This is a genomic window from Cellulomonas denverensis (assembly GCF_012396125.1).
Classification (GTDB): domain Bacteria; phylum Actinomycetota; class Actinomycetes; order Actinomycetales; family Cellulomonadaceae; genus Cellulomonas; species Cellulomonas denverensis.
Genome location: NZ_JAAXOX010000008.1, coordinates 1 through 115343 on the forward strand (window position 1 = coordinate 1; position 115343 = coordinate 115343).

91 protein-coding genes, 2 tRNA genes and 1 riboswitch (1 of these 94 running past the window's edge) are annotated in these 115343 nt (G+C 73.1%); of the genes, 56 read left to right on the plus strand and 37 right to left on the minus strand.

The genetic code is table 11. The features are described 5' to 3' along the window. Nucleotides 1-341 precede the first annotated feature (341 nt). Together HGA03_RS19420 and HGA03_RS13475 are read left to right on the plus strand one after the other, a co-directional pair. Nucleotides 342-467, plus strand: a complete 126-nt coding sequence (locus HGA03_RS19420; RefSeq protein WP_275407617.1) for a hypothetical protein — start codon at nt 342-344, stop codon at nt 465-467. A 20-nt stretch (nt 468-487) separates the two neighbouring features. After that, complete coding sequence (locus tag HGA03_RS13475) at nt 488-1891, plus strand: helix-turn-helix domain-containing protein (protein WP_239073739.1); 1404 nt, start codon at nt 488-490, stop codon at nt 1889-1891. Nucleotides 1892-2049: 158 nt separating this feature from the next. On the opposite strand, the gene rpsT is transcribed toward HGA03_RS13475, so the two are convergent. After that, complete coding sequence (gene rpsT / locus HGA03_RS13480) at nt 2050-2310, minus strand: 30S ribosomal protein S20 (RefSeq protein ID WP_168630814.1); 261 nt, start codon at nt 2308-2310, stop codon at nt 2050-2052. Between the two features lie 190 nt (nt 2311-2500). Further along, on the minus strand, nt 2501-3379 hold the full coding sequence (locus HGA03_RS13485) for a maleylpyruvate isomerase family mycothiol-dependent enzyme (RefSeq protein WP_168630815.1): 879 nt from the start codon (nt 3377-3379) through the stop codon (nt 2501-2503). Nucleotides 3380-3423: 44 nt separating this feature from the next. Here HGA03_RS13485 and lepA point away from each other — a divergent pair, with 44 nt between their 5' ends. The 3 genes from lepA (at nt 3424) to HGA03_RS13500 (ending at nt 7150) form a co-directional block, all read left to right on the plus strand. Further along, nucleotides 3424-5304 (plus strand): translation elongation factor 4, encoded by a 1881-nt coding sequence (lepA, locus tag HGA03_RS13490; protein ID WP_275407616.1) that lies wholly within the window; start codon nt 3424-3426, stop codon nt 5302-5304. A 13-nt stretch (nt 5305-5317) separates the two neighbouring features. After that, complete coding sequence (gene hemW, locus HGA03_RS13495) at nt 5318-6559, plus strand: radical SAM family heme chaperone HemW (protein WP_168630816.1); 1242 nt, start codon at nt 5318-5320, stop codon at nt 6557-6559. Nucleotides 6560-6703: 144 nt separating this feature from the next. Continuing rightward, the gene (locus HGA03_RS13500) at nt 6704-7150 is read left to right on the plus strand and encodes a hypothetical protein (RefSeq protein WP_168630817.1); all 447 of its coding nucleotides are present in this window, start codon (nt 6704-6706) and stop codon (nt 7148-7150) included. Between the two features lie 49 nt (nt 7151-7199). On the opposite strand, the gene HGA03_RS13505 is transcribed toward HGA03_RS13500, so the two are convergent. Next, nucleotides 7200-7769 (minus strand): DUF4870 domain-containing protein, encoded by a 570-nt coding sequence (locus tag HGA03_RS13505; RefSeq protein WP_345719373.1) that lies wholly within the window; start codon nt 7767-7769, stop codon nt 7200-7202. Between HGA03_RS13505 and HGA03_RS13510 the strand changes: the two genes are divergently transcribed. After that, entirely contained in the window at nt 7768-8928 is a 1161-nt protein-coding gene (locus HGA03_RS13510) for a DUF2189 domain-containing protein (protein ID WP_168630819.1), read from the plus strand. The two genes, HGA03_RS13505 and HGA03_RS13510, sit on opposite strands and share 2 nt — an antisense overlap. 77 nt (nt 8929-9005) lie before the next feature. Here HGA03_RS13510 and HGA03_RS13515 read toward each other — a convergent pair whose 3' ends face one another. Further along, a complete protein-coding gene (locus HGA03_RS13515) occupies nt 9006-9854 on the minus strand; it encodes a DUF3097 domain-containing protein (RefSeq protein ID WP_239073734.1) in 849 nt (282 codons plus the stop codon). 49 nt (nt 9855-9903) lie between these two features. Between HGA03_RS13515 and HGA03_RS13520 the strand changes: the two genes are divergently transcribed. The 4 genes from HGA03_RS13520 to HGA03_RS13535 are packed head-to-tail and all read left to right on the plus strand — an operon-like array spanning nt 9904 to nt 14416. Continuing rightward, complete coding sequence (locus HGA03_RS13520) at nt 9904-11376, plus strand: MFS transporter (RefSeq protein ID WP_239073733.1); 1473 nt, start codon at nt 9904-9906, stop codon at nt 11374-11376. A gap of 55 nt (nt 11377-11431) precedes the next feature. Then, the gene (gene hrcA, locus HGA03_RS13525; RefSeq protein ID WP_168630821.1) at nt 11432-12460 is read left to right on the plus strand and encodes a heat-inducible transcriptional repressor HrcA; all 1029 of its coding nucleotides are present in this window, start codon (nt 11432-11434) and stop codon (nt 12458-12460) included. A 52-nt stretch (nt 12461-12512) separates the two neighbouring features. Then, a complete protein-coding gene (gene dnaJ / locus HGA03_RS13530) occupies nt 12513-13643 on the plus strand; it encodes a molecular chaperone DnaJ (RefSeq protein ID WP_168630822.1) in 1131 nt (376 codons plus the stop codon). Continuing rightward, the gene (locus tag HGA03_RS13535) at nt 13643-14416 is read left to right on the plus strand and encodes a 16S rRNA (uracil(1498)-N(3))-methyltransferase (protein ID WP_168630823.1); all 774 of its coding nucleotides are present in this window, start codon (nt 13643-13645) and stop codon (nt 14414-14416) included. The genes dnaJ and HGA03_RS13535 overlap by 1 nt, the downstream gene beginning before the upstream one ends. Before the next feature lie 85 nt (nt 14417-14501). Here HGA03_RS13535 and ppdK read toward each other — a convergent pair whose 3' ends face one another. Next, nucleotides 14502-17231: a pyruvate, phosphate dikinase gene (gene ppdK / locus HGA03_RS13540; protein WP_168630824.1), complete on the minus strand. Its 2730-nt coding sequence runs from the start codon at nt 17229-17231 to the stop codon at nt 14502-14504. Between the two features lie 180 nt (nt 17232-17411). Here ppdK and HGA03_RS13545 point away from each other — a divergent pair, with 180 nt between their 5' ends. The 20 genes from HGA03_RS13545 to HGA03_RS13640 all read left to right on the plus strand — a co-directional run bounded on the left by HGA03_RS13545 (nt 17412) and on the right by HGA03_RS13640 (nt 44824). Further along, the gene (locus tag HGA03_RS13545; protein WP_168630825.1) at nt 17412-18419 is read left to right on the plus strand and encodes a PhoH family protein; all 1008 of its coding nucleotides are present in this window, start codon (nt 17412-17414) and stop codon (nt 18417-18419) included. Nucleotides 18420-18465: 46 nt separating this feature from the next. After that, nucleotides 18466-18918: an rRNA maturation RNase YbeY gene (ybeY, locus tag HGA03_RS13550; protein ID WP_168630826.1), complete on the plus strand. Its 453-nt coding sequence runs from the start codon at nt 18466-18468 to the stop codon at nt 18916-18918. 8 nt (nt 18919-18926) lie between these two features. Then, a complete protein-coding gene (locus HGA03_RS13555) occupies nt 18927-20216 on the plus strand; it encodes a hemolysin family protein (protein WP_168630827.1) in 1290 nt (429 codons plus the stop codon). 1 nt (nt 20217) lies between these two features. Then, a complete protein-coding gene (gene era / locus HGA03_RS13560; RefSeq protein ID WP_168630828.1) occupies nt 20218-21129 on the plus strand; it encodes a GTPase Era in 912 nt (303 codons plus the stop codon). Beyond that, complete coding sequence (locus tag HGA03_RS13565) at nt 21129-22745, plus strand: alpha/beta hydrolase family protein (protein WP_168630829.1); 1617 nt, start codon at nt 21129-21131, stop codon at nt 22743-22745. The genes era and HGA03_RS13565 overlap by 1 nt, the downstream gene beginning before the upstream one ends. Before the next feature lie 28 nt (nt 22746-22773). Continuing rightward, on the plus strand, nt 22774-23604 hold the full coding sequence (locus HGA03_RS13570; protein ID WP_168630830.1) for a PP2C family protein-serine/threonine phosphatase: 831 nt from the start codon (nt 22774-22776) through the stop codon (nt 23602-23604). A 2-nt stretch (nt 23605-23606) separates the two neighbouring features. Next, entirely contained in the window at nt 23607-25055 is a 1449-nt protein-coding gene (locus tag HGA03_RS13575; protein WP_239073738.1) for an FHA domain-containing protein, read from the plus strand. Beyond that, entirely contained in the window at nt 25052-26539 is a 1488-nt protein-coding gene (locus HGA03_RS13580; protein WP_168630832.1) for a serine/threonine-protein kinase, read from the plus strand. Before HGA03_RS13575 ends, HGA03_RS13580 begins: the two co-directional genes overlap by 4 nt. Next, nucleotides 26536-32358 carry an Ig-like domain-containing protein gene (locus HGA03_RS13585; protein WP_168630833.1) on the plus strand — a complete coding sequence of 1941 codons (5823 nt, stop codon included), beginning with the start codon at nt 26536-26538 and terminating at the stop codon, nt 32356-32358. The genes HGA03_RS13580 and HGA03_RS13585 overlap by 4 nt, the downstream gene beginning before the upstream one ends. Before the next feature lie 52 nt (nt 32359-32410). Further along, complete coding sequence (locus tag HGA03_RS13590; protein WP_168630834.1) at nt 32411-33364, plus strand: AAA family ATPase; 954 nt, start codon at nt 32411-32413, stop codon at nt 33362-33364. Between the two features lie 12 nt (nt 33365-33376). After that, nucleotides 33377-34540, plus strand: coding sequence for a DUF58 domain-containing protein (locus tag HGA03_RS13595; RefSeq protein ID WP_168630835.1), 1164 nt, complete (start codon nt 33377-33379; stop codon nt 34538-34540). After that, nucleotides 34537-36885: a transglutaminase domain-containing protein gene (locus HGA03_RS13600; RefSeq protein WP_168630836.1), complete on the plus strand. Its 2349-nt coding sequence runs from the start codon at nt 34537-34539 to the stop codon at nt 36883-36885. The genes HGA03_RS13595 and HGA03_RS13600 overlap by 4 nt, the downstream gene beginning before the upstream one ends. Then, on the plus strand, nt 36882-38498 hold the full coding sequence (locus tag HGA03_RS19425; RefSeq protein ID WP_168630837.1) for an RDD family protein: 1617 nt from the start codon (nt 36882-36884) through the stop codon (nt 38496-38498). Before HGA03_RS13600 ends, HGA03_RS19425 begins: the two co-directional genes overlap by 4 nt. 162 nt (nt 38499-38660) lie before the next feature. Then, nucleotides 38661-40409: a 2-isopropylmalate synthase gene (leuA, locus tag HGA03_RS13610; RefSeq protein WP_168630838.1), complete on the plus strand. Its 1749-nt coding sequence runs from the start codon at nt 38661-38663 to the stop codon at nt 40407-40409. 185 nt (nt 40410-40594) lie between these two features. Continuing rightward, nucleotides 40595-42163 carry a GGDEF domain-containing protein gene (locus tag HGA03_RS13615; RefSeq protein WP_168630839.1) on the plus strand — a complete coding sequence of 523 codons (1569 nt, stop codon included), beginning with the start codon at nt 40595-40597 and terminating at the stop codon, nt 42161-42163. A gap of 64 nt (nt 42164-42227) precedes the next feature. Beyond that, on the plus strand, nt 42228-42959 hold the full coding sequence (recO, locus tag HGA03_RS13620; RefSeq protein WP_168630840.1) for a DNA repair protein RecO: 732 nt from the start codon (nt 42228-42230) through the stop codon (nt 42957-42959). Further along, nucleotides 42959-43741 (plus strand): isoprenyl transferase, encoded by a 783-nt coding sequence (locus HGA03_RS13625; protein WP_168630841.1) that lies wholly within the window; start codon nt 42959-42961, stop codon nt 43739-43741. The genes recO and HGA03_RS13625 overlap by 1 nt, the downstream gene beginning before the upstream one ends. 40 nt (nt 43742-43781) lie before the next feature. Further along, nucleotides 43782-44066, plus strand: coding sequence for a type II toxin-antitoxin system Phd/YefM family antitoxin (locus HGA03_RS13630; protein ID WP_239073731.1), 285 nt, complete (start codon nt 43782-43784; stop codon nt 44064-44066). Next, nucleotides 44063-44341 carry a type II toxin-antitoxin system RelE family toxin gene (locus tag HGA03_RS13635; protein ID WP_168630842.1) on the plus strand — a complete coding sequence of 93 codons (279 nt, stop codon included), beginning with the start codon at nt 44063-44065 and terminating at the stop codon, nt 44339-44341. Before HGA03_RS13630 ends, HGA03_RS13635 begins: the two co-directional genes overlap by 4 nt. A gap of 111 nt (nt 44342-44452) precedes the next feature. Next, the gene (locus HGA03_RS13640) at nt 44453-44824 is read left to right on the plus strand and encodes a VOC family protein (protein WP_168630843.1); all 372 of its coding nucleotides are present in this window, start codon (nt 44453-44455) and stop codon (nt 44822-44824) included. Here the strand turns inward: HGA03_RS13640 and HGA03_RS13645 are convergent. The 4 genes from HGA03_RS13645 to HGA03_RS13660 all read right to left on the minus strand — a co-directional run bounded on the left by HGA03_RS13645 (nt 44791) and on the right by HGA03_RS13660 (nt 48200). Further along, a complete protein-coding gene (locus tag HGA03_RS13645; protein ID WP_168630844.1) occupies nt 44791-45360 on the minus strand; it encodes a DedA family protein in 570 nt (189 codons plus the stop codon). The genes HGA03_RS13640 and HGA03_RS13645 overlap by 34 nt on opposite strands. A gap of 190 nt (nt 45361-45550) precedes the next feature. Continuing rightward, nucleotides 45551-46447, minus strand: a complete 897-nt coding sequence (locus HGA03_RS13650; protein WP_168630917.1) for a metal ABC transporter permease — start codon at nt 46445-46447, stop codon at nt 45551-45553. A gap of 23 nt (nt 46448-46470) precedes the next feature. Then, nucleotides 46471-47268, minus strand: coding sequence for a metal ABC transporter ATP-binding protein (locus HGA03_RS13655; RefSeq protein WP_239073730.1), 798 nt, complete (start codon nt 47266-47268; stop codon nt 46471-46473). Continuing rightward, a complete protein-coding gene (locus tag HGA03_RS13660) occupies nt 47265-48200 on the minus strand; it encodes a metal ABC transporter substrate-binding protein (RefSeq protein ID WP_168630845.1) in 936 nt (311 codons plus the stop codon). The genes HGA03_RS13655 and HGA03_RS13660 overlap by 4 nt, the downstream gene beginning before the upstream one ends. A gap of 127 nt (nt 48201-48327) precedes the next feature. On the opposite strand from HGA03_RS13660, the gene HGA03_RS13665 reads away from it, so the two are divergent. Both HGA03_RS13665 and HGA03_RS19430 read left to right on the plus strand, forming a co-directional pair. Next, nucleotides 48328-49713, plus strand: a complete 1386-nt coding sequence (locus HGA03_RS13665; RefSeq protein WP_168630846.1) for a glycine--tRNA ligase — start codon at nt 48328-48330, stop codon at nt 49711-49713. Between the two features lie 78 nt (nt 49714-49791). After that, entirely contained in the window at nt 49792-50934 is a 1143-nt protein-coding gene (locus tag HGA03_RS19430; protein WP_168630847.1) for a YibE/F family protein, read from the plus strand. 7 nt (nt 50935-50941) lie between these two features. Here HGA03_RS19430 and HGA03_RS13675 read toward each other — a convergent pair whose 3' ends face one another. Then, the gene (locus HGA03_RS13675) at nt 50942-52195 is read right to left on the minus strand and encodes a YibE/F family protein (RefSeq protein WP_168630811.1); all 1254 of its coding nucleotides are present in this window, start codon (nt 52193-52195) and stop codon (nt 50942-50944) included. Nucleotides 52196-52271: 76 nt separating this feature from the next. On the opposite strand from HGA03_RS13675, the gene dusB reads away from it, so the two are divergent. Further along, nucleotides 52272-53438 (plus strand): tRNA dihydrouridine synthase DusB, encoded by a 1167-nt coding sequence (gene dusB / locus HGA03_RS13680; protein WP_239073606.1) that lies wholly within the window; start codon nt 52272-52274, stop codon nt 53436-53438. A gap of 6 nt (nt 53439-53444) precedes the next feature. Here dusB and HGA03_RS13685 read toward each other — a convergent pair whose 3' ends face one another. From HGA03_RS13685 to HGA03_RS13700, 4 genes are all read right to left on the minus strand, one after another. Further along, nucleotides 53445-53639 (minus strand): hypothetical protein, encoded by a 195-nt coding sequence (locus HGA03_RS13685; protein WP_168630849.1) that lies wholly within the window; start codon nt 53637-53639, stop codon nt 53445-53447. Nucleotides 53640-53761: 122 nt separating this feature from the next. After that, on the minus strand, nt 53762-54664 hold the full coding sequence (locus HGA03_RS13690; RefSeq protein ID WP_168630850.1) for a carbohydrate kinase family protein: 903 nt from the start codon (nt 54662-54664) through the stop codon (nt 53762-53764). A gap of 5 nt (nt 54665-54669) precedes the next feature. Then, the gene (locus HGA03_RS13695; protein WP_168630851.1) at nt 54670-56388 is read right to left on the minus strand and encodes a glycoside hydrolase family 13 protein; all 1719 of its coding nucleotides are present in this window, start codon (nt 56386-56388) and stop codon (nt 54670-54672) included. Nucleotides 56389-56444: 56 nt separating this feature from the next. Further along, entirely contained in the window at nt 56445-57476 is a 1032-nt protein-coding gene (locus tag HGA03_RS13700; protein ID WP_168630852.1) for a LacI family DNA-binding transcriptional regulator, read from the minus strand. 206 nt (nt 57477-57682) lie between these two features. Here HGA03_RS13700 and HGA03_RS13705 point away from each other — a divergent pair, with 206 nt between their 5' ends. From HGA03_RS13705 to dnaG, 7 genes are all read left to right on the plus strand, one after another. Then, nucleotides 57683-58912, plus strand: a complete 1230-nt coding sequence (locus tag HGA03_RS13705; RefSeq protein WP_168630853.1) for a sugar ABC transporter substrate-binding protein — start codon at nt 57683-57685, stop codon at nt 58910-58912. Nucleotides 58913-59009: 97 nt separating this feature from the next. Next, a complete protein-coding gene (locus tag HGA03_RS13710) occupies nt 59010-60650 on the plus strand; it encodes an ABC transporter permease subunit (protein WP_168630854.1) in 1641 nt (546 codons plus the stop codon). Beyond that, on the plus strand, nt 60650-61537 hold the full coding sequence (locus HGA03_RS13715) for a sugar ABC transporter permease (protein WP_168630855.1): 888 nt from the start codon (nt 60650-60652) through the stop codon (nt 61535-61537). Before HGA03_RS13710 ends, HGA03_RS13715 begins: the two co-directional genes overlap by 1 nt. A 3-nt stretch (nt 61538-61540) precedes the next feature. Further along, on the plus strand, nt 61541-63337 hold the full coding sequence (locus HGA03_RS13720) for a glycoside hydrolase family 13 protein (protein ID WP_168630856.1): 1797 nt from the start codon (nt 61541-61543) through the stop codon (nt 63335-63337). An 82-nt stretch (nt 63338-63419) separates the two neighbouring features. Continuing rightward, the gene (locus HGA03_RS13725) at nt 63420-64697 is read left to right on the plus strand and encodes a deoxyguanosinetriphosphate triphosphohydrolase (protein ID WP_239073605.1); all 1278 of its coding nucleotides are present in this window, start codon (nt 63420-63422) and stop codon (nt 64695-64697) included. A gap of 158 nt (nt 64698-64855) precedes the next feature. Beyond that, the gene (gene adhP, locus HGA03_RS13730) at nt 64856-65878 is read left to right on the plus strand and encodes an alcohol dehydrogenase AdhP (protein WP_203767488.1); all 1023 of its coding nucleotides are present in this window, start codon (nt 64856-64858) and stop codon (nt 65876-65878) included. An 86-nt stretch (nt 65879-65964) separates the two neighbouring features. Next, a complete protein-coding gene (gene dnaG, locus HGA03_RS13735; protein ID WP_168630859.1) occupies nt 65965-67968 on the plus strand; it encodes a DNA primase in 2004 nt (667 codons plus the stop codon). A 154-nt stretch (nt 67969-68122) separates the two neighbouring features. Here the strand turns inward: dnaG and HGA03_RS13740 are convergent, their stop codons facing one another. The 12 genes from HGA03_RS13740 to HGA03_RS13795 all read right to left on the minus strand — a co-directional run bounded on the left by HGA03_RS13740 (nt 68123) and on the right by HGA03_RS13795 (nt 83021). Beyond that, entirely contained in the window at nt 68123-70762 is a 2640-nt protein-coding gene (locus HGA03_RS13740; protein ID WP_168630860.1) for a hypothetical protein, read from the minus strand. Nucleotides 70763-70899: 137 nt separating this feature from the next. Continuing rightward, nucleotides 70900-73092 (minus strand): DEAD/DEAH box helicase, encoded by a 2193-nt coding sequence (locus tag HGA03_RS13745; protein ID WP_168630861.1) that lies wholly within the window; start codon nt 73090-73092, stop codon nt 70900-70902. A gap of 70 nt (nt 73093-73162) precedes the next feature. Beyond that, nucleotides 73163-73235: transfer RNA gene (locus tag HGA03_RS13750), tRNA-Asn, on the minus strand. A gap of 54 nt (nt 73236-73289) precedes the next feature. Further along, nucleotides 73290-73805 carry a hypothetical protein gene (locus HGA03_RS13755; protein WP_239073604.1) on the minus strand — a complete coding sequence of 172 codons (516 nt, stop codon included), beginning with the start codon at nt 73803-73805 and terminating at the stop codon, nt 73290-73292. Between the two features lie 160 nt (nt 73806-73965). Continuing rightward, nucleotides 73966-74039, minus strand: a tRNA-Ile gene (locus tag HGA03_RS13760). Nucleotides 74040-74153: 114 nt separating this feature from the next. Further along, nucleotides 74154-75122, minus strand: coding sequence for an acetylxylan esterase (locus tag HGA03_RS13765; protein ID WP_168630862.1), 969 nt, complete (start codon nt 75120-75122; stop codon nt 74154-74156). Further along, nucleotides 75119-77659, minus strand: coding sequence for a glycoside hydrolase family 2 protein (locus HGA03_RS13770; protein ID WP_239073603.1), 2541 nt, complete (start codon nt 77657-77659; stop codon nt 75119-75121). Before HGA03_RS13770 ends, HGA03_RS13765 begins: the two co-directional genes overlap by 4 nt. Before the next feature lie 62 nt (nt 77660-77721). Continuing rightward, nucleotides 77722-78510 (minus strand): ABC transporter ATP-binding protein, encoded by a 789-nt coding sequence (locus HGA03_RS13775; protein ID WP_168630863.1) that lies wholly within the window; start codon nt 78508-78510, stop codon nt 77722-77724. Next, entirely contained in the window at nt 78507-79364 is an 858-nt protein-coding gene (locus HGA03_RS13780; protein WP_168630864.1) for an ABC transporter ATP-binding protein, read from the minus strand. Before HGA03_RS13780 ends, HGA03_RS13775 begins: the two co-directional genes overlap by 4 nt. Then, on the minus strand, nt 79361-80311 hold the full coding sequence (locus HGA03_RS13785) for an ABC transporter permease (protein WP_168630865.1): 951 nt from the start codon (nt 80309-80311) through the stop codon (nt 79361-79363). The genes HGA03_RS13780 and HGA03_RS13785 overlap by 4 nt, the downstream gene beginning before the upstream one ends. A gap of 10 nt (nt 80312-80321) precedes the next feature. Beyond that, the gene (locus HGA03_RS13790; protein ID WP_168630866.1) at nt 80322-81314 is read right to left on the minus strand and encodes an ABC transporter permease; all 993 of its coding nucleotides are present in this window, start codon (nt 81312-81314) and stop codon (nt 80322-80324) included. Nucleotides 81315-81317: 3 nt separating this feature from the next. Continuing rightward, nucleotides 81318-83021: an ABC transporter substrate-binding protein gene (locus HGA03_RS13795; protein WP_168630867.1), complete on the minus strand. Its 1704-nt coding sequence runs from the start codon at nt 83019-83021 to the stop codon at nt 81318-81320. A 119-nt stretch (nt 83022-83140) separates the two neighbouring features. Here HGA03_RS13795 and HGA03_RS13800 point away from each other — a divergent pair, with 119 nt between their 5' ends. Then, entirely contained in the window at nt 83141-84400 is a 1260-nt protein-coding gene (locus tag HGA03_RS13800) for an ROK family transcriptional regulator (protein WP_168630868.1), read from the plus strand. A 173-nt stretch (nt 84401-84573) separates the two neighbouring features. After that, nucleotides 84574-86739 (plus strand): alpha-galactosidase, encoded by a 2166-nt coding sequence (locus tag HGA03_RS13805; protein ID WP_239073602.1) that lies wholly within the window; start codon nt 84574-84576, stop codon nt 86737-86739. On the opposite strand, the gene HGA03_RS13810 is transcribed toward HGA03_RS13805, so the two are convergent. Then, entirely contained in the window at nt 86736-87599 is an 864-nt protein-coding gene (locus HGA03_RS13810; RefSeq protein ID WP_168630870.1) for a LacI family DNA-binding transcriptional regulator, read from the minus strand. The two genes, HGA03_RS13805 and HGA03_RS13810, sit on opposite strands and share 4 nt — an antisense overlap. Before the next feature lie 59 nt (nt 87600-87658). On the opposite strand from HGA03_RS13810, the gene HGA03_RS13815 reads away from it, so the two are divergent. The 8 genes from HGA03_RS13815 to HGA03_RS13850 all read left to right on the plus strand — a co-directional run bounded on the left by HGA03_RS13815 (nt 87659) and on the right by HGA03_RS13850 (nt 97825). Continuing rightward, the gene (locus HGA03_RS13815) at nt 87659-88870 is read left to right on the plus strand and encodes an ROK family transcriptional regulator (RefSeq protein WP_168630871.1); all 1212 of its coding nucleotides are present in this window, start codon (nt 87659-87661) and stop codon (nt 88868-88870) included. Nucleotides 88871-89842: 972 nt separating this feature from the next. Then, on the plus strand, nt 89843-89932 hold the full coding sequence (locus HGA03_RS13820) for a potassium-transporting ATPase subunit F (protein ID WP_168630872.1): 90 nt from the start codon (nt 89843-89845) through the stop codon (nt 89930-89932). Beyond that, nucleotides 89929-91557 (plus strand): potassium-transporting ATPase subunit KdpA, encoded by a 1629-nt coding sequence (gene kdpA, locus HGA03_RS13825; RefSeq protein WP_203767486.1) that lies wholly within the window; start codon nt 89929-89931, stop codon nt 91555-91557. The genes HGA03_RS13820 and kdpA overlap by 4 nt, the downstream gene beginning before the upstream one ends. Beyond that, a complete protein-coding gene (gene kdpB / locus HGA03_RS13830) occupies nt 91557-93599 on the plus strand; it encodes a potassium-transporting ATPase subunit KdpB (RefSeq protein ID WP_168630874.1) in 2043 nt (680 codons plus the stop codon). Before kdpA ends, kdpB begins: the two co-directional genes overlap by 1 nt. A gap of 14 nt (nt 93600-93613) precedes the next feature. Further along, the gene (kdpC, locus tag HGA03_RS13835) at nt 93614-94171 is read left to right on the plus strand and encodes a potassium-transporting ATPase subunit KdpC (RefSeq protein ID WP_168630875.1); all 558 of its coding nucleotides are present in this window, start codon (nt 93614-93616) and stop codon (nt 94169-94171) included. Then, nucleotides 94168-96666 (plus strand): sensor histidine kinase, encoded by a 2499-nt coding sequence (locus HGA03_RS13840; protein ID WP_168630876.1) that lies wholly within the window; start codon nt 94168-94170, stop codon nt 96664-96666. The genes kdpC and HGA03_RS13840 overlap by 4 nt, the downstream gene beginning before the upstream one ends. Continuing rightward, nucleotides 96663-97385 (plus strand): response regulator transcription factor, encoded by a 723-nt coding sequence (locus HGA03_RS13845; protein WP_168630877.1) that lies wholly within the window; start codon nt 96663-96665, stop codon nt 97383-97385. The genes HGA03_RS13840 and HGA03_RS13845 overlap by 4 nt, the downstream gene beginning before the upstream one ends. Nucleotides 97386-97502: 117 nt before the next feature. Further along, a riboswitch (cyclic di-GMP riboswitch) is annotated at nt 97503-97578 on the plus strand. Nucleotides 97579-97594: 16 nt separating this feature from the next. Beyond that, nucleotides 97595-97825, plus strand: a complete 231-nt coding sequence (locus HGA03_RS13850; RefSeq protein WP_168630878.1) for a BldC family transcriptional regulator — start codon at nt 97595-97597, stop codon at nt 97823-97825. A gap of 64 nt (nt 97826-97889) precedes the next feature. Here the strand turns inward: HGA03_RS13850 and HGA03_RS13855 are convergent, their stop codons facing one another. Genes HGA03_RS13855 through HGA03_RS13865 form a run of 3 tightly spaced genes read right to left on the minus strand, consistent with a single transcriptional unit; the run spans nt 97890 to nt 101753 of the window. Continuing rightward, nucleotides 97890-98453 (minus strand): TetR/AcrR family transcriptional regulator, encoded by a 564-nt coding sequence (locus tag HGA03_RS13855; protein WP_168630879.1) that lies wholly within the window; start codon nt 98451-98453, stop codon nt 97890-97892. Nucleotides 98454-98465: 12 nt separating this feature from the next. Then, entirely contained in the window at nt 98466-100616 is a 2151-nt protein-coding gene (locus tag HGA03_RS19435) for a YhgE/Pip domain-containing protein (RefSeq protein WP_168630880.1), read from the minus strand. Between the two features lie 18 nt (nt 100617-100634). Then, nucleotides 100635-101753, minus strand: coding sequence for an ATP-binding cassette domain-containing protein (locus tag HGA03_RS13865; RefSeq protein WP_239073601.1), 1119 nt, complete (start codon nt 101751-101753; stop codon nt 100635-100637). Nucleotides 101754-101963: 210 nt separating this feature from the next. Here HGA03_RS13865 and def point away from each other — a divergent pair, with 210 nt between their 5' ends. The 5 genes from def to HGA03_RS13890 all read left to right on the plus strand — a co-directional run bounded on the left by def (nt 101964) and on the right by HGA03_RS13890 (nt 106099). Next, nucleotides 101964-102452, plus strand: coding sequence for a peptide deformylase (gene def, locus HGA03_RS13870; RefSeq protein ID WP_168630881.1), 489 nt, complete (start codon nt 101964-101966; stop codon nt 102450-102452). 140 nt (nt 102453-102592) lie between these two features. Continuing rightward, entirely contained in the window at nt 102593-103090 is a 498-nt protein-coding gene (locus HGA03_RS13875; RefSeq protein ID WP_168630882.1) for a DUF3145 domain-containing protein, read from the plus strand. A 162-nt stretch (nt 103091-103252) separates the two neighbouring features. Beyond that, nucleotides 103253-103735, plus strand: a complete 483-nt coding sequence (locus HGA03_RS13880; RefSeq protein WP_168630883.1) for an FMN-binding protein — start codon at nt 103253-103255, stop codon at nt 103733-103735. Next, the gene (locus HGA03_RS13885) at nt 103722-104600 is read left to right on the plus strand and encodes an FAD:protein FMN transferase (protein ID WP_168630884.1); all 879 of its coding nucleotides are present in this window, start codon (nt 103722-103724) and stop codon (nt 104598-104600) included. The genes HGA03_RS13880 and HGA03_RS13885 overlap by 14 nt, the downstream gene beginning before the upstream one ends. Then, on the plus strand, nt 104597-106099 hold the full coding sequence (locus HGA03_RS13890) for an FAD-dependent oxidoreductase (protein ID WP_168630885.1): 1503 nt from the start codon (nt 104597-104599) through the stop codon (nt 106097-106099). The genes HGA03_RS13885 and HGA03_RS13890 overlap by 4 nt, the downstream gene beginning before the upstream one ends. 15 nt (nt 106100-106114) lie before the next feature. On the opposite strand, the gene HGA03_RS13895 is transcribed toward HGA03_RS13890, so the two are convergent. From HGA03_RS13895 to HGA03_RS13920, 6 genes are all read right to left on the minus strand, one after another. Then, complete coding sequence (locus HGA03_RS13895) at nt 106115-106597, minus strand: DUF1269 domain-containing protein (RefSeq protein WP_168630886.1); 483 nt, start codon at nt 106595-106597, stop codon at nt 106115-106117. A gap of 130 nt (nt 106598-106727) precedes the next feature. Beyond that, the gene (gene fabF / locus HGA03_RS13900) at nt 106728-107966 is read right to left on the minus strand and encodes a beta-ketoacyl-ACP synthase II (RefSeq protein WP_168630887.1); all 1239 of its coding nucleotides are present in this window, start codon (nt 107964-107966) and stop codon (nt 106728-106730) included. A gap of 100 nt (nt 107967-108066) precedes the next feature. Beyond that, nucleotides 108067-108315, minus strand: a complete 249-nt coding sequence (locus tag HGA03_RS13905; RefSeq protein ID WP_168630888.1) for an acyl carrier protein — start codon at nt 108313-108315, stop codon at nt 108067-108069. 77 nt (nt 108316-108392) lie between these two features. Further along, nucleotides 108393-109397: a beta-ketoacyl-ACP synthase III gene (locus HGA03_RS13910; protein WP_168630889.1), complete on the minus strand. Its 1005-nt coding sequence runs from the start codon at nt 109395-109397 to the stop codon at nt 108393-108395. Continuing rightward, nucleotides 109394-110347: an ACP S-malonyltransferase gene (locus HGA03_RS13915; protein ID WP_168630890.1), complete on the minus strand. Its 954-nt coding sequence runs from the start codon at nt 110345-110347 to the stop codon at nt 109394-109396. Before HGA03_RS13915 ends, HGA03_RS13910 begins: the two co-directional genes overlap by 4 nt. Nucleotides 110348-110439: 92 nt before the next feature. Further along, complete coding sequence (locus tag HGA03_RS13920; protein WP_239073600.1) at nt 110440-111693, minus strand: PucR family transcriptional regulator; 1254 nt, start codon at nt 111691-111693, stop codon at nt 110440-110442. Between the two features lie 112 nt (nt 111694-111805). Between HGA03_RS13920 and HGA03_RS13925 the strand changes: the two genes are divergently transcribed. Beyond that, nucleotides 111806-112543 carry a hypothetical protein gene (locus tag HGA03_RS13925; RefSeq protein WP_168630892.1) on the plus strand — a complete coding sequence of 246 codons (738 nt, stop codon included), beginning with the start codon at nt 111806-111808 and terminating at the stop codon, nt 112541-112543. 434 nt (nt 112544-112977) lie between these two features. On the opposite strand, the gene aceE is transcribed toward HGA03_RS13925, so the two are convergent. Further along, nucleotides 112978-115343, minus strand: partial view of a pyruvate dehydrogenase (acetyl-transferring), homodimeric type gene (gene aceE, locus HGA03_RS13930; protein WP_168630893.1) — the 3' portion only. The gene runs 379 nt beyond the window's last position; 2366 of the gene's 2745 nt are visible here — the last part of the coding sequence; its start codon lies beyond the right edge, outside the window — the gene reads right to left on this strand; it ends in the stop codon at nt 112978-112980.

Genomic DNA, 115343 nt, shown 5'->3' on the forward strand with positions numbered 1-115343 from the left:
CTGGACCGGCACCTGGCCCGGCTGGCCCGCTCGGCCGACGCCCTCGGGCTGACCGTCGGCGACGTGCGCAGCGGGGTGGACGCGGTGCTCGGTCCCGGGATCGATCCGTGCGGGCCTGACGGGGCAGTGAACGGATGACGTGACACACAGTCGGCCCCTCGGTTGACCTCGGGAGGGTGAGCCGACCAGCGGTGTTGCGACCGGGCGCGTGACGCCCGGACTCCACCTTTCACCCGTTAAGGGGGGAATCGCCCAGGATTGTCCACGCGTTTGGCGTGTCTCGCTCGGCGTTGTCATGCTTCTCGTGACATCAGGTCAGCACTCACGTAAAGGACGCCCCCATGCGCCGCTCGCTCAAGATCATCGCCACTGCCGTCGTCGCCGTCACGCTGTCCGTCGGCGGTGCCAGCGCAGCCACTGCGGGTCCGATCGTTCCGATGGGGTTGTGCTGCCGCGTGGTGCAGTGACAGGACTGCCGCGGGTGGGTATGACGTCGCACACACGCGGGCCTGAATGGGTGAGGCTCTCGCTGCCGTCGTCTGTAACAGTTACCCTGACTCGCATGACGACTATTGGTGACCGCGTCCGCCAGGCGCGGGTTGCTGCCTCGCTGTCCCAGACGGCACTCGCGGGTGACAAGCTCTCGCCGAGCTATGTCTCGCTGATCGAGTCCGGTCGCCGGGACCCGACGGACAGTGCGCTGTCGATCCTCGCGGATCGGCTCGGCCTGACGGTGGAGTATCTCAAGTTCGGCGACGAAGGTCCCGCGGAGGCCCAGGCCCGGTTGGCGTTGGATTACGCCCAGCTCGACCTGGTATCCGGGGAGTTCGCGGCGGCGCGGGATCGCCTGGTCGAACTCGACCTGACGTCGGTCACCCGACCGGTGCAGATCAAGGCCCAGCTCACCCTGTCGAGTGCATACGAGAAGCTCGGCGATCTCGAGCAGTCGATCGCGATCCTGGAACCGCTGCTCAAGGACCTGCGCGCCCGTGGTGAGGCACTCGACCTCGCGACCACGGCGACCGCGCTGGTCGCTGACTACATCGAGAGCGGTGACCTCGGCCGCGCGACCGAGGTCGGTGAGGCGACGATGCTCGATCTTGAGGCTGCCGGTCTGGCCGGCACCGACGAGCACCTGCGTCTCGGCTCCACGCTGCTCTGGGCCAACCTGGCCCGGGGTGACCTGCTCTATGCCACCCAGCGGGCCGCCGAGCTGATCCGGGAAGCGGACCGGCTCGGTACGCCGCGCGGCCGTGGCTCGGTGTACTGGAACGCAGCCGTCGTCGCGGAGCAGCGGGGGGACTTCGCCCTGGCCAAGCGCTACACCGAGCGGGCGCTGGCTCTGCTCAACGACGGTGAGATCAGTCGTGACCTGCCTCGACTGCGGTCCAACTTCGCCTTCCTGCTGCTGCGGTGCGAACCGGCCGAGCCCGAGGCCGCACTCGAGCAGCTTGATCTCGCCGAGCCGGAGTTGAAGCTCCTCGGGTCCGAGGTGGACATGGCGCAGATCGACATCGAGCGGTCGCGGGCTCATCTGCTGCTCGGTGATCCGCACGAGGCGGTCGCGCACGCACGCGCCGGGCTGGAGCGTCTGGCGGGCCAGACCCGGTTGGAGAACGCGTCCGCGCAGGTCGCTCTGGGCGACGCGCTCTACGCCCTCGGCGACAAGGACGCCTCCGCCCGCGCCTACAGCTGGGCGGCCGAGATGCTCAGCATGATGACCGCATCCCGGCAGTCGGCGGCGGTGTGGCGTGATCTGGGCGACCGCTTCTACGGCAGCGGTGAGGTCGCCCGGGCAGCGGTGGCGTACGACCGTGCGCTGCGGGAAGCGGGCTACCCGGCGAACGTGCCCACGCCGGTCCGCGAGTTGTGGGCACAGTCGATCGGCTGACCGGCCGATCCTCCGGACTCGGGGGCGTCATCCTGCAGGGGGGATGACGCCCCCGAACCGTGTCCGGGGCCCACGCGATCAGCCGGACGTGTCCGGGCAGACGAGAGGGGCGCCATCCCGGCTGGGATGGCGCCCCTCTCGGCGTGACGGGGTTCGCGTCAGAGCGCGTGCACCGACTTGGCCAGCGCCGACTTCTTGTTGGCGGCCTGGTTGGCGTGGATGACGCCCTTCGACACGGCCTTGTCGAGCTTCTTCGAGGCGGCGTTCAGGGCGGTCGCGGCAGCGTCCTTGTCGCCACCGGCGACGGCCTCGCGCACGCGGCGGATGTACGTCTTGAGCTCGGACTTCACGGCCTTGTTGCGCAGCCGGGCCTTCTCGTTGGTACGGATCCGCTTGATCTGGGACTTGATGTTGGCCACGTTGTGGACTTCCTCTGGTGTTCGCCGAAGCGGTTGGACAGGTCGTAGAGGGCGCGTCCGACTCCGGGACTGGGGCGTGGGGACACCCGCGGAGAGGAATCGAACTAGTGCCCGCCGACCCGGGCGGACACGCGACTGACAAGACTACCAGGTGGACCGGCGTGGTCCCTAGCCGGTGCCCGGACGCCGATCAGGGGACGAGGGCGCGGTCCAGTGCGGCGAGGGCGGCGTCGCGGTCGCCGGTCAAGGTGAGGCCCGGGTCGTCCGGGGTGGTGCGCCGCCAGAGCAGCAGCGCCAGGCGGTCGGCCGGTCCGACCAGGGCGGCGACCGGGTTGGGCACACGGGCGCTGGAGGGTTCGTCTGCGCTGGAGGCCTCGTCGGCGTTGGAGAGTTCGCGGGCGCCGGAGGCCTCGCCGTCGTGCGAGGGCTTGCGGACGCTGGGGGCCCGACCGGTGGCCGGGACGGCGCGGGCGCCGGGGTCGGTGAGGTCGAGCACCCAGTGGTGGCCGGTGTCGGTGGCGTGCACGGCGACCGGGTGGGCGGCGGCGGTGATCCGGGCCAGGCGGAGCTGGCGGGGCGCCATGACGGTGATCACCTCGTCGACGCAGTCCGCCCAGAGCACCGGATCGGTGACCGGGTGCGGGCGGCCGGTGGCGGCGGCGAGGTCGGCGACGTGGACCAGGGTCTCGTGCAGCTGGCGGCGGTGCCAGAACGCTGCGGGGCCGGGGCCGTTCAGGGTGTACGCGGGGGCATCGGGCCCGAGGTGATCCAGGGTGCTGCGCAGCAGGGTGGCGCAGTCGCGGTAGAAGTCGCGCAGGGCGGCCGGGTCGTGGGGACCGGCCGTGTCGTCCTCGTCCAGGCCGTCGATCCAGGCGGCCATGCCGGCGGCCCAGCGGTGGATGTTCGCCAGGTGGCGGGCGAGGTCGGCAACGGTCCACGGGGCGCAGGCCGGGACGACGGCGCCGGGGTCGGCGTCGGCGAGCAGGTCGGCGAAGGCGGTCTGGGCGGTGCGCAGGGCGGGCAGCCAGGCGTCCGGGGCGAGCGGGGTGTGGTCTGCGCGGCCGGACATGGGACCATGGTGTCAGTCCACATCCCGTGAAGCCGAGAGTGACCGTGTCCCCGATTCCGACGCCTGCCCAGTCCCAGCGCATCGCGCCCGCCGCGACCTCGCCGGAGCTGCTGCGCAACTTCTGCATCATCGCGCACATCGACCACGGCAAGTCCACGCTCGCCGACCGGATGCTCCAGCTCACCGGGGTGGTCGAGGCGCGGGCGATGCGTGCGCAGTACCTGGACCGGATGGACATCGAGCGCGAGCGCGGCATCACGATCAAGTCCCAGGCGGTGCGGATGCCGTGGGCAGTGGAGGACACGCCGTACGCGCTGAACATGATCGACACCCCGGGGCACGTCGACTTCACCTACGAGGTGTCCCGGTCGCTGGCGGCCTGCGAGGGCGCGGTGCTGCTGGTCGACGCGGCGCAGGGCATCGAGGCGCAGACGCTGGCCAACCTGTACCTGGCGCTGGAGAACAACCTCCAGATCATCCCGGTGCTGAACAAGATCGACCTGCCGGCCGCCCAGCCGGAGAAGTACGCCGAGGAGCTCGCCAACCTGATCGGTGGCGACCCGGCGGACTGCCTGAAGGTGTCCGGCAAGACCGGTGAGGGTGTCGAGGCGCTGCTGGACCGGATCGTCGAGCTGGTGCCGGCGCCGGTCGGGAACGCCGACTCCGAGGCCCGGGCGATGATCTTCGACTCGGTGTACGACACCTACCGCGGCGTGGTCACCTATGTGCGGGTGGTCGACGGGGAGCTGAGCCCGCGCGAGCGGATCACGATGATGTCGACCAAGGCCTCGCACGAGTTGCTGGAGATCGGCGTGATCTCCCCGGAGCCGGTGCCGACCAAGGGGCTGGGCGTCGGCGAGGTGGGCTACCTGATCACCGGGGTGAAGGACGTCCGCCAGTCGAAGGTCGGCGACACGGTCACCAACCAGCACCGGCCGGCCGCCGAGCCGCTGGGTGGCTACTCCGACCCCAAGCCGATGGTGTTCTCCGGGCTGTACCCGATCGACGGGTCGGACTACCCGGCGCTGCGGGACGCCCTGGACAAGCTGAAGCTGAACGACGCGGCGCTGAACTACGAGCCGGAGACGTCGGTGGCGCTGGGCTTCGGGTTCCGAGTCGGCTTCCTCGGCCTGCTGCACCTGGAGATCATCCGGGAGCGCCTGGAGCGGGAGTTCGGGCTGGACCTGATCTCGACCGCGCCGAACGTGGTCTACGAGGTGACCATGGAGGACCGCACGGAGGTGCTGGTCACCAACCCGAGCGAGTTCCCGGGCGGCAAGATCCGCGAGGTCCGCGAGCCGGTGGTGAAGGCGACCATCCTGGCGCCGACCGAGTTCGTCGGCGCGATCATGGAGCTGTGCCAGTCGCGGCGCGGGGACATGCAGGGGATGGACTACCTGTCCGAGGACCGGGTCGAGATGCGTTACACGCTGCCGCTGGCGGAGATCGTCTTCGACTTCTTCGACCAGTTGAAGTCGAAGACCCGCGGCTACGCCTCGCTGGACTACGAGCCGATCGGCGACCAGGTCGCGGACCTGGTGAAGGTGGACATCCTGCTGCAGGGCGAGCAGGTCGACGCCTTCAGCGCAATCGTGCACAAGGACAAGGCCTACGCCTACGGGGTGATGATGGCCGGGAAGCTGAAGGACCTGATCCCGCGCCAGCAGTTCGAGGTGCCGATCCAGGCCGCGATCGGCTCCCGGATCATCGCCCGCGAGACGATCCGGGCGATGCGTAAGGACGTGCTGGCCAAGTGCTACGGCGGTGACATCACCCGGAAGCGCAAGCTGCTGGAGAAGCAGAAGGAGGGCAAGAAGCGGATGAAGACGATCGGCCGGGTCGACGTCCCGCAGGAGGCCTTCATCGCCGCACTGTCCTCCGACGCCGCTCCGGCCAAGGACGCGAAGGACGCCAAGAAGAAGTGACGGCGAGGCGCTGATGGCCCCTGCACTGCCCGAGGGCGATCCGGCACCCCGGGACGGCCGCCTGCCGGAGACGGTCCGGGAGGGTGCCGGCGACCGCGGCTTCGGGGTGTACCTGCACGTGCCGTTCTGCACGGTGCGCTGCGGCTACTGCGACTTCAACACCTACACCGCGACCGAGCTCGGCGGCGGTGCGAGCCAGTCGTCCTATGCGGACACCGCGCTGACCGAACTGGCGCTGGCCCGGCGGGTCGTCGCGGACGCGGGGCTGCCGGAGCGCCCGGTGCGGACCGTGTTCGTCGGTGGCGGCACCCCGACGGTGCTGCCCGCGCGGGATCTGGCCCGGATGCTGACCGGGGTGCGGGACGCCTGGGGACTGGCGGCGGACGCGGAGGTCACCACCGAGGCCAACCCGGACTCGGTGACGCCGCAGTCGCTGGCCGAGCTGGCGGCGGCGGGCTTCACCCGGGTGTCGTTCGGGATGCAGTCGGCGGTGCCGCGGGTGCTGGCCACCCTGGACCGCACCCACGACCCGCGACGGATCCCGGATGTGGTCCGCTGGGCGCGGGAGGCCGGTCTGGCGGTGTCCCTCGACCTGATCTACGGCACGCCGGGGGAGAGCCTGGACGACTGGCGGGCCAGTGTGGAGTCGGCGCTGGCGACCGGGGTGGACCACATCTCGGCCTATGCGCTGGTGATCGAGCCGGGCACCCGGATGGCGGTGCAGGTGCGGCGTGGTGACCTGCCGTTGCCGGAGGAGGACGACCAGGCCGCCAAGTACGAGCTGGCCGACGACCTGTTCACCGCGGCCGGGCTGACCTGGTACGAGGTGAGCAACTGGGCCCGGACGCCGCAGGACGCCTGCCGGCACAACCTGGCCTACTGGCGCGGCGACGACTGGTGGGGGATCGGGCCCGGGGCGCACAGCCACCTGGGCGGCGTGCGGTGGTGGAACGTCAAGCACCCACGCGCCTACGCCGACCGACTGGCCGACGGGTCGAGCCCCGCGGCCGGACGCGAGCTGATCGCACCGGACAGCGCGCAGTTGGAGCGGGTGATGCTGGGCGTGCGACTGCGGGAAGGGCTGCCGTTGTCGGCGCTGTCCCCGGCGGCGCGGACCCGGGTGGCGGCGCTGGTCGCCGATGGGCTGGTCGATCCGATGGCGGCGCTGGGCCGCGGGGTGGACCAGCAGCGGGTGGTGCTGACCCGGCGCGGGCGGTTGCTGGCCGACGCGGTGGTCCGCGACCTCACGGACTGAGCCGGCAGTTCACCGGCGACGCAGCGGCTCGGGTGACCCGGGCGGAACGGCCGGATAAGACTCGTTGACATGGCACGACGCTCTCCGGTGTGATCGGGTCCGGTCCCGGACCATCCGCCGTTCTGGATCGTCGGCGCGTTCGCGGTGGTCTATGCGGCGATCATGGTGTGGACGCTGCTGGTGCAGCTCTGGAGCACCCGGCTGGGCCTGGAGGTGACGGCGGGCCGGCCGGTCACCGTGAGGCGGTTCTTCAGCCTCCGGGGCCTGGGTCGTCCTGCCTGGGCCGCCGTGGTGGTCGGGCTGGCCACCGGGGTCGGCATGCTGCTGTGCTACCTGCCCGGCGTGGTGATCGCGGTGCTGACCATGTTCGTGCTGCCGCTGGTGATGGACCGCGGGCTGAGCCTGTCCGACGCGGTGTCGGAGAGTGCCCGGCTGGTCCGCGCCCACCTGGGCGGCAGCCTGCTGTTCGTCCTGGCTGCGGGCGGGATCCTGATGGTCGGATCGACGGCCGTGGTCGGCATCCTGGTCGCGGCACCGATCGCCGCGATCGTGCAGGGCTGCCTCTACCGCGAGGTCACCCGGCGGGGGTGAACCCCGACCCCGGTCGTCGCGCCGGACCCGCGGCGCGACGACCGGCCGATCACTTCACGAACCGGATGCACACCGGGTAGCGATACCAGGCGTACTGGTTCGCGGCGACGGCGGCCAGGATGCCGAGCACCAGAGAGCCGATGCCGATCAGGGCGAACAGCGGGCTGAGCAGGCCGAAGGTGATCGCGGTCAGGATGCCCGCGCCGACGTAGGCGATCAACACGGTGAGCGAGAAGTTCAGCGCCTCCTCGGCCTGGTCCTCCAGGTAGGGGCCGCGGCCGCGGAAGACCAGCCAGATGATCAGCGGCGCGACGAAGCTGAACAGGATCATGCCGACGTGGCTGAGTATCGCCCAGGTGCGCTCGTCCTGCGGCGTGAGTGGCGCGCCGGGGGGAGGACCACCGGCGGGCGGTCCGCCCCAGGGCTGTCCGGGCGGTGGAGGCTGGGTCATGAGTACTCCGTGGGGGGTGGTGGGCGGACGACGGTGCGGTGGCGGGAACGATCTCGGGCGACCCCTAGCCGACGCGCCCCACTCACCGATCGCTTGACACGGTTTGTCAGAGTTCGGTTCGCTGGCGCAGCCCGGGCGATCCGCGTCCGGAACGAGGAGGCCTGCCATGACCGACCCTACCGGCGCGACCCCGCCGCGGGACGACGACCCGAACTCCACCGGCCAGCAGCCCCCCGCAGGGCAGCCGACCGGTGAGCCCTGGGGGCAGCAGCCCGCCGGGGAGCCGGACGGCCAGCAGCCGCCCGCCGCGCCCGGCTACGGCGCCCCCGGCCAGCAGCCGCCCGCCGCCCCGCCCTACGGCGCCCCGGCCGGTGAGCCCTACGGTCAGCAGCCCCCGGCGGGCCAGCCCTACGGCGCCCCGGCCGGCCAGCCCTACGGTCAGCAGCCTCCGGCGGGCCAGCCCTACGGTGCTCCGGCCGGTGAGCCCTACGGTCAGCAGCCCCCCGCCGGCCAGCCCTACGGCCAGCAGCCCTACGGCGCTCCGGCGGGTCAGCCCTACGGCCAGCAGCCCTACGGCCAGCAGCCGCCGCCCGGCCAGCCCTACCCCGGCCAGCAGCCCTACGGCGCCCCGGCCGGTTACGGGCAGCCGTCGCCGACCGCCGCGATCAGCGAGGGCTTCACCTGGTCCTGGAACAAGTTCACCCAGAACGCTGGTCCGCTGATCGGTGGCCTGGCGGTGTACGGCGCCGGTCTGGTGGTGCTGGGCATCATCTTCTTCGCCATCACGATCGGTGCGGCCAGTGCCGCCTCCGACCCGTACAGCAGCTACGGCGCGGGCGCGGCCGGGGTGTCGCTGATCAGCACGCTGCTGTTCGTGGCCCTGGTGATGCTGTTCGCGGTCTTCGTCCAGGCCGGGCTGATCCGGGCGGTCACCGAGGTGATGCGGACCGGGCGGACCACCTTCGGCACGTTCTTCAAGTTCGAGCACTTCGGCACGGTCCTGCTCGCCGCCCTGCTGGTCGGGATCGGCAACGCGGTCGGTTCGCTGCTGCTGTACATCGGCGGGATCGTCTTCGCGTTCTTCGCGCAGTTCACGCTGTTCTACGTGATCGACAAGGGCCTGGGCGCGATCGACGCGATCAAGGCGAGCTTCCAGCTGGCGGCCCGCAACTTCGGCCCCGCCGCCCTGCTGTACCTGGTGGTGCTGGTCGCCTCGGCGGTCGGTGGCGCGCTGTGCGGCATCGGTGCGCTGGTCACCACGCCGCTGGCGATGCTGCTCACCGGCTTCGTGTTCCGCCGCCTGCATGGCGAGGGTGTCGCGGCCTGAGCCGTCGTCCCCGGTCCGAGCGCCGTCGTCCCACCCGGGGCGGCGGCGCTCGGTCGTTCAGGCGGTGACGACGTCGGTCACGCGGTGACGAAGTCGATCAGCTCCTCGACCCGGCCCAGCAGGGACGGCTCCAGGTCGGCATAGCTGCGCACGCTGCCCAGGATCCGCTGCCAGGCCCGTGCCACGTCGGCCTGCTCGTCGGCGGGCCAGCCGAGCTCGCGCAGGATGCCGCGCTTCCACTCGGTGCCGCGCTCGATCACCGGCCAGCGGTCCAGGCCGATCCGCTGCGGGCGCACCGCCTGCCAGACGTCCACATAGGGGTGGCCGAGCACCAGGACGGTGCCGGGCCGGACGGTGCGCAGCGCCTGGTCGGCGATCCGCTGTTCCTTGGACCCGGGCACCAGGTGGTCGACCAGCACGCCGACCTTGCGCTCGGCGGTGGGGGCGAAGTCGCGCAGCGCCTCGGCCAGGTTGTCCACCCCCTGCAACAGCTCGACCACGACGCCCTCGGCGCGCAGGTCGTCGCCCCAGACCTTCTCGACCAGCTCGGCGTCGTGTTTGCCCTCGACCCAGATCCGCGATCCGCGGGCCACCCGGGCGCGCTGGTCCGGGGCCGCCAGCGAGCCGGAGGCGGTCCGCTTCGGACCGGTGGGGGCGGTCGGGCGGTGGGGCACCAGCTCCACCGGCTTGCCGTCGATCCAGAACCCGGGGCCCAGCCGGAAGGTGCGGGTCCGGCCGCGGCGGTCCTCCAGGACCACGACGTGTTCGCCGCCGGACTTCTCCACCCGGGTGATCGCCCCGACCCAGCCGGTGGTGACCTCCTCGACCACGAGTCCGCGCTCGGCCGGGACCGGGAGGGACGCCGGCCGCCGGTGCGCGGAGCGGGAGCCGGAGGACAGGACGTCGGGGCCGTAACGGTCGTTCACGTCCGGCAGCGTAGGTGTGGAAGTCACGGTGCCGTGGTAAGACACGTCGGTGACATCCCCCGCCGCCCCCGTCCCTGATCCGAACCGCTGGCGAGCCCTGGGGGTGTGCCTGGCGATCGGGTTCATCACCATGCTCGACGTCTCGATCGTCAACGTCGCGCTGCCGTCGATCGAGAAGAGCCTGCAGGCCTCGGCCAGCCAGCTGCAGCTGATCGTGGCCGGGTACACCCTGGCCTTCGGGCTGGTGCTGGTGCCGGCCGGACGGCTCGGCGATGCGCGGGGCCGGCGACGGCTGTTCCTGATCGGCCTGGTGGGCTTCGCGTTGACCAGCCTGGGTGCCGGGTTCGCCCCCTCGGACGAGGTGCTGGCGGTGCTGCGGCTGTTGCAGGGCGCCAGCGCCGGGATGCTGAACCCGCAGGTGGTCGGCACGATCCAGCAGCTGTTCTCCGGGTACGAGCGGGGGCGGGCCTTCGGCTACTTCGGCGCGACGATCGGGGTGTCCACCGCGATCGGTCCGCTGCTTGGCGGGTTGATCATCCAGGCGTTCGGCGCGGAGACCGGCTGGCGGTGGGTGTTCTTCGTCAACGTGCCGGTGGTGGCGGTGGTGCTGCCGCTGGCGATGCGCTGGCTGCCGCGGACGGCGGCCCGGCCGCGCGGTGCCGGTGGGGCGGTCGGGGCGAGCGGCCGGCCCCGGTTGGACGTACCCGGGCTGGTGCTGATCGCACTGGCGGCGACCGCGGTGATGCTGCCGTTCGTCACCACCACCGGCAAGGGGGACGACCCGGCCCGGTGGTGGTGGTTGGCGGTCGGACTGGTGATCGCGGTGGCCACGGTGCTCTGGGAGCGGCGATACCAGCGCCGGACCGGAGCGGCGGTGCTGGACCCGCGGGTGATCGGCGATCCGGCGTTCCGCAACGGCGCGCTGCTGGGGATGGCGTACTTCGCCGGGTTCACCTCGGTGTTCCTGGTGGTGACGATCTACTTGCAGCAGGTCGCCGGGTACACGCCGTTGCAGGCCGGGCTGGTCGGGATGCCGTTCGCGATCGGGTCGGCGATCGCGGCCCAGCGGTCCGGGAAGCTGGTCGCGCGGCACGGCCGCCGGCTGGTGGTGATCGGGCTGGTGCTGGTGCTGGCAGGCCTGGCCGGGACCGACCTGGTGATCCGGGTGGTCGACCCGCCCGCGGTGGCCTGGGCAGTGGCCGCGACCCAGATGGTCGCCGGGGTGGGTTCCGGGCTGGTGATCTCGCCGAACCAGACCCTGACGCTTGCGAACGTGCCGGTGGAGCGGGCCGGGGTCGCCGGGTCGATGCTGCAGGTCGGCCAGCGGATCGGATCGGCGCTCGGGGTTGCGGTGGCGCTGTCCACCTTCTACTCGGGGCTGTCCGCCGGGATCGGTGGCGGCCAGGCGGCGGGCCGGGCGCTGATGATCACGGTGGCGCTGGTGGCCGTGGCACTGGTGGTGGGGGTGGTCGACCTGGTGGCCCGCCGCCGGGACCAGGAACGCTCGGGAGCCGGGGCGTAGGATTGGCACTCGGTATCCGAGAGTGCTACCCGACGGCCCGATCAGGAGGTGGACCATGGCGGAGGATCGCCGGCTGGACGTGCTGCGCGCGATCGTCGAGGACTACGTCTCCACCAAGGAGCCGGTCGGCTCGCGCGCGCTGGTCGAGCGGCACGCGCTGGGGGTCTCCCCGGCCACGATCCGCAACGACATGGCGGCGCTGGAGGAGGCCGGGCTGATCGTCCAGCCGCACACCTCGGCCGGCCGGGTGCCCACCGACAAGGGTTACCGGCTGTTCGTGGACCGGCTGGCGACCATCAAGCCGCTGTCCTCCCCGGAGCGCCGGGCGATCGAGACCTTCATGCAGGACGCGGTCGACCTGGACGACGTGGTGGACCGGGCGGTGCGCCTGCTCGCCCAGCTCACCCACCAGGTGGCCGTGGTGCAGTACCCCTCTCTGCGCCGCACCGCGCTGCGGCACGTGGAGCTGGTGCCGGTGTCCGACCGGCACCTGCTGGTGGTGATCATCACCGAGCACGGCCGGGTCGAGCAGCGCACGCTGGAGCTGGCCGACCAGCTGGACCTGGCGACCGTGGCCCGGCTGCGGATGCTGCTGAACGTCGCCGCCACCGGTCGCCGGCTGTCCGAGCTGGACGCCGCCCTGGCCGGGGTCGCGGACGAGGTGGAGCCGGAGGCGAACGCCCTGCTGCGCGCCGTCGTCGGGGTGATCGAGGACACCCTGGCGGGGGAGAGCGAGGAGCGGGTGGTGGTGGCCGGCACCGCCAACCTGGTCCGCGGCAACACCGACGTGGCCCGCAGCCTGAGCCCGGTGCTGGAGGCGCTGGAGGAGCAGGTCGTGCTGCTGCGCCTGTTGAGCGACGCTGCCGAGGACGAGGAGGTGTCGGTGCGGATCGGCCGGGAGACCCGGCACGAGGGTCTGGTCGAGGCCAGCCTGGTCAGTTCCGGCTACGGCACCGATCCGGACGGCGGCGGCACCGCGGTCGCCCGGCTGGCCTCCCTGGGCCCGCTCCGGATGGACTATCCCGGCACGATCGCCTCCGTGCGTGCCGTCGCCCGCTACCTGTCGCGCATCCTGGCCCAGTGAGCCGGGGACGCCACCCGAGCCCGACCATCCCTGATCGAGGAAAACACCCCCAGTGAACGATTACTACCAGGTCCTGGGCGTCCCGCGGGACGCCTCCCCGGAGCAGATCAAGAAGGCCTACCGCCGTCTGGCCCGCGAGCTGCACCCGGACGTGGCGGGCTCCGACGCCGCCTCGGAGGAACGGTTCAAGGACGTCCAGCGGGCCTACGAGGTGCTGTCCAACCCGGACAAGCGCCAGATGTACGACCTGGGCCAGGACCCGACCGCGCCCGGCGGCGGCGCCGGCCAGGGCGGTGGCTTCGGCTTCCAGGACATCTTCGAGACCTTCTTCGGCGCGGCGGCAGGCGGTGGGCAGCGCGGGCCGATCCCGCGGGCCCGTCGTGGCCAGGACGCGCTGATCCGGCTGGACATCGACCTGGCGGAGGCCACCTTCGGTACCCATCGCCAGGTGCCGATCGACACCGCGGTGGTCTGCCCGACCTGTGCGGGGACCTGCTGCCGTCCGGGCACCTCGCCGCGCACCTGTGAGGTCTGCGGCGGCCAGGGCACGGTGCAGCGGGTGGCGCGGTCGTTCCTCGGCCAGGTCATGACCACCCAGCCCTGTGCGGCCTGCCACGGCTTCGGCACCGTGATCCCCGAGCCCTGCACCGAGTGCGCGGGGGAGGGCCGGGTCCGCTCCCGCCGCACGCTGGAGGTCGACGTCCCCGCGGGCGTGGACACCGGCACCCGGATCAAGCTCACCGCCCAGGGCGAGGTCGGCCCCGCCGGCGGCCCGGCCGGTGACATCTACCTGGAGGTGCGTGAGCGCCGGCACGAGACCTTCCTGCGCGAGGGCGACGACCTGCACTGCACGCTGCAGGTGCCGATGACCGCCGCCGCACTGGGCACGGTGCTCACCCTGGAGACCCTGGACGGCCCGAAGGAGGTCGACCTGCGCCCCGGCACCCAGCCGCAGCAGGTGGTCACCCTGAAGAACCTGGGTGTCGGTCACCTGCACGCCGGCGGCCGCGGCGACCTGCACGTGCACGTCGACGTCCAGGTGCCGACCGGGTTGGACGAGGAGCAGGCCGCCCTGCTGCGCCAGCTGTCCACCCTGCGGGGTGAGGAGCGGCCGGAGGCCCGGTTGCAGGCGGCCAGCAGTGGGGTGTTCGCCAAGCTGCGCGACAAGCTCGCGGGTCGCTGATGACCGCGCCGGTCTTCGTGACCGACCCGGGCCTGCTCACCGGCTACGACCACGGCGACCTGTTCCTGCTGCACGGCGCCGAGGGCCGGCATGCCGGGGTGGTGCAGCGCCGGGCGGTGGGCGAGCAGATCGACGTGGTGGACGGCGCCGGGGTCCGGCTGGTCGGCGACATCGAGTCGGTCGGGCCCGAGGGCGTGCAGCTGCGGGTGCGGCGCCGGGTCGAGGAACCGACGACCTGGCCGCACCTGGTGCTGGTGCAGGCGCTGGCCAAGGGCGACCGGGACGAGATGGCGATCGAGGCGGCGACCGAGGTCGGCGTCGACACGGTGATCCCCTGGCAGGCCGAGCGGTCGATCGTGATCTGGCGCGGCGACCGGGCCGCCAAGTCCCGGGCCCGCTGGCTGGCCACCGTGCGCGCCGCGGCCAAGCAGTCCCGCCGGGCGTGGGTGCCGCAGGTCGAGCAGGCGGTGGACCGCAAGGCGCTGGTCGCGCGCACCGAGCAGGTGGTGGCCGCCGGTGGTGCGGTGCTGGTGCTGCACGAGGAGGCGATGCTCCCGTTGTCCGCCGCCCGGGCCGAGCTGCCCGCGGAGGGGACCGAGGCCGAGGTGCTGGTGGTGGTCGGGCCGGAGGGTGGCATCTCCGACCAGGAGACCGCCGCGCTGGTCGCCGCCGGTGCCCGGACGGTGCGGCTCGGCCCGCACGTGCTGCGCACCTCGACCGCCGGGACCGTGGCGTTGAGCCTGCTGGCCGCGGGGCTGGGGCGCTGGGACTGAGCCCGCTCCCGGTGTTCCGAGCCACCGGCCCGCGGGCCGGGCGCCGGGGTCGAGCCGTCGCCCGGCCCGCCCCGGCGCCCCGCCGTCAGCGGGTCCCGTCGTGGTCGTCGCCGAGCACCACCGCCCGGCCGGCCTCCAGGCGGGCGACCGGCACCCGGAACGGCGAGCAGGACACGTAGTCCAGGCCGACCGCGTCGAAGAACCGGATCGACTCCGGGTCGCCGCCGTGTTCGCCGCACACCCCGACCGTGATGTCCGGGCGCGTGGCCCGGCCCTCCTCGACCGCGATCTGCACCAGCCGTCCGACCCCCTTGGCGTCGATCGTCTCGAACGGGGAGATGGTCAGCACGCCGTTGGCGATGTACTCCGGGAAGAACGACCCCTCCACGTCGTCGCGGGAGAAGCCCCAGGTGGTCTGGGTCAGGTCGTTGGTGCCGAAGGAGAAGAACTGCGCCTCGGCGGCGATCCGGTCCGCGGTCAGGGCGGCCCGGGGCAGTTCGATCATCGCGCCGACCGGCAGGTCCAGCGTGACCCCGCGGGCGGCGCCGACCTCGGCCATGATCCGCTCGGCCTCCTCCCGGATCAGGTGCAGCTCCATCACCGAGCCGACCAGCGGGACCATGATCTCCGCGTGCGGGGTCCCGCCGGCGGCCAGCCGGTCGGCGGTGGCCTCGCAGATCGCCCGGATCTGCAGGGCGAACAGCCCGGGCACCGCCAGGCCTAGCCGCACGCCACGGAGCCCGAGCATCGGGTTCGCCTCGTGCATCCGGCGTACCGCCGCCAGCAGCGTGACGTCCTCCGGGTCCGGGGTGCCGGCGGCCTCGGCCAGCGCCACCCGGACCGACAGTTCGGTCAGGTCGGGCAGGAACTCGTGCAGCGGCGGGTCCAGCAGCCGGATGGTGGTCGGCAGGCCGTCCATCTCGGTCAGCAGGGCGGTGAAGTCGGCGCGTTGCAGCGGCAGCAGCGCGTCCAGTGCCTCCTGCCGGGTGGCGTCGTCGTCGGCCAGCACCACCCGCTCGATCAGCACCCGGCGCTCGCCGAGGAACATGTGCTCGGTGCGGCACAGCCCGATGCCCTGCGCCCCGAGCGACCGGGCCCGGCGGGCGTCCTCGGCGGTGTCGGCATTCGCATGCACCCGCAGCCGGCGGCGCTCGTCGGCATGCGCCAGGATCCGGTGCACCGCGGTGACCAGGTCCGCGGTCTGCCGGTCGTCGCCGGCCCGGTCCAGTGCGGCCTCCAGACCCTCCTCCAGGTAGGTGCTCACCGGCGAGGGCTGCACCGGCACCGCCCCGAGGAAGACCTCCCCGGAGGCGCCGTCGATGCTGATCACGGTGCCTTCGTCGATCACCGCACCCGCGCTGGGCCCGTTGCCCCGCACGGTCATCCGGCGGCCGGCGGAGTCGACCTCCAGGTCCTCGGCGCCGACCACGCAGGTGCGGCCCATGCCCCGGGCGACCACCGCGGCGTGCGAGGTCTTCCCGCCCCGGGCGGTGAGCACCCCGGCCGCGGCGATCATGCCGCCCAGGTCGTCCGGGTTGGTCTCCCGCCGGACCAGGATCACCGGCTCGCCGGTGGCGGCACGCTGCTCGGCGGTCGCCGGGTCGAAGACCGCCGCCCCGACCGCGGCACCGGGGGAGGCGGCCATCGCCTTGGTCAGCAGGGTGCGCTCGGCGGTGGGGTCGAAGCTCGGGAACATCAGCTGGGACAGCTGCGCGCCGGTGACCCGGGACATCGCCTCGTCCATGGTGATCAGGTGCTCGTCCACCAGCTGGGTGGCGATCTGGAACGCGGCCGGTGCGGTGCGCTTGCCGACCCGGGTCTGCAGCATCCAGAGCTTGCCGCGCTCGACGGTGAACTCCACGTCGCACAGGTCGCGGTAGTGCGTCTCCAGGCTGCGCATCGCCTGGCGCAGCTCGGCGTGCGAGCGCGGGTCGATCCGCTCCATGTCGGCCAGGGACAGGGTGTTGCGGATCCCGGCGACCACGTCCTCGCCCTGGGCGTTGACCAGGTAGTCGCCGTAGTCCCCGGTGCGGCCGGTCGCGGGGTCGCGGGTGAAGGCCACCCCGGTGCCCGAGGTGTCGCCGAGGTTGCCGAAGACCATCGCACACACGTTCACCGCGGTGCCCAGGTCGTCCGGGATGCGCTCGCGGCGGCGGTACAGCCGGGCCCGCTCGGTGTTCCAGGACTTCAGCACCGCCACGATCGCCAGGTCCAGCTGCTCGCGCGGGTGCTGCGGGAACTCCCGCCCGGCGTGTTCGCGCACGATCTGCTGGAAGGTGGCGACCAGCTCGCGCAGCGCGTCGGCGTCCAGGTCGACGTCCGCGGTCACCCCACGGGCGGCCTTCGCGGCGTCCAGGGCGTCGGCGAACAGGTCGCCGTCGATGTCCAGGACCGTCTTGCCGAACATCTGGATCAGCCGGCGGTAGGAGTCCCAGGCGAACCGCTCGTCGCCGGAGAACTCGGCCAGCCCGCGTACCGAGGCGTCGTTCAGGCCGACGTTCAGCACGGTCTCCATCATCCCGGGCATGGAGAACTTCGCCCCGGAGCGGACCGAGACCAGCAGCGGATCGTGCACGTCGCCGAGCCCGCGGCCGATGGCGTCCTCCATCCGGCGGACCGCCATCGTCACCTCCACCCGCAGCGAGTCCGGCAGCCGGCCGGTGCGCATGTACTCCCGGCAGGCCTCGGTGGTGATGGTGAACCCCGGTGGCACCGGCAGTCCGAGCCGGGTCATCTCCGCGAGGTTGGCCCCTTTGCCGCCCAGCAGGTCCTTCTGGTCCTTACCCCCGGCGGAGAAGTCCTGGACATAGGTCATGGTCGTCCTCCCAAGCGAGGCGGCCTCGTCGCCGCCTCTCCTGGCAGTCTTACCGGGTGGGAGCGTGTTCGGGCCAGGGACCTTCGGGGGCTATTGCGAGGCGGGTTGTCACGCCCTGCCGGTAAACTCGGGCTCGATCGTCCCCACCACCGAAGGAGCGCGACGGCGCAAGCCGAGCACATGGCCGAATCCACACCGGAACCGCAACGGTCCCCCTCCCCGTCCGCCGCACGGGTCGAGCACCGGATCACCGTCCCCGCGCAGGTGTCCATGGTCGAGCTCCTCGGGCTCCAGGACCAGGTGCTGCGTGCGGTCGAACAGGGCTTCCGCACCGTCGACCTGCACGTGCGGGGCAACGAGATCCGGCTGGCCGGACCGAGCGGCGACGTCGCGCTGGCCTCCCGGCTGCTGGACGAGCTGGTCGAGATGGCCGCGGCCGGCACCCCGCTCACCCCGGATGTGGTGACCCGCTCGGTGGCGATGCTCACCGCCGGGACCGAGACCCGCCCGGCGGACGTGCTGACCCTCAACATCCTGTCCGGCCGCGGTCGGACCATCCGGCCGAAGACCACCGGCCAGAAGACCTACGTCGACGCGATCGACCGGAACACCATCACCTTCGGCATCGGCCCGGCCGGCACCGGCAAGACCTACCTGGCGATGGCCAAGGCGGTGCAGGCGCTGCAGGCCCGGGAGGTGAACCGGATCGTGCTGACCCGCCCCGCGGTGGAGGCCGGCGAGCGGCTCGGGTTCCTGCCCGGTGGGCTGTCGGAGAAGATCGACCCGTACCTGCGCCCGCTCTACGACGCGCTGCACGACATGGTCGACCCGGACTCGATCCCGCGGCTGATGGAGGCCGGCACGATCGAGGTCGCCCCGCTGGCCTACATGCGCGGGCGCACGCTCAACGACTCCTTCATCATCCTGGACGAGGCGCAGAACACCTCGGCCGAGCAGATGAAGATGTTCCTCACCCGGCTCGGCTTCGGGTCCAAGGTCGTCGTCACCGGCGACGTGACCCAGGTGGACCTGCCCTCGGGCACGCAGTCCGGCCTGCGGGTGGTGGAATCGATCCTGGCGGATGTCGACGACGTCGCGTTCTGCCGGATGTCCTCCTCCGACGTCGTCCGGCACCGGCTGGTCGGCGACATCATCGACGCCTACGCACGCTGGGACCACACCAAGTGAACGCATCCGACCGCACCGCCCGCCGCGCCCTCCTGGGGGCCGTGCGATGAGCATCGAGGTCAACAACGAGTCCGGCCACGAGGTCGACGAGGCGGAGTTCGCCGCGCTGGCCCGGTTCGTGCTGGACCAGATGCACGTGCACCCGCAGACCGACCTGTCGATCATGTTCGTCGACACCCAGGTGATGACGGATCTGCACATCAAGTGGATGGACGAGCCCGGGCCCACCGATGTGCTGTCCTTCCCGATGGACGAGCTGCGCCCCGGCCGCGCGGACGAGCCGACCCCGCCCGGGCTGCTGGGTGACGTGGTGCTGTGCCCGGACGTCGCCGCCGAGCAGGCCCGCACCGCCGGTCACTCCACGGTGGAGGAGATGCTGCTGCTGACCACGCACGGCATCCTGCACCTGCTCGGGTACGACCACGCCGAGCCCGAGGAGGAGAAGGAGATGTTCGCGCTGCAGCGACATCTGCTGCTGACCTTCCTCGCCGGCCGGTGACGGCGGCGATGCACGAGGTCCCGATCGGGCTGCTGGTCGCGCTCGCGGTGCTGGCGTTGCTGGTGGCGGCGTTGCTGTCCGCCGGGGAGGCCGCGATCCTGCGGGTGTCCCGGGGGCAGATCGCCGAGCTGGCCGCCGCCCGGCACCCGGCGGCCTCCCGGATCGAGGCGCTGTGCGAGGACCGGGCGCGGGTGGCGTCCTCGGCGGGGACGCTGCGGCTGCTGTGCGAGATGGTCGCCGCGGTCTGCATCACCCTGGCGATCGCCGCCAGCACGCTGACCTGGTCGCTGGAACTGGTGATCGCCGTGGTCGCCTGCGCCTTCCTCACGATCGTGCTGGCCCGGCTCAGCCCGCGCTCGGTGGGCCAGCGCCGCGCGGTGCCGGTGCTGAAGGCGACCTCCCGGCTGCTGTCCGGGGTGCGCCGGGTGGTCGGGCCGCTGCTGCGGATCACCGAGCCCGCCGGGAACCTGGACGAGCGCGAGCTGCGCGAGATGGTCGAACGCGACGGCCGGGAGTCGATCGACGACGACGAGCGCGAGATGCTGCGCTCCGTGCTCGGCCTGGGCGAGACGCTGACCCGTGAGGTGATGGTCCCGCGCACGGACATGGTCACCACCGGCGAGCAGACCCCGCTGCGCAAGGTGCTGTCCCTGCTGCTGCGCTCCGGCTTCTCCCGGGTGCCGGTGATCGGCGAGCAGGTGGACGACCTGCGCGGGGTGATCTACCTCAAGGACCTGGTCCGGCGGATGGAGGAGGACCCGGCCTCGGTGGACGCCCCGGCGGTGTCGGTGGTCCGCCCGGCGGTGTTCGTGCCGGAGTCCAAGCCGGTGGACGAACTGCTGCGCGAGCTGCAGGCCGGTGCCTCGCACATCGCGATGGTGGTGGACGAGTACGGCGGGATCGCCGGGCTGGTCACCATCGAGGACGCGCTGGAGGAGATCGTCGGCGAGCTGACCGACGAGCACGACCCCTCCGCCCCGACCGTGGAGGACCTGGGCGGCGGCACCTTCCTGGTGCCCGCCCGGCTGGGCCGGGACGAGCTGGGCGAGCTGTTCGGCATCGAGGTCGAGGACGACGAGGTCGACACCGCGGGCGGGCTGCTGGCCAAGGCACTGGGGAAGGTGCCGATCCCGGGCTCCGCCGGGGAGATCCACGGCCTGCGCCTGGTGGCGCAGGGCACCGAGGGCCGTCGCAAGCGGGTGGCCCGGGTCCTGGTCAGCCGGGTCCCGGACGACCAGCCCGACGACGAGGCCGCCGCGGACCCCGCGCCGGTGAACCACACTGAGGAAAGGCCCTGAGGTGACCCATCGATCCGGCTTCGCCTGCCTGGTCGGACGGCCGAATGCCGGCAAGTCCACCCTGACCAATGCCCTGGTCGGGCAGAAGGTGGCGATCACCTCCGGCCGGCCGCAGACCACCCGGCACACCATCCGCGGCATCGTGCACCGGGAGGACGCCCAGCTGGTGCTGGTCGACACCCCGGGGCTGCACCGGCCGCGGACCCTGCTCGGTGAGCGGCTGAACGAGCTGGTCAAGGACACCCTGACCGAGGTGGACGTGATCGGGTTCTGCCTGCCCGCGGACCAGAAGGTCGGTCCGGGCGACCGGTTCATCGCCGACCAGCTGGCCGAGCTGAGCCGTGGCCGGCGGGGCACCCCGGTGATCGCGATCGCCACCAAGGCCGACCTGGTGAGCAAGCAGCGCCTGGCCGAGCACCTGCTGGCGATCTCCGAGCTGGGCGACTGGGCGGAGATCATCCCGGTGTCCGCCCGGGACGGCTACCAGGTCGCCGAGCTGGAGGAGCTGCTGACCGGCTACCTGCCGGAGGGCCCGCCGCTGTACCCGGAGGGCGAGCTGACCGATGAGCCGGAGGCGGTGATGGTCGCCGAGCTGGTCCGGGAGGCCGCGCTGGAGGGCGTGCGGGACGAGCTGCCGCACTCGCTGGCGGTCCAGGTCGAGGAGATCGTGCCGCGGGAGGCCGGCCCGGGCGAGACACCGATGGTGGACGTCCGGGTGAACCTCTACGTCGAGCGGGACTCGCAGAAGGCGATCGTGATCGGCCGGGCCGGGTCGCGGCTGCGGCAGGTCGGCACCGACGCCCGGCGCGGGATCGAGGCGCTGCTCGGCACCCGGGTGTACCTGGATCTGCACGTGAAGGTGGCCAAGGACTGGCAGTGCGACCCGAAGCAGCTCGGCCGACTCGGTTTCTGATGGCGGCACCGGACACCGACCCGCGCCCGGGGGAGAGCTCCGCCCGGCACCGGCGGCGGCTGGCCCGGGACGCCGAGCGCGACGCCGGGGCACACCGCCCCCGTTCGCCGCGCCGCGACGCGTTCTACCGGTTGGTCGGCGGGGTGCTGGCCGGCGCGATCCTGCTCGCCGTGCTCGGTGCGCTGATGGGCCCGGAGTGGCGTCCACTGCCGGTGACCGACCCGCTCACCGTGCAGGCGACGTCCACCGCGATCACCGGGGCGCCGGAGGCCGGGGAGTACGACGTCGACACCCGGGTGGTGGAGGTCCAGCTCGACGGGGCGGTGGTCCAGGCCCGGATCCTCACCCCGGTGGACGCGCCCGAGCCGGTGCCGGCGGTGCTGTTCGTGCACGGTGCGGGCACCGGGAAGTTCGAGGAGGCCTTCGTCGACCAGGCCTATGCGCTGGCCGCGGCCGGGGTGGCGACGATGGTGCCGGACAAGCGGCTGGACACCTACTCCATGCGGCACCGGGACTACGTGGAGATGGCCACCGACTATCTGGCGTCCTTCGACGTGCTGCGCGAGCTGCCCGGGGTCGATGCCGACCGGGTGGGGATCTACGCCGAGAGCGAGGGCGGCTGGATCGCCCCGGTGATGGCGGCGGAGCGGTCCGAGGTGGCCTTCCTGGTGCTGGTGTCCGCGCCGGTGGTGCCGCCCCGGCAGCAGGCCGCGTTCGCGGTGGACCAGTACCTGCGCAACACCGGGGTACCGGACCAGGTGTTCCGGGCGATCCCGCGCGCGGTGGGGATGCAGCTGCCCGGCGGCGGGTTCGAGTACGTGGACTTCGACGTGGCGCAGTACCAGCGCCAGCTGACCCAGCCGGTGCTGATGGCCTACGGCACCGCCGACCAGTCGATGCCGATCATCCAGGGTCCCGAGCAGCTGATCCGGGACATCGCGCTCGCCGGGAACAGCGACTACACGCTGCGGTACTACGGCGGGGCGGACCACGGCATCCGGGTGGACGGCGTGGTCTCCGCCGACTTCCTGACCGACCTGTCCGGCTGGGTGCTCGGCCTGCCGGACACCGCCGGTGCCCTGCCCCGGATCGCCGGGGACCAGCCCGAACAGCTGTACCTGGCCCAGCCGGTGCCGCAGCCGCGCTGGCTGGGTGACGGCGACGTGCTGCTCGGCCTGATCATCGGCGCGGTGGGGGCGGCGATCCTGCTGCCCGCGGTCCGGTGGGCGACCATCGGCTGGCGGCACTGGCGCGGTCATCCGCCGCACGAGGGCCGGGACGCGACGCTCACCCGGCGGCTGACGCTGCTGTCGGCTCTCTCGGTCGCCACCGTGGCGGGCCTGGTCTGGTACCTACTCGCGGTGGCGAAACTCGCACTGGACTACGAACGCAACGGCTGGGTGGTGCAGGGTGGCTGGCTGGGGGTGCGGCTGCTCGGGTTGGGCGCGGTGATCGCCGCCGTCCTGGTGGTCGACCGGATGCGCACGCTGCGCCGGATCGGCCGGCCGCTGGGGCATGGTGTGCTCGGACACGTGGCGCTGTGGGGGACCAGCGTCGCCTGCACCGTCCTGCTCGTGGTGCTGGCGTACTGGGGCGTGTACCAATTGGGGATCTGACCGGCCGAGGGCCGGGGACGGGGAAGTGATGCGGACGACCTGGGGCTCGGCCACCGACCGTGGGCGGGTGCGCGCGCTGAACGAGGACTCGCTGCTCGCGCACCCGCCGGTCTTCCTGGTGGCCGACGGCATGGGCGGGCACGAGGCCGGCGACGTCGCCAGCCGGCTCGCCGTCGAGGAGTTCGCCCAGACCGCGGGGCTGACCAGCGTCGAACCCGCCGACCTGCAGCGGTGCTTCCAGCGGGCCGCCGCACGGATCCGGGACGCCTTCGAGCGCAGGGAGGGCGGCACGACGGTCGCCGGAGTGGCGCTGGCCGAGCAGGACGGCGTGGCGCACTGGCTGGTGTTCAACGTCGGCGACTCCCGGGTCTACCGCTGGTCCGCCGACGACCGGCAGCTGCGGCAGCTCAGCGTGGACCACTCGGTGGTGCAGGAGCTGATCGACGCCGGCCGGCTGGACCCGCAGGACGCCGAGCAGCACCCGGAGCGGCACGTGCTGACCCGGGCGCTGGGCACCGGCAACGATCCCGAGCCGGACTACTGGCTGCTGCCGGCCCGACCCGGCGACCGGGTGCTGCTGTGCTCGGACGGGTTGAGCAACGAGTTGTCCGCCGAGCAGGTGGCGGTGGTGCTGGCCGACGGGGCCGACGCGGCGGAGACCGCGGCGGCGCTGGTGCGGCTGGCGGTACAAGCGGGGGGACGGGACAACACCACCGTGGTGGTGGTGGATGCCCACGCCGGGCCGGAGAATGCGCCCGGATGGCTCGCGTTGGCCGGGATACCGGCCGATGGAGAGTGGGACGACAGTGTCGACGGCGCGACGATCCCGCGCCCGCGTAACAAGGTGGAGGACCAGTGACCATGCCCGAGTACACCCCTGGCGAGTGGTACGGGGTCGTCGCCGGCGACATGGCGGTGCTGCTGCACCCGCGCACGCCGCTGTCGGTGGTGCGGACGGTGTGGGACACCCTGCGCGAGCGGGACGGTCTCGGTCGCCCGCTGGAGTCGCTGCTCGCGGACGGGATCAGTGGCGTGCGGCCGTTCGCCGCGGTGCAGATCGCCGCCGAGGGCCTGCACTACGCCCTGCGCGGCGACGCCGAGATCATCGCCACCCGGGCCGGCGACCAGGACCGGCGCACCGCCCCGCAGGTGGTGCTGTGGACCGAGGACAGCGCGCCCGCGGCGGACCAGGTGGTGCTGCGCGCACCGGGTGAGCGCACCTCCGGGGATCTGCTGCCGCTGACCGAGGGTGTGGTCCGGGCCGCGCGGATCGTGCTGGACGGCACCGCCCGCCCGGCCGCCCGGCCCGCCGAGTCCGGCCCGGTGTCCCGCGGGATGCGGCGCCGTGCCCAGGTCGTGGCGACGGTGCCGGAGTTCGAGGCGTTGCGCCCGGACCCGGCCGGTGACGTGTGGTCGGAGCTGGAGGCCGCGGTCGCCGCCGACCCGTCGCCGTCGGTGCCCGAGCCGGCCGCGCAGACCGAGGACGGGACGTCCGCCGCGGCCACCGAGGTGCTGCCGGCGGTCCAGCCGGTGCCCGCGATGGCCGTGCCCGCGCCCGCCCGGCCGACCGCCGCACCGCGGCGCTCCGCGCTGGACCCGCACGCCGCGCCGACCACGCCGGTGGGCCCCGTGACCCCGGCGGCTCCGGTGACCCCGGCAGCGCCCGTGACCCCGGCGGCTCCGGTGACCCCGGCGGCCCCGCACCCGGTGCAGGCGGCCCCGGCGGCCACCGCCCCCGCCCCGGTGCTGCCCGGCCCGGCGTCCGAGGACGACCACGACGGGATGACGATCCTCAGCGGGGAACTGGCCAGCATCCGGCAGAACCTGCCGTCCTGGGCGATCTCCGAGTCCGGGCAGTGGTCAGCCCCGGCCGGCGAGACCCCGGCCACGGCCCCGGTGTCCACCGAGGACGCCGACACCGGCCCGCAGAGCGTGGTCCCGCTGGACCCGCCGGCCCCGGCGCCGGACGCCTACCCGCGGGTGGCGCTGTCCACCGGCGTGGTGGTCCCGGTCGACGGCGTGCTGTTGATCGGCCGTGCCCCGCAGGCTGCCCGGGCGACCGAGGGGGTGCGCACCCGGTTGGTGGCGGTGCCCAGCCCGACCCAGGACATCTCCCGCACCCACGCCGAGCTGCGGGTGGAGAACGGCAAGGTGCTGGTCACCGACCTGTACTCCACCAACGGGATCACGGTGGCCGCCGGGGGCGTGGCACCGCGCAAGATCGCGGTCGGCGAGGCGGTGGCGGTGGGCGCCGGGGAGGTCGTGGACCTGGGCGACGGGGTGACCTTCACCGTGGAGCCGCCTGCATGAGTCCACGCGAAGCCGCGCCGGCACCGCGACTTCCGGGCTACACCTTCCAGAGCGTGCTCGGCGGTGGCGGTGCCGCCGACGTGTACGTGTACACCCAGCAACTGCCCCGGCGATCGGTGGCGGTCAAGGTCCTGCTGCCCTCGGTCGGGGCGGCCGAGCGGTCGGCCTTCGAGCGCGAGGCCGACCTCACCGCCCGGGTGTCGCACCACCCGTCGATCGTCACGGTCTACCAGGCCGGGATCACCGCCGACGGCCGCGAGTTCCTGGTGATGGAGCACTGCCCGCGGCCGAACTTGGGCCGGCGCTACCGCTCGGAGCGGATCGGCATCGCCGAGGTGCTGCAGACGGGTGTGCGGCTGGCCTGCGCGGTGGAGACCATGCACCGGGCCGGCATCGTGCACCGGGACATCAAGCCGTCCAACATCCTGGCGAACGAGCTCGGTCGTCCGGTGCTCAGCGACTTCGGCATCGCGGCCGAGGTGGACGACCCCGCACCCGCGGTCGGGATGTCGATCCCGTGGGCCGCGCCCGAGCTGCTGGCCGCGGTGCCGAGCTCCGGCCCCCGGGCGGACATCTATTCGCTCGCCGCGACGCTGTTCTCCGCGCTGGCCGGCCGGTCGCCCTTCGAACGCCCCGGCGGCCAGAACGACCCCGCCGAGTTGGTCGGCCGGATCGAGCGTGGCGTGCCGACCCCGCTGACCCGCGAGGACGTGCCGCCGCGGCTGCGCACCGTGCTGGCCCGGGCGATGGCGGTCGAACCCGCCCGCCGGTACGCCGCCGCGGTGGACCTGGCGATGGACCTGCGCGCGGTGGAGGCCGACCTGGGCCTGCCGCTCACCCCGCTCGACCTGGGCGAGGATCCGGCCCCCGGCGACGCCGTGTGGTCGGCGCCGGACCCGGACGCCACCCGGCTGCGCTCCGTGCGCCAGATCGACCCGGCCGACCAGGCCACCCGGATGCGGCCGGTGCACCCGGTCGCCCCGACGCCGCTCGCCGCCCCCGGCGAGCAGGTCGACCTCCGGGTGCAGGTCGACCCCGAGCCCCGGCGCCGCCGGCCCGGCCGGGTGATCGCCGCCGCGATCTCCGCGGTGGTCGTGCTGGCGGCGGTGGTCGTGGTGCTGCTGGTGACCCGCGACCCGGACCGGGGTGCGAACCGGGACGACGACCCGCTGGCCCGCCCGGCCCAGACCGTGAGCGCCACGGTGCCCGCCCCGGTGGCGCTGACCGGCAGCCACCGGCCCGACGGCAGCGTGGTCTTCACCTGGCGCAATCCCGACCCCGAGGACGGCGACAGCTACCTGTGGGGCCTGCTGACCAGCACCGGGCAGACCCAGCTCCGGCCGGTGGACGGCACCCGGGTCGTGCTGGAGCCGGAGGATCTGGCCGGCCTGGACGACCCCGCCGGCCAGGTCTGCATCGAGGTTTCCGTGGTCCGGGCCGACCGGCGCGCCTCCACCACCCCGGCGCAGGGGTGTACGCCGTGAAGTGGCCCTGGGACCGCCGGCGCACCGCCTCCACCGCGGCGGTGGTCACCGTGCCCGCGGTGCTGGCGACCCTGGCGGTGGTCAATCCCGGCTTCCCGCTGGCCCAGGTCGAACTGAACGACGGCGCGGTCTGGCTGACCGCGACCAGCACGCTGCAGCTCGGCCGGTACAACGCCCAGGTCGAGGAGCTGAACGCCGGGCTGGTGGCCAAGAGTGGCGACTTCGACGTGCGGCAGGAGGGCTCGGACGTCCTGCTGGTCGAGCCGGGCAGCCTGACCGTGGTCGACCCCGCGAGCGTGTCCGCCGCCGCCGAGGTGCCGGTGCCCGCCGGATCGCAGATCGCGATGCAGGCCGGGACGGTGGCGGTGCTGGACGCCGAGGGGCAGCTGTGGGTGCGCACCCTGGCCGACCTGCCGCTGCTGCAGACCTCGGCGGACCCGGCCGACGCCACCGTGGACGGCGACGCCCGGGTGGTGGTGGGCAGCTCCGGGGACGCCTTCCTGGTGTCCGCCGACACCGGTGCGGTGACCCGGGTGACCCCGGTGGCCGGGGGCGCCGCGACCAGCAGCGAGCAGCCCGGGCTGGGCGGCGCGGTGGACACCGTGACCGCGGTCGGCGACACCGTGGTCGGCCTGGACGGGGACACCCTGCGCACCACCGGCGGTGCCAGCACGCTGGGCCTGAGTTCGCCGGTGTTGCAGCAGCCCGGACCGCAGGCGGACACCGTGCTGGTGGCCGGTGCCGGTGCGCTGGTCGAGGCATCCGCGGCGAACGGCACGGTCGTGGCCGAACACGAGGCCGGCGGCGGTGGCGGCACCCCGGCGGCCCCGGTCCGGGTCGGGGAGTGCGCGCACGCCGCCTGGCCGTCCGCGGCGGACAACTACCTGATGCTGTGCGACGGCTGGCCGGACGAACTGCTCACCCTGGCGGGCATGACCACCTCGGCGACCCTGGTGTTCCGGGTGAACCGGCAGGTCGTGGCGCTGAACGAGACCACCAACGGCCGGTTGTGGCTGCCGCTGCAGGACACCGAGCTGCGCGAGCCGGACTGGTCCCAGGTGATCCCCGAGGAGGAGACCCGGGACGAGAGCCAGGAGGCCGAGGGTCAACGCACCACCCACGAGTTGGTCGCCGAGTGCTCCACCAACAGCGCCACCCCCACCGCGGTCGACGACGACTTCGGCGTCCGGGCCGGGCGGACCACCGTGCTCTCGGTGATCGACAACGACACCTCCTCGGACTGCGGCATCCTGGCGATCACCGAGTTCGACCCGGTGCCGGAGTCCTTCGGCACCCTGGAACCGGTCTACGGCGGCCGCGCGCTGCAGGTCCGGGTCACCCCCGAGGCCACCGGCAGCGTCACGTTCAGCTACTCGATCAGCGACGGCCGCGGCACCAGCTCGCCGTCCACCGCCACGGTCACCCTGACCGTCCGGGACGGCCAGAACGACCCGCCGGTGCAGGACCGGACCGGCAGCATCCTGCTGGAACAGGGCACCACCGCGACCTACCCGGTGCTGGCCGACTTCTCCGACCCGGACGGCGATGTGCTCACCCTGGTCGGCGCCACCGCGGAGAAGGGCACCGCCCGGTTCCGGCAGGACGGCACGCTGACCTACGTCGCCGACGGCGAGGACCTGGGCCGGACCACCGTGCACCTGCAGGTCACCGACGGCACCACCACCACCGAGGGCACCGTCGACGTCGACGTGCGCGCCCCGGGATCGCTGGACCTGCAGCTCGACCCGGTGCACGCCGAGACCTACGTCGACCGCAGCGTCCAGCTGGACCCGCTGGCCGCGGTGCGCACCGTCGGCGCGGAGAAGCCCCGGCTGGCCGGGGTGGACCAGGTGCAGGGCACCACGATCACCCCGGATCTGGACCGCGGCACCATCGACTTCTCCGCTGCCCGGGCCGGCACCTACTACGTGTCCTTCACCATCACCGCGGCCCCGCAGCAGGCGATCGGCCTGGCCCGGATCGACGTCAAGGACCCGCCCGAGGTGCCCGAGCCGCCGACCGCGGTGCTGGACCGCGCCTGGCTGCCCACCGGCGGCGAGGTCACCGTCGCCCCGCTGGCCAACGACACCGATCCGGCCGGTGGGGTGCTGGTGCTGCAGTCGGTCAGTGCGCCGGAGGAGCTCAAGGTCGCGGTGCGCGGTCACGAGCTGATCGAGGTCGCCGCGGTCGGCGCGCTGACCGAACCGGTGGTGCTGGAGTACGTCGTCACCAACGGCAGTGCCTCCGCGGTCGGGGAGATCGTGGTGCAACCGGTGCCGCCCGCCAGCACCTCCCAGCCGCCGGTGGTGCCGAACGCCGTGGTCGAGGTGCGCACCGGCGGCGTGGTCACCATCCCGGTGCTGGAGGACGCCTACGACCCGGACGGCGACACCATCTCCCTGGTCAGCGAGTTCGCCGAGCCGCTGGGCGACGGCCAGGGGCTGATGTTCGTCTCCGGCAGCGTGCTGCGGTACCAGGCACCGGCCACCCCGATGACGGTCCGGGCGACCTTCGTGGTCCAGGACTCGGCCGGGAACCGCACCGCCGCCACCGTCACGGTCCGGGTGCACGAGTCGGACCCGGAGACCAAGGCCCCGCCGCGCCCGCGGGACGTCACCGCCCGGGCGTTCACCGGGGACACGGTCCGGATCTCGATCCCGCTGATCGGCATCGACGTCGACGGGGACGGGGTCAGCCTGCTCGGGGTGGACACCGCCGGCACCAAGGGCCGGGTCACCGACGTCGGCGCCGACTGGCTGGAGTACGAGGCGCTGCCCGGGGAGTCCGGCACCGATGAGTTCACCTACGCGGTCGAGGATTGGACCGGCCAGCGTGCGGTGGGCACCGTCCGGGTCGGGATCGCCGAGCGGCCCGAGGACAGCAACCGAGTGGTGGCCCGCGACGACGAGGTCACCGTCCGCCCCGGCCAGCGGGTCGAGGTGCGGGTGCTGGACAACGACGCGGACCTGGCCGGCGGCGACCTGACCCTGGACCCTGGACTGGAGGTGCCCGAGGGCGTCACCGCCACCGTGGACGGCCGCCGGATCGTGGTGGACGCGCCCGCCGAACAGGGCATCTACGCCATCGGCTACACCGCCGCCAACCAGCTCGGTGCCCGGGCCGGCGCCGCGCTGACCGTCCGGGTGGACCCGAACGCCCCGGTGCTGCCCCCGGTCGCCCGGGACGTGGTGGTGCCACCGGCGGACACCATCGACAAGACCTCGGTGGACGTGAACGTGCTGGAGGTCGCCCAGAACCCGAGCGGCCCGATCTCCGACCTGGCGGTCTCGGTGCCGACCAGCGCCCAGGACGTCGCCACCGTCCGGGAGGACGGCACGGTCCGGATCACGCTGACCGACACCGCGCAGACCCTGCCGTACAAGCTGAGCAACACCGCCGACGAGAGCGGCACCGCCACCGCCTACGCCTTCATCACGGTGCCCGCCCTCGGCTTCTTCCCGCCACAGTTGCGGCCCCGGGCCGACGAGCTGCGGGTGGCCAGCGGCGACACCCTGACCATCTCGCTCGGTGCGCAGGTCCAGGTCGCGCCCGGCCGGACCGCCCAGATCGCCGACCGGTCCGCCGTGACCGCCACCCGGTCCAACGGCGCGGAGCTGGTGGTCGACAGCGGCACGCTGCGGTTCACCTCCGAGGACGGGTACGCCGGGCCGGCCTCGATCACGGTGCCGGTGACCGACGCCACCGGCCCGGACGACGCGAATGCCCGCACCCGGACCCTCACCCTGCCGATCACCGTGTTCACCGAGGACGACTACCCGCCGACCTTCGCACCCAGCCGGATCGAGGTCGCCCCCGGAGAGGCGCCGGTGTCGGTGGACCTGCGCAACTTCACCCGCGGGGTCGAGGGCTCCGACGGTGACCAGTCCTACCGGTTCCGCCTGACCTCCGGCGCCCCGGCCGGGTTCACCGCCGCCCTGGACGGCAGCCGGCTGCTGGTCTCCGCCGACACCGGCACCGCCAAGGGCACCGCCGGCACCGTCCAGCTCCAGCTCAGCTACGGCCGGGCCGGGGTGATGGACGTCCAGGTCGAGGTCCGGGCGATCGCCAGCACCCGCCGGCTGGCCAGTGTGCCGGACCGCACGCTCAACGACGGCGTGCAGGGCCAGGACACCGTGATCAACGTCCTGGACGGGGCCTACAACCCGTTCCCCGACCAGCCGCTCACCGTGGTCGGCGCCACCGTGCAGACCGCCGGCACCGGCACCGCCACCGTCTCCGGCAGCACCCTGACCATCCGGCCGAATGCCGACCTCACCGGCCAGATGGTGGTGCAGGTCCGGGTGCGGGACGCCACCGGCGACTCCTCCCGCGAGGTCGCCGCCACCGTCTCGCTGCGGGTCCGCGGCAAGCCCGCCACCCCGAAGGCCCCCCGGGTGGGCGAGATCCGGGACTCCACCGTCGTGCTGAGCTGGGACGCCCCGGACGCCCGCGGCGAACCGATCACCGGCTACCGGGTCACCGTCAGCCCCGGCGGGCAGCAGCGCCCCTGTGCCTCGACCACCTGCACCATCGACGGCCTGACCAACGACGTCGAGTACACCTTCACCGTGGCCGCCCAGAACGCGGTCGGCTGGTCCGACCCGAGCCCGGCCTCCGCGGTGGCACGCCCGGACGCGGTGCCGGACGCCCCCGGCGCGCCGGTGCTCACCGCCGGCGACCAGACGGTCACCGCCACCTGGGACGTGCCCGCCTCCGCCGGATCGCCGGTGACCAGCTACACCGCGACCATCTCGCCCGCGCCCCGCGGTGGCTCCGGCACCCAGACCGTGTCCGGGCCGTCGGCGACCTGGACCGGACTGGACAACGGGACGGCGTACACGGTGCAGGTGCGCGCCCACAACCGGGCGCCGCAGCCGAGCGGGTGGAGCCCGTCGTCCGGGGCGGCGACCCCGGCGGGGGTGCCGACCACGCCCGGGTTCACCGGGGTGAGGTCGGGTGCGTCCGGATCGTTGTCGGTCTCCTGGTCGCCCTCGTACAACAACGGCGCCGAGCTGACCTACCGGCTGCGGATCGAGGGGGACGGGCAGAGCCGCACGGAGACCCTGGCCGAGGGCACCACCGAATGGACCATCTCGGTGCCGAACGACAAGCGCTACACCTTCACCCTCTGGGCAACGAACCGGGTCGGCCGCTCCGAGTCGGTCACCACCTCCGGGCAGGCCTACGACGTGCCCGGTGCGCCGGGGAACCTGGCCTTCGCCCAGGCGTCCACCGGGACCGCCGCCGGAGCAGGCTGGGTCGACGTGGGCTGGACTGCGGCCCCGTCCAACGGTGACCCGGTCACCGGCTATGACGTCGGCACCGACCAGGGCAAGGTCGAGTCGGTGCAGCGGGAGCCGGGGACCGACCGCTGGACCGCCCGGATCAGCGGCCTGGGCTCGGCCAGCGCCCCGACCGTCACCGTCACCGCCCGCAACGCCCGGGGCAGCGGCCCGGCCGCCTCGGTGCGGATCGATCCCGGCACCATCACCACGCTCCCGGCCGCCGCGACCGGGCTGACCATCTCCCCGGTCCGGCCCTCCGACGGCGCCCGGCCCACGGCGATCCAGGTCAGCTGGACCGCGCCCGCCGACACCGGTGGCAGCGGCGTCGCCTACGACGTGGAGCTCACCGGGTGGGGCTCGTACGTGATGCGATCCAGTGCGATCACCGCCACCTCGACGACCTACACCCTGCCGGTCGACAGCTCGCCGCCGAGCCCGGTCACGCTCACCCTCAAGGTCACCCCGGCCAACGCCACCGGTGACGGGCCGCAGGCCACCGCCACGCTCGAAGGCCTGAGCTGGAGCGGCCCGTGATCCCGCCCGCGCTTCGTCCCCCGTCACCCCAGCCCACAGGAGCACACCCGCGATGACCCCCGACGAGTCGACCTGGTTCGCCCAGGCCTTCGCCGCGCTCACCCGCAACGTCTCCCGCGCCGTGCTCGGCGCCGACGCCCCGGTGCGGCTGGTGCTCACCGCGATGATCGCCGAGGGCCACGTGCTGCTGGAGGACGCCCCCGGCACCGGCAAGACCTCCCTGGCGAAGGCGATCGCCGCGTCGGTGCGGGGCGATCACCAGCGAATCCAGTTCACCCCGGACCTGCTGCCCAGCGACGTCACCGGCGTGACGATCTGGGACCAGGGCAGCCGGCAGTTCGTCTTCCACCAGGGCCCGGTCTTCACCTCGGTGCTGCTGGCGGACGAGATCAACCGGGCCTCGCCCAAGACCCAGTCCGCGCTGCTGGAGGTGATGGAGGAGGGTCACGTCACCGTCGACCGGGACACCCACCCGGTGGGCCGCCCATTCATCGTGATCGCCACCCAGAACCCGGTGGAGCAGGCCGGCACCTACCGGTTGCCCGAGGCGCAGCTGGACCGGTTCCTGATCCGCACCTCCCTCGGCTACCCCGACCGCACCGCCACGGTGGAGATCCTGTCCGGCCAGCGGGACCGCACGGTGGCGCTGGCCCCGGTGATCGGCACCGACGACGTGGTGCGGATGGCCGAGCTGGCCCAGGGGGTGCACGTCGACGGCGCGGTGCTGGACTACGTCGCCCGCCTGTTGGAGGGCACCCGCGACGACCCTCAGACCTCGCTGGGCGCCAGCGTGCGTGGCGGCCTGGCCCTGGTGCGCTGCGCCCGGGTGGCGGCGGCCGCGGCGGGCCGGGCCTATGTGGTGCCGGACGACGTGAAGGATCTGGCGGTGCCGGTGCTGGCCCACCGCCTGGTGATGGACCCGGAGGCGGACTTCCTGGGCGCCACCGCGATCGACGTGGTGCGCCGTGCGCTGGACAGCACGCCGCCGCCGGTCGCGCGGGCCTGAGGCGACGGGTCGATGACCGGACGTTCGCGCACCCGACTGTCGGCGGTGGGCTGGGGCGCACTGGCGCTCGGCCTGCCGCTGCTGGTCGTGGGGCTGTGGCTCGGCTGGGCGGAGCTGACCGCCGCCGGTGGCGTGGCGGTGGCCGCGGTGCTGGTGGCGCTGGCGACCACCCTGGGCCGGCTGCCGCACCGGGTTCGCCTGGACCTGGCCGACCGCCGGGTCCGGGTGGGCGAGCGGGCGTTCGGCGGCGTGGTCGTGACCGCCCCGCAGCGCCGGACCCGGCCGATCGGGCTGGAGCTGCAGGTCGGTGCCGGCCGCGCCGAGCTGGAGGTCCCGGCGCTCGGTGCCGGACAGGTGCACGAGGACCTGTTCGCGGTGCCGACCCACCGGCGCGCGGTGGTCACGGTCGGGCCGGTGCGCGCGGTGCGGTCCGACCCGCTCGGCCTGGCGGTGCGGCACGCGGTGGCGACCGGTGCCGAGGACCTGTTCGTGCACCCGCGGATCGTGCTGCTGAGCCGGGCCGACGCCGGTCTGCTGCGCGACCTGGAGGGCGGGTCCACCCGCGACCTGTCCGATGCCGACCTGGCGTTCCACGCGCTGCGGGACTACGTGGTCGGCGACGACCGGCGCTCGATCCACTGGCGCACCACCGCCCGGCGCGGGGTGCTCACCGTCAAGCAGTACGAGGACACCCGCCGCACCCAGACCGCCGTCGCCCTGTCCACCGACCCGCGGGACTACCAGCGCGAGGAGGACGACCTGGAGCTGGCGGTCAGCGTGCTCGCTTCGATCGGCGTGCAGGTGATGGCCGAGGAGCACCCGCTGGCGGCACTGGCCGGGGCGGCCCGGGTGCGGACCACCACCCGCCGCCCGTTCCTGGACGACTGCTCCGGCCTGGCCACCACCGTCGACGGCACCGGTACCGCCGTGCTCGGGCGCCGGATCGCCCGCGACGTGCCCGACGTGACCCTGGCCTTCCTGGTCACCGGCTCCGAGCCGGACGACGCGGCGCTGCGGTCGGCGGCCCGGCACGTGCCGGAGGGCACCCGCACCCTGGCGATCGGCTGCCGTCCCGGCCTGCCGTTGCAGGTGCGCACCCAGCGCGGGCTGAGCCTGATCCAGCTCGGCGAGCTCGACGACCTGCCCCGCGCGCTGCGTCTGGCGGCGCGCTCATGACCGCGAACCGGGGTCCCGGCCGCGTCCTGCTGGACGTGAGCGTGCCCGCCCTGGCGGTGCTCGCCGCCCTGACCCCGCTGCTGCCGGTCTACGGTGGCGCCGTCCTGCTGCGCCCGGTGGCCGGTGGGGTGGTGGTCGGCGTGCTGCTCGCGCTGGCGATGGTGCGCTGGCGCTGGAACGCCCTGGTCGGCACGGCGGTGACCCTGGCGGTGGCCGCGGTGGTGGGCGGACCGTTCGCCACCCCGGAGTCGGCGATCGCGTCGGTGCTGCCGACACCCGCGTCGCTGGCCCAGGTGGTCCGGGGCGCGGCCCTGGGCTGGAAGGACGTGCTCACCCTGCAGCCGCCGCTGGGGGACACCGGCTGGCTGCTGGTGCCGCCGTACCTGCTGGCGCTGATCGGCACGCTGGCCGGGGTGCGGCTGGCGCTGGCCGGCGACCGCTGGGCGCCGTTGGCCGCGGTCCCGGCGCCGCTGGTGCTCGGTGCGGCGGTGCTGCTCGGGACCCGGGAGACGGTCTCACCGGTGCTGGTGGGCGCCGCACTCGGCGTGGTCCTGCTGCTGTGGGCGTCCTGGCGGTCCGGCCGGTTCCGGCTGCGGCGCCCGGCGGTGCTGGCGCTGCTGCTGGTGCTGGCGCTCGGGGCGGGCCTCGGCGGGGGAGCGGCGGTGCAGGCGAGCGGCGACCGGTTCGTGCTGCGCGAGCGGCTGATCCCGCCCTTCGACCCCTACGACTACCCGAGCCCGCTGTCGGCGTTCCGGTCCTTCGTCAAGGAGGACGACACCCTCGACCTGTTCACCGTCACCGGGCTGCCGCAGGGGGCCCGGATCCGGCTGGCCACCTTCGACCGCTTCGACGGGGTGGTCTGGAACGTGGCCGGTGACGGCAGCTCGCGCTCCTCCGGGCAGTTCCGCCGGGTGGGCAGCACCGTCGATGCCGACGGGTCCCGGACTGCCGGGCAGCGGGCCGAGGTCGAGATCGAGGTCGACGGGCTGACCGGGGTGTGGCTGCCCACGGTCGGGCAGGCGGAGTCGATCAGCTTCGACGACGCGACCGCCCAGTCCGGACTGCGCTACAACGACGCCACCGGATCGGCGGTGGTCACCGGCGGGCTGACCGCGGGCACCCGGTACACGATCGACACCGTCATTCCCGCGGAGCCGGAGGACGACCAGATCGGTGCCGCCCCGGCGGCCGAGACCGACCTGCCCGAGGCCTCCGGTGTGCCGGACGCCGTCGCGACGACCGCCGCAGACGCCGCCCGCGACGCCGGGAGCCCGCTGGAGGTGGCCCGGGCGATGGAGCGCGCGCTGTCCGAGGGCGGGTACTTCTCGCACGGACTGACCGCCGCCGGGGACTACCCCTCGCTGTCCGGACACGGCGCCGACCGGCTGACCAGCTTGCTGGCCGGTGACCTGATGGTCGGCGACGACGAGCAGTACGCCGCGGCGATGGCGCTGATGGCCAGGGCGATGGGGCTGCCCTCCCGGGTGGTGATGGGCTTCGTGCCCGGACAGGCCGAGGACGGCAGCATCGCCGCCCGGGACGCCGACGAGCCGGTCACGGTCACCGGCGCGGACATCCACGCCTGGGTGGAGATCCAGTTCGCCGGCTACGGCTGGATCACCTTCGACCCCACCCCGCCCGAGACCCAGACGCCGCAGGAGGACGACCAGACCAGTCCGTCCGAACCGGACCCGCAGGTCGCCCAGCCGCCGCCCCCGCCCGCCGATCCGGTCGACCCGCCGGACGACGACGCCGAGGACCCGCAGACCGACGATCCCGGAGACGGTGGTCCGCTCGCACTCTGGCAGCGGGTGCTGCTGGGCGTGGCGGCGGGCTCCGGGGCGCTGCTGCTGCTCGCGGCGCCGTTCCTGGTCGTCCTCGCGCTGAAGGCCCGGCGGCGCTCCCGCCGGCGGAACGACCCGCAGCCGGTCCGGCAGGTGGTCGGCGGCTGGCAGGAGGTGCTGGACCTGGCCACCGACCTGCGCCTGCCCACCGACCCGGTCGCCACCCGCCGCGAGACCGCCACCGCGCTGGGCGATGCCTTCATCGAGGTGGCAGGCGCGGCGGCCACACCGACCCGCCGCCGGGACCGCCGCACCGGCCTGCCGGTGGAGCTCCGCGCGCTCGCCGACCGGGCGGACGCGGCGGTCTTCGGACCGGGCGAACCCACCCTCGGCGAGGCCCGCGGATTCTGGGCCGCCGTCGACGAGACCCTGGCCCGGATGCGGGCCGCCACCCCGCGTCGGGCACGATGGCGGGGACGATTCACCACCCGGTCGCTACGGACCCGCGCCGCCGCACGCCGTCAGCGCCGGGTGATCAGGACGAGGAGACAGCAGCGATGAGCACCGCAGCCGTGATCGGCGCCCCACCCGCCCCCGTGGGCCGGCGCGTCCTGGCCGCCCTGATCGACGGCGCCGGCACCGCCCTGTGCGCGCTACCGATCTGGCTCAGCGCCTTGACCTCGGTCCTCGACGCGCAACGCACCGGCGCCGCCGTCGCGCTGTCCGTGCTGCCCACCGTGACCGGCGCCGTGCTGCTGGTCGCCTGGGGCGTGACCCAGTGGGTGCTGCACGGCACCCGGGGCTGGACGGTCGGTCGCCGGTTGCTCGGCCTGCGGGTGGTGGACGCGCTCACCGGCCGCCCGATCGGTCTGGTCCGGGCGCTGGTCCGCGCGCTGATCGTCGCGCTCGGCGTGCTGGTGTGCGGCCTCGGCCAGTGGGTGGTGTACGCGTCGGTGTTCTGGGACCCGACCGGCAGGCGACGCGGCTGGCACGACCGGGTCGCCGAGGCGGTGGTGGTCGACGTCCGGGGCACCCCCGCCGCCACCCGGCTGGACGGCTGGCAGGACCGCCCCACCGCAGCCCCGCCCGCCGGCGCCGCCCCGCAGCACGGCCCGGCACCCGCCGGCACCGCCCCGCAGCCCGACCCGGCACGCACCGCACCGCCCGCGGCCGGCACGCCGCCGGAGCAGACCCGCTGGGCCGGCATGGTCGCCTCCGGGCAGCCGATCCAGCAGCCCGGCCTGGTGCTGCCCCCGCTGCCCGCCGGCTCCACACCGCCGGCGACCGGCCAGGTGCCGCGGACCCCCGCCATCCCGCAGCCCTCGACCGGGCAGGCGGGCACGGCGCCCGGGCCCGGGTTCACCGCACAGCCCGGCACCGGCTCGGTGCCCCACCGGCCCGAGCCCGCCGCGGGGCCCACGCCGCCGACCGGAGCGGACCCGCTGCCCGTCTCCCCACCACCCGGGGCGACCGACACCCGAGCCCTGCGCCTCGGCGACCGGCTGCCCGCCGCCGGGTTCGCCGAGCCCGCCGCCTCGCGCCGCGACCCGGACGCGCTCACCGTCCCGGCCGACCACGCCGCGTTCATGCACCCCGCCGACCGGGCACCCGGCGGCGCGGCACCCGACCCGGCGGGCGGGGCCATGCACGACACCACCCAGATCCCGCAGGTGAGCGACCCGATCCGCCCGGACGGCGCCGGGGACGTGCCGCCGATGGACTCGTTCTGGTCCGAGCCGCCGGCTTCCGGGCCGGCCGCCTCCGGGCCGGCCGCCTCTGCCGCCCCCACCTCCGCCGCCCCCGCCTCCGCCCGCCCCGCCGCGCCCGCCCAGCCGCCCACCGCGACCTGGGCGGCCCGTCTCCCGGACGGCGCCGTCCTCGACCTGGAGCCCGGCCCGGTGCTGATCGGCCGCAACCCGGCCCCGCTGGTCGGCCTGCGGGCGGTGGCGGTGCCGGACCCGTCGATGTCGGTGTCCAAGACCCACCTGGTGATCGGCGCGGACGTCGCCGGGGCCTGGGTGATGGACCGGGGATCGACCAACGGCACGATGGTGACGCTGCCGGACGGCCAGCGGATCGTCTGCCTGCCGGACCAGCGGGTGCGGGTGGCCCCGGGGTCGGTGGTGTTCTTCGGCGACCTGTCGCTGACCGTCGGTCTGAGCGTGCCCGGATGACGGACAGGGCTGGCACCACCACCCGGCCGGAGTATGGTGGCCGGGTGCTCATGAGCGGCAGCCTCCTCCTTCGCCGCCGCGGCGGGGTCCACTAAGCCGGGTCCCTCGTCGCGGCGTTCGGCATGCCCGGCTCACCCGCAGCGACCCACGAGGGACCGACAGATGAGCAACTACAGCGAAGCGACCGCCCAGCGACCGTCCGGCATGCCGGTACACAAGTACCGCCCGTTCGCCGACCAGATCCGGGTCGACCTGCCCGACCGCACCTGGCCGACCCAGCAGATCACCACCGCCCCGCGCTGGTGCGCGGTGGACCTGCGCGACGGCAACCAGGCGCTGATCGAGCCGATGAACGCCGCCCGCAAGCTGGCGATGTTCGAACTCCTGGTCCAGATGGGCTACAAGGAGATCGAGGTGGGGTTCCCCTCCGCCTCGCAGACCGACTTCGACTTCGTCCGGATGCTGATCGAGGAGGATCGCATCCCGGACGACGTGGTGATCCAGGTGCTGACCCAGGCCCGTGAGCACCTGATCGAGCGCACCTACGAGGCGATCGCCGGGGCGAAGCGGGCGATCGTGCACCTGTACAACTCGACCTCCGTGCTGCAGCGCGAGGTGGTGTTCCGCAGTGACGAGGACGGCATCGTCGACATCGCCGTCCAGGGTGCGCACCTGTGCAAGAAGTACGAGGAGACGATCCCGGACACCGAGGTGTTCTACGAGTACAGCCCGGAGTCGTACACCGGCACCGAGCTGGAGTTCGCGGTCCGGATCTGCAACGCGGTGATGGAGGTCTTCCAGCCCACCGCCGAGCGCCCGGTGATCATCAACCTGCCGGCCACGGTGGAGATGGCCACCCCGAACGTCTATGCCGACTCGATCGAGTGGATGAGCCGCCACCTGCACTACCGCGAGCACGTGGTGCTGTCCCTGCACCCGCACAACGACCGCGGCACCGCGGTGGCCGCGGCCGAGCTGGGCTACCTGGCCGGCGCGGACCGGATCGAGGGCTGCCTGTTCGGCAACGGCGAGCGCACCGGCAACGTCTGCCTGGTGACGCTGGGGATGAACCTGTTCAGCCAGGGCATCGACCCGCAGATCGACTTCAGCGACATCGACCACATCCGGCGCACCGTCGAGCACTGCAACCAGATGGCGGTGCCCGAGCGGCACCCCTACGGCGGCGACCTGGTGTTCACCGCGTTCTCCGGCTCGCACCAGGACGCGATCAAGAAGGGCCTGGACGCGATGGCGGTCCGCGCCACCGCCGAGGGCAAGGACATCGACGACATCGTCTGGGCGGTGCCCTACCTGCCGATCGACCCCAAGGACGTCGGCCGCAGCTACGAGGCGATCATCCGGGTCAACTCGCAGTCCGGGAAGGGCGGCATCAGCTACCTGATGAAGTCCGAGAAGGACCTGGACCTGCCGCGCCGGCTGCAGATCGAGTTCTCCCAGGTGGTGCAGCAGCACACCGACGCCAGCGGGGCCGAGGTCACCGCCGACGCGCTGTGGCGGATCTTCACCGACGAGTACCTGCCGGTGGAGCCGGGATCCGACCTGGCGCCGTGGGGCCGGTTCGCCCTGCGCGGCACCAGCATCACCACCACCGAGGACGGCCGGGCCGATCTCACCGTGGACCTGGTCGACAACGGCGTCCCGCGCACGATCCACGCCGCCGGCAACGGCCCGATTGCGGCCTTCGTCGAGGCGCTGAAGGAGGTGGGCGTCCGGGTGCAGGTGCTGGACTACGCCGAGCACGCCCTGTCCGCCGGTGGTGACGCGACCGCGGCCGCCTACGTCGAGTGCGCGGTGGGTGACCAGACGCTCTGGGGTGCCGGGATCGACCCGTCGATCAGCACCGCGTCGCTCAAGGCGATCATCTCCGCGGTGAACCGCGCACTGCGCTGAACCGCCGTTCCCTCCGGGCCGGGTCCGTCACGACGGGCCCGGCCCGGGTGCTACCACCCCGGCCCCGGTGGGCAGCGGGTGGAATCCACCCGGCGTCCGGGTGAACTGCCGGCTCCACCCGCACGGTGAACCCCGCGGTGACCGATCCTCGAAGTCACATCGCCGGGGCGACGGGGGAGGGGGCCATGAGCACAGAGCTCGCCGTGGTACCCGAGTTCGGCCCGCTGCACCCACTGGCCGAACGGGCGTTCGCAGCGCTCCAGCACGGGCGGCCCGACGCCGCCGAACGACAGGCCCGGATCGTGTCCGCTCTCGCCTCCCGGTCCGGGGACGAGGACACCTGGCGCTATGCCCAGTTCGTGCTCGGCCGGGCGCTGATCGCCGAGCACCGGCACTGGGAGGCCCTGGCCGCGATCGACGAGCTGGTCGCCGCCACCCGCGGTGACGCCCGCCCGTACTGGCGGGCCAAGGCACTCGGCGCCCGAGCGGTCGCCCTGCGCGGCACCGGCGCCGAACACGAGGCGATCGACGTGCTCGCTGAGGTGTGGGTGCTCACCGACTCCGCCGACGGCCGGGTCTACAACCAGGTGTCGGCGGCCGTGATGCTGGCCAACGCCCTGCGCACCGTCGAGCTCTACGAGCAGGCCGACCGCATGCTGTCCGGGCTGTGGCGGGTGGTCGAGCCCGCACTGCAGCCGGTGGTGGTGCTGGACAGCGCCCGGGCGCTCGCGGAGTGGGCGCTGCACCTGGCACTGATCGGCGATCCGCGGGTCGGCGAGGTGCAGTGCCGGCTGGCCTCGCGGGCCCAGCTCCTGCGCCGGGTGGCGGCGGGCGACCGGGAGCTGGTCTGCGCGGCCGGCGCGTTCGATGCGCTGGCGGCCTACGGGCTGCGCGACATCCGCGCGGCCGGGCTGCTGATCGACCACCTGCGCCGCCGGTGCTGGCCCCGGCGCGGGACGGTGGAGTGGCAGGTGGTCACCTTCGTCTCCGGGATGCTGGCCTGCACCGCCGGGCGGTTCGCCGAGGCCACCGAGGATCTGGAGGACCTGCGGCAGGTCGCGGTCGAGCACGGGCACGACCTGTGGACGGTGGTGGCCGACGAGGCGCTGGTCCGGGTGGCCACCGAGCGGTTCGGGCCCCACCCCGCGCTCGGCCACGCCCGGAGCATGTTCCGCCGGGCGGTCGCCCGGTGGGCGGGCCAGCAGGCCGACCGGTTCGAGGCGGTGCGCACCCGGATCCGGCTGCACGAGCTGCTGGCCGAACGGGACCGGGCGACCCGGCTGACCCGGCTCGACCCGCTGACCGGCGTCGGCAACCGGCGGGCACTGCAGCACCGGCTGGAGAGCACCGGGCGGGTGAGCGCGATCTTCATCGACGTCGACGACTTCAAGCTGGTGAACGAGCAGTTCTCGCACGTGACCGGGGACGCCGCGTTGGTGGAGCTGGGCCGGCTGATCTCCACGGTGGCCGGGCCGGGGGAGCTGGTGGCCCGGTACGGCGGCGACGAGTTCGTCGTGGTGCTGCCCGGCCGGGACGCCGACGTCACCGAACTGGACCGGCGCGCCGCCGATCTGGTGCGGCTGGTCCGCGAGCACGACTGGTCGGTGCTGGCACCGGGCCTGCGGGTCACGGTGTCGGTGGGGGTGGCGGTCGCGGCGGAGTCGGCGGAGGTGCTCACCGAGGCGAGCACCGCGGTGCTGGCCGCCAAGCGCCTGGGCCGGGACCGGGTCACCGTCGCCGGGCTGGCCGTGTGAGCGTTCTGCGGGCATCCGGCGTGCTGGCGCGCCGGGTGTGGGCGCCATGGCGGACAATGGACCGGTGAGCCTCTACCGCGATGAGGCGATCGTGCTGCGCACCCACAAGCTGGGCGAGGCGGACCGGATCGTCACGCTGCTGACCCGCGGCAACGGCAAGGTCCGTGCCGTCGCCAAGGGAGTCCGGCGTACCACCTCGCGGATCGGCTCCCGGCTGGAACCGTTCATGCACGTCGACCTGCAGCTGAGCACCGGCCGGAACCTGGACGTGGTCACCCAGGTCGAGACGCTGGGTGCCTACGGGCGGCCGGTGTGCGAGGACTACGCGCTGTACACCGTCGGCACCGTGATGCTGGAGACCGCCGAGCGCCTGGTCGAGGCCGAACACGAACCCGCGCTGCCGCAGTACTGGCTGCTGGTCGGCGCGGTGCGGTCGCTGGCCGGCCGCGAGCACGCCCCGGGCCTGATCCTGGACTCCTACCTGCTGCGGGCCCTGGCGATCGCGGGCTGGGCGCCGAGCTTCACCGACTGCGCCCGCTGCGGTCGTCCCGGCCCGCACCACGCCTTCGCGGTAGCCCAGGGCGGCGCGGTCTGCTCCTCCTGCCGGCCGCCCGGGTCCACCGCCCCCGCCCCGGAGACGCTGGCCCTGCTCGCCGCGCTGATGACCGGCGACTGGGCCACCGCGGAGGCCTCGGCGGAACGGCACCGCCGGGAGGGCAACGGGCTGGTCTCCGCGTACTCCCAGTTCCACCTGGAGCGCCAGCTGCGTTCCCTGCCCCTGGTCGAGAGGATCTGATGGCCCCGCTCACCCCGCCGCCGCACCCGAGCGGCGCCCGCCCGCCCGCGATCCCCGCCGATCTGGTGCCGCGGCACGTCGCGATCGTGATGGACGGCAACGGCCGGTGGGCGAACGCCCGGGGACTGCCGCGCACCGAGGGGCACAAGGCGGGGGAGGCCGCGCTGCTGGACGTGGTGGCCGGGGCGATCGACCTGGGCATCGGCCATGTGTCCGCCTACGCCTTCTCCACCGAGAACTGGTCCCGGTCGCCGGAGGAGGTCCGGTTCCTGATGGGCTTCAACCGGGACGTGATCCGCCGCCGCCGGGACATCATGCACTCCTGGGGGGTCCGGGTCCGCTGGGCCGGTCGCCGGCCGCGGCTGTGGCGCTCGGTGATCAACGAGCTGGAGGAGGCCGAGCGGATGACCGCCGGCAACACCACCTGCACGCTCACCATGTGCGTCAACTACGGCGGCCGGGCCGAGATCGCCGACGCCACCCGCGCGATCGCCCAGGACGTGGCCGCCGGCCGGCTCACGGCGGGCCGGATCACCGAGAAGACCGTCGCGCGCTACCTGGACGAGCCGGACATGCCCGACGTGGACATGCTCTGGCGCACCGGCGGTGAGCAGCGCACCTCCAACTTCCTGATCTGGCAGTCCGCCTACGCGGAGATGGTTTTCACCCCCGAGCCGTGGCCCGAGGTCGACCGCCGGGCACTGTGGCGCGCGGCCGAGACCTACGCCCGCCGCGACCGTCGCTACGGCGGGGCGGTGGACACCCCCGGGGTCGCCGGCTGAGACTCTGCCGCCCGGGTTGTTCGTGATGTACATTTGGTACATGAGTGCGGAGCCGATGGGTCGGTCGACCACGACAGCGGAGTTCCGGAGCCATCTGGGCGAGTACCTCGACGCTGCGCAGCGCGAGCCGGTCGCGATCACGAACCGTGGTCGGCGGCGGGCGGTACTGGTGTCGGAGGACTTCTTCGAGCGTGCGCTGGCGGCGCTCGAAGATGCCGAGGATGTCGCCGCCGCGCGGGAGGCCCGCCGCGACCCGGCCCCCCGGTTCACTCTGGCGGAGGTCATGGCCGATCTCGGCCTGACCCACGACGACCTCCGCTCGTGACGGGACGGAGTCGGCCGACTCGCTACCAGGTCACCTTCACCGCCCGCGCCCGCAAGCAGCTGGCGAAGAGCGACCCCATGGTCAGGGCGCGCATCCTGCGCACCGTCGTGGTGCTGGCGGACGATCCCCGGCCGCCGGGTGCCAAGCAGTTGGTGGGAGGCGAGGGCGAGCTGCGGGTACGGGCCGGCGACTATCGCATCGTCTACGAGGTTCACGACGGAGAGCTGGTCGTGCTGGTGCTGCGGGTCGCTCACCGGCGCGAGGTGTACCGCTGACGGACTGCAGCTACCTAGGGGAGATGACACGCCCCGACGACATCCCGGTCGCGAACGAGGCGTTCGGGTCGGGCGCCTCTAGGTGTCGGCGGCCGGCGCTACCGTGCCGCCATGACTATCTCTGTGGGCATGATCACATTCGACGCCGCCGATGCCACCGCCCTCGCCCAGTGGTGGGCGGCCCGGCTGGGCACCGAGGCCAGCGACCAGAGCGGTGGTGAGGGGTGGTTCCTCACGGTCGAGGCGCCCGGTGGCACCACCCTCGGCTTCCAGCGGGTGCCGGACCCGACGCCGGGCAAGAACAGGCTGCATCTGGACATAACCGTCCCGGACCGGGAGGCCGCCGCCGCGGAGATGATCGCCGCGGGCGCCACCCTGGTCGCCACCCGGGACCTCAAGGAGATGGGGGCCGACTTCACCTGGACGGTGCTGGCCGACCCCGAGGGCAATCAGTTCTGCCTGGCCGCCGAGGAAGGCGCCTGAGCCGAGCGGCGGCGGCGGCGTAGCACCACCACCGTGGCGGCCGCGGCGATCAGCGCGACGATCACCGCGGCCAGCGCCCACGGGGACGCCAGGGCCAGCCGCGCCGCCGCCCACACGGCACCCAGCCCCACCGTGCCCCAGATGAAGGCCCAGGCGACCGCACCCGGCACCGACGCCAGGAAGAACCGCGGGTAGGGCATCCGGAGCAACCCCGAGCCGACGAAGATCGCGGTCTGCACCCCCACGGTCACGTAAGCGAACGTGACGGCCAGCGGCCCCCAGCGGTGCACCATCGCCAGCCCGCGGCGCGCGGTTGGGGTGGTCATCGCCCGCTGGGCATGGCCGCGCAGCGTGTGGAACCGGCCCTCGGCGGTCGGGCCGTCCACCCGTTCCGCCAGTCGCCCGGCGCCGGAGAACACCCCGCGTCCGAGCCAGTAGAACAGGTGCGAGCGGCCCATCACGATCACGAACAGCGCGCCGATCACCGCCCAGAACGGCCAGCCGGCCATCCCGTACGTGGCCGCGACATCGGTCATGGCAGCAGTCTACGTAAGGGCAGCCTGGCCAGATCGCCGCGCGGTCGGCTGCCGGGGGGCCTGCGCGTGTGACCCCGTCCCGCCGAGATTGCACGAATGCACGCCTCCCGTCCCCGGAAGCGTGCATTCGTGCAACCTCGAGCAGGTAGCAGGCGTTGACGGGCAGTGAGCAGGTGGTGCGGCCGCGCGCTCAGTGGCTGTGCGCGAGGTCCACGTCGTCCGGCAGCTCAGGGTGCGGGTCGCGGGCGAGGGCGGCGGCGCGGCGGCGGGCGAACAGCGGTCGCAGCACGGCGGTCCCGGCGTAGAGCGCGATCGCCAGCAGCACGATCGTCGCCCCGGGCGGGTAGTCCTCCCAGTAGGTGATGGACAGCCCGACCACGCTGACCGCGACGCCGATCGCGCTCGCCACCGCCATGGTGCGGGTGAACGACCCGGCGAACAGCTGGGCCACCGCCACCGGCACGATCATCAGCGCGGAGACCAGCAGCAGGCCGACCACCCGCATCGCCACCGTCACGGTCAGTGCGGACATCACCGCGACCACCATGTTGAGCGCGGTCACCGGCAGGCCGGAGCCCCGGGCGAACTCCTCGTCGTGGCTGACCGCGAACAGCGCCTGCCGCAGGCCGAGCCCGACCAGCAGCACCCCGGCGGCCAGGGCGACCGTCCACCACAGGTCCTGGGTGGTGACGGTGGCGATCGAGCCGAACAGGTAGCTCATCAGGTTGGCGTTGGTACCACCGGCCACCTTGATCAGCAGCACACCACCGGCGATGCCGCCGTAGAACAGCAGCGCGAGCGCCAGGTCACCGGAGGTGCGGCCCCGGGCGCGCACCCACTCGATGATCACCGAGCCGATCACGGCGGCGACCACCGCGCCGGGGATGGCCAGGGTGTCGGCCGGGCTGAGTGCGGCCCAGGAGCCGACCAGCCAGCCCATCGCGACCCCGGTCAGGGCGACGTGGCCGATCCCGTCGCCCATCAGGGCCAACCGGCGCTGGACCAGGAAGGTGCCGACCACCGGTGCGGCGGCGCCGACCAGGACGGCGGCGATCAGGGCCCGCTGCATCAGCGGGGAGCTGAGCATGTCGCCCAGCGTGCCGATCCAGCTCACGGCAGCACCTCCATGGACAGGCCGGTGCCGGACTCCGGGAGCGGGTCGGCATGCGGGTGGGTGTGGTCGTGACCGGGTTCGGCGTGCTCGCCGCGCGGGGTGGGCGGAGGGCCGTCGTGCACCACCCGGCCGTGCCGCAGCACCACCGCCCGGTCGATCAGGGTGGTGAAGGAGCCGATCTCGTGCAGGATCACCAGCACCGAGGTGCCGGCGTCGTGCAGTCGGTGCACGGTGTCCACGAAGGTCTGCTGGGTGGGCAGGTCGATGCCGGAGGTGGGCTCGTCCAGCACCAGGAGCTCGGGGTCGCGGACCATCGCCCGGGCGATCAGCACCCGCTGCTGCTGGCCGCCGGACATCTCCAGCACTGAGCGCTTGGCCAGGGCGGACATCCCGACCTCGTCCAGGGCGGCCAGGGCGAGCCGGTGCGCACCGCGCGGGGGGCGCAGCCGGCGGCCGTACACCAGCCCGGAGGTGACGACCTCCAGGGCGGTCGCGGGCACGCCGCCACCGGCGGGTAGTCGCTGCGGCACGTAGCCGACCCGGGCCCAGGGCACCGACGGTCCGAGCGGCCGGCCGAGCAGGTCGACCCGGCCAGCGGTGTGCGGGGTGATGCCGAGCACGGAGCGCACCAGGGTCGACTTGCCGGAGCCGTTCGCGCCGAGCAGGGCGACCACCTCCCCGGCGCCGACGGTCAGGTCGACGCCGAACAGGATCTGCTGGCCGCCCAGGTGGACGTCGAGGCCCTGGACCCGGACGGCGGGGGCGCGCACGGCGTCCGCGGATTCACAGTTCACGAGCACGACAATGCCGTGCGCAGCGCCTCGAGGTTCGCATCCGCGATCGACAGGTAGTCCTGCGTGTCGTCGTTGAGACCCTCCAACGGGTCCAGCACCGCGGTGGTGACGCCGAGCTCGTCGGCCAGGGTCTCGGCGACCTTGGGGCTGGCCAGGGTCTCGAAGAAGATCGTGCTCACGCCCTGGTCCTGCACGAGCTGGGAGATCTCGCGCAGCCGGGCGGGGGAGGGCTCGGCCTCCGGGTCGACGCCGGAGATGCCGACCTGCTCCAGGTCGTACTGCTCGGCCAGGTAGCCGAAGGCCTCGTGGGTGGTGACGATGGTGCGCTCGGCGCAGGTGGCCAGGCCCTCGGTGTAGCGCTGGTCCAGGTCGGCCATCGACTCGGCGAAGGCCGCGGCGTTGGCGGTGAAGTCGTCGGCGTGGTCGGGGTCGATCTCCCCGAGCGCGGCGGCCACGTCGTCGGCGACCTGCGGCAGCAGGGTGGGGTTCAGCCAGAAGTGCGGGTCCTCGCTGCCGTGGTCGTGACCGTCCTCGTCCTCGTCCTCGGTGTGCTCGGCGGCGTGCAGCGTCACGTCGTCGGCGGCGTCGATCACGTGCGACGGCGGGTTGGCGGCCACCGCCTCGTCGACGGAGGCCTGGAAGTCGGAGAGGTACACCACCAGGTCGGCGCGGCCGAGCTGGTCGACCTGGGACGGCGACAGCTCCAGGTCGTGCGGCTCCGCGCCGGGCGGGGTCAGGGAGGACACCGTCACATGCTCGCCGCCGACCTGCTCGGCGATGTACTGCAGCGGGTAGAACGACGCCAGCACCGCCACCCCGTCGCCGGAGTCGCCACTGCCACCGCCGCCGTCGCCCGAGGAGCAGGCGGACAGGGCCAGGCCGGTGACGGCGAGGCCCGCGGTGAGCAGCAGGCTACGACGGGGGGTTCTCATGACATCGATTCTCATCTAGTTGAGAATCGGTGTCAAAACGCGGGGTGGCGGTGCCGGGTAGCCTGAGCGGGAACTTCCCCGGGTCAGCCAGACGCGGGGTCCTCGGCCCTCCAGGAGCGCAGCAACCGTGGCAGCACCGTCCCGTCTCGATTCCGTCATCTCCCTCGCCAAGCGCCGGGGCTTCGTGTTCCAGAGCGGGGAGATCTACGGCGGATCCCGCTCGGCCTGGGACTACGGGCCGCTGGGTGTGGAGCTGAAGGAGAACATCAAGCGGCAGTGGTGGCGGACCGTCGTGCAGGGCCGCGACGACGTGGTCGGCCTGGACTCCGCGGTGATCCTGCCCCGCCAGGTGTGGGTGGCCTCCGGTCACGTCGGCGTCTTCACCGACCCGCTGACCGAGTGCCTGTCCTGCCACAAGCGGTTCCGCGAGGACCAGATGATCGAGGAGTTCGAGGAGAAGAAGGGCCGCGCCCCCGAGGGTGGCCTGGCCGAGATCGCCTGCCCGAACTGCGGCACCCGCGGCCAGTGGACCGAGCCGCGCGACTTCAACATGATGCTCAAGACCTACCTCGGCCCGGTCGAGGACGAGTCGGGGCTGCACTACCTGCGCCCGGAGACCGCGCAGGGCATCTTCGTGAACTTCGCCAATGTGCTGACCACCGCGCGCAAGAAGCCGCCGTTCGGCATCGGCCAGATCGGCAAGTCCTTCCGCAACGAGATCACCCCCGGCAACTTCATCTTCCGGACCCGTGAGTTCGAGCAGATGGAGATGGAGTTCTTCGTCGAGCCGGGCACCGACGAGCAGTGGCACCAGTACTGGATCGACGCCCGCACCGACTGGTACGTCGACCTCGGCCTGTCCCGGGAGAACCTGCGGCACTACGAGCACCCGGCGGAGAAGCTGTCGCACTACTCCAAGCGCACGGTGGACATCGAGTACCGGTTCGGCTTCAGCGGCTCGGAGTGGGGCGAGCTGGAGGGCATCGCCAACCGGACCGACTTCGACCTGAGCACGCACACCGAGCACTCCGGTCAGGACCTGTCCTACTTCGACCAGACCAAGAACGAGCGCTGGGTGCCCTACGTCATCGAGCCGGCCGCCGGCCTGACCCGGTCGCTGATGGCCTTCCTGATCGAGGCCTACCACGAGGACGAGGCGCCGAATGCCAAGGGCGGCGTGGACAAGCGCGTCGTGCTGCGGCTCGACCCCCGCCTGGCGCCGGTCAAGGCCGCGGTGCTGCCGCTGTCCCGCAACGAGCAGCTGTCCCCGGTGGCCCGTGAGCTGGCCGCCGAGCTGCGCAAGAACTGGAACGTCGACTTCGACGACGCGGGCGCGATCGGCCGGCGCTACCGCCGCCAGGACGAGATCGGCACCCCGTTCTGCATCACGGTGGACTTCGACAGCCTGGAGGACAAGGCGGTCACGATCCGGCACCGCGACGACATGACGCAGGAGCGGGTCCCGCTGGACCAGGTGGTGTCCTACCTGGCGGCCCGGCTGATCGGGGCCTGACCCCTGGCACGGTTCTGGCGGTCCGGTCCCCGGGAGGAATCCCCGGGGGCCGGGCCGTCGCCGTCTCCGGAGCCCGCGGTGACCGGGCACTCACACGCCGGCGCCGCGCTGCCGGTGGCCGTCGGGGTCCGGGCCCGGGCGCTGGTGTACGGGCTGCTGCTGGTGGCGCTGGTGGTCACCGTGATCGGCCTGGTCGTGCTGTGGCCGCGCGGTGAGCTGCCGGTGCTGCAGACCGCGCCGGACGGGGCGAGCTACCAGCAGATGACGGTCACCGCCGTCGACCCCGAGGCGGCCGAGTCGACGATCACCGCCGAGGACGCCGCCGGTGAGCCGGTCACCGTGCAACTCGGCGCGGAGTACCTGGACGTGCTGGCGCCCGGCGACCAGATCCGCGTGCTGGTGCTCGACCCGGACCTGACCGGTGGTACGCCGACCGCGATCTTCGTCGACCTGGTCCGCGGGCCGCCGATGCTGGCGATGGCGCTCGTTCTCGGCCTGCTGGTGCTGGTGGTCGCCCGATGGCGTGGTCTGGGTGCGCTGGCCGGGCTGGCGGTGTCGGTGGTCGGGGTGCTCTGGTTCACCGTGCCCGCGCTGGCCGAGGGGCGGTCGGCGCTCGGGGTGGCGCTGGTGACGTCGGCGGCGCTGATGTTCGTGCTGCTGTACCTGGCGCACGGGGTGTCGCTGCGTACCTCCACCGCCCTGCTCGGCACCCTGGGCGGTCTGCTGGCGACCGGCCTGCTCGCCACCTGGGCCACCGGCGCCGCGCACCTGAACGGACTCAGTGGGGAGAACGCGCTCGACCTGCGCCAGCTCGCCCCGGAGGCCGGTCTGCGCGGCGTCCTGCTGTGCGGCATCGTGCTGGCCGGGCTCGGGGTGCTGAACGACGTGACGATCACCCAGGCGTCGGCGGTCTGGGAGATGCGGGCACTGTCGCCGGCCGCGGGCCGCTGGGAGCTGTTCCGCGGCGGGATGCGGGTCGGCCGGGACCACATCGCGTCCACGGTGTACACGGTGGCCTTCGCCTACCTGGGCGCCGCGCTGCCGCTGGTGATGCTGGTGGCGATGTCGGACCGGACGCTGCTGGACAGCCTGACCAGCGGGGAGATCGCCGAGGAGGTGGTCCGGACGCTGGTCGGCTCGATCGGCCTGGTGCTGGCGATCCCGCTGACCACCGCGGTGGCCGCCCTGCTGGTGCCCGGCCCGGTCGCCGCCGACGAGTGACGGGCGATCAGGGCGCAGCGGGTCGCGCGGGCTCCACCGCGTGCGTATGCCCGTGCGCCCGGTCCCGGTGCCGCCCCGCGCCGGCCGCCCCCGGCACCGCCGCCACCACCGCCGCGATCAGGGTGGTCAGCGGCACCGCCAGCACCAGCCCGATCGACGACACGCAGGTCCGCACGATCTCCTCGGCGAACTCGCCGCTGGTCAGCGTGCTCCACAGCGGCAGGTCGTAGAGCTGGAGCAACAGCAGCACCGGCAGTGCGGCGCCGGAGTAGGCGAAGGCGATGGTGTACACCGTCGAGGCGATGTGGTCCCGGCCGATCCGCATCCCGCCGCGGAACAGCTCCGGCCAGCTCGCCCCGGGCGCCGCGGTGCGCAGCTCCCACACCGCCGACGCCTGGGTGATCGTCACGTCGTTCAGCACCCCGAGCCCGGCCAGCACCAGTCCGCACAGGAAGATCCCGCGCAGCGAGGTCGCGCCCGAGTCGCCGAGCAGCTGCGCCAGCCGGTAGGTGTCCTCGCTGCTGGCGTTGTTCAGCCGGGCCCACTGGGCGGCGGCCGTGCCCAGTCCGGCTGTGAGCGCCAGACCGGCCAGCGTGCCCAGCAGGGCGGTGGAGGTGCGCAGCGACATCCCGTGCGCAAGGTACAGCACCGCGGTCATGATCACCGTGGCGGCGCACAGCGCGACCAGCATCGCGGGCCGGTCCGCCCGCAGCGCCGGGAGGACGTAGAACCCGATGGTCGCGAAGGACAGCACCAACCCGAGCAGCGCCCGTGCGCCACGGGCCCGGGCGACCAGCACCACCACCAGGGCGAAGGCCAGTGCGATCGTGACCAGCGGCAGCCCGCGCTCGTAGTCCCGCCAGGCCCACACCTCCTGCCCGGTGTCGGTGCCCGGGTAGTGCTCCAGCACGATCCGGGTGCCCGGGGTGAGATCGCCGTCGGTGGCCGCGGGCGGCGCCCAGAGCTCCACCGACTCACCGGCCCGCGCCCCGCTGGTCACCTCGGCGGTCACCCGCAGGCAGGTCACGGTCTCCGGGATGGTGCCGTCCGCCAGCCGGTCCTCGCTGGTGCCCTGGCAGCTACGTTCCTGCACCGCGGTGACCCGGGCGGAGGGGTACTCCACCTCGACCTCGCTGAGCGTGCGGCCACCGGAGCGGGTGCTGCCGTCCGGCCAGGTGAGCAGGATGCCGATCCCGGCGGCCAGCACCAGCGGCACCAGGACGGCGGCGACGATCAGCCGGGCGCGGCGGGCGGGAGACACGCCGCCGATTGTGCCGTCCCGGGCGGCCGAAGTCCCGGATGACGCGGACGGTGCGCGGGGGAGCGACAATGGAACGGTGAGCGCACCGACCACCACCCCCGTGCTGCCCCCGCTGCGGATCGGCCCGCTGACCATCGACACCCCGGTGGAGCTGGCCCCGATGGCCGGGGTGACCAACGCGGCGTTCCGGCGGCTGTGCCGGGAGGCGGGCTCCGGGCTGTACGTGGCCGAGATGGTCACCAGCCGGGCCCTGGTCGAGCGCACCCCGGAGTCGATGCGGATCATCGAGCACGACCCGAGCGAGCGCCCCCGGTCGGTGCAGGTCTACGGCGTCGACCCCGCGACGGTCGGCGCCGCGGTGCACCTGATCGCCTCGGAGGACCGGGCCGACCACATCGACCTGAACTTCGGCTGTCCGGCCCCGAAGGTCACCCGGCGCGGCGGTGGCGCGGTGCTGCCCTGGAAGAGCGAGCTGTTCCGCGGCATCCTCACCGCCGCGGTCGCCGCCGCCCGCCCCTACGGCGTGCCGGTGACGGTGAAGATGCGCAAGGGCATCGACGACGACCACCTGACCTACCTGGAGGCCGGGCTGGTCGCCCAGGACCTCGGGGTCGCCGCGGTGGCCCTGCACGGCCGGACCGCCGCCCAGCACTACTCCGGCCAGGCGGACTGGGAGGCGATCGCCCGGCTCAAGGAGGCGGTCACCGACATCCCGGTGCTCGGCAATGGCGACATCTGGTCCGCGGAGGACGCGCTGGAGATGGTCCGGCAGACCGGCTGCGACGGGGTGGTGGTCGGCCGCGGCTGCCAGGGCCGCCCCTGGCTGTTCGCCGACCTGCAGGCCGCGTTCAACGGCTCGGACGTCCGGATCCGCCCGGGGCTGCGCGAGGTGGCGTTGACCATCCGGCGACACGGGGAGCTGATGGTCGAGCACTTCGGCGAGGAGCTGAAGGCGATGCGCGAGCTGCGCAAGCACATGGCCTGGTACTTCAAGGGGTACCCGGTCGGCGGCGCGCAGCGCCAGGCGCTGGCGATGGTCTCGACGATGGCGGAGCTGGACGACCTGCTCGGCGCCCTCGACCTGGACCAGCCCTACCCGGGTGAGGCGGCCGAGGGCCAGCGCGGCCGGGCGGGCTCGCCCAAGCGGCCGGTGCTGCCCGAGGGGTGGCTGGACTCCCGCGAACTGTCCGACGACTTCCGGCGCCAGCTGCACGAGGCCGAACTGTCCATCTCCGGCGGCTGATTCAGCTCACGCGCAGGTGAACAGGCTCTCGTTGATGGTGGCGGTCCAGGTGTCCGTCGTGGTCATCTGATCCATCAGCGCGGCGGCCGCCGCCGGGTCGTCGCCGGCCGCTGCGGCCTCGTCGGCCGCGTCGCAGGCCGAGATCCCGAGGGCGACGGCGGCCAGGCTCAGGGTCACGGCGAGCAGGCGGTTCACGAGCACGGCGGGTCGCTTTCGTGGGCGGGAGCGCGGACCCGAGCACGCTAGACAGCCGGGCCGCACCCCTAGGCGCGGAACTCCGGTCCTGTGCGGCGGGTGAGTGGCGTACCTGAGTGACCGCCCGCTCAGACCCGGCGGACCGCCACCGCCCGTGCTGCATCGGCGATCCCGGCGGATGTCACCCCGGGTGCGCCCAGGTCCGGGCCGGACACCGCCGCCGCCCCCGCCGCGGCGCCCCGGGCCAGGGCGGTGGCGGTGTCGGTCCCGTCCCGGAGGGCGGCGAGCAGTCCGGCCAGGAACGCGTCGCCGGCACCGTTGCTGTCCACCGGGTCGGCGGGCGCGGCCCCGACCTCCCACAGTCCGTCGGCGTCGCAGGCGAGCGCCCCGGCGGCGCCCCGGGTGCACACCGCGAGCGTGCAGCCCCGAGCCACCCGGTCCCGCAGGTAGCCGGCGGGGTCGGCCAGCCGGTCGGCGCTGGCCAGCAGCAGGTCGGCGGTGTCCGCCCAGCTGCGCTGGAACGCGGCCTGCCCGTCGTCGTCGTGCACGTCGCAGACCAGCAGCGTGCCGGCGGCCCGGGCGACCGGCAGCAGCGGGGCGGTCCAGGCGGCGAGGTCGGCGACCAGCGCCCCGGCCGCGGCGATCTGCTCCGGGGTCGGCCCGGCGCCCGGGGCCGGTTCGGGCAGCTCCAGGTAGACCGACAGCCGGCCGCCGTCGTCGGACATCAGGTTGAGGTGCTGTTCACTGCGCCCGTCCACCGCGGGCCAGGTGGTGAGGTCGATCCCGGGCAGGGCGGCCCGGATCCGATCGGCGGCCTGGTCCCGGCCGAGCACCGTGTGCAGCCGGACCGGCACCCCGAGCGCGGCCAGGGTGACCGCCTTGCCCGCCGAGGTGCCGCCCAGTCCGGCCCGGTGACCGGAGGCGAAGATCGTCTGCGACCCACCGGAGGGCAACTGCGCCACCCGGACCAGGGTGTTCCACGACGCGGGGCCGGCGACGATCACGTCACCGGCCCCGCCCCAGGGAGTCATTGCGGTCAGGCCTGCAGCCACACGGTGGTGTCGCCGGCCAACTCGGCACCGGGCACCGGGTCGCCGGGCAGCCCGGAGGCCAGCAGCACCCGGGCATTCTCCGGCAGCGGCACCGGGGTGGAGCCCAGGTTGGCGACCACCAGCACGTCGCGGTTGCGGAAGGCGATCACCTGGTCGTGGTCGGCGTACTCCTCGGCCCAGGTCATCCCGCCCAGGCCCAGGTCGCGCTCCCGGCGCAGGCGCAGGATCGCGCGGTACAGCTCCAGCGTCGAGCCCTCCTGGCCGGTCTGGACGTCCGCGGCGTAGGCCTTCCACTCCTCGGGCTGGGGCAGCCAGGTCTTGCCGGTGGGGGAGTAGCCCATCGCCGGGGCGTCGGCCTCCCACGGCAGCGGCACCCGGCAACCGTCGCGGCCGCGCTCGGCGCCCTCGGTCCGGAAGAACGCCGGGTCCTGGCGCAGGTCGTCGTCCAGCGCGGTGTGCTCGGGCAGGCCCAGCTCCTCGCCCTGGTACAGGTAGGCCGAGCCGGGCAGGCCGAGCAGCAGCAGGGTGGCGGCCCGGCCACGGCGCAGGCCCAGTTCCTCGTCCGGCTGGGTGTCGCCGTGGCCGATGCCGTTCGGGCGCTCGCCCGGGTTCGGCAGGCCGAGCCGGGACGGGTGCCGGACCACGTCGTGGTTGGACAGCACCCAGGTGGTCGGTGCGCCCACCGAGTCGTTCACCCGGTAGGAGGCGGTGATGATCTCGCGCAGGGCCGGGGCGTCCCAGCCGGTGGCCAGGAAGGCGAAGTTGAACGCCTGGTGCATCTCGTCCGGACGGACGTAGCGGGCCAGCCGGGATAGCGGGTCCACCCAGGCCTCGGCGACCAGCATCCGGTCGCCGTCGTACTCGTCCAGGATCCGGCGCCAGGCACGGTAGATCTCGTGCACGCCGTCCTGGTCGAACATCGGGCCCTGGTTGCCGCCGCCGCCACTGGCGTCGGCGTCGTCGGTGCCCTCGATCATCGAGACGTGGCCGTCCCAGTCGGGCAGCCCGTCGGCCTTGACCATGCCGTGCGCCACGTCGATCCGGAAGCCGTCCACGCCCCGGTCCAGCCAGAACCGCAGCACCGACTCGAACTCGGCGCGCACCTCCGGGTTGGTCCAGTCCAGGTCGGGCTGCTTGGAGTCGAACATGTGCAGGTACCACTGCCGGTCGGACACCCCGTGGGCGTCCGGGGACAGCCGGGTCCAGGCCGGGCCGCCGAAGATCGACTGCCAGTTGTTCGGCGGCTGCTCGCCGTCGGTGCCCTTGCCCTCGCGGAACAGGTAGCGGGCGCGCTCCGGGGAACCGGGCTCGGTGCGCAGCGCCTGCTGGAACCACACATGCTCGTCCGAGCTGTGGTTGGGCACCATGTCGACGACGACCTTCAGGCCCAGCTCGTGCGCCCGGGCCAGCAGCGCGTCGAAGTCGGCCAGGGTGCCGAACAGCGGGTCGACATCGCGGTAGTCCGCCACGTCGTAGCCGGCGTCGGCCTGCGGGGAGCGGTAGAACGGGGACAGCCACACCGCGTCCACCCCGAGCGCCGCCAGGTGGTCCAGCCGGGCGGTGATGCCGGGCAGGTCGCCGATGCCGTCGCCGTTCGCGTCGGCGAAGGACCGCGGGTAGATCTGGTAGATCACCGCGTCGCGCCACCACTCACCGTGGTCGGGGCCGGGTGCGTGCACGTCGAGCGTGCGGGTGTCGAGCATGGTCACAGGGGGAACTGCCTTCCAAGACGTGCGGCTTCAGCGCGTGCGCTGACGGTCTACAGGGGAGCCGAGCCGGTCGATCCGCGGACGATCAACTCGGGGTGGAACAGGAGCTCGTTGCGGGAAGTCGGGGTGCCGGCGATCTCGCTCATCAGCGCCGCCACCGCGGCCCGGCCCATCGCCTGCACCGGCTGGCGCACGGTGGTCAGCGGCGGGTCGGTGAACCCGATCAGCACCGAGTCGTCGAAGCCGACCACCGACAGGTCCTCCGGCACCCGCAGCCCACGCTGGCGGGCGGCCCGGATCACGCCGAGGGCCATCAGGTCCGATCCGCAGATGATCGCGGTGTGGCCCTGGTCGATCAGCTCGTGTGCGGCGGTGGCGCCACCCTCGACGGTGAACAGGGTCGAGACCACGTGGTCGGTGTCGTCGGTGATGCCCAGGCGTTCGCGCAGGGCGACCGCGAAGGCGCGCCGCTTGCGCTGGGCCGGCACGAACCGCTCCGGCCCGATCGCCAGGCCGATCCGCCGGTGGCCGAGCGACAGCAGGTGCCGCATCGCCAGGTCGATCGCCACCGAGTCGTCGGCGGCCACGGTCGGGGCGTCGATGCCGGGGGCGGAGCCGTTCACCAGCACGATCGGCAGGCCCCGGCCGCGCAGCGACTGGTAGCGGTCGATCGGCTGGTGGGTGTCGGCGTGCAGGCCGGACAGGAAGATGATCCCGGCGACGTCGTGGTCGAGCAGGATCTCGACGTACTGATCCTCGGTGGTGCCGCCGGGCTGCTGGGCGCACAGCAGCGGGGTGTACCCGCGCTGGGTCAGCACCGACTCGATCACCTGGGCGTAGGCGGGGAACACCGGGTTGGACAGCTCGGGCACCACCAGGCCGACCAGGCCGGTGGAGCGGGGCCGCAGCTTGTCCGGGCGTTCGTAGCCGAGCAGGTCCATCGCGGTGATCACCGCCTGGCGGGCCTGGGCCGAGACGCCGGGCTTGCCGTTCAGCACCCGGGAGACGGTGGCCGTGGACACACCGGCCTGTTCAGCGAGGTCGGTCAGCCGGGTACGCACGCCGGGGAGCGTAGAAGACATGGGACCTCCTCGTCGTCATTGTCCGTGGTCCGTTCGGGCCGGGTCACCCGGTTGAGGCGGTTCTTGCAACGCCTTGCAACCGATGCCTGAAAGTTACCGTAACCGCTTGCAAGACTTGCTGCAACGACGTTACGGTCGTTTCACCGAGCCAGCGCGGGCGGGATTCGTCCACCGCTGGACCCCCGTCAACACTTGGGAGACTCACGATGCGACGGAGCATCCCCGCCGTAGCCGTCATGGCCGGCCTCGCACTCACCCTGACCGCTTGCTCGTCCGGCGACGACAACGCCTCGTCGGACGACTCCACCACTGCCGCCGCGGGCGACGGCGGCACGCTGACCATCTGGGTCGACGAGACCCGCCAGGACGCCGTCGAGGCCGCCGCCCAGGACTTCACCGCCGAGACCGGCACCCAGGTGGAGACCGTGCTGAAGAACTACGACGACATCCGCACCGACTTCATCGCCCAGGTGCCGACCGGCGAGGGCCCGGACATCACCGTCGGCGCCCACGACTGGCTCGGTGAACTGACCACCAACGGTGTGGTCGCCCCGATCGAGCTCGGCGACCTCGCCGACGACTTCGAGGAGGTCTCGGTCGAGGCCTTCACCCAGGACGGCCAGGTCTACGGCCTGCCCTACGCGGTGGAGAACATCGCGCTGATCCGCAACACCGCGCTGGCCGCCGACGCGCCGACCACCTGGGACGAGATGATCGCCGCAGGTGAGGCCGCGGGCACGACCTACCCGGTGCTGATCCAGACCGGCGAGGAGGGTGACCCGTACACCTACTACCCGCTGCAGACCTCCTTCGGCGCCCCGGTGTTCGAGCAGAACGACGACGGCTCCTACAACTCGACCCTGGCGATGGGTGGGGCGAACGGCGAGGCCTTCGCCACCTGGCTGGCCGAGCAGGGTGCCGCCGGCACCATCGACACCGCGATCACCTACGACATCGCGCTGGAGGCCTTCAAGAACGGTGAGTCGCCGTTCATCATCGGTGGCCCCTGGATGCTGGACTCGTTCTCCGACCTGGACCTGGCCGTCAGCGCCATCCCGTCCGCCGGTGGCCAGGAGGCCCAGCCCTTCGCCGGTGTGCAGGGCTTCTACGTCTCCGCGCAGAGCGACAACGCCCTGCTCGCCAACGACTTCCTGCTGAACTACATGTCGACCGAGGACGCGCAGCTCGCGCTGTACGAGGCCGGCCACCGTCCCCCGGCGCTGATCGCCGCGGCCGACGTCGCCTCCGAGGACCCGGTCACCGCCGGCTTCCGTGAGGTCGGCACCACCGCCGCGCCGATGCCGTCCATCCCGGAGATGGCCTCCGTCTGGACCTTCTGGGGCGTCACCGAGGCCGCGATCATCACCGGCTCCCAGGAGCCCGTGCCGGCCTGGCAGAAGATGATCTCGGACATCGAGGGTGCCATCGGCGGCTGACCCGCCCGCACCGCCCGCGGCCGGCGTGGAGGACCCCCTCCGCGCCGGCCGCGACCGCTCCACCCCCAGTCGTGAAACACCCCGCCCGGAGGCACCGATGCCCACCCCCGAATCGGCCAGCGTGGTCGAGCAGTCCGCCGGCCAGACCCCGCCGCCGACCGCTCCCCGCAAGCGCCGCCGCCGCGACTCCGGCGACTCGCACGCCCGTGACTTCCGCCCCGGCTTCATCGCGAAGCTGGTGCTGATCGCCCTGATCGATGCGTTCGGCGTCTACGGCGTCCTGGCCGCGTGGAACCAGGAGGCCTGGGGCATCCTCACCTCGATGGTGGTGCTGCTGCTGATCGCCAACTGGGTCTACTTCTCCAAGCGCACGCTGCCGCTGAAGTACATCCTGCCCGGCCTGGTGTTCCTGCTGGTCTACCAGGTGTACGTGATGGCCTACACCGGCTACGTCGCGTTCACCAACTACGGCGACGGGCACAACTCCACCAAGGGCCAGGCCATCGAGGCGCTGCTGGTCCAGAACGAGCGCCGGGTGGAGGGCACCAACACCTACCAGCTCACCGTGGTCGGCCGCGGCGACGAGCTCGGCTTCGCGGTGCAGGACTCCGACGGCGACGTCCGGGTCGGCACCGCCGAGGACCCGCTGGAGGAGGTCGACGCCACCGTCGAGTCCGGCCAGATCACCGCGATCCCCGGCTTCGACGTGCTGGACCGCAACACCGTGCTGGAGCGCCAGGGCGAGGTGACCAGCCTGCGGGTGCCGGTCTCCGACGATCCGAACGACGGATCGATCCGCACCCAGGACGCCCGCACCGGCTACGTCGCCGAGTCGACGCTGCACTACGACGAAGCCGCCGACACGATGACCGACACCACCACCGGCACGGTCTACACCCCGAACGACCGCGGTCAGTTCGAGGCCGAGGACGGCAGCAAGCTGCCGGTCGGCTGGCGGGTGTTCGTCGGCGGGGAGAACTTCACCACCGCCTTCACCGACAGCCGGTACGCCGGCCCGTTCTGGAAGATCCTGGTCTGGACCTTCGCCTTCGCGATCGGCTCGGTCGCCACGACCTTCCTGCTCGGCCTGTTCCTCGCCGTGGTGTTCAACGACACCCGGCTGCGCGGCCGCAAGATCTACCGGACGCTGCTGATCCTGCCCTACGCGATCCCCGGCTTCCTCGGGGCACTGTTGTGGTCGGGCATGCTGAACCGGCGGTTCGGCTTCATCAACGAGGTGATCCTCGGCGGGGCCAATGTCGGCTGGCTGACCGATCCATGGCTGGCCAAACTCTCGGTGCTCGGGGTCAATCTCTGGCTCGGCTTCCCGTACATGTTCCTGATCTGCACCGGTGCGCTGCAGTCGCTGCCCGGGGACGTGATGGAGGCCGCCAAGATCGACGGCGCCAGCCCGTGGCGGGCGTTCCGGTCGGTGACCATGCCGCTGCTGCTGGTGTCGACCACCCCGCTGCTGATCAGCAGCTTCGCCTTCAACTTCAACAACTTCACGCTGATCTACATGCTGACCCAGGGCGGTCCACGGTTCGCGGACGCCTCGGTGCCGCTCGGCCATACCGACATCCTGATCTCGATGGTCTATTCCGTCGCCGGGGTGGACGGGAACGCCGCCAAGAACTACGGCCTGGCCAGTGCGCTGTCGATCATGATCTTCGTGATCGTCGGCGGGATCTCGGCCCTCGCGTTCCGTAAGACCCGCCAGCTCGAGGAGATCAACTGATGTCCACGCTCACCGCTGCTCACAGCGAGCCGAAGCTGTCCTTCCGCCGGTGGGCCCGCGAGCTCGGCTGGCGGCACCTGATCGGCGTGATCTTCGTGATCTACGCCGCCTTCCCGCTGGTCTACCTGGTGTCCGCCTCGCTGTCCTCCGGCGGCACGCTGACCGGGTCCAACGAGCTGTTCTCCTCGGTCTCCGGGTCGAACTACAGCACCCTGAACGGCAGCACGCTGTTCTGGACCTGGCTGGGTAACTCGCTGATCATCTCGATCTGCTCTTCGGTTGGGGCGATGCTGCTCGGCGCGGCCGCCGCGTACGCGTTCAGCCGGTTCCGGTTCAAGGGCCGCCGCTCGTCGCTGACCGGGCTGCTGATCATCCAGATGTTCCCGCAGATGCTGGCCTTCGTGGCGATCTTCCTGCTTCTGCTCGGCCTGGGTCAGGTGTTCCCGGTGCTCGGCCTGAACAGCAAGCTGGCGCTGATCGCGGTGTACCTGGGCGGGGCGCTCGGTTCGAACACCTTCCTGATGTACGGGTTCTTCAACACCATCCCGCGCGAGCTGGACGAGGCGGCCAAGATCGATGGCGCCACCCACGCCCAGATCTACTGGACGATCATCCTGCGGCTGGTCGCCCCGATCCTGGCCGTGGTGACCCTGCTCGCCTTCATCAGCACCTTCGGCGAGTTCATCGTGGCCCGGATTGTGCTGCCGGCCGAACGGTCCTGGACGGTCGCCATCGGGCTGTACTCGATGGTCTCCGACCAGCTCGCCGCGAACTGGGGTGTGTTCGCTGCCGGTGCGGTGATCGCCGCGCTGCCGGTGCTGGTGCTGTTCCTGTTCCTGCAGAAGTACATCGTCGGTGGCCTGACCGCCGGCTCGGTGAAGGGCTGACCCGTGCTCGAACCGCACCACGACGGGTCCGAGCTCTACGTGCCGGTCCGCACCCCGCGGCTCGGCGAGGTGGTGCCGGTCCGGCTCCGGGTGCCCGGGCAGGCGCCGGACGCGGTGTGGCTGCGGGTGGTCGAGAACGGCGAGCCGCGGGTCTACCCGGCGACTCCGGACGGGAGCGCCGGCGGTGAGCACTGGTTCACCGCCGGCGTCCCGATGGCCAACCCGGTCACGCACTACCGGTTCCTGCTGGTCGGCCCGCAGTACGACGGCGGCCAGGCCTGGCTGAACGGCGAGGGCCTGATCGCCCGCGACGTGCCCGACGCCGCCGACTTCCGGCTCACCACCGTCGAGCCGGGACCGGCCTGGGCGCGGGACGCGGTGGTCTACCAGGTGTTCCCGGACCGGTTCGCCCGCTCCGCCGCGGCGGATGGGCACGACCGGCCGGACTGGGCGCAGCCCGCGGCCTGGGGCGACGAGCCGGTCGCCGAGGGCCCGGGCACCGGCTCGCAGTTCTACGGCGGCGATCTCGGCGGGATCGAAGAGCACCTGGACCACCTGGAACGACTCGGCGTGAACACGCTGTACCTGACCCCGTCCTTCCCCGGCCGGTCCAACCACCGCTACGACGCCGCGACCTTCGACGCGATCGACCCGCTGCTCGGCGGGGACGAGGCGATGGCCTCGCTGTCCACCGCGGTGCACGCCCGCGGGATGCGGATCGTCGGGGACCTCACCACCAACCACACCGGGGTGGCGCACGACTGGTTCGACCGGGCGCGCACCGACCCGGCGTCCACCGAGAAGTCGTTCTACTACTGGACCGACGAGCACCCCGGCTACGTCGGCTGGCTCGGGCACGCCTCGCTGCCCAAGCTGAACCACAACGCCCCGGCGCTCACCGAGCGGATGGACGCCGTGGTCACCCGGTACCTGACCGACCCGATCGCGCTGGACGGCTGGCGGATCGACGTGGCGAACATGACCGGGCGCCAGGGTGCCGACGACCTCACCCACGAGGTCTCCCGGCACCTGCGCGCCACCATCGAGTCGGTCCGGCCGGACGGGGTGCTGATCGCCGAGCACTTCCACGACGCCGGCGCCGATCTGGTCGCCGGTGGCTGGCACGGCACGATGAACTACTCCGCCTTCACCCGCCCGGTCTGGACCTGGCTGGCCGGCGACTCCGGGCTGCCGTTCCTGGAACTGCCCAGCCCGATCCCGCACCGGCCCGGCCCCGCGGTGGTCGCCACCATGCGCGAGTTCGGCGCGGCGGTGCCCTGGTCGGTGACCACCCGGCAGTGGAACCTGCTCGGCTCGCACGACACCCCCCGGATCCGGACCGTGGTCGGCAGCCGCGAGCGGGTCGAGGTGGCCGCCGGGCTGCTGTTCACCTACCCCGGGACGCCGGTGCTGTTCGCCGGGGACGAGGGCGGCGCGGTCGGCACCACCGGCGAACACGGCCGGGTCACCATGCCCTGGGACCAGATCGCGGCGGGCGGTGGACCGGACTGGGACGCCGAGACCTTCGCGCTCTACCGGCGGCTGATCGCGCTGCGGGCCGAGAACCGGGCGCTGCGCGAGGGCGGCCTGCGCTGGGTGCTGGCCGAGGACGATGCGATCGGCTACCTGCGCGAGACCGCGGACGACCGGATCCTGGTGCTCGCGGCCCGCGCGCCCTGGGCCGGGGCGACACTGCCCGCCGGGCTCGGCTGTGCGGAGAACCTGTACGGCGGCGGCGAGGCCCACGGTCTGCGGCTGTCCGGCGACGGGCCGACGTTCCAGGTCTGGCGCCTGCACTGACCGGGGCCGTTCCAGAGCCCGGATCGGCTCAGGTTCCGACACCTCGGCGGGGGCGTTCGCGCAGTTGATTAGGCTGGTGGGCGTGAGCAGCAGCGACCTTCCCGACGGCTACGCCGAGGCCGATCGGGAGCGGTGGGTCCCGGAGGCCCCCAAGTCGCGTACCCGCACACCGTTCGAGCGGGACCGCGGTCGCCTGGTGCACTCCTCGGCGCTGCGCCGGCTGGGCGCCAAGACCCAGGTGCTCGGCCCCAGCTCGGACGACTTCATCCGCACCCGGCTGACCCACACCCTGGAGGTGGCGCAGGTCGGCCGGGAGATCGGCAAGACGCTCGGCTGCGACCCCGACGTGGTCGACACCGCCTGCCTGGCCCACGACCTCGGGCACCCGCCGTTCGGCCACAACGGTGAGCGCGCACTGGCCCACCTGTCCCGCGACATCGGCGGATTCGAGGGCAACGCCCAGACCCTGCGGCTGCTCACCCGCCTGGAGCCGAAGGTGATCACCGACGACGGCCGCAGCGCCGGGCTCAACCTGACCCGGGCCAGCCTGGACGCCTCGGTGAAGTACCCGTGGGCCGCCGGGCAGGGGCCGGTCAGCCCGACCAGTGGCCGCCCCACCCACAAGTTCGGCGTCTATGCGGACGACCAGCCGGTGTTCGACTGGCTGCGCGCCGACGCCCCGGTCGGCCGTAAGTGCCTGGAGGCCCAGGTGATGGACCTGGCCGACGACATCTCCTACTCGGTGCACGACGTCGAGGACGCGGTGGTCGGCGGCCGCTTCGACCTGGGCGTGCTGTCCCAGCCGGAGGAGCGCGGCCGGATCGTCGAGTCGATCCAGACCTGGTACGGCGACGCCATCGACGCTGCGGGGCTCGAGGCAGCGATGGAGCGCCTGGTGCACGCCGAGCTGTGGCGACCCGGGTTCGACGGTTCCCGCGCCGCGCTGGCCGCGCTGAAGAACACCACCAGCCAGCTGATCGGCCGGTTCGCCCGGGCCGCGCAGCTCGCCACCCGGGAGGTCTACGGCCCCGGCCCGCTGACCCGGTACGCCGCCGACCTGATCGTCCCGGCCGCGACCACCGCCGAGATCCTGGTGCTGAAAGGCCTGGCGGTGACCTATGTGATGGCCCCGCGCGAGCTCGAACCGCTCTACCAGCGCCAGCGCGAGATCCTCGCCGACCTGGTGCACGTGCTCACCGACCGTGCCCCGGTCAGCCTGGAACCGCCGTTCGCCGCCGACTGGCGTGCCGCCGCCGACGACGGGGCCCGGTTGCGGGTGGTGATCGACCAGGTCGCCTCGCTGACCGACGTGTCCGCGGCCGCCTGGCATGCCCGGCTGGCCCCGCCGCCGCGCTACTGACCGCGCACCCTCAGCCGGCCTAGGGCAACCCTCAGTTCCGCCGATCCAGTACCCCAATCGTCGCGAATCGCCCCGCTGATCGGGACAAACGGGATGAACTGGGCGGCGGCGCGGAAGCAGCGCCACCCGTACTGCTTCGGAGGAACACCATGAGCACGATGAAGGCCGCGGTTGTCCACGAGTTCACGCAGCCGCTCAGCATCGACCAGATCCCGGTGCCCACCCCCGGCCCGCAGGAGGCCCTGGTCAAGGTCCGCTACACCGGCGTGTGCCACACCGACCTGCACGCCGCCCACGGCGACTGGCCGGTCCGGCCGGCCCCACCGTTCATCCCCGGCCACGAGGGCGTGGGCGAGGTCGTCGCGGTCGGCGACCAGGTGACCCGGGTCGCGGTCGGCGATCTGGTCGGCAACGCCTGGCTGTGGAGCGCCTGCGGCGAGTGCGACTACTGCGAGACCGGCTGGGAGACGCTGTGTCCACAGCAGCAGAACGGCGGTTACTCGGTCGACGGGTCCTTCGGCCAGTACATGCTGGTCGACGCCCGGTACGCCCCGCTGATCCCTGACGGGGTGGACCTGGCCGCGCTCGCCCCGATCCTGTGCGCCGGGGTCACCGTCTACAAGGGACTCAAGCGCACCGACACCAAGCCGGGTGAGTGGGTGCTGATCTCCGGCATCGGCGGGCTGGGGCACATCGCCGTGCAGTACGCCGTGGCCATGGGCCGCCGGGTCGCCGCGATCGACGTCGATGACGACAAGCTCGCCCTGGCTCGCCGGCACGGCGCCGAGGTGACCGTGAATGCCCGGACCGTCGACGACCCGGCCGCCGAACTCCAGCGCCTGACCGGCGGCGGCGTGCACGGCGCACTGGTGACCGCGGTCAACGCGCACGCCTTCCCGCAGGCGGTCGGGGCACTGCGCCGCGGTGGCACGGTCGCCCTGGTCGGCCTGCCGCCGGAGAAGTTCGGCCTGGACATCTTCACCACCGTGCTGTTCGGGCTGACCGTGCGCGGGTCGATCGTCGGCACCCGCAAGGACATGGCGGAGGCGGTCGACTTCTTCGCCCGGGGCAAGATCAGCCCGACCTACACGGTGCGTCCGCTAGCCGAGATCAACGACGTCCTCACCGAGATGGAGCAGGGCCGGATCGACGGCCGGATCGTGCTGGACATGCAGGCCTGACCTGCTCCCGGCGGCCGTCGTCCCCAGCGTGGCGGACGGCGGCCGCCGTCGTCTGACCGGCCGGTGGGAGGACCTAGGATCGGAGCGTGGCAGGACGGATCCGGCGGGAGGACGTGGAGGCGGTCCGCGAGCGTGCCCGGATCGAGGACATCGTCGGTGAACAGGTCGCGCTGAAGACCGCGGGCGTCGGCTCGATGAAGGGCCTGTGCCCGTTCCACGACGAGCGCACCCCCTCCTTCCACGTCCGGCCCCAGGTCGGGCTCTACCACTGCTTCGGCTGTGGCGAGGGCGGCGACGTGATCGACTTCGTGCAGAAGGTCGACGGGCTGCCGTTCGCCGAGGCCGTCGAGTACCTGGCCGGACGGGTCGGCGTCCAGCTGCGCTACGAGGAGGGCGGCGGACCGCGTCCCGGCCTGGAGCCCGGCACCCGGCAGCGGCTGCTGGAGGCACATCGGGTGGCCGCCGAGTTCTACACCGAGCAGCTGCTCACCCCCGGTGCGGCCGCCGCCCGCGACTTCCTGGCCGGCCGCGGCTTCGACCGGTCCGCCGCCGACCAGTTCGGCATCGGGTACGCGCCGCAGGGCTGGGACGGACTGCTGCGCCACCTGCGCGGCCGCGGCTTCACCGACAAGGAGCTGGTCGCCTCCGGCCTGATGAGCCAGGGCAACCGCGGCATCTACGACCGGTTCCGCGGCCGGCTGGTCTGGCCGATCCGCGAGGTCACCGGCGACACCGTCGGCTTCGGCGCCCGCCGGCTCTACGACGAGGACCAGGGGCCCAAGTACCTCAACACCCCCGAGACCGCGCTGTACAAGAAGTCGCACGTGCTCTACGGCATCGACCTGGCCAAGCGGGAGATCGCCCGGACCAAGAAGGTCGTCGTGGTCGAGGGCTACACCGACGTGATGGCGATGCACCTGTCCGGGGTCGGCACCGCGATCGCCACCTGCGGCACGGCCTTCGGCGCCGAACACGCCCGGATCGTGCGCCGCCTGATGGGGGACGTGGGCGACAAGGGCGCGGTGGTCTTCACCTTCGACGGGGACGAGGCCGGGCAGAAGGCCGCCATGAAGGCGCACGAACAGCAGGGCGTGCTCGGCGTGCCCGCCTATGTCGCTGTCGCCGACGAGGGGATGGACCCCTGCGACCTGCGCCAGCGCAAGGGCCCGGATGCCGTGCGCGCGCTGGTCGACTCGCCGCCGCCGCTGTTCCGGTTCGTGCTGCGCCGCCAGCTCGCCGACTACGACCTCAGCACCGTCGAGGGCCGGGCCGGTGCGCTGCGCGAGGCCGCGCCCACCGTCGCCGGCATCCCGCGGCCCGACCTGCGCGAGGGGTACACCCGGGAGCTGGCCGGGTGGCTGGGGATGGACCTGCGGACCGTGCAGCAGGCGGTCCGGTCCGCGGCGCGCTCCACCCAGGCCGGGGGAGGACCGGGCGGCCGGCCCGGCCAACAGGGCTCCGGGCCTGGCGGCGCGGGCGGTCCGGGTTCGCGGCCCGGCGGCCAGGGCTCGCGGCCCGGGGGGTACGGTCCCGACTCCGGCCCGGGGGACCGCGGCCGGGCCGTCGAGGCAGCCACGGTCGGCGTGGCCCAGATGCCGATGCCCGATCCCCGTGACCCGGTGGCCACCACCGAGCGCCGGGCGCTGGAGGTCGTCCTCCAGCTGCCGGAGCTGGTGCCGGTGGAGTTCGACCAGCTGGATGCCGAGACCTTCGGCGCCCCGGCCTACCGGGCCGTGCACACCGCGGTCCGGGCTGCCGGGGGAGCGGCTCAGGCGAAGGTGCTCGCCGGTGGGCACGGGGCGGGCGCCTGGGTGGAGGCGGTCCGGGAACAGGCCGCCGCGCCGGTGCACTCCCTGATCACCCGGCTCGCGGTGGAGCCGATTCCCGAGGACCGGCCGGACAAGCTGCCCGGCTACGCCCGCGGCCTGGTGATGGCGCTGGTCGAGCTGGCACTGACCCGGCACATCGCCGACCTGCGCGGCCGGTTGCAGCGGCTTGACCCGGACGCCGGCCCGGATGCGCAGCGGGAGCTGTTCCAGCAGTTGCTGGCCGCGGAGAACCAGCGTCGTGCGCTGCGGGAGAGTGCCTGAGGCGCGTCGCGGTGGGCCGTGCGGGCCCGGGGGACACGTCAACCGCCGCGGTGCGCGGCACGCCCACCCGCCACCGCGCGAGCGGGCCCGGCGGTGGCGGCTGGTGCCGACTCCACCACCGGGCCCCGGTCGCCCGCTCAGACCGTTCGGTTGCTCAGGCCGGTCGCCGCGGCCCGGCGGATCCCCGCCGCCTGCGCAGGAGCACCGCCGCGATCCCGGCCAGCAGCATCCCGCCCGACGCAGCGAGCGTGACCCGCAGCCCGGTGCCGGTGGTCGCGAGCTCGAAGACCGTGGGCGGCGCCCCGACGGTGATCGTCTCGGCCGGCTCCCCGCAGATGCCCGTGGACAGCACCGTGCCGTCCGGGCCGCGGGTGGTCTCCACGAAGCCGTAGGTGCCGGGACGCTCGGTCCGGTACCGGGCGGTGTCCGCGGTGCCGGGGCTGCGGTCCAGCTCGATCGCCGGGGAGGTCCACACCAGGGTGTCGGGGGTGCAGGTCAGCTCCTGGCCCTCCGGGGCGTGGAACAGCTCGGCGCTGGCGGTGCTGCCGTCGGGGACGTGGCCGGTCCAGGTCAGGGTGTCCCACAGCTCGTCGCCGACGACGGGCCGGTCGGAGTCCGCCCGGGCGAGGGTGATGACGGTGGGCAACCCGGGGATCTGGACGGTCTCACTCGGTTCGCCACAGGCGCCGCGGTGCAGGACCTGGCCGGCCGGGTTCCGCGCGGTCTCGACGTAGCCATAGGACATGCCGGGTTCGGCGGTGACCGGGACGTCCTGGGACCGGTAGCGGCCGGGCTCGGTGACGGTGACCGGGTCGCCCGCGGCCACCAGGCTCTCCGGCGAGCAGACCGGGTCGTCGCCGGGCCATCGGTACAGCTCGTTGGTGACGGTCATCCCGTCGGCGGGGACGGTGCCGGTGACCTCGGTGATGTCGTGCAGCACCAGCTCCGTGCCGGGCGCCGGCTCCTGGTCGGTCTGGATCACGGTGCCGATCGCGAGCGGCTCGGGCGCGGCGGGGTGGACGGTGAACTGCTCGGTCGGGTCGGTCACCGAGGTGCTGACCGGTCCGGTGCGGTCGTCCCCGTCGAACAGCGTGCGCGCGGCCACGGTGCCGGGCCTCGGGTCGGGCACCCCGTCGCCGTCGGCATCGGACCCGGTGGTGGGCCAGGCCAGATGCGGGCCGGACAGGCTCTGGTAGCCGTTGACCGCATCCCGGGTGACGGTGCCGATCAGCTCCGCGGTCCCGTCGACCAGTGCCTCGTCGGTGACCGGTGTCCCGGCCGGGAAGAACCAGAACTCGGTCAGCTCGTCCCGGCGGTCGCCGCCGAAACCCGCGTCCCCGGTGAAGTCGCCGTGGTCGGTCGGATAGCCGGCGGCCCACAGGTCGTCGACCAGGCGCAGCCCGCCGGCGGTGGCCCGGATGCTCAGGCTGGTCACCACCTCGGGCTCGTGCCGCACCGAGCTGGTCTCGTCCGGGATGCCGATCCGGTCCTGCCAGTCGTCGAGCAGCAGCTCCCGGTGCTCGGGTGACATGGCGCCGCGGTCGGTGCGCCACTGCCAGGTGTGGATGCCGGACGCCGCGGCGCCCGGGTCGGCGCAGGCCCGGTAGCTGCCCGGGCCGTTCGCGGACAGGCGGACCTCGGCGATCGGCGTCGCGCCCTCCGGGGGATCCGCGCCCGGGTCCACCGGCCGGTCGCCGACCGACCACAGGGTCGCCACCAGCGGCACGGTCACCGCGGAGCCGTCCACCGGCAACCAGGTGTGGCCGGCCGGCAACCGGAGATCCAGGGTGTCGCACAGGGCGGTGCCCGGGTCCGCGACCTTCTGCTCCACCTGCGAGGTCCCGGTCACCCGGAAGCCATGCGCCACCGGGACCTCCGTGCTCCCGGTGCGCTCGGTGGCCTCGCCGGACAGGGTGGGGGACAGCGACAGGTTGTCCTGGCGACCGGCGTCCATCCCGTAGTACGCGAGCCGGGTGGTGCGCAGGCCGGAGAACCGCGCCCGGATCACCACGTCGCCGATCCCGGTGGCCACGTACTCCAGCTGCAACGCTCCGTCGGTGGTCCCGGTCCACACCGCGGACTCGCCGGGATCGGCCCGCCGGTTGCGGTTCAGGTCGATGACCGCGCGGTCGGAGCGGACCAGGCTGCCGTCCGGCGTCCGGTGCAGGAGCTCGACCGTGGCGTCCAGCCCGGACACCCAGTCGCCGGCGGCGCTGCGGACGCCCAGGCCGGTGATCGTCCCGAACCGCAGGTCGGAGCTCTGCACGCCGGGGGCGGGGTCCTGGTACGGCCCGGCCTGGGACGCGGCGACCGTCAGCATCGCGGCGGCGCGGTCCCGGACCTGCGCGGGGGTGGCATCGGTGAGCAAGCGCTTGGCCTGCTCCACGTCGCCGTCCGCGACCACCCCGGGCACCTCGGCCCGCTGGTGCACCAGGTAGGCAATGGCCGCCTGGTCGAGCTGGTTCGCCGGGTCCGCGTAGGTCTCGATCAGCCAGGCCAGCACCGGGTCGTCGTGCACCGTGGTGGTCAGCGGCGGTGCGCCGATCCCGGGCGAGACCCACATCTGGATGCACCAGGACAGCTGGCCGTCGGCACCGGTCGGGGTCTCGAAGGCACCGAGCCAGGTCTCGCCGTAGCCCGGGATCGGCACCGAGATGCCCTCGCCGACCGTGCCGCGGGCCGCAGCGGCCGGTGGCACCGCGGCGGGCAGCGTCCAGGCCAGTCCCGCGCAGGCGAGGACGGCGATCAGCAGGGTGATCAGGGCTCGGGGCGTTCGTGTGCGTCGTGCTCGCATGGGCTGCTCGTCCTCTGTCGGGAAGTCGGTGATCCGGCGAGGACGAGTCAGCCACCGGGACGGCCGTCGTGGGTGGGCGCGGTGGTGGGGTTGGGGACGACCGGGCCCCGGCCCGGGCTGTGGACAGCTGAGGACCGCTACTCGGCCAGGTCGTCCCAGATCGGGCCGTAGCCCAGACGTGCCTGCTCCAGCTCGACCACCTCGCGGGCCAGCCGCGCCTCGGTCACGTCCACCGCGGCCGCCGCCGAGGCAGCGAGCGCCGAGTCCCGGACGTAGGCGTCGAAGGTCTGCCGCTTGCGGGCCAGCAGTTCGACGATCCGTTCATCCACCCCGTCCTCGGCGAGCAGGCGGTGCGCGACCACCGCACGCACCTGGCCCATCCGGTGCAGCCGCGCGATCGCCTGGGCCTCCGCGGCCGGGGTCAGCTGGGGCTCACACAGCACGGCGACCGCGGCGGCCTGGAGGTTCAGCCCCACGCCGCCGACGGTGATCTGCGCGATCAGCACGCCGTCCCGGGGTCCGGCGGTGAAGGCGTCGATCACTTCCTGGCGCTGGTCGGTGGTCATCGACCCGGTCAGCGGCCCGAGGACCGGCGGGCCGCCCGGCCGGACCAGGGCCGAGGCGGCCGCGTCGAGCACGTCCCGGAAGTAGGAGAACACCACGGTGCGCAGTCCTTCGGCGCCCGCCTCGGCCACGATCTCCTGCAATCGGAGCAGCTTCGCCGACTCCTCGGGCGTGGGGGTCGCCCAGGCCGCGCGCCGCATCGCCATGAAGTTCCCGCTCGCCACCGCCTCGCGGTAGATCCGTTCGCCGGCCGGCGTCAGGTCCACCCACTCGTCCACCGCCAGCAGCTCCGGCAGTTCGACCAGGACGTCCGCCTGGTTGCGGCGCAAGTACACCGGCGACACCGTGCTGCGGAACCGGTCGGCGCCGACCAGCCCCAGGTGCCGCGGGAAGGAGTCCGCCAGCGCCGGGTCGAGCAATCGGACCAGCGCGACGAAGTCCTCGATCCGGTTGTCCATCGGGGTGCCGGTCAGGAACAGCACCCGCCACACCGCGTCCGTCCAGGCGGCGACCAGCTTCGACCGCTGGGCGGCCGGGTTCTTCACGTAGTGCGCCTCGTCGACCACCAGCATCGCCACCGGCATCCCGGCCGGGTCCAGGTGGGCGAGCGCCTCATAGGTGGTGACCCCGACGCCGCCGTCGCTGCGCCAGCGCGCGGTCGCCGCCATCCGGTCGGGGCCGTGCAGCCGGTGCGCGGTCAGGGTGGTCCTGCTCCGGGTCTCGCGCAGCCAGTTGACCAGCACCCCGGCCGGGCACACCACCAGGAAGTGCCGGTCGCCGGCCGCCGCCAGGTGAGCCATCGCCGCCAGCGCCTGGACGGTCTTGCCCAGGCCCATCTCGTCGCCGAGCAGCACCCGGCCCTGGTGCAGCGCGAACCGGGCGCCGAACTCCTGGTATCCGCGCAGGGACACCCGCAGCCCGGACTGGTCCAGCGGATACGCGGCGACCGACTCGGCGAGTTCGGCGGTGAGCATCCCGCGCGCCGCCAGCACGTCCTGGGCCAGCGGCACGATCCGGCCCAGGGCGGTGTAGAACTCGGCAGATCGATGCTCGAACGCGGTCCACAGCGGCGCGCCCTCGGTGTCCGGGACGGCGCAGGCGGCGGCCAACTCGGCGACCGGCGGGACGTCCCACTCCTGCAGCGCCGTCAGGGCCCGCAGGGCACGATCCTTGGTGGCCCGCCGGGCGAGCGCGAACCGCAGCCGGTTGCCCGCGATGCGGGCCGACGGGGCATAGTCGGCCACCGCGGACACATAGTCGGTCAGCTCGCGCCGATGCGGTTCGACCACCGGCGCCAGCCGCAGCAGCCGGTCGAGCAGTCGCAGCAGCTCGGCGGTGGCGGCAGTGTCCGGGCGACCGGAACGATCCAGCTCCAACCGCACCGGCAGCCCCGAGCGCACCACCGTCGCGAGCTGATCGACCGCCGCGACCACGCTCCGGGCGGTCTGCACCCCGACCCCGGGCACCCGGTCCAGGGTCTCGGCCGGCACCCCGAGCAGGTCCGCCGCCGTGGTGTACCCCGCCGCCACCAGGGTCCGCAGCCGCAGATTGCGGTCGGTCATCGCCCCGAGCTGGTCCACCGGCACCACGCCGAGCTCGTCGCGGACCCGCCGGTCGCGGTCGGACTCGACGATCGAGGCGATCCGCAGCGTCGCGGCGTCCAGGTGATCCAGCACCGCGAGGGCCTGGGCCGCGGCGGCACGGTGACGGTCCACCAGTTCCCGGGCGGGGCGGCCGGGCTCGACCGGGACGGGGGAGGGGGTCATCGTCGGACGATGGTAGCCGGGGCCCGGACGCACGAAACCCCGCCAGGGACTGCCCGGCGGGGTTCGGTTGCTCCCTCGACTGGACTCGAACCAGTAACCGTCCGATTAACAGTCGGATGCTCTGCCAATTGAGCTACGAGGGATCGTGCGGGCAAAACTGTAGCAGCCCCGGAGCAGTGCTCCCGCATCGGGCCCGCTCAGTCGCGCAGGCCCGCGGCCGCCCGCACCTCCCGCTCGGTCGCGTCCACCAGGGCGGCGGTGCCGGGATCGGCCAGATCGACCTGCGACGAGCCGATGACCTGGGTCAGCAACGCACCGTCGGGGTCGCGTCGCAGCGCCACCCGGACCGTCCCGGCACCGGGGACCTGCACGTTCTGCACGTGCACGACCGAGGACTGCACCCGCTCGCGGAAGGTCTGGGCGAACCGCACCGGGGTCGGCGCGGCCAGGGCGTACCGCTGCTCGTCGCCGGTCACCCAATACACCGTGATCGCCGGGCCCTCCGGGTCGAAGCTGCCGCGGTCGACCTCGGACCAGTTCCGGGTGAGGCGGTCGCCGGTGGCGGGCAGGACGTGCAGGGCGCGGCGGGTCGCCACCAGCCAGCCCGCGTCGTCGGCGAGTTCGGCGGCGGCGAGGACCCGGTCCGTGGCGGGCAGGTCGAGGCTGCGGCGCAGGGTGTCGGGCAGGGTGGGGCGGCGGGTGAAGAGGGACACGTGATCACGGTAGACGCTTCCATCCGGTCCGGGTGCCGGGCGGATCGGTGGCCGCCGGCGGCCGTCGGGACCGTCGGATCGCCGCCTGGGGCTCAACCGGGCCGGCGAGGGCGCAAGCATCGGCCGGAGCCCGACCGTGACCTACGTCGAGGTGAACGGGTAGGCCAGGTGGGGCTTGAACCCACGACCGACGGATTATGAGTCCGCTGCTCTGACCGGCTGAGCTACTGGCCCGTGATGCCCGGTCAGGCTAGCGGACGCGCCCGGGGTGGCCGGGACGGTGGCGGGTCGGTGTCGCCGGTGCCCACCTCCATCCGCCCCGGACCGCGCCGGGCCGACCCGGACCGCTCAGGCCAGCAGGCCGGCCAGCCAGGCCGCCTGCCGCTGCCAGTGGTGCCCGCCGCCGCCCTCGTGCTGGTTGTACGGATACACCTCGATCGTGGACGGCCCGGCCCAGGCGTGGTGGGTGGCGAACACGGTGGACGGCGGGCAGACCGTGTCCTGCAGGGCGACCGAGAACAGCGAGGGGGCGTTCGCCCGGGCCGCGTGGTGCAGCCCGTCCAGGTAGGACAGGGTGCGGAACACCTGCTCGGCCTGGTCGCGGTGCACCGCGAGGTAGCGGGTGACCTCGCCGTAGGGGTCGGTGTCGGAGACCTCGACCCCGCGCGGGATGTGGCAGAGGAACGGCACGTCCGGCATGGCGGCGGCGAGCCCGTCGACCAGGCCGGCGACCGCGATCGTGAGGCCACCGCCCTGGGAACCGCCGGTGACCACCACCCGGTCGGGGTCGATGCCGTCCAGGGTGCGCACGGCATCGACCGCCCGGACGCAGTCGGTGATCAGCCGCCGGTAGTAGTGCTGGTGCGGATCGAGGATGCCGCGGGTCAGGAAGCCGTTCCCGGCCGGGCCGGAGCCGTGCGGATCGGGGGTGTCGCCGCCGCTGCCCCAGGTGGAGCCCTGGCCGCGGGTGTCCACGAACAGGTGGGCGTAGCCGGCGGTGGGCCAGGCCAGTCGCTCGTGCGGGAGCCCGCGGCCGCCACCATAGCCGTTGAACTCGACGATCACGGGCAGCGGCCCGGTGGCACCGGCCGGGCGGACCAGCCAGGCGCGCACCGGGTCCCCGTCGAAGCCGGGGAAGGTCACGTCGTCGACGTCGACCAGGCGCAGCGGCCCGTCCAGCCGGTGCAGTCGCGGGGCCATCGGGTGCCTGCGGGCCTCGGTGAGGGTGCGCGCCCAGAACTCGTCGAAGTCTTCGGGCGCCGGGATGTCCGGGCGGTAGTCGTGCAGGGCGGACAAGGGCAGGTCGACCTGGGTCATGCGTGGGCCTCGGCATCGTCGCTGATCGGGACGGATGCAGTGTGCACCAGTCCGCCCGGGATGGCCGGACCCTCGGCGACCAGCGGCGGGGCGGTGGTGGTCGCGACGGTGCGCAGTTGGTTGGCGGTGCGCAGCACGGGGGAGCGGGTCAGATCCGCCGGGTCCAGGACGGCGCCGGTGGTGACCAGGAAGACGGCGGTGTCGCCCGCGGCCAGGTCGATCAACGCCTCGTCCACCACGGCGTCGGGCGCCAGCCGGTCCGACAGCAGGGTGACGTCCCGGGCGGTGGAGTGCGCGGTGACCTCGACCCGGTAGCCACCGGGCACGGCGACCGCGGTGGCGGTGACCGGGTCGGGGTCCAGCGCGGAGTCGATGTCCTCGGCGAACACGTGCAGGTGCCGGGCGGTGCCGAGCTCGGCGACCAGGACCTCCGCGGCCAGGTCGGCGGGGGTGGCCGCCTCCGGGGTCAGGGGGTACCGGGCGACCGCGCGGGGCGGCACCTCGACCGGCAGCGCGTCCTGTCCCAGCACGGTGCCGTCGTGCCGCTGCCGCCGCAGGATCAGCTGCCCGGACCACGCCTGGTCGGTGTCGTTGACCAGCACGACGTCGGAGTCCAGCACCGTGACCAGCCGGTCGGCCCCGGCGTTGCGCAGCGCGTACCAGAGCGGCTTGCGGCGCTCCTCGGAGTCGACCGCCGCCCAGGAGGTGACCGGCCAGCAGTCGTTCAGCTGCCAGACGATCCAGCCGGCGGTGCGCGGCCACCAGCCCCGGTAGTGCGTCACCGCGTGCTCGACCGCCCGGGCCTGGTTGAGCTGGGTCGCCCAGTGCCAGTCCTCGAAGTCCACCGGCACCCCCAGGTGCCCGGCCAGACCGCGATCGAGCTTGCCGTTGCCGTCGTCGGCCTTCTGGTGGATCAGGAACACCGGGTCGGTCTTCGGGGAGTCGCCGGTGTGCACCCAGTCGGTCAGGGTGCGCCAGGTGGGCGGGCCCTGGAAGCCGAACTCGGAGCAGAACCGCGGGATCTCCGCCCGGTAGGCCCGGTAGTCGACCCGGTTCCACACCTCCCACTGGTGGTGGCTGCCGTGGTCCGGGTCGTTGGGGTGCAGCTCCGGGTGGCCGGGGGTGAACGGGCTGTTGTCGGTGTACGGCCGGGTCGGGTCCAGCTCGGCGACCACCGAGCGGAACAGGTCGACCGCGTACCGCTCGCCCCAGGTCGCGTCGCCGAGGTACCGCTGCCAGCCCCAGTCCTGATGCCCCCACAGGTTCTCGTTGCCACCGTTCCAGATCACCAGCGACGGGTGCGGGGTGAGCCGGGCGACATTCTCCCGGGCCTCGGCCTCGATCTCGGCGGCGATCGGCTGCTCCTCCGGGTAGGCGGCGCAGGCCAGCAGGAAGTCCTGCCACACCAGCAGCCCGCGCTCGTCGCAGGCGGTGTAGAAGTCCTCCGACTCGTAGATCCCGCCGCCCCAGATCCGCAGCAGGTTCAGCCGGGCACCCAGGGCCTGGTCCAGCCGGCGGTCCAGGCGCTCGCGGGTGATCCGGGTCAGGAAGTGGTCGTCCGGGATCCAGTTCGCCCCCCGGACCGCGATCGGCCGGCCGTTGATCTCCAACACGAAGGAGGTGCCGTGCTCGTCGTCGCTGAGGTCGAGCCGCACGGTGCGGAACCCGATCCGGCGGCTCCACCGGTCCAGGTCGTCGCCGAGCCGCACGGTCAGCTCGTGCAGCGGGTGCTCGCCGTGGCCGGCGGGCCACCACAGGTCGGCATCCGGGACCGCCAGGTGCAGCACGGTGTGCTCGCCGGTGATCGTGCCCTCGGCCCGCACCCCGCACACCTCGGCGGTGACCGGCAGTGGCGCGGCGTCCGCCAGCCCGGAGCGCTCGACGGTGACGTGCAGCTCGACCAGGCCGGTGCCGTCGTCGCCGACCGTGACCAGTGGCCGCACCTCGGCCAGCCGGGCCACCCGCCAGCGCTCCACCCGCACCTCGCGCCAGAGCCCGGCGGTGCGCAGGTCCGGGCCCCAGTCCCAGCCGAAGGAGCACGCCATCTTCCGCACGAAGTTGAACGGCACCGGGTGGTACGCCGACGGCCGGTCGCCCAGCCGGTCCCGCAGCTCCTCGGCATAGGCGGTGGCCGAGCGCAGGTCCACGGTCAGCGGGTGGGCCGCACCGTCGGCCAGCGCCCGGACGTCCACCCGGTAGGAGCGGTGCATGTTGGCGGTGTGCAGCAGCTCGGTCCCGGCGTAGGACACGGTGCCTACGGTGTCGATGCCGTCGAAGGCCAGGTCCACCCGCTCGTCCGGCGCCGGCGGGTCCAGGGCCAGCTCGCGGGTGTAGCGCCAGTCGGTGTGGTGGAACCACCGCAGGTCGGCCTCGTGTGCGTCCAGGAACGGGTCGGGGATCAGTCCGGCGGCGAGCAGGTCGGTGTGCACGCTGCCTGGCACGGCGGCCGGCAGCGGACCGGCCGCGGTGATCGCGCCGGGCACCGGCCCGCCGGTGGGGGTGATCGTCCAGCCGTCGGCCAAGGAAGTGCGGTCCATCAGGAGATCCTCTCGGGTGGTGCTCGGGTGCTCAGCTGCGGCTGGTGGTGGCGTGAGTGTGGTCAGCCGGTGAGTTCGGCCAGGCGGCGCTCGGGATCGGGGGCGGCCTGGGCGAGCAGCCGGGTGTACTCGTGCTGCGGGTGCAGGATCACGTCGTCGGCGGGGCCACGCTCGACCACCTCGCCGCGGTACAGCACGACGATCTCGTCCGAGAAGTGCCGCGCGGTGGCCAGGTCGTGGGTGATGTACAGGACGCCGAGGTTCTCCTCGCGCTGCAGCCGGGACAGCAGGTTGAGCACGCCCAGCCGGATCGACACGTCCAGCATGGACACCGGCTCGTCGGCGACCAGGATGCCCGGTTCGGGGGCCAGTGCCCGGGCGATCGCCACCCGCTGCCGCTGACCCCCGGACAGCTCGTGCGGGCGCCGCCGGGCGAACTCCGGGTCCAGCCGCACCCGCCGCAGCAGGTCGGTGACCCGGTCCCGGACCTGCGCCGCGGAGAACTCGGGGTGGTGCAGCGCCACCGGCCGGGCCAGGTGGTGGCCGATCGAGTGGTACGGGTTGAGCGAGGCGAACGGGTCCTGGAAGACCATCTGCACCTCGCTGCGATAGTCCCGCAGGCCCTTGCCGCGCCGGGCGACCGGCCTGCCGTCCACCAGGATCTGGCCGGAGGTCGGGCGTTCCAGCTGCATCAGCAGCTTGGCGATCGTCGACTTGCCGGAGCCGGACTGGCCGACCAGGGCGATGGTGCGGCCCGGTTCCAGGGTCAGGCTGACCCGGTCCACCGCCCGCAGCGTCCGCCGGCCCAGCCGGTACTCCTTGACCACGTCGCGCAGTTCCAGGGTGGTCATGCGATCGCCTCCTCGTCGGTGGTCCCGGTGCGCAGGAAGTCGCCGCGCTCGCCGGTCAGGCTGGGGAAGGAGCCCAGCAGGGTGCGGGTGTAGTCGTGCTGGGGGGCGGTGTAGAGGGTGACCGCGTCGGCCAGTTCGACCACCTCGCCGGCCCGCATCACCGCGATCCGGTCGCTGATCTCCAGCAACAGCGGCAGGTCGTGGGTGATGAAGACCACCGCGAAGCCCAGTTCGGCGCGCAGCCGGGTGATCTCACGCAGGATCTCGCGCTGCACCACCACGTCCAGGGCGGTGGTCGGCTCGTCCATGATCAGCACCTGCGGTTCCAGGGCCAGCGCCATCGCGATCATCACCCGCTGCCGCATCCCGCCGGACAGTTCGTGCGGGTAGGCGCGCAGCCGGTCGGCGTCCACCCCGACGCTCTCCAGCAGCTCGGCGCAGCGCCGCCGCCGTTCGGCCTTGGACAGCTGCGGGCGGTGGGTGGTGAGCACGTCCTCCAGCTGCGCCTGGATCCGCAGCACCGGGTTGAGCGAGTTCATCGCGCCCTGGAAGACCATCGCCACCTTGTCCCAGCGGAAGGCGCGCAGGTCCTCGCCGTCCAGGGTGGACAGGTCGATGGCGTAGCCCTCCCGGGAGTGGAACACCACCCGTCCGTCGTCGATCACCGCCGGTGGCTTGAGCAGCCGGGTGATCGCGTAGGCCAGGGTCGACTTCCCGCAGCCGGACTCGCCGGCCAGGCCGAGGATCTCCCCGCGGTACAGGTCGAGGCTGACGTGCTTGACCGCATGGACCGGGGGGTCGACCAGGTAGTCGACGCTGACGTCCTCGATCGAGAGGACCGGGTGCGCGCTCATACCGTGGCCTCCTCGGCCTGGGCCAGCTGCGCCGCGGACATCCGCCACTTCTTGCGCACCGCGCGGGTCTGCGCGCGCAGCTTGGGGTTGATGATCTCGTCGATCGAGAAGTTGATCAGCGACAGCGCCGCGCCGAACACGGCCAGCAGCAGGCCCGGCGGCACGAACCACCACCAGGCGCCCAGTCGCAGGGCCAGGCCGTTCTGGGCGTAGAACAGCATGGTTCCCCAGGTGAACGAGCCGGTGGCGCCCAGTCCGAGGAAGGACAGCCCGGCCTCGCCCAGGATCGCCGCGATGATCGCCAGCACCACCTGGGAGGCCAGCAGCGGGATCAGGTTCGGCAGGATCTCCACCGCCAGGATCCGCCAGCGCTTCTCCCCGGCGACCCGGGCGGCCAGCACGTAGTCCCGGTTGCGCAGGCTGAGCGTGTAGCCGCGCAGCACCCGCGCCGACCCGGCCCAGCTGGTGATCGCCAGCACCACCGCGATCAGCCAGACGCTCTTGTCCGGCACGTAGGAGCTGATCACGATCACCAGCGGCAGGCCGGGGATCACCAGCATGACGTTGCTGAACAGGCTGAACCCCTCGTCCCAGCCGCCGCCGGCGAAGGTGCCGACGATGCCGAAGAACGCGCTCAGCACCAGGGTCAGCACGCCGACCACCAGGCCGATGGTCAGCGAACCGCGGGTGGCGTAGGCGAGCTGGGCGAAGACGTCCTGCCCGGTCTGGGTGGTGCCGAGCAGGTGCTCGCCGGACGGGCCGGTCAGCCCGATGTCCCGGACCGTGGACGGGTTGCCGACCAGGAACGGGCCGACGACGCCGAACAGCACGATCGCGCCGGCCAGGACCAGCCCGGTGATCAGCTTCGGGGTGACCCGGAGGGTGAACCGGCGGGGGACCGGCGCCGCGACGGTCGCCGGGGCCGCTTCCTGCGTGATGGTGGCCATGGAACCCTCCTCAGGTGCGCGCACGGGTGCGCGGGTCGATGAGGCCGTAGAGCAGGTCGACGATCAGGTTGGCGCCGAGCACGGAGAGCGTGATCACCAGGAACACGCCCTGCATCAGCGCGTAGTCGTTGCTGTTGACCGCCATCAGCAGCGCCGAGCCGACCCCGGGGTAGCTGAACACCGCCTCGGTGACGATCGACCCGGCGACGACGAAGCCGAGCGAGATCGCGAAGCCGGACACCGAGGGCAGCACCGCGTTGCGGGCGGCGTAGGCCATCCGGATCCGGCGCGGTCGCAGGCCCTTGGCCTCGGCGGTGACGATGTAGTCCTCGGACAGCGTGGACACCATCATGTTGCGCATCCCGAGCATCCAGCCGCCGATCGAGCTGATCACGATGGTCAGCGCCGGCAGCGTGCCGTGTTGCACCACCGAACCGAGGAAGCCCCAGCTCAGCTCCGGTCCGGCATAGGTCCACACGTCGTAGCCGCCGTTCAGCGGGAAGACCTGCCAGATGCTGCCGAACAGGAACAGCAGCAGCAGTGCCAGCCAGAAGTACGGCACCGACTGCAGCATGGTGGTGAACGGGATCAGGTTGTCCAGCCACGAGCCGCGCTTCCAGCCCGCGAAGGTGCCCAGCCCGACCCCGATCACGAACGACAGCACCGTCGACAGCCCGATCAGGCCCACCGTCCACGGCAGGGTCTGGCCGATGATCTCGCCCACCCCCGCCGGGAAGTAGGCCACCGAGGTGCCCAGGTCACCGGTGACCAGGGCGTGCAGGTAGTCGACGTACTGCTGCCACCAGGAGGCGGAGGAGTCGGTGCCGAGCAGCGCCTCCACCGCCTCCCGGGTGGCCGGGCTGACGGGGCCCTTCGTCGCCAGCTTCGACAGCATGATGTCCACCGGATCGCCGGGCATCAGCCGCGGGATGACGAAGTTGATCGTCAGCGCCGCCCACAGCGCCACGGCGTAGAAGCCGAGTTTCTGCAGGAAGTAGCGCACCTGTCAGCCGACCGGCTCGATGGTCTTGAGCACCTGGCCGTTGTCCCAGGACTTCCAGGACGCCGGCATCGCGTAGGTGTCCTCGTCGGTGGGCCAGCCGGTGGCACGCGAGGTGTTGAACTCGGTCAGCATCGAGTTGACGTAGATCGGGATGTACGGGAACTGCTCGGTGATGACCTCCTGGATCTGGGCGTAGGCCTCCTGCTGCACCGCCTCGTCCGAGGTAGAGCGGGCGGTCTCCAGGGCGGCGTCCACCGTGGGGTCGGAGAACCGGGAGGCGTTGCCGGCCGAGGCGGACTCGCCGACCGGCACCGTGGAGTCGGTGGCGTAGAACTTGTTGTAGGTGAAGTACGGGTTGCTGGACGCGCCCAGGCCGATCGAGTCCAGGCTGAGCTGGAAGTTGCCGCCGGTCTGCGCCGCGCTCCACTCGTTCCAGGACACCTGGGTCGGCTTGAGCTCGATGCCGACCTCGGCCAGCTGCTGGGTCATCGCGTCGTTCAGCGAGATGTAGTCCGACCAGCCGGTGACGGTCTGGATGGTCAGCGACAGCCGCTCGCCGTCCTTGGTGCGGATGCCGTCCGACCCGGCGACCCAGCCGGCGTCGTCCAGGATCTGCTCGGCGGTGGCGGTGTCCGCGGCCTGCGGGATCTCGACCTGGTCCGGGTCGGCGATCCACTTCTGGTCGCGCTCGGGCAGCAGCATGGTGGGGGAGGCCACCCCGGCGAAGCCGCCGCCGGCCAGGTTGTTCAGCTGGTCGCGGTTGAGTGCGTGGTAGATCGCCTGGCGCACCGCGGGGTCGGTCTGCGGGCCGGTGCAGCCCAGGTCGGCGTTCGCGCAGGCGACCATCACGGTGGTCAGCGCGGGGGTGTTCACGTAGGAGATGTCCTCGTTGCCCTTGATGATGTCCTCCAGCCCGGGCAGGAAGGCGCTCATCCAGTCCACGTCCCCGGCGACCAGGGAGGCACTGGCCGAGTCGGCGTTCTCCAGCGAGATGTAGCGCACCTGGTGGATGGCCGGCTCGCCGCCCCAGTAGTCCGGGTTCGAGGCCAGCACGTAGGACTGCGCGGAGAACGAGTCCACCGTGAACGCGCCGGTGCCGACCGGGTCGGAGTTCACCTCGGTGGTCGGGTCTGCGACGTCCTTCCAGATGTGCTCCGGCACGATCGCCTGGTTGCCGAGCACCTGGGGCTCCTGCATGAACGAGGTCTCCGGGAAGGTCAGCACCGCGGTGTGCTCGTCGGTGGCCTCCGCGGTGGCCGCGATGCCGCCGGTGTTCAGCGCCGGGGTCTCGTGGATCAGGTTGAAGGTGAAGGCGACGTCCTCGGCGGTGAACGGCTCCCCGTCCGACCAGGTCACGTCGTCGCGGGTGGTGATGGTCAGCTCGGTGCCGTCGTCGTTCCAGGAGAAGTCGGTGGCCAGCAGCGGCTCGGGGTCCACGTCGGCGGCCAGGTTGTAGTAGTACAGCGGCTCGAAGATCACGCCCAGCGTCGGCTGCAGCGCGGTGGTGGAGAACGGGTTGAAGTTCTCGGTGATGGTGCCGGTGGCGCCGTTGAAGATCGTGATCGATCCGTCGCCGCCACCGGTGGAACCGCCGCCGCCTCCGCCACCCCCGCCGCAGGCGGACAGGGCGAGTGCGGCGACCGTCAGGGCGGCGGTGCTGATCACGGCCCGGCGCGGGCCGTGCGTGCTGCGCGAGCTCAGGAACATCGTTGGTCCTCTCCCCGGCCGACCGCGGGTGCATGTCGGCTCCGACATCGCCCCCGCCGTCATCGGCGGGGTCGGGGAGATTCTTGCCCCACTAAATTTAGTACGTCAAGATACTGCCCATGTCACCGACGACCCGGGCCCGCGTGCTCGACCTGCTGCGCACCGCGGGCACGCTCAGCCGGGTGGAACTGGCCGACCGCACCGGCCTGACCCCCGCGACCATCACCCATGCCGTCCGTGACCTGATCGGCGACGGACTGGTGCACGAGGTCGGCCGCGCCCGCTCCAACGGCGGCTCACCCCGGCGGCTGCTGGAACTGGTCGCCGACGCCCGGTACGCGGTCGGCGTGCAGCTGGACCGCTGCCGGACCACCGTCGTGGTCACCGACTTCCTCGGCCGCAGGCTGGCCGGCACCGTGCTGCCCGGCGTCGGCCGTGGCGAACCCGCCGCCACCCTGGCCGCCCTCGCCGCCGAGGTGGAGCTGCTGCTGGCCGAGGCCGCCGTCCCGCGTGGCCGGGTGCTCGGCCTCGGGCTGGTCACCCACGGGCCCCAGGACCGGATCCGCGGCGTGATCCGCACCGCCCAGCCCACCCCCGCCTGGCAGGACTTCCCGCTCACCGCCACGCTGTCCGCCCTGCTCGGCCTGCCCGTGCTGCTGGAGAACGACGCCACCGCCGCCGCTGTCGGCGAACAGTGGGCGGGCGACGCCGGGACCGACACCTTCGGGGTGCTCTACCTGGCCAGCGGCATCGGCGGCGGCGTCATCCTCGGTGGCGACGTCTACGGCGACGACACCGCCAACGTGGTCGAGGTCGGGCACATCCCGCTCGACCCCACCTGGTCCGGGGTGTGCGGCTGCGGCAACACCGGTTGCACCGAACAACTCGCCGGCCCCGCCGCCGTGGTCCGCGAGGCCGCCCTGCTGCCCGGGGTCCGCGACCGGCTCGGCCTGACCGGCGACGGCGATCGGCTGCTGGACGACTTCGACGCCCTGGCCCGGGCCGCCCGGGATGGCGACGCCCCGGTGCGGCACGTGTTGGACCGCGCCGCCGCCCATCTGGGCGCGGCCGCCGTCACCCTGATGAACCTGTTCGACCTGGACACCGTCGTGCTGGCCGGGCCGGGGTTCGCCGTGGCCGGCCCGGTCGTGCTGGCCGCAGCCCGCCCGGTGGTGGAACGCGGCGCCCTCGCCCGGCTGCTGCGCCCGGTCCAGCTCCGGGTCTCCGCGGACCCGGAGTCGGTCGCGGCCATCGGCGGTGCGCTGGTCGTGCTGCGGGGATCGCGGGGCAGTGAGCCGTCCACAGCGGCCGTGGGGGCGCCGACGTCCCCAGCCGTGCAGGTGGGGGCTGTGTGGGGGGAGGGAGTGGTGCCAGCATGACAGCGGGGGGTGGCCCCGCGGACCGGCCCGGCCACGGACCCCCCGGCGACCACCGATCACCCCGCCCAGCCCCACACGCCGCTCGCCCGCCGCCGGGCCCGACCACCACCGGCCCGCCACGCCGACCCGATCAGGCCCGACCCCGACCCGCCACCCCCGCCCTGGAGCCCCACGTGACCGCCACGCCCACGCCCCGCCCCGCCGACGCCCCGGTCCTGCTCCGCCGCGACGGGGTGGCCCTCCTGCTCGACCCGCAGCCCACCGGCCTGCCCGCCGTCCTGCACTGGGGCACCGACCCGGGCGAGCTGTCCGGCGCCGACCTGCTGGCCTGGCGTGACGCCGTCGGCCGGCAGTCCGCCCCGGCCACCCTGGACGCCGCCTGGCAGGCGAACCTCCTGCCGCAGGAGACCGACGGCTGGTCCGGCCGTCCCGGCAGTCAGCTGGTCCGCGACGGGGTGCTGCTCACCCCGGTGTGGCGGGTGGAGTCGATCACCGCTGGCCCGGACCGCGCCACCGTCCGGGCCGTCGACACCGCGAACGGCCTGCACCTGGATCTGGACCTGGCGTTCAGCCCGGGTGGTCTGCTCGGCCTGCGGCACCGGCTCACCGTGGCCGAGGATGCCCCGGCCCCGGTCGAGGTGTCCTGGCTGGAGGCCACGCTGCCGGTGCCGTCCCGCGCGCACCTGCTGACCAGCTTCACCGGCCGGTGGACCCGGGAGAAGGCGCCGGTGACCGGGGAACTGCCGCCCGGGGCGGTGCTGCGCCAGTCCCGCCGTGGCCGCCCCGGACACGACCAGCCCTGGTTGTACGCCCTGAGCACCGACCGCCCCCGGAACCGCGACGGCGAGGTCTGGGCGGTGCACCTGGGCTGGCCGGCGGACACCGGCTACCGCACCGACCGGTCGCCGGAGTTCCCGACCCTGCTCGGCGCGGGGGAACTGCTGCGCCCGGGGGAGCTCGTGCTCGGACCCGGTCAGGCGTACACCGCCCCGACCGCCTGGTTCGCCTGGTCCGACCGCGGGCTGGACGGCATCACCGCCCGCTTCCACCGGCATCTGCGTCACCGGCCGCAGCACCCGCGCCGGGAACGGCCGCTGGTGCTGAACACCTGGGAGGCCGTGTACTTCGACCACGACCCGGCCACCGTGCTGCGGCTGGCCGACCGGGCGGCGGAGATCGGCGTCGAGCGCTTCGTCCTGGACGACGGCTGGTTCCCGGCTCGCCGGGACGACACCCGCGGACTGGGCGACTGGAGCGTCGATCGCACGGTCTGGCCGCAGGGACTGGCCCCGCTGGCGGAGCATGTGCGCGCCCGCGGGATGGAGTTCGGGCTCTGGGTCGAACCGGAGATGGTCAATCTGGACTCGGACCTGGCGCGCGCCCACCCGGACTGGCTGCTGCACGACCCCGCGGCGGTGCCCGGGCCGGACGGGTTGTCCTGGCGCTCGCAGTGGGTGCTGGATGTCGCCCGGCCGGAGGCCTACGAGTACCTGCTCGGCCGGCTGTCGGCGCTGGTCGAGGACCTGGGGATCGCGTTCCTCAAGTGGGATCACAACCGTGACCTGGTGGACGCCCGGCACGGCGGCCGCCCCGGCGTGCACGCCCAGACCGTCGCGGTGCTGCGCCTGATGGCCGAGCTGAAGGCCGCGCACCCGGGGCTGGAGATCGAGTCCTGCTCCTCCGGCGGCGCCCGCAGCGACCTCGGCGTGCTGGAGGTGACCGACCGGGTGTGGGCGTCGGACTCCAACGACGCGGTCGAGCGCCAGGACATCCAGCGCTGGACCGGCCTGCTGCTGCCGCCCGAGCTGGTCGGCAGCCACGTCGGCCCGACCACCGCCCACTCCTCGGGCCGTACCGTCGGCCTGTCCTACCGGCTGGCGACCGCCCTGATCGGCTCGGCGGGCTTCGAGTGGCACCTCACGGCGTGCCCGCCAGAGGAGGTCGAGGTGTTGCGCCGGTTCGGGGCGCTGTACCGGGAACTGCGGGGCGTGATCCACCACGGCGAGGCGGTGCAGGGCGACCTGCGCGACCCGGCCTGGCGGCTGACCGGGGCGGTGCTGCCCGAGCGGGCGGTCTACGTGCTCGCCACCGTCGCCACCCTGGCGGACGCCCGGCCGGAACCGATCCGGCTGCCCGGCCTGGACCCGGAGCGCCACTACCGGCTGCGGGTCCGGGACGAGGTCGGCACCGCGCGCTGGGCCCCGGGCACCCCGCCCTGGATCGCGGCGGGGGAAGTCACCCTGCCCGGCCGGGTGCTGACCGAGGTGGGGGTGCAGGTGCCGTGCCTGTGGCCGGTGCAGGCGCTGGTGCTCGACGCCGAGGCGGTGCCGGCCGGCTAGACCCCGGCCGGGACCGGTGCCGGCCCGGTCGACTCGCGGGCGACCACCCGGACCTGGGCGGCACGGCCCGGCCGGGTGGCACGGCCCGCGGCGGTGTCCAGCAGTGCCGCCGCGGTGGCCGCCCCCAGGTCGTGCACGTCCCGGCTGACCACCGACAATGCCGGGCGGGCCAGGCGGCACTGGTCGGAGTCGTCCCAGGCCAGCAGCGAGAGGTCGTCCGGCACCCGCAGCCCCAGTTCCGCGGCGACCGCCAGCCCGGCCACCGCCATCACGTCGTTGTCGTAGACGATCGCGGTCGGGGGCACCGGGTCGCCGAGCAGGGAGCGGGTCGCCGCCGCCCCGCTGGCCGCCCCGTAGTCGCCCTCGGCCAGCACCCCGGTCAGCCCGGGCTCGTCCAGCGCCCGCCGGAAGGCGCTGCTGCGTGCCCGGCTGTGCAGGAACCGCTCCGGCCCGCCGACCCGCCCGATCCGCCGGTGCCCGAGCCCGACCAGATGCTGCACCGCCACCCGCATGGCCGCACCGTTGTCGTAGTCGTCCACCACCGGCAGGCCCCAGGCCGGGTCGCCGCCGAGCAGCACCACCGGCAGCCCGGCGCCGGCGCACACCTGCGCCCGGTCGTCGCCGTCGATCAGGTCGGTCACCACCACCGCGTCCACCAGGCGCAACTGCGCCCAGCGCCGGTACAACGCCAGCTCGGCCGCCCGGTCCTCGGCGGTGACCAGCAGCATCGACGCGCCCCGCGGATCGAGGTGTTCCTCCACCCCCGCCAGCAGGTCACGGTAGAAGGGTGTCAACGGGCCGTCCCCCGGACCGTCGGTCAGCACCAGGCCGAACCGCAGACGGTCACCATCGCTCGTCATGCCCGTGAGTATGGCGCGCCCGGCCCGTGGGGGACAGCGCACCCCCCATACTGGTCGGCATGTCCGAAGGGTCGGGCCGGCGCGCGGCACGGAGCACGTCGCCCTCCCGCGGCCGGGTGCTGGACCTGGTCCGCACCCGTGCGCCGATCAGCCGGGTCGAGCTCGCCGAGCTGACCGGTCTGACCCAGGCCGCGATCTCGCACGCCGTCCGGGCCCTGATCGACGACGGACTGCTGGTGGAGACCGACCAGCGCACCTACACCGGCGGCAAACCCCGGGTGCTGCTCAGCCTCAACCCGCGGGCCCGGTGCGGCATCGGGGTGCAGCTCGGCGCCGACTGGATCGTGCTGGTGGTCGCCGACGCCGCCGGGCAGGTGGTGGCCCGCGCGCGGCTGCGTGGTGCGCGCGACCGCGACCCCGCCGAGGTGGTCGCGGACATCGCCACCGAACTCGACGTGCTGCTGCGCGCCGCCGGGGTCGAGCCCGCCGCCGTGGTCGGGATCGGGGTGGTCGCCCCCGGCGCCCTCGACCTGGAACGCGGCGCGATCCTGGTCTCCCGGAGCCTGGAACGCTGGCAGGGCTTCGGACTGCGCGACGCCCTCGCCGGCGCCACCGGCCTGCCGGTCCTGCTGGACAACGACGCCACCGCCGCCGCGGTCGGCGAGTTCTGGAGCGGCCGGATCGCCGGGTCGCTGGCGCACTGCACGCTGTACATGGGCGCGAGCATCGGCGCCGGGATCGTGGTCGGCGGCTCGGTCTACCGCGGCGCCAGCTCCAACACCGGCCCGCTGGGACGGATGCGGTTGCGCGGCCCGGACGCCGGCACCGTCGAGGACCTGGCCGGCCCGCGCGCGGTCGCCGCCCGGGTCCGGGCCGCCCTGGCCGACGGCCGGACCTCCACCGTCCGGCTCAGCGCCGACCAGGACCCGTTCCTCGACTTCACCGCGGTCACCGCCGCCGCCGTGCATGGCGACCCGCTGTGCCACGAGCTGATCGAGGAGTCCGCCGACTACCTGGCCGACGCCGCGATCACCGTGGCGAACCTGCTCGACCTGGACTCCCTGGTGCTGGCCGGTCCGTCCTTCACCACGGCGGGGGCGATCTACCTGCGAGCCGTCCAGGACCGGATCGCCCAGGAGTTCTTCCCGGCGGCCCGGCACCAGGTGCGGGTGATGCTCTCCGGCCAGGTCGCGGACGCCGCCGCGGTGGGCGCAGCAGCCCTGGTGCTGCAGGAGGAACTGGCGCCGCGCCACCTGATCGCCCGGCACTGACCGGACCACTCACCGCGCACCGCCACACCCCCACATCCCGCACAGCGGGCACTCAGCCTGACCGCCGAGACCTCCCACCGGCCGCTCAGGCGCCGTACCGACCACTACCACAGCGACCCAGCAGGCGGGTCCGGCAGCAGGGCCACCCGCCGTCGCAGGGGGCGAAATGTCGCGACGCACGCGGGGTGGGAACGAATAGGATGAATGCGATCTCTATCGCGGTGGGTGCTGTCCCCATACTCGCCGCGGCGGCTCTGGCCATCTGGTTCACTCCGGCGAGCAAGTGGATCGAGGGCGTCCTGGAGTACGTCAACCCGTACAAGTATGTCCTTCCGCGAAGGACGTTCATGGCTGCCATCATCGTGTTTCTCACGTCGTTTGGTGTGGTGATCGCGTGTACCGGGTTTGAGTAGTGCCGGCGCGCTGAGGTGGCGGAGTCGGGTGCGGTCCGCCGCCGACGGGTGCGCCTGGCCGATGCCACCGACCACCGCGCGCATCGCCCACATCGACCACTTCACCCCAAATGCCCGAACCATTCAATTCGCCAGTCTCACCCCGCCCCTTACCTCCGGTGCTATTCCGGCGTAATTTATCCGTGGCACCCATGGGGGTATTCCGGGTGCCCGCCGGCCCGGGTCGGGGGACCGTCACCGCCGCACCGTCCGGGCCGGAGGGGTGGGCCGCCGCGGCCGGGCAGGGGGAGACCGTGGCGGCCCACCTTGCTCGGTGGCCGGGCCCGTCGTGAGCGGGCCGTGAGGACCCGGACCGGACCCGTTCGGAATCCGTGAGGACGCTCGCGCGCACCGGTGCGGCGGGCCTTCCATCGAGTCGTGCCGCTGATCGGCACCCGGGTGGCGGCTGCCCCCGGTCGACGGAATCAACGGGAGTCCTCGTGCTCGACCTGGTCTTCGTGCTGGGCGTTCTGGCCCTCTTCGCCCTGGTGGGGCTGGTCGCGGTGGGGGTCGAGAAGCTGTGATCGTGCTGGATGTGGTCGCGGCCGTGCTGGGGGTGGCCGCGGTGGCCTACCTGGTGTGGGCGCTGGTGAAGCCGGAGCGGTTCTGATGGCCGCGGCGGCGATCGCACAGGCGGCGACGGTGGTCGTGATCCTGGCGGCGGCGTACCGGCCGGTGGGCGACTGGATGGCGCACGTGTACTCCTCGGCCCGGGACTGGCGGGTGGAGCGCGGGCTGTACCGGCTGCTGGGCGTGGACCCGGGGCAGGAGCAGACCTGGCGCGGGTACCTGCGCGGGGTGCTGGCGTTCTCGCTGGTGAGCGTGCTGCTGGTGTACCTGTTGCAGCGGGTGCAGAGCTGGCTGCCCTTCGATCTGGGGTTGCCGGACCCGGGGGCGCACCTGAGTTTCAACACGGCGATCTCGTTCGTGGCGAACACGAACTGGCAGTCGTACTCGCCGGAGGCGACGCTCGGGTACGCGGTGCAGGCGCTGGGCCTGGCGGTGCAGAACTTCGTGTCGGCCGCGGTGGGCATGGCGGTGGCGATCGCACTGGTCCGGGGCTTCGCGCGGCGGCGGTCGGCGACGATTGGCAACTTCTGGGTGGACCTCACCCGGGGGCTGACCCGGATCCTGGTGCCGATCAGTGTGCTGGCGGCGGTGGTGCTGCTGGCGAGCGGGGTGATCCAGAACTGGCACGGGTTCACCGAGGTGACCACCCTGACCGGCGGCGCCCAGTCGATCCCCGGTGGACCGGTGGCCTCGCAGGAGGCGATCAAACTGCTCGGCACGAATGGTGGCGGGTTCTTCAATGCGAACTCGGCGCACCCGTTCGAGAATCCCTCGGCCTGGACGAATCTGGTCGAGGTGATCCTGATGTTGCTGATCCCGTTCAGTCTGCCCCGGACATTCGGGCGAATGGTCGGGAACAACAAGCAGGGATATGCCATTCTCGGCACGATGGCCGGGCTGTTCCTGGTGTCGCTGACCGTCCTGACCGTGCTGGAGACCGCGAACGGGTCGATGGAGGGCAAGGAGCAGCGGTTCGGGATCGCGGGGACCACGCTGTTCGGCTCGACCAGCACCCTGACGTCCACCGGCGCGGTGAACGGGATGCACGACAGCTTCAGCGCCCTGGGCGGGATGCTGCCGATGCTGAACATGATGCTGGGCGAGGTCGCGCCGGGCGGAGTCGGCTCCGGGCTGTACGGGATGCTGGTCCTGGCGGTGATCGCGGTGTTCATCGGCGGCCTGATGGTCGGCCGGACGCCGGAGTACCTGGGCAAGAAGATCGGGCCGCGGGAGATCAAGCTCGCGGCGCTGTACATCCTGGTCACGCCGACCCTGGTGCTGGCCGGCACCGCCGCGACGGTGAGCATCCCGGACATCCGGGACCTGACCGCGAACCCGGGCGTGCACGGCTTCAGCGAGATCCTGTACGCCTTCACCTCCGCGGCGAACAACAACGGGTCGGCCTTCGCGGGGCTGACCGCGAACACCCCGTGGATGAACACCGCACTCGGGGTGGCGATGCTGCTCGGCCGGTTGCTGCCGATCGTGTTCGTCCTGGCGCTGGCCGGGTCGCTGGCGGCGCAGGACGCCGTACCGGAGACCGCGGGCACGCTGCCCACCCACCGGCCGCAGTTCGTCGGCCTGCTCGCGGGCGTCACGGTGATCGTGACCGCCCTGACCTACTTCCCGGTGCTCGCACTGGGCCCACTGGCGGAAGGCCTGTGATGACTGCCCTGATGACCCCTCCGGCCACCCCGTCGATCCTGCGCACGCCGCCGGGACGGGCGCAGTACCGGGAGGCGCTGCGCAAGCTGGACCCCCGGGTGATGTGGCACAACCCGGTGATGTTCGTGGTCGAGGCCGGTGCGGCGCTGACCACGCTGCTGGCGATCGCCGAGCCGTTCCTCGGTGGGCCGGAGGACTCCGGTGGTTCGCCGGTGCCGGTCGGCTTCACCGCGGCGATCGCGGTCTGGCTGTGGTTGACCGTGCTGTTCGCCAACCTGGCCGAGTCGGTGGCCGAGGGCCGCGGCAAGGCTCAGGCGGAGAGCCTGCGCCAGACCCGGACCAGCACCGTGGCGCACGTGGTCGCGGATGTCGACGCGACGACGTGGACCGAGCGGTCCTCGGCGGAACTGGTGATCGGCGACCTGGTGGTGGTGAGCGCGGGGGAGCTGATCCCCGGCGACGGCGACATCGTGGCGGGCATCGCCTCGGTGGACGAGTCGGCGATCACCGGCGAGTCCGCGCCGGTGGTGCGCGAGTCCGGCGGCGACCGCAGTGCGGTGACCGGCGGCATCCGGGTGCTGTCGGACCGGATCGTGGTGCGGATCACCTCCACCCCCGGCCAGACCTTCGTGGACCGGATGATCGCGCTGGTGGAGGGCGCCGCCCGGCAGAAGACCCCGAACGAGATCGCGCTGAACATCCTGCTGGCCAGCCTGTCGGTGGTCTTCGTGATCGTCGCCCTGACCCTGGGCCCGATCGCCAGGTTCTCCGGGGCGGCGGTGAGCGTGCCGGTGCTGGTGGCGCTGCTGGTCTGCCTGATCCCGACCACGATCGGCGCACTGCTGTCCGCGATCGGCATCGCCGGGATGGACCGGCTGGTGCAGCGCAACGTGCTGGCGATGTCCGGCCGGGCGGTGGAGGCGGCCGGCGACGTGACCACGCTGCTGCTGGACAAGACCGGCACGATCACCTACGGCAACCGGCAGGCGGTGGCGTTCCGCCCGCTGGCCGGGGTGAGCGAGCACGAGCTGGCCGAGGCGGCCGCGCTGTCCTCGCTGGGCGACCCGACGCCGGAGGGTGCCAGCATCGTGACGCTGGCGGCCGGCCAGGGGATCAGCCCGCGGGCCCGCGGGCTGATCGTGCCGTTCACCGCCCAGACCCGGATGAGCGGGGTCGACCTGCCGGACGGCACGGTGATCCGCAAGGGTGCCGGCTCGGTGATGGTCAGCGACCCGGCACTGGACGTGATCGTCGAGGAGATCGCCCAGCAGGGCGGCACCCCGCTGGTGGTGGCGGTCGACGACCGGCCGCTCGGGGTGGTGCACCTGAAGGACGTGGTCAAGCCCGGCCTGACCGAGCGCTTCGCCGAGCTGCGGGCGATGGGCATCCGCACGGTGATGATCACCGGTGACAACCCGCTCACCGCCCGGGCGATCGCCGCCGAGGCCGGAGTGGACGACTTCCTGGCCGAGGCCACCCCGGAGGACAAGCTGGAGCTGATCCGCCGCGAACAGGCCGGCGGCAACCTGGTCGCGATGACCGGCGACGGGACGAACGACGCCCCGGCGCTGGCGCAGGCGGATGTCGGGGTGGCGATGAACACCGGCACCTCGGCCGCCAAGGAGGCCGGGAACATGGTCGACCTGGACTCGGACCCGACCAAGCTGATCGACATCGTCCGGATCGGCAAGCAGTTGCTGATCACCCGCGGGGCACTGACCACGTTCTCGATCGCCAACGACGTGGCCAAGTACTTCGCGATCATCCCGGCCCTGTTCGCCGGGGTGTTCCCGGGTCTGGCGGTGCTGAACATCATGGGCCTGTCCAGCCCGGCCTCGGCGATCATGTCCGCGATCATCTTCAACGCGCTGATCATCGTGGCCCTGATCCCGCTGGCCCTGCGCGGGGTGCGGTACCGCCCGCTGCCCGCGACCAAGATCCTCGGCCGCAACCTGCTGGTCTACGGACTCGGCGGTGTGGTCGCCCCCTTCCTCGGCATCAAGCTGATCGACCTGGTCGTCAGCCTGCTGCCCGGTTTCTGAACTGGAGTCCGGCGATGAATCCTCGTCACTTCTGGCCGCAGCTGCGGGTCGCCACCCGGGCGCTGCTGGTCGCCACTGTCGCCCTCGGCATCGGCTACCCGGCGCTGATCACCGGGGTGGGCGCCCTGCTGCCCGATGCCGCACACGGATCGCTGGTCACCGGCGCGGACGGGACGGTGGTCGGTTCCCGGCTGATCGGCCAGTCCTTCGACGACGACCCGCGCTACTTCCAGTCCCGGCCCTCAGCCGCCGGTGACGGCTACGACGTGGCGGCCTCCGGCGGCAGCAACCTGGGGCCGGAGAACCCCGACCTGGCGGCGGCGGTGGCCGAGCGCCGGGCGGCCGGGGCCACCGCACCCGATGCGCTGACCGCCTCCGGCTCCGGGCTGGACCCGGACATCAGCCCGGAGAACGCCCGGTCCCAGGTCGATCGGGTGGCCGAGGCCCGCGGACTGCCGCGGGAGGAGGTCGCGGCGCTGGTCGAGGCTACGATCGCGGGCAGGCAACTGGGCTACCTGGGAGAGCCGACCGTGAACGTGCTGACCCTCAACCTCGCACTCGATCAGCAGTGAGACGCGGCCGGCTCCGGGTCCTGCTGGGCGCCGCGCCCGGCGTGGGGAAGACCTACGCCATGCTCGAGGCCGGGCGGGATATGGTCGCCGACGGTGTGGACGTAGTGGTCGCGGTCGTGGAGACCCACGGCCGCGCCGCCACCGCCGCCCTGGTGGCCGGGCTGGAGGTGGTGCCCCGGCGCCGGGTGGAGCACCGGGGTGTGCAGCTGGACGAGATGGACCTGGACGCCGTGCTGGCCCGGGCCCCGCAGGTCGCCCTGGTCGACGAGTTCGCCCACACCAACGCGCCCGGGTCCCGGAACGCCAAGCGCTGGCAGGACGTCCAGGAGCTGCTGGACGCCGGGATCACGGTGCTGACCACGGTCAACATCCAGCACATCGAGTCGCTGAACGACGTGGTCCGCACCATCACCGGAGTGCCGCAGCGCGAGACGGTGCCGGACGCCCGGCTGCGCGCCGCGGACCAGATCGAGCTGGTCGACCTCGCCCCGCAGTCGCTGCGGGACCGGCTGGCCGAGGGGCAGGTCTACCCGGCCGAGCGGGTGGATGCCGCGCTGTCCAACTACTTCCGGCTCGGCAACCTGACCGCGCTGCGCGAGCTGGCCCTGCTCTGGCTTGCCGACGAGGTGGACTCCGCGCTGCGCAGCTACCGGGCCGATCACGCGATCGATGCGCCCTGGGAGGCCCGGGAGCGGGTGGTGGTCGCGCTGACCGGCGGCCCGGAGGGGGAGACCGTGCTGCGCCGGGGCGCCCGGATCGCCGCCCGCAGCGCCGGGGGCGAGCTGGTGGCGGTGCATGTCACCGGGCAGAGCGGGCTGCGCGACACCGATCCGGGGGCGCTCGCGGCCCAGGCGGCGCTCACCGAGGAACTGGGCGGCACCTTCCACCAGGTGGTGGGCGAGGACGTGCCGGAGTCGCTGGTCGGCTTCGCCCGGGCGGCGAACGCCACCCAGCTGGTGATCGGGATCAGCCGCCGCAGCCGGTTGTCGGCGTTGCTGACCGGGCCGGGGATCGGGGCGACCGTGATCCGGGCCGCCGGGCCGATCGACGTGCACATCGTCAATCACGAGGAGGCCGGCGGCCGGCGCCGGGTGCTGCCGCCACTGGGTGGGGCGCTGACCATGCGGCGGCGGCTGCTCGGACTGGTGTTGGCCCTGGTCTGCGGCCCGGCGCTGACCGCGGTGCTGCGGGCCACCCGCACCGAGGACACCCTGGTCGGCGACGTGCTGGCCTATCAGCTGCTGGTGGTGGTGGTCGCGCTGGTCGGCGGCCTGTGGCCGGCGCTGTTCGCTGCGGTGCTGTCCGGGCTGACCCTCGACTTCTTCTTCATCGACCCGCTGCACACGATCACGATCGGCGAACCGAAGCACGCGATCGCGCTGCTGCTCTACATCCTGAACGCGGTGCTGGTGTCCTACGTCGTCGACCAGGCGGCACGCCGCACCCGGGCCGCCGAGCGCGCGTCGGCGGAGTCTGAGCTGCTCAGCACGGTGGCCGGGGGAGTGCTGCGCGGGCAGGACGCGGTGGCCGCACTGCTGGCCCGGGCCCGGGAGTCCTTCGGGCTGACCGCGGTCCGGCTGCGCAGCACCGACGGCACCGTGCTGGCCGGCGACGGCGACTGGCCGGAGGACGCACCGCCCGGCGGCAGCACCCCGGTGGACGACCACACCGTGCTGGAGCGGATCGGCCCGGATCTGGACGCCTCCGGCAGTCGGTTGCTGGCGGTGGTGGTGTCCCAGATCGCCGCCGCTCTGGAGCAGCAGCGGCTGCGCGCCACCGCGGAGGAGGTCGGTCCGCTGGTGGAGACCGACCAGGTCCGATCGGCGCTGCTGTCCGCGGTGAGCCACGACCTGCGCCGCCCGCTGACCGCCGCCACCACCGCGATCGGGTCGCTGCGCCAGCCGGATGTCGACTTCTCCCCGGAGGACCGCGACGAGCTGCTGGCCACCGCCGACGAGTCGCTCGGCACCCTGACCGCACTGGTCACCGATCTGCTGGACGTGACCCGGCTGCAGGCGGGCGTGCTGGGCGTGACCCTGCTGCCCACCGACGTGGACGAGGTGATCCTGCCCGCGCTGGACGAGTTGGGCCTCGGGCCGGACGACGTGGAACTCGACCTGGACCCGGCGCTGCCGCTGGTCGCCGCCGATCCGGCCCTGCTCCGGCGGGTGCTGGTGAACACGCTGGCCAACGCGGTGCAGGTCAGCCCGGACCGCCGGGTGCGGGTGAGCACCAGCAGCTTCGGTGACCGGGTGGAGATCCGGGTGATCGACCACGGTCCCGGGGTGGCGCCGGAGCGGCAGGACGAGCTGTTCGTGCCGTTCCAGCGGCTGGGCGACACCGACAATCTGACCGGGCTGGGGCTGGGCCTGGCGCTGTCGCGTGGCTTCACCGAGGGGATGGGTGGCACGCTCGCCCCGGAGGACACCCCGGGCGGCGGCCTGACGATGGTGGTCTCGCTGCCGGTGTCGGCCGAGTCGGAGGAGCGCCGGTGAAGATCCTGATCGCGGACGACGACCCGCAGATCCTGCGCGCACTGCGGATCACCCTGCGGGCCCGCGGCTACGAGGTGATCGTGGCCACCGACGGCGTGCAGGCGGTGAACCGGGCGATCGAGCACAAGCCGGACCTGTACCTGATCGACCTCGGGATGCCGAACCTGGACGGGGTGGAGGTGATCGCGGGGCTGCGCGGTTGGACCTCGGCGCCGATCCTGGTGGTCTCCGGCCGGACCGGCTCGGCGGACAAGGTCGAGGCGCTGGACGCCGGGGCCGACGACTACGTGACCAAGCCGTTCCAGATCGACGAGCTGCTGGCCCGGATCCGGGCGCTGAGCCGGCGTGCCGAGTCGGCGGTGCCGACCCGGGACGCGGACCCGCTGATCCGGATCGGCGAGACCGTGATCGACCTGTCCGCCACGACGGTGTCCCGGGCCGGGGTGCCGGTGCGGCTGACCCCGACCGAGTGGCGGGTGCTGGAGATCCTGGTCCGCAACGCCGGCCGGCTGGTCACCCGGCAGACCCTGCTGTCCGAGATCTGGGGTTCGGAGCACGTCACCGACACCGGCTATCTGCGGCTGTACCTGTCCCAGCTGCGCAAGAAACTGGAGCCGGATCCGTCCGCGCCGCGGTTCCTGCTGACCGAGCCGGGGATGGGCTATCGCTTCGATCCTCTGGGTGCCGCCACCCAGTCGACCCCGCCGGATGTGACCTAGATCACGCGACACGCTGACCGCCGGGCAATCGCTTCCCGTGGGTTCTACCTGCATGTCTGTCCGCACTCGGGCGGTACTTGCCGTTCTGTCCGATTTCGGGTTAGCGTTCTCATCGTTGAGCGACAACGGCAAACCCGCCGCGAGGTGGGGACGCAAAGCCACGGGACCCTCGAAGGTCAGCCGGGCTACCGAACCGACTAGGAGCAGTCATGACCATCCCCTCCTTCCCCCTCGAGACCCGTCCGCAGGCCTCCGCGCTGCTCACCCCGGGTGAGGTCGCGGTGATGTTCCGGGTGGACCCGAAGACCGTCACCCGCTGGGCGCAGGCCGGCAAGCTGTCCGCCGTGCGGACCCTGGGCGGCCACCGCCGGTTCCTGGAGTCCGAGGTGATGGAGCTGCTCAACACGGTTCCGCACCAGGTCGCCGCCGCGCGGATCTGACCCGCACCGAGACCACACGGCCCCGCCGCCCACCCGGGCGACGGGGCCGTCCTCGTCTCCGGGGTCAGAGCGGGTCGAGGATCGCCGACAGCACCGCGCGGCGGACCTCCACGATCGACCGCTCGGGCTGGAAGGCCAGCCACTCCAGCCCCGCGACCAGGGTCGCGCCGAACAGGGTCGCGGCGGTGAGCGAGGGGTCGCGTTGCGGCCAGCTCTCGGCCACCACCTCCGCGAACACCGCGAACGACCGGTCCCGGACCTGCCGGATCGAGTCCTCCCACTCCCGGCCGGTCCGGAACACCTCGGCGGTCATCAGCTTGGCGAAGTCCGGATGGGTGTGGATCTGCTCCAGCAGCTCGTGCACCAGGGCGCCGATCGCGCGCCGCCCGGTCAGGCCGTCCCGGGCGGTGCGCAGGGCGACCGTCAGCCGTTCCACCCCGTCATCGATCAGGGACTCGAACAGGGCGGTCTTGGACCCGAAGTTGTAGAACACCGACCCCTTCGCCACCCCGGCCGCGGCGGCGATGTCGTCCACCGAGGTCGCGGTGAACCCCCGGTCCGCGATCAGCGCGATCGCCGCCCGCTGGATCGCCTCCCGGGTGGTCAGGGTGGCCTCGGTGTCACTCATGGTCACAGCGTGTCAGATGGTCAGCGCCGGGTGCAGGCGGCTGAGCGTCCAGGTGCGCATCCGGCCGGCCCGCCACGCAGTGACCGCCAGCGATCCGATCGTGAACGCCGCCAGCATCAGCACCGACCACCACAGCCGGCCCTCGGTGCCGCCGGTCAGCAGCTCGCGCAGCCCGGTGATCGCATAGGTCATCGGCAGGTAGGGATGCATCGCCCGGAAGATCTCCGGGGTGGTCTCCACCGGGTACGTGCCGGAGGCCGAGGTGAGCTGGATCATCAGCAGCGCGATGATCGCCACCTTGCCCGCCGCCGACCCGAGCACCGCGGTCAGCATCTGCTGCACCGCCAGGAAGGCCGCGGCCACCAGGACGGTGAACGTGAAGGTGCCCGCCGCCGTCGACCAGCTCAGGCCCAGCCCCAGGTGCACCACCGCCAGCAGCACCGCCACCTGCGCCACCCCGATCAGCAGCGCCGGGAGGTAGCCGGACAGGGCGATCCGCCAGCCCGCCACCGGCGTGGCCAGCGCACGGTTCGGCAGCGGCCGCAGCAGCAGCCAGGTGATCAGCCCGCCGACGAACAGGGCCAGCGGGATGAAGAACGGCGCGAAGCCCTCGCCCATCGATGCCGAACTGGCGATGTCGGTGTCGTTGGCCCGGACCGGGGTGGCGAGGGTCTCCGCCCGCTGCGACCGGGTGTCCTCGTCGTCGTCGGGCAGCGCGGCCGCCCCGTCGCCGAGCTTGTCGGCCAGCTGCTGCGAACCGTCGATCAGCTGGTCGGATCCGTCCGCCAGCTGCGTCGACCCGTCGGCCAGCGTGCCGGTGCCGTCCGCCAGGGTGGCCGCCCCGGTGGCGAGCTGCTGCGCGCCGGAGTCCAGCTCGCCGACCTTGGTGTCCAGCGTGCCCGCCCCGGTGGCCAGCGTGGCCGCGGCGGTGGCGGCCTGTCCGGTGCCGTCGGCGAGCTCGTGCGCACCGTCGGCGAGCTGGCCGGCGCCGGTGGACAGGTCGCCCAGCTTGGTGGACAGCTCGGCGGAGCCGTCCCGGACCTGGTGGGCGCCGTCGACCAGGGCGGTCAGTGCGGTGGGGTCCAGCGTGGTGCCGGTCAGCGGGGCGGTCTTCTCCTGCAGGTCGGCGACCGCGGCCCGCAGCTGGCCGGCGGTGGCGGTGTCGCCCTGCGCCTCGATCCGGGCCGCCAGGGTGAGTAGCTGGGTGCCCAGGTCGTTCAGCTCGGTGCTGACGCCGGGCAGTGCCGCCGCGACCGGGCCGAGTGCCCCCGCGAGCTGGTCCACGCCGTCGCTGACTTGCTGCGCCCCGCTCGCCAGGTCGCCGGAGCCGTCCACCGCCGCCTGGGCGCCGGTGGCCAGCTGGTCGGAGGCGGTCGCCAGGGAGTCCGCCCCGGCCGCGGCGGAGCCGATCCCGGAGGACAGCTGGGCCGAACCGTCCGCGAGCCGGCCGGTCGCGTCCGCGAGCTGGGTGGTGCCGTCCGCCAGGGTGCCGGCCCCGGTCGCCAGGGTCGCCGCACCCTCTGCCGCCGACCCGGCGCCGTCGGCCACCTGGTGTGCCGCGTCCGAGAGCTGGCCCGACGCCGCGTTCAGGGTGAGCGCCCCGTCGGAGGCCTGGGCGAAGCCGTCCCGCGCCGAACCGAGCCCGACCAGCACCTGATCCACCGCCTGCGCGCCGATCGTCGACGACACCGCCGCCCGGATCTGGGTCATCGCGCTGCGGCCGAGGGTGGACGCCAGGTAGCTGTTCGCGTCGTTGTAGGTCACCTGGAGTTGTGCGGGGACCGGGTCGTCACCGCCGGCCGAGGCGATGTCGGTGCTGAACTGCTCCGGGATGGTCACCGCGAAGTAGTAGCTGCCGTCCTTGACCCCGGCCTCCGCGTCGGCCGCGTCGGTCTGCCGCCAGTCCAGCGCACCGGAGTCCAGCAGCTCCTCGACCACGTCGTCCCCGGCGGTCAGGCGCTCGCCGTCCTCGTCGGTGGCGCCGGTGTCCGCATTGACCAGGGCCACCGGCAGCCGGTCGAGGTTGCCGGTCGGGTCCCAGTAGGCCCACAGGTACAGCGCCCCGTACAGCAGCGGGATGCAGATCATCGCGACGATCGCCAGCTTGGGCAGCACCCCGCGGCGGAAACGGCGCAGCTCGGTGCCGGTCAGGAAGGAGAACATCTCAGCTCCGGGTGGTGATCAGGCGGGAATGGCGTGCGGGCCGGTGGCCAGGGTGACCAGCGACGGCGGGGTGCTCCACGGCACCCGGGCGGCCTCGTCCAGCGAGGCGATGGCGGCGACCACGGTCAGCCCCTCGGCGGCCAGTGCCTCCAGCCGGGCCCAGACCGTGCGGCGGCGCTCGGTGTCGTGCACCTGGTCCACGTCGTCGACCACCAGCAGCTCGGGGTCCTGGGCCATCGCCAGGGCGATCCGCAGCAGCATCCGGTCCACCTCGTCCAGGTCCCAGACCACCGAGCCCACCCGGGGCAGCGGGCGCTCGCCGAACACCGGCGCGGCCAGCTCGGCGAACTGCTGCTGAGATACCCGCCCGGTGTGCCGGTACCAGGGCGACAGCCAGCGCAGCCGCTCCCGGGCCAGGTCGCCGACGGTCACCGACTCGTCCAGGTCGTCGATCCCGTCGAAGCCGGCCACCGCGGAGCGCTTCTGCACCGCGTTCCGGCGCCGGGGCAGCGGTTCGCCCAGCACGGTCAGCCGGCCGCCACGGTCCGGGGTCATCCGCCCGGCGATGGTCAGCAGCAGGCTCGACCGACCGGCGCCCTGCGGCCCCTGCACCAGGGTCAGGGTGCCGGTGGCGATCTCCAGGTCCACCGGCCCGTACACCGGGCCGCGCGAGCCGTGCAGCTGTAGGTCGCGGGCCAGCACCGCCGGGGGTGCGACCGGCTCGGCCGGTGCAGGGTCGGCCGCCGGCTCGGCCACGGCGACGCCGGCCCGGGGGAGCGGGCGTGCGGCCTCGGCGTGCGGGGCCTCGGCGGCGGGCGCGGACGGCGTCACCCGGCCGACGGCGGTGGGGGCCGGGTCGATCGGGGAGGCCGGGTCGTCATCGGTGACCAGGGCGGTGCCCGGATCGAGAATCCCGTCCCGGGAGTCGGCGGGCACCGGAGCGTCGTCGGCGCCCGCGGGGCGATGCGGGACCGGGTCGAGGTCGACGGCTGCGTCCCCAGGTGTCGTCGTGGCCGGGTGCCCGGCGGCCGAGGTGTCCTCGGCGCGCGCTGCGTCCGCCCCGTCGTGCCCGTCCGCCGGTGCCGCGCCGTGTCGCCCGTGCTGCGCCATGCCCTGCTCCTGCTCGCTGTCCGTCACCGCTACCCCGTTCCGTCGAACTGACCGGTCAGTACAAACGCTACGCCGACGCCGCGCCCGCTGTCGCCCCGGCCCCGGGTGACCTCCGCCACGCGGCCCGCCCGGGTTGCCAGTCCCGCACCCGAGCCGTCGTACCCGCCGGACCCCGACTCGACCCCTACCCGCCGGCCCTGTCCCACCGCGCGCCCGCGGGCATGAAAGAATCCCCGCATGGCGATGAGAGAGATCCGCGTGGTCGGCGACCCGGTGCTCCGCACCCCGTGCGAACCGGTGACGACGGTCGACGACCGGGTCCGCGGACTGGTCGAGGATCTGCTGGAGACGGTGGACACCGACGGTCGCGCCGGGCTCGCCGCCAACCAGATCGGCGTCAGCCTGCGCGCCTTCTCCTGGAACATCGACGACGAGCTCGGCTACGTGCTCAACCCGGTGATCGTCGAGCTCAGCGAGGACGAGTACCAGGACGGCGACGAGGGCTGCCTGTCGGTGCCGGAGCTGTGGTTCCCGACCAAGCGCGCCTGGTACGCCCGGGTGGAGGGCACCGACCTGGACGGCAAGAAGGTGGTCGTCGAGGGCGTCGAGCTGATGGCCCGCTGCCTGCAGCACGAGGTGGATCACCTGGACGGCTACCTGTACATCGACCGCCTGGAGCGTTCGGTGCGCAAGAAGGCCATGCGGGCGATCCGCGAGCAGTTCTAGGCCGATCGGCTCGCCGGGTGGTGCGCGCCGCCCGGTGTACGGCATGATCGGGTCTGCACGCCGCGAGACCGTGTGTCGCCCGGGCGCCGGTGCGAGGTCGTTGGGGAAGACGAACCTCGAAACCGTCTGGGAGGGATGACATGGCTGGTGCGATCACCCGCGGTGTTCTTTTCGTGCACTCCGCACCCCGTGCGCTCTGCCCCCACCTGGAGTGGGCGGCGGGCAATGTCCTCGGCGTGCGCGTGTCCCTGGAGTGGACCGATCAGCCCGCCGCGCCCGGCATGTTCCGGGCCGAACTGTCCTGGCAGGGCGTGCAGGGGACTGGTGCCCGGCTGGCCTCGGCGCTGCGCGGTTGGACCCACCTGCGCTACGAGGTGACCGAGGACGCCAGCCACGGCAGCGACGGCGCCCGGTGGAGCCACACCCCCGAGCTCGGCATCTTCCACGCCCAGACCGACGTGCACGGCAACGTGGTGGTTCCGGAGAACCGGATCCGGGCCGCCCTGGAGTCGGCGGACGGCCGGTCGCTGCGCGAGGAACTGGACCTCGCGCTCGGGCAGGCCTGGGACGACGAGCTGGAGCCGTTCCGCTACGCCGGGGCCGGCGCGCCGGTCCGCTGGCTGCACCGGGTGGGCTAGCGCTCTACGGAAAACGCACACCCGAGCAAGTCGCCCGTCACCGCCCAAACAGCGCTCACTCCCAGGCAATCCGCAGGATTCGCCCTTAGCGTCGAGACCGTTGGATTCGATCGGATTCAATCAGTCTGGCCGTTCCGCGGCCCCGCCAGGGAGGACCCGACCATGAACCGCACCACCCGTCGCCACACGTTCGCCGTGTTGTCCGGCCTGTCCGTCGCCGTGGCCCTCGCCGCCTGCAGCAATGCGGACGCGGTGGACTCCGGCACCGACACCGGATCCGACACCGGGAGCACGGACTCCGGCAGCACGGACTCCGGCAGCACCGGCTCCGGTAGCACCGGCTCCGGCGACTACACCGACGGCACCTACACCGCCGAGGGCTCCTACTCCTCGCCGGGCGGCCAGGAGACGATCGGGGTCGAGGTCACCGTCGCCGACGGCACCGTCACCGCAGTCACGGTCACCCCGGAGGCCACCAGTGGGAACGCCGCCCGGTTCCAGGAGGACTTCGCCGAAGCGATCTCCGATCAGGTGGTCGGTCAGGAGCTGGCCGGTCTCAGCGTGGACAAGGTCTCCGGCTCCTCGCTGACCGGCGACGGCTTCAACGCCGCCCTCGACCAGATCCGTGCCGATGCCGCCGCCTAGCACCCGCTTCCAGGCCATCGGCACCCACTGGGTGCTGGACACCGACCGGGCGCTGGACGCCGACGACCTGGCCGCGGTGCACGACCGGATCGCGCGCTTCGACCTGGACTGGTCGCGGTTCCGCCGGGACTCCTGGGTCCGCCTGGTCGCCGAGGCCGGCGCGGGGACCTACGAGCTGCCCCCGGACGCCGCACCCCTGCTGGCCGCCTACGACACCGCCGACCGCTGCACCGGCGGCGCGGTCTCCCCGCTGGTCGGCCGCACCCTCGAAACGCTGGGCTACGACCCGGACTACCGGCTGCGCCCGCACTGGGAACCCGACGGTGCCCTCACCACGCTGCCCGCCCCGGCCTGGTCCGAGGTCCGCCGGGCCGATGGCCGGATCAGCCTGCCGAGCGCGGCCCTGATCGATGTGGGCGCGGCGGGCAAGGGCTACCTGGTCGACCTGATCAGCGCGCTGCTGACCGAGCGCGGCGTGACCGGCCACGTGGTGGACGCCGGGGGAGACCTCCGGGTGCAGGGCTCCACGCTGCGGGTCGCGCTGGAGGACCCGGCGGACCCGACCCGCGCGCTCGGCGTGCTCCGGGTGGCCGACGGTGCGATCGCCGGTTCGGCGCCCAACCGCCGGGCGTGGGGCCCGGGACTGCACCACGTGGTCGACGCCCGCACCGGCCGTCCCACCGACCGGGTGCTGGCCGCCTGGGCGGTGGCTCCGGACGCGCTGACCGCCGACATCGCCGCCACCGCACTGTTCTTCGCCGAACCCGAGCTGGTGGCAGCCCGGTTCGGTATCCGCTACGTGGTCCTGGACGCCGAGCGCCGACTGCGCTGGTCGCTGGACCTGGACGGGGAGGTGTTCGCATGATCGTGCGCACCACCGCCTGGCTGGACGAACGCCTCGGCCGGGTCACCATGTACCGGCTGCTCACCCTCGGCCTGTCCGCCCTCGCCGCGATCGCGGTGATCCTGGCCGCCACCGGCGCGCTGTTCTTCCGGCCGCTGGACATGCTGCTCAGCCTGGCGGTCGCCCTGGTGTCCTCAGCGGTCTCCGGCTACCTGGCCGGCCGGTTGTTCCGGACCGAGCCGCACGCCGAATCCACGCTGATCACCGGCCTGATCCTGTTCTTCCTGTTCTGGCCGACCAGCGAACCGCGCTATCTCGGGGCGCTCGCCTTGGCGGCGGTGATCGCCAACCTGAGCAAGTACCTGATCGCCTGGCGGGGGCGGCACCTGCTCAACCCCGCCGCGGCCGGCGCCCTGGTGATCGGGCTGACCGGGCTGGACGCCACCACCTGGTGGGTGGCCGACCCGGTGCTGCTGGCCCCGGTGCTGGTGCTGGCCGTGCTGATCGTGATCCGCACCCGGACGTTCGCGCTGGTCGGCATGTTCGTGGCGGTGGCGCTGCTGGCGATCGCGGTCCGGCTGACCGTGGAGGGCGAGGCCTTCGGACCGGCACTGTGGTCCGCGATCACCTCCTACCCGGTGCTGTTCCTGGGCACCGTGATGCTGACCGAACCGCTCACCCTGCCGCCGCGGCGCTGGCAGCGGCTGACCGAGGCGGTGCTGGTGGCCGCGCTGACGGCGGTGCCGTTCAGCATCGGGCCGCTGGTCAACACCCCGGAGCTGGCGCTGATCGCCGGGAACCTGTTCGGATTCGCCTGGGGCCAGCACGGCGCGATCCGGCTCACCCTGGTGGAGCACCGCCAGGTCGGGTCGCGCACCCACGAACTGCGGCTCCGGGCGGACCGGCCGGTGCGGTTCCGGGCCGGTCAGTACGTGGAGTTGACCGTGCCGCACGACCACCCGGACCGGCGCGGCATCCGGCGGGTGTTCAGCATCTCCTGCGCACCGCGGGCCGGGGAGCTGACCGTGGCACTCACCGTCCCCGAACGGCCGAGCAGCTTCAAGCGCGCCCTGGTCGAACTCCCGGTCGGTGCCCGGCTGCGGGCCACCGGGGTCGGCGGTGACTTCCTGCTGCCGGCCGACCGCCGCCCGGTGCTGCTGGTCGCCGGCGGGATCGGGATCACCCCGTTCGCCAGCCAGCTGGCCGAGGACCCGGGACGTGACGCCGTCCTGGTGCACGCGGTCGGCGATCACGGCGACCTGGCCTATGCCGAGGTCTTCGGGCAGGCGGGCACCCGGGTACTGGTCGCCTCACCGACGCCCGGTGCCGACCTGCCCGCGGGCTACCTGCACCTGGGCGTGGACCGGCTGACCCTGGAGGCGCTGACCGAGGCGGTGCCCGACGCCGACCAGCGGGTGGCGTACGTGTCCGGGCCGCCGGCGATGGTGGACCACACCCGGGCGCTGCTGCGGGCCGCCGGGGTGCGCCGGGTGCGGACGGACGCCTTCAGCGGGTACTGACCGTACTGAGCGCGCTCAGTCGAAGGTCTCGGTCAGCACCGCGCGCTCGGCGTCGGTCAGGTTGGTGCTGACCAGGGTCTGGTGCAGGCCGTGGAACCGCTCGCCGAGCCGGTCCAGGTCGGCGTTCTCGGTGACCGCGAACAGCGCGGAGGTGCCCGGCACCACGTCCTGCCGGATCCGGTCCAGCTGGTCCCGGTCGATCCCGACATGGGCCAGGTGGCGGCTGATCACGCCGATCGCCGCCCCCGCCGCGGCCCCGATCACCGGCAGGAAGAACAGCGCGCCGAGCAGCAGGCCCCACAGTGCACCCCAGCCGGTGGCCCGCTTCTCGTCGTCGTGGGAGTGGTGCACCGCCGGCTTGGCCGCACCCTCGGGCCAGCTGACCACAGCGTGGTCGATCACCGTCACCAGGTCCTCGTGTTCAGCGTCCACCAGGATGCGGGCGGCACGCTCGGCGCCGTCGGTGGTGTCGAACTTCCACACGGTGAAGGTGGTCATGGCTGCTCCCGGTGCGTCGATGGTCTCGGCACCAGCCTGCTGACCGCCGGGACCGGCCGCCTCGCCCGCCGGGGGTGAACGCGCCGACGGCCCGGACCCCACGGGGGATCCGGGCCGCCGGCGAGCGGGCTCAGTGGTTGGTGACCACCAGGGCCACGTTGTGACCGCCGAAGCCGAAGCTGTTGTTGATCACCGCGAGGTCGCCGGCCGGCAGGTCGCGCGGAGTGTCGCGGACCAGGTCCAGCACCAGCTCCGGGTCCGGGGTGACCACGTTGATGGTCGGCGGGGCCTTGCGGTCGGCGATCGCCATCACCGAGAACAACGTCTCCAGGGCGCCCGCGCCGCCCAGCAGGTGCCCGGTCATCGACTTGGTCGCCGACAACACCGCGCCGTCCGCGGCCGAGCCCAGGGTCTCGCGCACCGACCGGGCCTCGATCAGGTCGCCGACCTTGGTGGAGGTGGCGTGGGCGTTCACGTGCCGCACGTCCGCCGGGGTGACGTCGGCATCCTTCAGCGCCATCCGCATCGCGGCGATCTGGCCGCGGCCGTTCGGCTCCGGGGAGGTGATGTGGTACCCGTCGGAGGACAGGCCGACGCCGGAGATCTCGGCGTAGATCCGAGCGCCGCGGGCCTTCGCGTGCTCCTCGGACTCCAGCACCAGCACCGCGGCGCCCTCACCGATCACGAAGCCGTCCCGGTCGACGTCGTAGGGCCGGCTGGCGCCCTGCGGGTCGTCGTTGCGGGTGGACAGCGTGCGGGAGGCGGCGAAGGCGGCGATCGGCATCGGGTGGATGACCGCCTCGGTGCCACCGGCCACCACGACGTCGGCGCGGCCGGACCGGATCATGTCCACCGCATAGCCGATCGCCTCGGCACCCGACGCGCAGGCGGAGACCATCGCGTGCGCACCGGCGCGGGCGCCCAGCTCCAGCTCCACGTAGGCGGAGGGGGAGTTCGGCATCAGCATCGGCACGGTCATCGGCAGCACCCGGCGGGCGCCCTTCTCCCGCAGCGTGTCCCAGCCGTCCAGCGTGGTCCAGATCCCGCCGATGCCGGAGGAGACCACCACGCCGAGCCGGTCCAGGTCGACCTCCGGGGTGCCGGCGTCCGACCAGGCCTCCCGGCTGGCGATCATCGCGTACTGCGCCGAGGGGTCCATCTTCTTCAGCTCGGGCCGGGGGAGGACCTCGGCCGGGTCGACCTTGATGGTCGCGGCGAAGTTGACCGGGATGTCGTACTTCTCGGCCCAGTCGTTGGCCATGGTCCGCGCACCCGAGGTTCCGGCCAGGGCGGCCTGCCAGGTGCTCGCGGCGTCCCCGCCGAGGGGCGTGGTGGCGCCGAGGCCGGTGACGACGACTCGCGTGCTCATGGTGTGGCTCCTGTGTCAGATGCGGGGCTGAAAGGCACACCGGGGTCGCGCCGTGCCGTCGTGGGGCACAGCACGACCCCGGATGGTGCGAGGGGCAGGCTCAGGCCTGTGCGCCCTCGATGAACTTCACGGCGTCGCCGACGGTGGCCAGGTTCTTGACCTCGTCGTCCGGGATCCGGACCTCGAACTTCTCCTCGGCCAGGGTGACGATGGTCATCATCGACAGCGAGTCGATGTCCAGGTCGTCGGTGAAGGACTTCTCGGGCAGGACGGAGTCGGTGGGCAGGCCGGTCTCCTCGCTGACGATCTCGGCCAGTCCGGCGAGGATCTCCTGCTCGGTGTGCGCCATCGGTTTCTCCTTGTGTGTGTGGTGCGCCCCGCACGGTCGGCGGAAGCGTGGGAACTGTACTGCGGTCGCGCCCCTGCTCAGGGGAGCACGACCACCTGTGCTGCGTAGACCAGGCCGGCGCCGAAGCCGATCTGGAGCGCCAGGGCGCCGCTGGAGACCTGGCCCTCGCGCAGCAGCCGCTCGGTCGCCAGCGGGATCGAGGCGGCGGAGGTGTTGCCGGTGTCGGCGATGTCACGGGCGACCGCGACCGACTCCGGCAGCTTCAGCTGCTTGATCATCTGGTCGATGATCCGCATGTTCGCCTGGTGCGGGATGAAGGCGTCGATCTGGTCGGCGGTGACACCGGCCGCGTCCAGGGCCTTCTGCGCCACCGGGGCCATCTGCCAGACCGCCCACTTGAACACGCTCGGGCCCTCCTGGCGCAGGGTCGGCCAGCCGGCGCCGTTGTCCCGCACGTCGATCCAGGAGTGGGTCTGCCGGATCGCCTGCGACTGTGCGCCGTCCGAGCCCCAGACGGTCGGGCCGATGCCGGGGATGTCCGAGGGGCCGACCACGACCGCACCCGCGCCGTCACCGAGCAGGAAGGAGATGCTGCGGTCGGTCGGGTCGATGAAGTCGCTCATCTTCTCCGCGCCGATCACCAGCACGTGCCGGGCATTGCCCGACCGCACCAGCGCGTCCGCCTGGCCGATGCCGTAGCAGTAGCCCGCGCAGGCCGCCGAGATGTCGAAGGCCGCCGCGGGGGTGGCGCCCAGCCGGTCGGCCAGGATCGCCGCCCCGGACGGGGTCTGGTGGAAGTAGGTGACGGTGGACAGGATCACCGCGTCGATGTCCGCACCGGTCAGGCCCGCGTTCGCGATCGCCTCCCGGCCGGCCCGCTCCGCCAGGTCCAGCACGTCGGTGTCCGCCCCGGCCCGGGTCCGGGTCACGATGCCGGTGCGCTGGCGGATCCACTCGTCGGAGGAGTCGATCGGGCCGACCAGGTCATCGTTCGGGACGACGTTCTCGCCGCGGGCGGCGCCCAGGCCGAGGATCCGCGTGTGGGCGGGCCCGGTGGCCTGGGTCAGGGTGGGACGGCTCACTTCGCGTTCTCCTGGGATCCATCGGTGTGCAGGTGCGCCGCGACCAGGTCGCGGGCGGCGGGCAGGTCCTCGGGCGAGGTGATCGCCAGGGTCTCCACCCCCGGCAGGCTACGCCGGGCCAGGCCCTTGAGGACACCACCCGGGGCGAGCTCCAGCAGCGCGGTCACGCCCAGCTCGGCCAGGGTGGCCTGGCACAGGTCCCAGCGCACCGGGGCGGCGATCTGCCGGACCAGGGTGCCGAGCACGTCGGCGTCCTCGGCGTAGACCGACCCGTCGGCGTTGGTGAGGAACCGGGTGCGCGGTGCGGCGTGCGGCCAGTCCGCGGCCACCGCACCGAAGGCGTCCAGCGCGGACTGCATGAACGGGGTGTGGAACGCGCCGGCGACCTGAAGCGGGATGACCCGGGCCCGGGCCGGCGGGTCCTGCGCGAAGGCGGCGATCGCGTCCAGCGACCCGGCGGCGACGATCTGACCACCGCCGTTGACGTTGGCCGGCCACAGCCCGGCGGCCTCGATCGCCGCGGTCACCTCGGCCGGGTCGCCACCGAGGACGGCGGTCATCCCGGTCGGCTCCGCGGCCGCGGCCTCGGCCATGAACCGGGCGCGCTGGGTGACCAGGCCGACCGCACCGGCGTCGTCGAACACCCCGGCCACCGCCGCGGCGGCGAACTCACCCACCGAGTGACCGGCGGTGGCGTCCGGCAGCAGCGGCTCACCGAGCTCGTCCTCCAGCGCCCGCAGGGACAGCAGGGAGGTGGACACGATCAGCGGCTGGGCCACCGCGGTGTCCCGGATCGTCTCCGCGTCCGAGGTGGTGCCGTGGGCGGTCAGGTCCAGCCCCGCAGCCTCGGAGAGGGCGGCGAGCCGGTCGGCGGTGCCGGGCAGCTCCAGCCAGGGGCCGAGCATGCCGGGGGTCTGGGCGCCCTGTCCCGGGCAGACGATCGCAAGCACCCGACCACTCTGCCCGGTCCGTCCCGATCCGTGGGGACACGACCCGCACCAAGCTGTCGGCGGGGGATTGTGTGCCTCCCACAAAGCCGCGGTCAGCCCGGACGGTGGTCCAACCGGCCGACCGCCAGCGCGGTCTGCAGCACGAACGCCTCCCGGGGGTCCAGCGGATCCCAGCCGGTGACCTCGGCGACCCGGCGCAGGCGGTACCGCACGGTGTTCGGGTGCACGTACAGCGTCCGGGCGGCGGCCTCCAGCGAGCGTCCCGCCCCGACATAGGCGCCCAGGGTCTCCAGCAGCGACCCGGTGCTGGCCAGCAGCGGGAGGTACGCCTGCTCGATCAGCACCACCCGGGCCGCCGGGTCGCCGACCAGCACCCGCTCGGGCAGCAGGTCGTTCGCCGCCACCGGCCGCGGGGCCTGCGGCCAGGCGGGCACCGCGACCAGCCCGGCCAGCGCCGACCGGGCGGAGCGTGCCGCGTCGGCCAGATCATCGCCGATCGGCCCGAAGATCACCGGGCCCGGCCCGAACCGTGGCAGCAGCGACTCCGCCGCCGCCCGCAGGTCACCGGTGCCGCCCAGGAAGATCACCAGCCGCTCGCCCTGGATGCCGACCAGCGCATCGTCCGCCGCTCGCCGGGTCGCCCGCCGCAGCTCTGAGGTTCGCACGTCGTCCAGCGGTTCGCCGGTGGTGCCGACCACCACCATGGTGTGCCCGCGACCGCTCCAGCCGAGGGCGGCCACCCGCGACCGCAGCGAGTCGTCGACGTCCCCGCGCAGCAGCGCGTCCACCACCAGCGCCTCCAGCCGGGCATCCCACGCGCCGCGGATCTCCGCCGCCCGGGCGTAGACCTCCGCGGCCGAGAACGCCACCTCCCGCGAGTAGCGCAGCACGGCCTCCAGCAGGTCACGCTCCGCCCCGGGTGCCGCCAGCTTCTCCGCATGCGCCTCCACCACGTCCACCACCACCCGGACCAGCTGCAGGGTGTGCTGCAGCGAGATCGACCGGGTCAGCTCCGGCGGGGCGGTGGCGAAGATCTCGCCCACCCCGTGCGGCGGCTTGGACGGGTCGGCGAACCAGGTGACGAAGGCGGTGATACCGGCCTGGGCGACCAGTCCGACCCAGGACCGGTCGTCGGCCGGCAACGCGCGGTACCAGTCCAGGTCCTCGTCCAGCCGGCGCATCGCCGCGGCGGCCAACACCCCGGAACCGTCCCGCAGCCGGCGCAGCGTCTCCCCGTTGGAGGCGTCCGGGGCGGTGGCGATGCGGCCCGCACGGGTCCGGTTGCGCGCGGGGGAGACCCCCGCCTCGACGTCACCGGCAGCGCTCGGACGGACGGAATCTGGCATGGGGCCGAGCATACGGGTCGGTTGTGGACAATCCACAAAGGACGCGGACCGAACGCCCGGACTTCGCCCGGTTCACGGGGCCCGCCGCCGTCGATGCCGATAGTGTCGCGTCATGGCTCTGCTGCCCCGACTCCGCCGGCTGCTCGGCCGCCCCGCGTCCACGAGCCGGGTCGGCGCCCGCCGTCCCGGCTCCAGCCGACACGGTGATGTCCCCCAGGAGGACGCCCTCCGCGCCGCCCTCGGTGACGACCCCAACGATGAGCGCGCGTTCGCCGCCCTGGCCGAGATCGTCCGCCGGCACGCCGTCACCGGCACCGGCGACGACCCGCTGACCGCCGACGCCGAGGACACCGGCCCGGACGGTGCCCCGGCCGACCCGGACGCCGGCGACGCCCTGCGCGCCGCCCAGGCCGAACGCCAGCGCGCCGCCGACCTGGCCGTCTGGGCGCTGGGTGAGGAACTGTCCGGCAACCCGCGCGCCTGGTACCCCCTGGTCGAGGTCGCCCGGCTCTCGGTCCGCGACGACCTGGAGGGCACGCTCCGCCGCCTGACCACCGCCGCCGAGCGCGACCCCTCCGGCAAGGCACTGGTCGCCGGTCTGCGCCTGCTGCGCGAGGCCGGGCTGCCGGTCGAGGCGCTCAACCTCGGCACCGGCCACTGGCACCCCCGCGAGCACGACCCCGAGGTCGGCCGCCAGCTGGTGCTCGCCGCGGTCGAGGCCGACCGCCCGCTGGACGCGAAGCAGCACCTGGCCTCGCTGGATCTGGCCCCGCACCCCGCCCGCACCGCGGCGATGCGCGAGGAACTGGCCGCCCTGGTCGCCCGCGCCGAGGACCAGCCCCAGAGCTGACCGCCCCTGGCCGCGCGGTGCGTGCGCGGCCGGCCCGGTCGCCGAGGGCGCAGCTCCGGTTGCCCGACAGGCGACCCGACCGCCGCGAACAGCGCCCTCGGCGCGCCGTTCCCCGCGACTGGGAAACGAGCCCCGCCGAGGGCCTGCCGTGCGGGCCGCTCCGCACGAGTGCGAAGAACACGCCGAACGCGATCCGATTCGTTCGGCGTGTTCTTCGCATTCGACGCGCGCGCTGCCTGGCCGGCCCGGTCGCCGAGGGCGCAGCTCCGGGTGGCCAGCGCGCCGTCAGACCACCGTGAACTGCGCCCTCGGCGCGCGCCGGACCTGGGAGGTGACCCGCGGGCGGCCCGAGCCGGGCGGACGCTGCGCCGCGCATGCGAGAGGCCCCGCATCCGGGCGGATGCGGGGCCTCTGGCCATGCGGGGGTCAGCCGGTCAGGCGTCGCCGCCCGCGTTGCCGGAGGTGCCGGCGTTCACGTCGTGCAGGCGGTACTGCTCGATCGCGCGGGCCGGGGCGTCCGCGTCGACCTTGCCCTCGCGGGCGAGCTGCTGCAGCACCCGGACCACGGTGGACGGGCCGTCGATCTTGAAGTGACGACGCGCCGCCGCGCGGGTGTCGGAGAAGCCGAAACCGTCCGCACCGAGGGTGGCGTACCGGCCGGGGATCCACTCGCGCACCTGGTCGGCCACGAGGTGGTCGTAGTCGGTGGTGGCGACGAACGGGCCCTCGGCGTCCTGGAGCTTGCGGGTCAGGTACGGGACCTGCACCTCGGCACCGGGGTTGAGGAAGGCGTGCTGGTCGGCGGCCAGGGCCTCGCGACGCAGCTCGGACCAGCTGGTGACCGACCAGACCGCGGCGTTCACGCCCCAGTCCTCGGCGAGCAGCTGCTTGGCCTCCAGAGCCCACGGCACCGCCACACCGGAGGCGAGGATCTGGGCCTTGACGCCCTCGCCCTCGGCCGGGGACAGCAGGTAGATGCCCTTGAGGATGCCGTCGACGTCCACGTTCTCCGGCTCGGCCGGCTGGACGATCGGCTCGTTGTACACCGTGAGGTAGTACATGACATCCGGGTCGCGGGGGTCGTCCTGGCCGTACATCCGCTGGATGCCGTCCCGGACGATGTGCCGGATCTCGTAGCCGTAGGCCGGGTCGTAGTGCACGACGTGCGGCATGGTCCCGGCGATCAGCGGGGAGTGCCCGTCGGCGTGCTGCAGGCCCTCACCGGTCAGGGTGGTGCGGCCGGCGGTGGCGCCGATCAGGAAGCCGCGGGCCATCTGGTCCCCGGCCGCCCAGAACTGGTCGGCGGTGCGCTGGAACCCGAACATCGAGTAGTAGAAGTAGAACGGGATCAGCGGCTCGCCGTGGGTGGCGTAGGACGTGCCGACCGACTGGAACGCGGCCGCGGAACCGGCCTCGTTGATGCCGGTGTGCATGATCTGGCCGGACTCGGACTCCTTGTAGGAGAGCATCAGGTCGCGGTCGACCGCCAGGTAGTTCTGGCCGTTGGTGTTGAAGATCTTCGCGCTGGGGAAGATCGAGTCCAGGCCGAAGGTACGCGCCTCGTCCGGGATGACCGGGACCAGCCGCTTGCCGAACTCCTTGTCCTTGACCAGGTCCTTGAACAGCCGGACCAGGGCCATGGTGGTGGCGACCTCCTGGTGACCGGAGCCCTTCTTGAGCAGCTCGTAGGCCTTCTCACCGGGCAGGGTCAGCGGGGTGTGCTTGGTCCGGCGCTCCGGGACGTAGCCGCCCAGGGCCCGGCGGCGCTCCTGCATGTACTGGATCGCCGGGTCGTCCTGGCCGGGGTGGTAGTACGGCGGCAGGTACGGGTTCTCGTCGATCTGCTCGTCGCTGATCGGGATGTGCAGCGAGTCGCGCAGGGTCTTCAGCTCGTCCGCCTTGAGCTTCTTCATCTGGTGCGTGGCGTTGCGGCCGGCGAAGCCCGAGCCCAGGCCGTAGCCCTTGACGGTGTGCGCCAGGATCACGGTCGGCTGGCCGGTGTGCTCGCGGGCGGCCTTGTACGCGGCGAAGATCTTGCGGTAGTCGTGGCCACCGCGCTTCATCGCCCAGATCTCGTCGTCGGTCATCTTCTCGACCAGCGCCTTGGTGCGCGGGTCGCGGCCGAAGAAGTGCTCGCGGATGAACGCGCCGTTCTCCGCACGGTAGGTCTGGTAGTCGCCGTCGGGGGTCTCACCCATCAGGTGGACCAGCGCACGGTCCTTGTCGGCGTTGAGCAGGGCGTCCCACTCGCGGCCCCAGATCACCTTGATCACGTTCCAGCCCGCGCCGCGGAACTGCGCCTCGAGCTCCTGGATGATCTTGCCGTTGCCGCGCACCGGGCCGTCGAGGCGCTGCAGGTTGCAGTTCACCACGAAGGTCAGGTTGTCCAGGCCCTGCTGGGCGGCGTGCTGGAGCATGCCGCGGGACTCCGGCTCGTCCATCTCGCCGTCGCCGAGGAACGCCCAGACGTCCTGCTGGCTGGTGTCCTTGATCCCGCGCAGGTGCAGGTAGCGGTTGGTCCACGCCTGGTAGATCGCCGACGCCGGGCCCAGGCCCATCGACACGGTCGGGAACTCCCAGAAGTCCGGCATCAGCCGCGGGTGCGGGTAGGACGGCAGGCCGCCACCCGGGTGCGACATCTCCTGGCGGAAGCCGTCGAGCTGGTGCTCGGTCAGCCGGCCCTCCAGGTATGCGCGGGAGTAGACGCCGGGGGAGGCGTGACCCTGGAAGTAGATCTGGTCGCCGCCGCCGGGGTGGTCCTTGCCGCGGAAGAAGTGGTTCAGGCCGACCTCGTACAGCG

Bases quoted from the DNA above. Each gene is read 5' to 3' on its own strand.
- HGA03_RS19420 (WP_275407617.1), top strand. From the start codon at position 342: ATGCGCCGCTCGCTCAAGATCATCGCCACTGCCGTCGTCGCCGTCACG.
- HGA03_RS13475 (WP_239073739.1), top strand. From the start codon at position 488: ATGACGTCGCACACACGCGGGCCTGAATGGGTGAGGCTCTCGCTGCCG.
- HGA03_RS13485 (WP_168630815.1), bottom strand. From the start codon at position 3,379: ATGTCCGGCCGCGCAGACCACACCCCGCTCGCCCCGGACGCCTGGCTG.
- hemW (WP_168630816.1), top strand. From the start codon at position 5,318: ATGGCCCCTGCACTGCCCGAGGGCGATCCGGCACCCCGGGACGGCCGC.
- HGA03_RS13510 (WP_168630819.1), top strand. From the start codon at position 7,768: ATGACCGACCCTACCGGCGCGACCCCGCCGCGGGACGACGACCCGAAC.
- HGA03_RS13505 (WP_345719373.1), bottom strand. From the start codon at position 7,769: ATGGCAGGCCTCCTCGTTCCGGACGCGGATCGCCCGGGCTGCGCCAGC.
- hrcA (WP_168630821.1), top strand. From the start codon at position 11,432: ATGGCGGAGGATCGCCGGCTGGACGTGCTGCGCGCGATCGTCGAGGAC.
- HGA03_RS13535 (WP_168630823.1), top strand. From the start codon at position 13,643: ATGACCGCGCCGGTCTTCGTGACCGACCCGGGCCTGCTCACCGGCTAC.
- ppdK (WP_168630824.1), bottom strand. From the start codon at position 17,231: ATGACCTATGTCCAGGACTTCTCCGCCGGGGGTAAGGACCAGAAGGAC.
- HGA03_RS13545 (WP_168630825.1), top strand. From the start codon at position 17,412: ATGGCCGAATCCACACCGGAACCGCAACGGTCCCCCTCCCCGTCCGCC.
- ybeY (WP_168630826.1), top strand. From the start codon at position 18,466: ATGAGCATCGAGGTCAACAACGAGTCCGGCCACGAGGTCGACGAGGCG.
- HGA03_RS13555 (WP_168630827.1), top strand. From the start codon at position 18,927: ATGCACGAGGTCCCGATCGGGCTGCTGGTCGCGCTCGCGGTGCTGGCG.
- HGA03_RS13565 (WP_168630829.1), top strand. From the start codon at position 21,129: ATGGCGGCACCGGACACCGACCCGCGCCCGGGGGAGAGCTCCGCCCGG.
- HGA03_RS13570 (WP_168630830.1), top strand. From the start codon at position 22,774: ATGCGGACGACCTGGGGCTCGGCCACCGACCGTGGGCGGGTGCGCGCG.
- HGA03_RS13575 (WP_239073738.1), top strand. From the start codon at position 23,607: ATGCCCGAGTACACCCCTGGCGAGTGGTACGGGGTCGTCGCCGGCGAC.
- HGA03_RS13580 (WP_168630832.1), top strand. From the start codon at position 25,052: ATGAGTCCACGCGAAGCCGCGCCGGCACCGCGACTTCCGGGCTACACC.
- HGA03_RS13590 (WP_168630834.1), top strand. From the start codon at position 32,411: ATGACCCCCGACGAGTCGACCTGGTTCGCCCAGGCCTTCGCCGCGCTC.
- HGA03_RS13595 (WP_168630835.1), top strand. From the start codon at position 33,377: ATGACCGGACGTTCGCGCACCCGACTGTCGGCGGTGGGCTGGGGCGCA.
- HGA03_RS13600 (WP_168630836.1), top strand. From the start codon at position 34,537: ATGACCGCGAACCGGGGTCCCGGCCGCGTCCTGCTGGACGTGAGCGTG.
- HGA03_RS19425 (WP_168630837.1), top strand. From the start codon at position 36,882: ATGAGCACCGCAGCCGTGATCGGCGCCCCACCCGCCCCCGTGGGCCGG.
- leuA (WP_168630838.1), top strand. From the start codon at position 38,661: ATGAGCAACTACAGCGAAGCGACCGCCCAGCGACCGTCCGGCATGCCG.
- HGA03_RS13615 (WP_168630839.1), top strand. From the start codon at position 40,595: ATGAGCACAGAGCTCGCCGTGGTACCCGAGTTCGGCCCGCTGCACCCA.
- HGA03_RS13625 (WP_168630841.1), top strand. From the start codon at position 42,959: ATGGCCCCGCTCACCCCGCCGCCGCACCCGAGCGGCGCCCGCCCGCCC.
- HGA03_RS13630 (WP_239073731.1), top strand. From the start codon at position 43,782: ATGAGTGCGGAGCCGATGGGTCGGTCGACCACGACAGCGGAGTTCCGG.
- HGA03_RS13640 (WP_168630843.1), top strand. From the start codon at position 44,453: ATGACTATCTCTGTGGGCATGATCACATTCGACGCCGCCGATGCCACC.
- HGA03_RS13645 (WP_168630844.1), bottom strand. From the start codon at position 45,360: ATGACCGATGTCGCGGCCACGTACGGGATGGCCGGCTGGCCGTTCTGG.
- HGA03_RS13650 (WP_168630917.1), bottom strand. From the start codon at position 46,447: ATGCTCAGCTCCCCGCTGATGCAGCGGGCCCTGATCGCCGCCGTCCTG.
- HGA03_RS13660 (WP_168630845.1), bottom strand. From the start codon at position 48,200: ATGAGAACCCCCCGTCGTAGCCTGCTGCTCACCGCGGGCCTCGCCGTC.
- HGA03_RS13690 (WP_168630850.1), bottom strand. From the start codon at position 54,664: ATGACTCCCTGGGGCGGGGCCGGTGACGTGATCGTCGCCGGCCCCGCG.
- HGA03_RS13695 (WP_168630851.1), bottom strand. From the start codon at position 56,388: ATGCTCGACACCCGCACGCTCGACGTGCACGCACCCGGCCCCGACCAC.
- HGA03_RS13700 (WP_168630852.1), bottom strand. From the start codon at position 57,476: ATGTCTTCTACGCTCCCCGGCGTGCGTACCCGGCTGACCGACCTCGCT.
- HGA03_RS13705 (WP_168630853.1), top strand. From the start codon at position 57,683: ATGCGACGGAGCATCCCCGCCGTAGCCGTCATGGCCGGCCTCGCACTC.
- HGA03_RS13710 (WP_168630854.1), top strand. From the start codon at position 59,010: ATGCCCACCCCCGAATCGGCCAGCGTGGTCGAGCAGTCCGCCGGCCAG.
- HGA03_RS13715 (WP_168630855.1), top strand. From the start codon at position 60,650: ATGTCCACGCTCACCGCTGCTCACAGCGAGCCGAAGCTGTCCTTCCGC.
- adhP (WP_203767488.1), top strand. From the start codon at position 64,856: ATGAAGGCCGCGGTTGTCCACGAGTTCACGCAGCCGCTCAGCATCGAC.
- HGA03_RS13740 (WP_168630860.1), bottom strand. From the start codon at position 70,762: ATGCGAGCACGACGCACACGAACGCCCCGAGCCCTGATCACCCTGCTG.
- HGA03_RS13745 (WP_168630861.1), bottom strand. From the start codon at position 73,092: ATGACCCCCTCCCCCGTCCCGGTCGAGCCCGGCCGCCCCGCCCGGGAA.
- HGA03_RS13765 (WP_168630862.1), bottom strand. From the start codon at position 75,122: ATGACCCAGGTCGACCTGCCCTTGTCCGCCCTGCACGACTACCGCCCG.
- HGA03_RS13770 (WP_239073603.1), bottom strand. From the start codon at position 77,659: ATGGACCGCACTTCCTTGGCCGACGGCTGGACGATCACCCCCACCGGC.
- HGA03_RS13775 (WP_168630863.1), bottom strand. From the start codon at position 78,510: ATGACCACCCTGGAACTGCGCGACGTGGTCAAGGAGTACCGGCTGGGC.
- HGA03_RS13780 (WP_168630864.1), bottom strand. From the start codon at position 79,364: ATGAGCGCGCACCCGGTCCTCTCGATCGAGGACGTCAGCGTCGACTAC.
- HGA03_RS13785 (WP_168630865.1), bottom strand. From the start codon at position 80,311: ATGGCCACCATCACGCAGGAAGCGGCCCCGGCGACCGTCGCGGCGCCG.
- HGA03_RS13795 (WP_168630867.1), bottom strand. From the start codon at position 83,021: ATGTTCCTGAGCTCGCGCAGCACGCACGGCCCGCGCCGGGCCGTGATC.
- HGA03_RS13800 (WP_168630868.1), top strand. From the start codon at position 83,141: ATGTCACCGACGACCCGGGCCCGCGTGCTCGACCTGCTGCGCACCGCG.
- HGA03_RS13810 (WP_168630870.1), bottom strand. From the start codon at position 87,599: ATGACGAGCGATGGTGACCGTCTGCGGTTCGGCCTGGTGCTGACCGAC.
- HGA03_RS13815 (WP_168630871.1), top strand. From the start codon at position 87,659: ATGTCCGAAGGGTCGGGCCGGCGCGCGGCACGGAGCACGTCGCCCTCC.
- kdpB (WP_168630874.1), top strand. From the start codon at position 91,557: ATGACTGCCCTGATGACCCCTCCGGCCACCCCGTCGATCCTGCGCACG.
- kdpC (WP_168630875.1), top strand. From the start codon at position 93,614: ATGAATCCTCGTCACTTCTGGCCGCAGCTGCGGGTCGCCACCCGGGCG.
- HGA03_RS13850 (WP_168630878.1), top strand. From the start codon at position 97,595: ATGACCATCCCCTCCTTCCCCCTCGAGACCCGTCCGCAGGCCTCCGCG.
- HGA03_RS13855 (WP_168630879.1), bottom strand. From the start codon at position 98,453: ATGAGTGACACCGAGGCCACCCTGACCACCCGGGAGGCGATCCAGCGG.
- HGA03_RS19435 (WP_168630880.1), bottom strand. From the start codon at position 100,616: ATGTTCTCCTTCCTGACCGGCACCGAGCTGCGCCGTTTCCGCCGCGGG.
- def (WP_168630881.1), top strand. From the start codon at position 101,964: ATGGCGATGAGAGAGATCCGCGTGGTCGGCGACCCGGTGCTCCGCACC.
- HGA03_RS13875 (WP_168630882.1), top strand. From the start codon at position 102,593: ATGGCTGGTGCGATCACCCGCGGTGTTCTTTTCGTGCACTCCGCACCC.
- HGA03_RS13880 (WP_168630883.1), top strand. From the start codon at position 103,253: ATGAACCGCACCACCCGTCGCCACACGTTCGCCGTGTTGTCCGGCCTG.
- HGA03_RS13885 (WP_168630884.1), top strand. From the start codon at position 103,722: ATGCCGCCGCCTAGCACCCGCTTCCAGGCCATCGGCACCCACTGGGTG.
- HGA03_RS13890 (WP_168630885.1), top strand. From the start codon at position 104,597: ATGATCGTGCGCACCACCGCCTGGCTGGACGAACGCCTCGGCCGGGTC.
- HGA03_RS13895 (WP_168630886.1), bottom strand. From the start codon at position 106,597: ATGACCACCTTCACCGTGTGGAAGTTCGACACCACCGACGGCGCCGAG.
- fabF (WP_168630887.1), bottom strand. From the start codon at position 107,966: ATGAGCACGCGAGTCGTCGTCACCGGCCTCGGCGCCACCACGCCCCTC.
- HGA03_RS13905 (WP_168630888.1), bottom strand. From the start codon at position 108,315: ATGGCGCACACCGAGCAGGAGATCCTCGCCGGACTGGCCGAGATCGTC.
- HGA03_RS13920 (WP_239073600.1), bottom strand. From the start codon at position 111,693: ATGCCAGATTCCGTCCGTCCGAGCGCTGCCGGTGACGTCGAGGCGGGG.
- HGA03_RS13925 (WP_168630892.1), top strand. From the start codon at position 111,806: ATGGCTCTGCTGCCCCGACTCCGCCGGCTGCTCGGCCGCCCCGCGTCC.